Here is a 113042-nt window from a genome sequence, read left to right on the forward strand (position 1 = left end):
TCGAACTCGACCGGTGCGTCGGCTTCGGACAGCAGGAGCGCGTACGGGTCGACGTGGACCGTCAGGTCCCACATGACGAAGTGGGTGTCGGCCGGGGCGCCGAACTCGGCGTGCGCCAGCACCATGGAGGCCTGCCGCAACGTTTCGCCCACGACCATCGGGTCCTGATGGCGGTCGTCCACGGGGCCGAAGAAGGGATGGGCGGCAGGCCAGTGCCCGGTGAAGCGGAAGCGCGTGCCGGAGATTCGGACCCACCGGGCGGGGAAGACGTCCGTCTCGGTGGTGCGGTGGGCGAGTTCCTTGGTGACGGTGACGGTGACGGTGGTGGTCGAGGGGGTGGGTTCCTCCGTGAGGGGGCTTGGTCGTGCCGCCTCTGGCGGATCGGCGAGGTGTGGCGGATTCTCGACGGTCGTAGCGGTTCCGTTTGCCGGACGGCCCCCACGTCCGGTCTGATCGTCCGTGAGTGCGCTTAAAGGCCCTGTCTGCGGCATGAGAACCCCCAGGATCGGCTGCCTGGCCGCGATCGACGCCTGACTAAGATACGGACGAACCGGTTTTTTTCAAAGGGTGAGCCAAGCCGCTGGGACTGGCCCTCGCGCCCTCGCCACACAGCGATTTCACAGGGATCGACGAGATCAGGAGGCACCCGATGGCGCGACAGGAGCGCGCGATCCGCACCCGGCGGACCATCCTGGAGGCGGCCGCGGCCGTCTTCGACGAACGCGGCTACACCTCGGCGACCATCGGCGAGATCCTGGACCGGGCGGGCGTGACCAAGGGCGCGCTGTACTTCCACTTCGGCTCCAAGGAGGAGCTTGCGGTCGGGGTGTTCGAGGAGCAGCTCGCGATCGCGCTCCCGCCGCAGTCCAGCAGGCTCCAGGAACTCGTCGACTCCGGTCTGGTGATGGCACGTCGGCTGCGATCCGAGCCGCTGGTGCGGGCCAGTGTGGGGCTCGCCCTCGACCAGGGAGCCATGGACCTCGACCGCACCCCGGCCTTCCGGATGTGGATCGACCAGAACACGCAGATGCTGGGCGAGGCGAAGACGCGGGGCGAGTTGTTGCAGCACGTCGACGTGGCGGAGACGGCGGAGCTACTGGTCGGGAGCTTCTCCGGGGTGCAGCTGCTGTCCCAGCTGCGCTGCCAGCGGCAGGATCTGGAGCGGCGGGTCGTCGTGCTGTTCGAGCACTTCCTGCCCAGCATCACCGTTCCGGCGGTGCTGGCGCGGCTCGATGTGTCCGTGGACCGGGCCGAGCGGCTGCTGGCGCAGGTGCGGGCGGAGGGGGACGCGGCGGCGGCGCCGGAGCCGGAGCGAAAGCCGGAGCCGGAGCCCAAGCCGGAGCCCAAGCCGGTGGCGGAGGGGGCCACCGTGCCCTTCGGCGCGTAGCCCGCGCTCGCCCTGCGGACCGCACGTGGTGTCCACAGCTGTGGAGTTGTCCACAGGGTCTGACGCGTTTCGGCCGCCGGTTGTACGGTCGGCACGAGTTGATGTTCGTGCGCGGTGCGGGGGAGGCGGTCGGGATGACCAGGGCTGGAGCTCAGGACGAGGGCGGAGCCATGGCGAAGGACGGGGCCATGGCGAGGGACGGGGCCATGAAGGACGGTGCCGCGGCCAAGGACGGGGCGCCGCGCCGGCTGCCCCGGGTGCGTGGCTTCGCCGAGTGGCCGGCGGAGGGCTCACCCAAGGACGAGGGCAAGGCCCTGCGCAAGCGGATCCCGCGCAGCGCGCACGCCTCGCTCGACCTGGACGCGTCCCGGCCCGACGCGGCGAGCGCCGTCGAGGAGTCGGGCCGCGGACGGCTGCCCGAACTGACCCCGATCCGGGTCGGCCGGATGGTCGCCACCCCGTTCGCCTTCCTGCGCGGCTCGGCCGGCCTCATGGCCCACGACCTGGCACACACCCCCATGACCAGGATCCGGGCCCAGCTCTGCGGCGACGCCCACGCGGCCAATTTCGGCCTGTACGGCGACGCCCGCGGCGGCCTGGTCATCGACCTGAACGACTTCGACGAAACGGTGGTCGGCCCCTGGGAGTGGGACCTCAAGCGTCTCGTGGCCTCCCTGGTGCTCGCGGGCCGTGTGGCCGGCGCCGACGAGGACCAGTGCCGCGAGGCGGCGTACGACGCGGCGGGCGCCTACCGCAGAACCATGCGGCTCCTGGCCAGGCTTCCGGTGCTGGACGCGTGGAACGCCATCGCGGACGAGGAACTCGTCTCCCACACGGACGCCCATGATCTGCTCGGCACGCTGGAGCGCGTCGCCGAGAAGGCCCGGCACAACACGAGCGGCCGTTTCGCGGCCAAGTCGACCGAGGTCACCGAGGACGGCGGACGCCGCTTCGTCGACGCCCCGCCGGTGCTGCGGCGCGTCCCGGACGCGGAGGCCGCGGCGGTGGCCGCGTCCCTGGAGGAGTACGTCGGCACCCTCCAGGAGGACCGCCTGCCGCTCCTCGCCCGGCACGCGGTGCAGGACGTCGCGTTCCGCGTCGTCGGCACGGGCAGTGTCGGCACCCGCTCCTACGTCGTGCTGCTCCTGGACCACCGGGGCGAGCCACTGGTGCTCCAGGTCAAGGAGGCGCGGGCGTCGGCCCTGGTGCCGCATCTGGTGACGGCCGGTTTCGAGCCGCCGGAGGCCGGTCACGAGGGGCGCCGGGTCGTGCTGGGCCAGAAGCGGATGCAGGTCGTGAGCGACAACCTGCTGGGCTGGACGACGGTCGACGGGCTCCCCTTCCAGGTCCGCCAGTTCCGCAACCGCAAGGGCAGCGTCGACCCGGCCGCCCTGGCCGCCGACCAGCTGGACGACTACGGCCGTATGACCGGTGCGCTCCTGGCCCGCGCGCACGCCCACAGCGCCGATCCGCGGCTCATCGCCGGGTACTGCGGGAAGAACGAGGAGCTGGACGAGGCGATGGCGGCCTTCGCCGTCACCTACGCGGACCGGACCGAGGCGGATCACGCGGAGCTGCTGGCGGGGGTGCGGGCGGGGAAGGTGGCGGCGGAGATGGGGGTGTAGGGGGATGGGGGTGCAGGGCCGGCCGCACGGGTGAGCGGAGGCGACCGGGTGCTGTGCTCCAGGGCGCGGGCGCCGTCGGTTCGTCGCCTAGGCTGGTCGGGTGACGACCCCGGAAGCTGAGCAGGGCGGCGACGACGCCGCACGGCCCGAGGCGCGGCTCGAGCGGGCCGTGCGGGCCGCCGAGCAGGCGTTGATCGAGTACGAGATCGCGGTGGAGACCTTCCGCGTCGAGGTCGAGAATTTCTCCCGGCTCCACGAACAGAAACTCGGCCCGCTCTACGCCCGGCTCGAGGAGCTGGACGCCCGCATCCTGGAGGCCAGGGCCGCCCGCAGCGGTGACCCCGCGGACCGGCAGCGGGCGGACGAGGCCCGGGCGCGGCTCGCCCCCATCCCGGGCGTCGAGGAACTGCTGCACGGCTGGATGGACGGCGACGGTCTGTTCCCGGAGGCCTCCGCGATGCTCACGGAGCAGCCGGTGCGTCCGCCGCGGCGGGTCCGCCCCAGCGAGGAGGCCCGCAAGCTCTACCGCGACCTCGCCCGCAAGGCCCACCCGGACCTGGCGCAGGAGGAGAAGGAGCGCGCGCGGCGCGAGGAGTTCATCACGCGCGTCAACGCCGCCTACGCCCGGGGCGACGAGGTGGAGCTGCGTGAACTCGCCGCGGAGTGGGCGAAGGGGCCCGAGCTGAAGCGCGGTCCGAGCCGTGCCGAGGAGCTCTACGCCCGCCTCGAATGGCTCGCCCAGCGCAAGGAGCTGCTCGGCCTGCTCGCCAAGGAACTGGAGGACAGCGCCATCGGCCACATGCTCCAGCTCGCCCCGGACGACCCGGACCGGCTCCTGGACGAGATCGGGCAGGGCCTGCTCGCCCAGGTCTCCGAACGGGAGACGGAGCTGGCCGCGCTGCTCGGCGAGGGCGAGGGCCAGGGCCAGGGCCAGGGCCAGGGTTGAGCAGCGTAGCGACCAGTGCTCCCCGCCGGGTCCGGTAGCGTCGGACCCATGAGTTTCGGAGCTGGTGTGCCCACGGTCGCGGTCGCGGACCTCAAGGACGGTGACTTCCTGCTGGACGTCCGGGAGGACGACGAGTGGAAGGCCGGTCACGCCGAAGGGGCCCTGCACATCCCCATCAGCGAGTTCGTCGCCCGGTACGGCGAGCTGACCGAGGCCGCCCCGCAGGACGGCCGGGTCCACGTGATCTGCCGCTCCGGCGGCCGGTCCGCCCAGGTCACGATGTACCTGGCCCAGCAGGGCGTCGACGCCGTGAACGTCGACGGCGGCATGCAGGTGTGGGAGGCGGTGGGCCGTCCGGTGGTGACGGACGACGGGCAGCAGGGGTTCGTCCTCTAAGGGGCACACCCCCGTCCGAGGATCAGGCCAGCGGGTGGGCCGCCAGCAGGTCGCCCAGGGCCTCCTCGTGGGCAGCGGCCGGGCCGAGTGACAGTTCCAGGTGCTTGGCCCAGGCGTGGTAGCGGTGCAGGGGGTAGTCGACGTCGGCGCCGAACCCGCCGTGCAGGTGCTGCGCGGTCTGCACGAGACGGCGTACGCCCTCCGCCGCCCAGATCTTGGCGACGGCCACGTCCCCGGCGGCGGGCAGCGGGCCCGGTGCCCCCGAGGCGATCCGCCACGCGGCCTGCCACAGCGTGGCCTCCATCGCGCGCAGGTCGATGTAGCGGTCGGCGGTCTGTACGGCGACGGCCTGGAAGGTCGCGATCGGGAAGCCGAACTGCTCCCGCTGGCCCGTGTACTGCGCGGTCATCCGTAGCACGCGCTCCCCGAGCCCGAGCGCCAGCGCACAGGTCCCGGTGGCCAGCAGGTCCCGCAGCCACTCCCACGCGCCCCCGGTGTCGATGACGGCCCTGGCGGGCAGCCGCGCCGACTCCAGCCGCAGCTCCCCGAGGCGCTCGCCGCTGGTGGAGAACTGCTCGGCGAGGACGGCGCCCTCGTGCCCGCGCGGCACCAGGGCGAGCAGGGTCCGGCCGGTCCCGGTGTGCGCGGGGACGAGCGTGACATCGGCGTCGTAGGCCCAGGGCACCGCCGTCTGCACCCCGTCCAGGACCCAGGTCCCGCCGTCCTGCCGGGCGGTGACGGCCTGCTCGGCCGGGTCGTGGCCTGTGCGGCCGTGCGCGGCGACGGTCAGCACGATCTCGCCCCGGCCCGCCCGGGCGAGCAGGTCCGCCTTCGCCTCCTCACCGCCGTAGGCCTGGACGGCCGCGGCTGCCGCGCAGCTCTCCAGCAGGGGGACCCTGGCCAGGACCTTCGCCGACTCCCGCAGCACCAGGCAGAGCGCGACGGCGTCCAGACCGGCCCCGCCGTACCGGGGGTCGAGCAGCAGGCTCAGCAGGTCCGCGTCGGCGAGCCTTTCCCACAGGGCGCGGTCGCAGGTCTCGGCGACGGCGCCGGGGGTGAGGGCCGGGCTGGGTACGGCGTCGGGTGCGACATCGGCGAAGACGCCCTTCGCCGCCTCGGCCGCCGCCTGCTGCTCCTCGCTGAAGGTGAAGTCCACGGTGCCTGTCCTTCCGGCGGATCCCGTTGAGCTGACGGGGCGTCAAGATAGAACAGGTTCTAGAAGAAGGGAATGGGTGTACGGGCGGGCGCCGTAGGGTGTCACTCCGGTGGGCGACACGCCGGTGCGCCCTGTGGATAACCTGCGGGGGTCCCCTGTGGACCAGGGGGACAGCGGCTCTCGGACGGTCGTACTCGCCGTACGGTCGGCCTCCGTGGTGTGGCGACGGCCACGGCGGGACCTGTGGACAGGGGCTGTGCCCGGGTGGGTGTCCTGAGTACCGTGCCCGTGCCGACGTCGCGCAGGCCGCGCGGGCGGTACGACGCCCTCGCGGCCGGGCGGACGGAACGACGGACCGGGATCGTGGAACGGGGCGGAATGGACGCGTACGACGAGGGCTCGAACGCCCGGGGCGGCCCGGACGCGCCGAGCCGCCGCCCGGCCCCGCCCACGCAACGAAACGCCCCGCCGGACCCGCCCGCGCAACAGGAAGCCCCGACGGACCCACCCGCGCAACAGGGAGCCCCGACGGACCCGCCAGGCCCGGACGTGACCGCCGGGCCACCCGAGTCCGACGTGATCCCCGGCCCGCCCGAGCCCTCCGAGCCGGTCGCGTCGCCCACACCTCCCGGGCCGCCCGCACTGCCCGCACCCCCCGGGCCGACCGCACCCCCCGGGCCGATCACGTGGCCCGTGCTGCGCGACCCGTACCCGGCCGGTGCCCCCCGTACCGGCCTCGCCCTGCTCTCGCCCCGCTATCAGGTCGGAGTCGCCCTGGCGCTGGCGGTCGTCGCCATCGGCGTATGCGTGCACATCGGGATGACGTTCCTGCACGTCGCGCCGGCGAACACGGTCACGCGGGAGCACGGCGAGGCCGTGGACGACTGGATCTATCCGGAGTTCGAGCAGAACTGGAAGCTGTTCGCGCCGAACCCGCTCCAGCAGAACATCTCGATCCAGGTCCGGGCCGGGGTCCGCGGGCCGGACGGGATGACGCAGACCACCGGCTGGTACGACCTGTCCGCCGAGGACGGCCGTGCCATCGACGGCAATCTGCTGCCCAGCCACACCCAGCAGAACGAGCTGCGCCGCGCCTGGGACTTCTTCGTCGCCACGCACGACAGCGAGAACCGCCCGGTGGGCCTGCGCGGCTCGCTCTCGGAGTCGTATCTGCGCCGGATCATGGTGCTGCGCCTCGACCGCGACGACGCGGTGCGGGCCGCGACCGGGGGTTCCGGGATCATCGAGCGGGTGCAGGTGCGCTCGCGGACCAGCAACGTGCCGCCGCCGGAGTGGAGCCGGGAGAAGGTGTCCACGACACCGTCCTACCGGGAGCTGCCGTGGTGGAAGGTGCCGCAGGACGAGGCCCGGGGAGGGGCGCGGTGAACCGCTTCTCGCTGGCCGTCTCGGGCGGTATCGCCCGTGTGACCGAGGCGGCCCTCGGCCCCTACCAGACGGCTGTGATACGCATCGGGTTCAGCGCCACCTGGCTGCTGTTCCTGCTCCGCGAGTTCCCCCACCGCCAGGAGCTCTACGGTCCCGACGGTCCCTGGAGCTGGGACCTCGCGCAGCAGCTGGTCGCGTCCAACGGTTCGTTCACCGTGCTGATGTGGTCGGACGGCCGGGTCTGGTTCGAGATCGTCTACGCGCTGGCGGTCCTCTTCGCCGCCCTGCTGATGCTGGGCTGGCGCACCCGCACCATGTCGGTGCTGTTCATGGTGGGCGTGCTGTCGTTGCAGAACCGCAGCGTCTTCATGGGCGACGGCGGCGACAACGTGCTGCACCTGATGTCGATCTACCTGGTGTTCACGCGGTGCGCCCAGGTGTGGTCGCTCGACGCCCGGCGTGCCGTGCGGCAGACGGCGGCACGCGCGCGGGGCGAGCGGGTCACGGACCGGACCGGCCCCGCCCTGTGGGCCGTGCTGGGGTTCGTGCTGGTCGCGGTCACCCTGGTCGGCCGGATACAGGGCGACTGGTTGATACCTGCGCTGCTGTGGACGGTGTGGGTCGTGCAGGCCCTGTGGTGGCTGGCCGGGCGCCGGGCCGGGACCGGTGAGCCGCGGATCATGCTGGACGTGATCGCCAACGTGGTGCACAACGGCGCCCTGCTCGTGATCATGGCCGAGGCGTGCCTGATCTACGCGACCGCCGGCTGGTACAAGATCCAGGGATCGCGCTGGCAGGACGGCACCGCGGTCTACTACCCGCTCCACCTGGAGTACTTCTCGCCCTGGCCGGCCCTCGCGGACCTGCTGTCGGCCAGCGGCACGATGGTGATGCTGGTGACCTACGGGACGGTCCTGGTGCAGGTCGCCTTCCCGTTCACCCTGTTCAACCGGCGGGTGAAGAACGTCCTGCTGGCGGCGATGATGACCGAGCACGCAGTGATCGCCGTGGTCCTGGGGCTGCCGTTCTTCTCGCTGGCGATGATCGCGGCGGACGCGGTGTTCCTGCCGACGGGCTTCCTGCGCCGCCTGGGCGCTCTGGCGGCACGCGCGCGTGACCGGCTGCGGCGAGGGGGCGGGCGTACGCCCCTGCCCGGGCAGCGGACCCCGGATGGCTCGCAGGCCACGCACGTAGGCTTCGGGGCATGACCGACCCCGTGACCGTCTGGCACCGGCTCGCCGGTGACACCGTCCTGCTCGACGGGTTTCACGCGCTCAAGCACGCGCTGCGCTTCGGTGCCGAGGTGCCGGTGGCGGTCACCGCCGACCGGGCGGCCGCCCTGGCCCTCGCCGACGAGCTGGCCCCGGACGTGCGGGACGCGCTGGCCGGGCTGCTGACGGAGGTGCCGCACGCGACGTACGCCTCGCTCGTGCCGCGCCCGCACCCCACCGCAGTGGCCGCCCTGGCCGTACGGCCGAGCCGCGACGCCGGCCTGGAGAAGCTGGCGCGGCTGAACCGTACGGCCCCGGTCGTGGTCCTCGACCAGCCGCGCAACCTGGGCAACGCGGGTGCGGTGATCCGCCTGGCCGCCGGTTTCGGGGTGACCGGTGTGGTGACGACCGGGACGATGGACCCCTGGCACCCGACGGTCGTGCGCGGCGGGGCGGGGCTGCACTTCGCGACGGCGGTGGAGCGGCTGTCCGCCGGGGAACTGCCGCCGGGCCCGCTGTTCGCCCTGGACCCGGAGGGCGACGACATCCGGGGCGTCAAGCTCCCGGACGACGCCGTCCTCGCGTTCGGCTCCGAGCGCACCGGCCTGTCGGGCGAAGTGCGCGCCCGGGCCGACCACTTGCTGTCCCTGCCGATGCGCCCCCAGGTCAGCAGCTACAACCTGGCGACGAGCGTGGCGATGACCCTGTACCACTGGAGCTGCGGTGCTCCCCTCCAGGGGCGCGGGGATCCGCGCGGGTGACCACGACGCACCGGCACCCGCGCGCCGACGAGAACCCCCGGACCCCCAGGCGTCCCCGAGCTCCCGCTACGCGTCGCGGCGCACCTCGACCACCCGGAACCGATTGGCCACGAACGCCCCGTCGCACAGCGCAGCGCTGGCCGCCGGGTTGCCGCCGGACCCGTGGAAGTCGGAGAATGCGGCCGTCTGATTCACATACACCCCGCCCGTGAGGTTCAGCGACAGCTGTGCCGCCTCCTCCAGGCAGACCTCCCGCACGTCCTGCTCGACGTCCGGGTCGGTCGTGTACGCCCCGACGGTCATCGCGCCCTTCTCCCGCACGGTCCGCCGCAGCAGCTCCACCGCGTCGGACGCGGAGTCGACGGCGACGGCGAAGGACACCGGCCCGAAGCACTCGCTCATGTAGGCGGCCTCGTCGTCCGGCTTGGCGCCGTCCAGCTTGACGATCACCGGTGTGCGGACGACCGCGCCCGGGAAGTCCGGGTTGGTGATCTCGCGGGAGGCCAGGGCGACCTCGCCGAGGCCCGCCGCGGCCTCCAGGCGGGCCTTCACGTCCGGGTTGACGATCGCGCCGAGCAGCGCGTTGGCCCGGGCGTCGTCGCCGAGCAGTCCGTCGACGGACTTGGCGAGGTCCGCGACGACCTCGTCGTAGGACTTGGGGCCCTGGTCCGTGGTGATGCCGTCGCGGGGGACGAGCAGGTTCTGCGGGGTGGTGCACATCTGGCCGCTGTACAGGGACAGCGAGAACGCCATGTTGGCGAGCATGCCCTTGTAGTCGGAGGTGGAGTGGACGACGATCGTGTTGACGCCGGCCTTCTCCGTGTAGACCTGCGCCTGGCGGGCGTTGGCCTCCAGCCAGTCGCCGAACTCGGTGGAGCCGGTGTAGTCGATGATGCGGATCTCGGGGCGCAGGGCGAGGGTCTTGGCGATGCCCTCGCCGGGGCGTTCGGCGGCCAGCGCGATCAGGTTCGGGTCGAAGCCGGTCTCCGTGAGCACCTCGCGGGCGACCTGCACGGTGAGGGCGAGCGGCAGCACGGCGCGCGGGTGGGGCTTGACCAGGACCGCGTTGCCGGTGGCGAGGGAGGCGAACAGGCCCGGGTAGCCGTTCCACGTCGGGAAGGTGTTGCAGCCGATCATCAGGGCGATGCCCCGCGGGACGGGCGTGAACTGCTTGTTCATGGCCAGCGGGTCGCGCTTGCCCTGGGGCTTGGTCCACTCGGCGTTGTCGGGGGTGCGCACCTGCTCGACGTAGGCGTAGGCCACCGCTTCCAGGCCGCGGTCCTGCGCGTGCGGCCCGCCCGCCTGGAACGCCATCATGAACGCCTGGCCGGAGGTGTGCATGACCGCGTGGGCGAACTCGTGCGTCCGGTCGCTGATGCGCTTGAGGATCTCCAGGCAGACCATCGCGCGCTGCTCGGCGCCCGCGTCCCGCCAGGCGCGCTGACCGGCCTTCATGGCGGGCAGCAGCACGTCGAGGTCCGCGTGCGGGTAGGTCACGCCCAGGTCGACGCCGTACGGGGAGGTCTCGCCGCCCACCCAGTCGTCCGTGCCCGGCTGGCCGAGGTCGAGGCGGGAGCCGAGCAGGGCGTCGAAGGCGGCCTTGCCCGCCGCCGCGTCCAGGCTGCCGTTCTCCCCGTAGGCCTTGGGGTGCTCGGGGTGCGGGGACCAGTAGGCGCGGGTGCGGATCGCTTCCAGCGCCTGGTCGAGGGTGGACCGGTGCCGGGCGATCAGCTCGTGCGCCGAGAGTGCGGCGGTCATGGGTGACCATCTCCTCGTCTCAAGAACTCTTCGTCGAGTTCATGACCTGGGCAGGAACACTCGGACAGAGCTAGAGTAACCGAACGATCGGTCGGTTCAAGGGGGTCCGCCGCATCTGTGGAAAACCCCGTGCGGGAGGATCGCGCACATGACAGCACTCGACCTCAGCAGCCCCGTGGCCGTCGTCGGCACCGGCACCATGGGCCAGGGAATCGCCCAGGTCGCGCTGGTCGCGGGCCATCCGGTACGGCTGTACGACACCCTCCCCGGGCGGGCCCGGGAGGCGGCCGAAGCGATCGGTGCCCGCCTGGACCGGCTCGTCGAGAAGGAGCGCCTCAGCGACGCCGACCGGGACGCCGCCCGCGCCCGGCTGCTGCCCGCCGAGGACCTCCCCGAGCTCGCCGACTGCGCCCTCGTCGTCGAGGCCGTCCTGGAGCGGCTGGACGTCAAACAGGACCTGTTCCGGGCGCTGGAGGGCATCGTCGCCGACGACTGCCTGCTCGCCACCAACACCTCGTCGCTGTCCGTCACCGCCATCGGGGGCGCCCTGCGCAATCCCGGCCGGTTCGTCGGCCTGCACTTCTTCAATCCCGCGCCGCTGCTGCCGCTGGTCGAGGTCGTCTCCGGCTTCGCCACGGACGTCTCCTCGGCCACGCGCGCGTACGAGACCGCCCGCGCCTGGGGCAAGACACCCGTGGCCTGCGCGGACACCCCGGGCTTCATCGTCAACCGCATCGCCCGGCCCTTCTACGCCGAGGCCTTCGCCGCGTACGAGGCGCAGGTCGCCGACCCGGCCACCATCGACGCCGTGCTGCGCGAGTCGGGCGGCTTCCGGATGGGCGCCTTCGAGCTGACCGACCTGATCGGCCAGGACGTCAACGAGGCCGTCACCCGGTCGGTCTGGGAGTCCTTCTTCCAGGACGTGCGTTTCACCCCGTCCCTGGCCCAGCGGCGCCTGGTCGAGTCCGGCCGGCTCGGCCGCAAGACGGGCCACGGCTGGTACGACCACGCGGAGGGCGCCGAGCGCCCCGAGCCGGACACCGCCGAGCAGCGGCAGCCGCCCGCGTACGTCGTCGCCGAGGGCGACCTGGGCCCGGCGTCCGATCTGCTGGAGCTGATCCGCGAGGCGGGCATCCCGGTCCGTGACGACGGCGACGACGAGGACCAGGGGGCGTCCCTGCTCCTCCCGAGCGGCGGCCGGCTGGTCCTCGCCGACGGGCAGACCGCCGTGGAGTACCGGGACTTCGTCTACTTCGACCTCGCCCTGGACTACCGCACGGCCGGCCGGATCGCCCTGTCCGCCTCCCAGGACACCTCCCCGCAGGTCCTCGCCGAGGCCATCGGCCTGTTCCAGGCGCTCGGCAAGCGGGTCAGCGTCATCGGTGACGTGCCCGGCATGATCGTGGCCCGCACGGTCGCGCGGATCATCGACCTGGCGCACGACGCCGTCGCCAAGGGCGTGGCCACCGAGGAGGACATCGACACCGCGATGCGCCTCGGCGTCAACTACCCCCTGGGCCCCTTCGAGTGGAGCCGCCGCCTCGGTCGCACCTGGGCCCATGTGCTCCTGGACGACCTGCACCGGCGCGATCCCTCGGGCCGCTACGCGCCGTCCCTGGCCCTGTACCGCCACGCCCACGCCTCCGACTCGCGGGAGGGCACCTCATGACCACCGCCAAGCGCGACACCTACACCCCGGACACCCTGCTGTCCGTCGCCGTCCAGGTGTTCAACGAGCGTGGCTACGACGGCACCTCCATGGAGCACCTGTCGAAGGCGGCCGGCATCTCCAAGTCGTCGATCTACCACCATGTCGCCGGCAAGGAGGAGCTGCTGCGCCGGGCCGTGAGCCGGGCCCTGGACGGCCTGTTCGGGATCCTCGACGAGGAGCACGCGCGCGTGGGGCGTGCCTCGGACCGCCTGGAGTACGTCGTGCGGCGCATGGTCGAGGTGCTCATCGCCGAGCTGCCCTATGTGACGCTGCTGCTGCGGGTGCGCGGCAACACCGGCACCGAGCGGTGGGCCCTGGAGCGGCGCCGCGACTTCGACCACCGGGTCGCCGACCTGCTGAAGGCGGCCTCGGCGGACGGCGACGTGCGGGCCGACATAGAGGTGCGACTGGTGACCCGGCTGGTCTTCGGCATGATCAACTCGATCGTCGAGTGGTACCGGCCGGACGGCCGCGGGATGAACGAGCGCGAGGTGGCCGACGCGGTGGTCCAGTTGGCCTTCGGAGGTCTGCGCAAGAGCGGCTGAGCTCAGCCCTGCGGCTCCAGGTCCTCCTCCTCGAACACCAGCAGGGTGCGGGTGCTGAGCACCTGGGGGATCGCCTGGAGCCGGGTCAGCACCAGCTCGCGCAGTGCCCGGTTGTCGGAGACGTGGACCAGCAGCAGCACGTCGAAGTCGCCGCCCACCAGGGCGATGTGGGAGGCGCCGGGCAGTTGTCTGAGCTCTTCGCGGACCGTGCGCCAGGAGTTCTGGACGATCTTCAGGGTGATGTACGCGGACGTGCCCTGACCTGCCCGCTCATGGTTGACGCGGGCGCCGAAGCCGCGGATGACGCCGTCCTCGACGAGCCGGTTGATACGGGCGTAGGCGTTGGCGCGCGAGACGTGGACGCGGTCGGCGACGGACCGTATCGAGGCGCGGCCGTCCGCCTGGAGCATGCGCAGGATGTCCTGATCGATGGCGTCCAGGGGCCGCGGCGGCGGCAGCGCACCGGCGTCGTCGTCCTGCCGCTCGGCCATTTGTTCAGATGCCACCTGCGCCGACCTCCCTACCATGGACGTACTGCGTCCATCAGAGGCTGTGGAGAACCGTTTGTCCACAGCCTGGGGGCACCCATAGCCAAATTGTGCCGTCGACCGAACAATCGGTAGGTGAGGCGGGTCACAGCCGACGCGCCTCTTCGAGCCGCTCCCACGAGGAGGTGCCGTCATGACGGTCATGGAGCAGCGGGGCGCGTACCAGCCGACCCCGCCGCCCGCCTGGCAGCCCCGGACGGATCCCGCGCCGCTGCTGCCCGACGCCGAGCCGTACCGCGTCCTCGGCACCGAGGCGGCCGCGAAGGCCGACCCCGAGCTGCTGAGGACGCTGTACGCGCAGCTGGTGAAGGGCCGCCGCTACAACGCGCAGGCCACCGCCCTCACCAAGCAGGGCCGTCTCGCGGTCTACCCCTCCACCACCGGCCAGGAGGCCTGCGAGGTCGCCGCCGCGCTGGTGCTGAAGGAGCAGGACTGGCTGTTCCCGAGCTACCGCGACACCCTCGCCGTGGTGGCCCGGGGCGTGGACCCCGTCGAGGCGCTCACCCTGCTGCGCGGTGACTGGCACACCGGCTACGACCCCTACGAGCACCGGGTCGCCCCCCTGTGCACACCCCTCGCCACCCAGCTGCCGCACGCCGTGGGCCTCGCGCACGCCGCCCGCCTCAAGGGCGACGACGTGGTCGCGCTGGCCATGGTCGGCGACGGCGGCACCAGCGAGGGCGACTTCCACGAGGCGCTGAACTTCGCCGCCGTCTGGCAGGCCCCGGTCGTCTTCTTCGTGCAGAACAACGGCTTCGCGATCTCCGTGCCGCTGGCCAAGCAGACCGCGGCCCCCTCGCTGGCCCACAAGGCCGTCGGCTACGGCATGCCCGGTCGCCTGGTCGACGGCAACGACGCCGCCGCCGTGCACGAGGTGCTCTCCGACGCCGTACGCCACGCCCGCGCGGGCGGCGGCCCCACCCTCGTCGAGGCGATCACCTACCGCGTCGACGCCCACACCAACGCCGACGACGCGACCCGCTACCGCGGCGACGCCGAGGTCGAGACCTGGCGTGAGCACGACCCGATCCGGCTGCTGGAGCGCGAGCTGACCGGGCGCGGCCTGCTCGACGAGGCCGGCATCGAGGCCGCCCGCCAGGAGGCCGAGACCATGGCGGCGGCCCTGCGCGAGCACATGAACCAGGACCCCGTGCTGGACCCGATGGACTTGTTCAGCCACGTCTACGCCGAGCCCACCCCGCAGTTGCGCGAGCAGCGGGACCAGCTGCGGGCCGAGCTGGAGGCCGAGGCCGACACCGAGGGAGGCACGCACCGATGACCACCGTCGCCGTCAAGCCGGCCACCATGGCGCAGGCCCTCACGCGCGCGCTGCGCGACGCCATGGCCGCCGACCCCGCCGTGCACGTCATGGGCGAGGACGTCGGCACCCTCGGCGGCGTCTTCCGCGTCACCGACGGCCTCGCCAAGGAGTTCGGCGAGGACCGCTGCACGGACACCCCGCTCGCCGAGGCCGGCATCCTCGGCACCGCCGTCGGCATGGCGATGTACGGCCTGCGACCGGTCGTGGAGATGCAGTTCGACGCGTTCGCCTACCCGGCGTTCGAGCAGCTCATCTCGCACGTGGCCCGCACCCGCAACCGCACCCGCGGCGCGATGCCCCTGCCGATCACCATCCGCGTCCCCTACGGCGGCGGCATCGGCGGCGTCGAGCACCACAGCGACTCCTCCGAGGCGTACTACATGGCGACTCCGGGGCTCCATGTCGTCACGCCCGCCACCGTCGCCGACGCCTACGGGCTGCTGCGCGCCGCCATCGCCTCCGACGACCCGGTCGTCGTCCTGGAGCCGAAGCGGCTGTACTGGTCGAAGGACTCCTGGAACCCCGAGGAGCCCACGCCCGTCGAACCCATCGGCCGCGCGGTGGTGCGGCGCTCGGGCCGGAGCGCCACGCTCATCACCTACGGGCCGTCCGTACCCGTCTGCATGGAGGCGGCCGAGGCGGCCCGGGCCGAGGGCTGGGACCTCGAAGTCGTCGACCTGCGCTCCCTGGTGCCGTTCGACGACGAGACGGTGTGCGCCTCGGTGCGGCGCACGGGACGCGCGGTCGTCGTCCACGAGTCGGGTTCCTTCGGGGGCCCGGGCGGGGAGATCGCGGCCCGGGTCACGGAGCGCTGCTTCCACCACCTGGAGGCGCCGGTGCTGCGGGTGGCCGGGTTCGACGTGCCGTACCCGCCGCCGATGCTGGAGCGCCACCACCTGCCCGGTGTGGACCGGATCCTGGACGCCGTGGGGCGCCTGCAGTGGGAGGCCGAGAGCTGATGGCACAGGTGTTGGAGTTCAAGCTGCCCGACCTCGGCGAGGGGCTCACCGAGGCGGAGATCGTGCGCTGGCTGGTGGAGGTCGGTGACGTCGTCGCCATCGACCAGCCCGTCGTCGAGGTCGAGACGGCCAAGGCGATGGTGGAGGTGCCCTGCCCCTACGGCGGTGTCGTCACGGCCCGCTTCGGCGAGGAGGGCACCGAACTGCCCGTCGGGGCGCCGCTGATCACGGTGGCGGTGGGGGAGCGGCCCGCCGACGGCGCCGAGAGCAGCGCCACCGAGGGCTCGGGCAACGTCCTGGTCGGGTACGGCACCTCCGAGGCACCCGCGCGGCGCCGCCGGGTACGCCAGGAGCGGCCGGTGTCCGGCACGCCCGCGAACAACGGGCCGACCGACGGCACCGGACCGATCGACACCGGCGCGGCAGCGGTGAACGGGCGAGCGGGCGGGTCCCCGGCCGCGGTGAACGGGCAGTCCGGCGGATCCGGGGCGGACGACGGTCCCGTCCCCGTGATCTCGCCCCTGGTGCGTCGGCTGGCGCGGCAGAACGGCCTGGACCTGCGGGAGCTGACCGGGTCCGGCCCGGACGGGCTGATCCTGCGGGCGGACGTCGAGTACGCCCTGCGCGCGGCGGACCGGGGCGCCACGGCGGCACCGGCGGCCGAGCCGCACCCGCGCGTGCCGCAGGCCACGGGTCCGGCCCTCGCATCCCGGTCCTCCGCACCGGCCGCCCCCGGCGAACTCCGCACCCCGCTCAAGGGCGTCCGGGGCGCCGTCGCCGACAAGCTGGCGCGCAGCCGCCGCGAGATCCCGGACGCCACCTGCTGGGTGGACGCCGACGCCACGGAGCTGATGCGGGCACGCGCGGCCATGAACGCCGCCGGGGGTCCGAAGATCTCCCTCCTGGCCCTGCTGGCCCGGATCTGCACCGCGGCCCTCGCCCGCTTCCCCGAGCTCAACTCCACGGTGGACGTGGCGGCCAGGGAGATCGTCCGGTTCGACCATGTGCACCTCGGCTTCGCGGCGCAGACCGACCGGGGCCTGGTCGTCCCGGTCGTACGGGACGCGCACGCGCGGGACGCCGAGTCGCTGACGGCCGAGTTCGCGCGGCTGACCGAGGCGGGCCGCACGGGGACGCTGACACCGGGCGAACTCACCGGCGGCACCTTCACGCTGAACAACTACGGCGTCTTCGGTGTCGACGGCTCCACGCCGATCATCAACCACCCCGAGGCCGCCATGCTCGGCGTCGGCCGCATCGTCCCCAAGCCGTGGGTGCACGAGGGCGAGCTGGCCGTGCGGCAGGTCGTGCAGCTGTCGCTCACCTTCGACCACCGGGTGTGCGACGGGGGCGTGGCGGGCGGCTTCCTGCGCTACGTGGCGGACTGCGTGGAGCAACCGGCGGTGCTGCTGCGGACGCTGTGATTCCTGTTCGTCACCGCTTCCTTGTCCGCCCGGCGTCCGTTTCCCCGTCCGCGTCGGTGCTCTTGATCGCGTTGCTTCCCCCGCGTTCCGTGTGATCGCGGGGGCACGCATACTCGGGGGGTGACCGCCTTCGAGTCCCCGGGTGAACCCGGCCCCGCCCGGTACGACGCCGTCGTGCTCGCCGGCGGTGCCGCCCGGCGCCTGGGCGGCACCGACAAACCCGGTGTGCGGGTGGGCGGACGGCCCCTGCTCGACCGGGTGCTCGCGGCCTGTGCCACCGCGCGCACCACCGTCGTCGTCGCCGCGCCCCGACCGACCGCACGGCCCGTGACCTGGGCCCGCGAGGACCCGCCCGGCGGCGGACCGCTCGCCGCGCTCGACGCCGGACTGCGCCACACCACGGCCGAGCACGTCGTGGTGCTCTCCGCCGACCTGCCGTTCCTTCAGGGGACGACCGTGGACCGCCTGCTGGGCGCGCTGCGGTCGAGCGGCCACGACGGCGCGCTGCTGACCGACTCCGGCGGCCGTGACCAGCCACTCGTGGCCGCCTACCGGGCGCCGCGGCTGCGGGCGGAGCTCGCGCTCCTCGCCGAGCGGCACGGCGCCCTCGCCGGTCTGCCCCTGCGGCGGCTGACCGCCGAGCTGGACCTCACCCGCGTCCTGGACCCCGTCGCGTCCTTCGACTGCGACACCTGGGACGACATCGCCACCGCCAGGGCACGTATCAGGGAGCATGGGCACGTGTTGGATGAATGGATTTCCGCCGTCAAGGACGAACTGGGGATCGACCTCGAGGTCGACACCCGCGGCCTGCTCGACCTCGCCCGCGACGCCGCCCACGGGGTGGCCCGTCCCGCGGCGCCGCTGACCACCTTCCTCGTCGGCTACGCGGCCGCGCAGTCCGGCGGCGGCCCCGAGGCCGTCGCCGAGGCCGCCCGCAAGGCCGCGGCCCTCGCCGCCCGCTGGGCACAGGAGAGCACCTCCGAGGCCGAGCCCTCCCCCGGCGGCCCTCCGGGCGACGTCGCCCCCGGCACCCGCCCGGACGCCGGATGACCCCGCACGGCGCCCGTGCCGGTGAGGACGCCGAGGACCTGGACGTGGAGGAGGTGCTCGCCCTCGTGAGGAACAGCAACGGCGACCACCTGTCCGACTCCGCCGCCCGAGGTGAGGACGGCAGCGCCCGTACCCCCCAGCGGCCGGACCCCGGCACCCGCCCCCGCGCCACCCCCTGGCCCGAGGCGCGGGCCCGCGCCGAACGCGCCGGCCGCGACGCCGCCCGGGCCGCCCGCCGCGAGCCCGTCTCGGCGCCTCTCGACACCGCCCTCGGCCTGACCCTCGCCGAGCCGCTCGACGCCCTCACCGACCTGCCCTCCTTCGACACCTCCGCGATGGACGGCTGGGCGGTCTGCGGCCCCGCCCCCTGGCGCGTGCGGGACGAGGGCGTCCTCGCCGGGCACGCCGCGCCCCCCTCCCTCACCGACGGGGAGGCCGTCCGCATCGCCACAGGTGCCCGCATCCCCCCGGACACCACCGCGGTCCTGCGCAGCGAGCACGGCCGCACCGACGACAAGGGACGCCTGTTCGCGACCCGGGACGTCGTCCCCGGCCAGGACATCCGCCCGCGCGGCCAGGAGTGCCGCACCGGCGACCAGCTCCTCGCCGTCGGAACCCTCGTGACCCCGGCCGTCCTCGGGCTCGCGGCTGCCGCCGGCTATGACGCCGTCACCGCGGTCCCCCGCGCCCGCGTCGAAGTCCTGGTCCTCGGGGACGAGTTGCTCACCCAGGGCCTGCCCCGCGACGGCCTGATCCGGGACGCGCTCGGCCCCATGCTGCCGCCCTGGCTGCGCGCGCTCGGCGCCGACGTCACCGCCGTCCGGCGCATCCGCGACGACGCCGACGCCCTGCACCGGGCCGTCACCGCCTCCGACGCCGACGTCCTCCTCACCACCGGCGGCACCGCGGCCGGCCCCCTCGACCACGTCCACCCCACCCTGCACAGGATCGGCGCCGAACTCCTCGTGGACGGCGTCGAGGTGCGCCCGGGCCACCCCATGCTGCTGGCGCGCATCGCACCGGCCCAGCACCTCGTCGGCCTGCCGGGCAACCCGCTCGCCGCCGTCTCCGGGCTGCTGACGCTCGCCGAGCCGCTGCTGCGGATCCTCGCGGCCCGCCCGGCCCCGGAGCCGTACACGATGCCGCTGCGGGACGCCGTGCACGGGCACCCGCACGACACCCGGCTGGTCCCCGTCGTTCTGCGCGGCGACGAGGCGGTGCCGCTGCACTACAACGGCCCCGCCATGCTGCGCGGCATCGCGGCGGCCGACGCGCTGGCCGTCGTGGAGCCGGGCGGCGCACGCCCCGGGCAGGAGGCGGAACTGCTGGACCTGCCCTGGGCGTCCGCAGGAATCGGGGTGTGTTTCACGTGAAACTTCCGGGCCAGGACGCGATCGCCCGCCAGGCCGACGAGCATCTGGTGACCTATCGGGTGAAGCTCCCGAGGAAAGTGGTGGAGCACCCGTTCCGCCAGGTCGCCAAGCGGCTCTCCATCGCCCTGCTGGTGCTCGTCGTCACCGCGCTGATCGTCTACGCCGACCGGGACGGCTACAACGACAACGCGGGCGGCGGCGTCGACCTTCTCGACGCCTTCTACTACGCGACCGTCACCCTCTCCACCACCGGTTACGGTGACATCGCGCCGGCCAGCGACGCCGCTCGGCTCACCAACATCCTCCTCATCACGCCCCTGCGCGTGCTGTTCCTGATCATCCTGGTCGGCACCACCCTCGAAGCTCTCACCGAACGCACCCGGGAGGAGTGGCGACTGACCCGCTGGAGGTCCACGTTGCGTGATCACACCGTTGTCATCGGCTTTGGCACCAAGGGCAGGTCGGCGATCCGCACCGTCTGCGCGACGGGCCTCAAGAAGGAGCAGGTGGTCGTGGTCGACCCCAGTTCCAAGGTGGTCGACGCCGCGACCGCCGAGGGTTACGCGGGCATCGTCGGGGACGCGACCCGCAGCGAGGTGCTCAAGCGGGCCGAGGTGCACAAGGCGCGTCAGATCATCATCGCGACCCAGCGCGACGACACGGCGGTCCTGGTGGCGTTGACGGCCCGGCAGCTCAACCGCGGGGCGAAGATCGTGGCCGCGGTGCGCGAGGAGGAGAACGCGCCGCTGCTCAAGCAGTCCGGGGCCGACGCGGTCATCACCAGCGCCAGCGCCGCCGGCCGGTTGCTCGGCCTCTCCGTGCTGAGCCCCTCCGCGGGCATGGTGCTGGAGGACCTCATCCAGCAGGGCACCGGCCTCGACCTCGTCGAACGGCCGGTCGTCAAGGCCGAGGTGGGCAAGACGCCGCGGGAGGTCTCCGACCTGGTGGTGAGCGTCATACGCGGTCACCGGGTCCTCGGCTACGACGATCCCGCCATCGGCACGCTGGAGCTGACCGACCGGCTCATCACGATCGTGCGCAAGACCCCGGCCACCCAGGTCGCGCCGGACATCCGCCCGATGCCGCCGATGCCCCGCAACACCTGAGCCGACCCGCGACCACCGCTACAACCTGATGCCCCGCGACAGCGCCGCGGGGCATCAGGGGCTACTTCCGGTTGTACAGCCGCATCGTGACCGGCCCGAAGACCAGCACGAACAGGCCCGCCCAGCCCAGCGACCAGGCGACCTCGCCGGCCGGCCAGTCCCCGCCCATCAGACCGCGCACCGCCGACGCCAGATGGGTGATGGGGCTGTTGTTCACGAACGCCTGCAACCAGCCCGGCATGGTCCTCGGGTCCACGAACACGTTGGACAGGAACGTCAGCGGGAAGATCACCATCATGCTGACGCCCATCACCGACTTCTCGGTGCGCAGCATCAGCCCGAACATCGTCCAGATCCACGAGAAGGCGAACGAGAAGACCACCAGCAGGGCGATCCCGGCGAGCACACCGGCGACCCCGCCGTCCGGCCGGTAGCCGAGGATCATGCCGACGGTGAGCATCACCACCGAGGCGATCGTGTACCGCAGGGCGTCGCCGAGCAGATAGCCGACCATCGTCGACGGCCGCCAGATCGGCAGGCTGCGGAACCGGTCGAAGACGCCCTTCTCGATGTCGGTGTTCACGGAGACACCCGTGTACATCGTGATCATCACGACCGACATCACGAGGATGCCCGGCAGCAGGAACTGGATGTACTCCTTCGGCGAGCCGGCCAGCGCCCCACCGAACAGGTACGTGTACATCAGCACCATCATGATCGGGAACGCCGTGACGTCGAAGAGCTGCTCCGGCACGTGCTTGATCTTGAGGACGGCCCGCCAGCCGAAGGTCATCGAGGCCGACCACGCGCTGGGCCGCGGCGGCCGCTCCTTGGCGACGAGCAGGGCGGCGAGCGACTCGGCGCTGACCGGGGCGAGCTCTTTGCTCTCGGTGGTCGTCGCGGTGCTCATGCCGCCACCTCGTCCTTCGGGTTGTCGGAGCGGTCGGCGGATGCGTGCGTGTCGTGTCCGGTGAGGGCGAGGAACACCTCGTCCAGGCTGGGCTGGCCCAGCGAGAAGTTGTCGACGGTGATCCCGGCGCGGGCCAGCTCGCCCAGGGCGCGGGAGGCCTGCTCGGCAGCGGAGTCGTCGCTCGCCGCCGTACCGAGGCGGGCGGTGAGGGCGACCGGGTCGGGCTCCGGCTGCACCCGCGCGTCCAGGACGCGGCACAGCAGATCGGCCGCGAGGTCGCGCTGGTCGGGGTCGCGCAGCCGCAGATGCACGGACCCGGCCCCGACGGACGACTTCAGCTCGCCCTTGGTGCCCTCGGCGATCACCCTGCCGCGGTCGATGACGGCGATCCGGGACGCCAGCTGGTCGGCCTCGTCCAGATACTGCGTGGTCAGCAGCACGGTGGTGCCCTGGGCGACCACGGCCCGCACGATGTCCCAGACCTGGTTGCGGCTGCGGGGGTCGAGGCCGGTGGTCGGCTCGTCGAGGAACAGCAGGTCGGGGGTGTTGAGGATGGACGCGGCGATGTCGATACGGCGCCGCATGCCGCCCGAGTAGTGCTTGACCTGCTTCGCGGCGGCCTCGGTGAGGCCGAAGGCCTCCAGGAGCTGGGCGGCGCGCTCCCGGGCGGCCTTCTTGTGGTGGCCGAGCAGCCGGCCCAGCAGGACCAGGTTCTCGGTGCCGGTGAGGTCCTCGTCGACCGAGGCGTACTGGCCGGTGAGGCTCACCCGGCCGCGCACCTCGTCGGCCTCGCGGACGATGTCGTGGCCGAAGACATGCGCTTCGCCGCCGTCCGGCCGCAGGAGTGTGGCGAGCATCTTCACGGTGGTGGTCTTGCCGGCGCCGTTCGGGCCGAGGACGCCGTAGACCGTGCCCGCGGGCACGGACAGGTCGACGCCGTCGACGGCCCTCGTCTCGCCGAACGTTTTGACCAGGCCCGCGGTCTCGATCGCCAGGCCGGACATCTGCGTGCTCATGCTTCGGGTCCTTCCGCGTGCTTGGGCTACGCATGGAGAGACCTTCACCGTCGCGCAAACTCATCGGTCACGCATACGGATTTTCGACGGCACCGGACGAATGGCGTAGGGGCGAGGGTCCAGGGACGGAAGGGGACTCCGCCCGGGGACCGAGGAGTACGGTCCCCTGTATGCATGCGATCACGATTCCCGAACCTGGTGGGCCCGAGGCGCTGGTCTGGGACGAGGTCCCGGACCCCGTGCCCGGCGAGGGCGAGGTCCTGGTCGAGGTGGCGGCCGGCGCCGTCAACCGGGCCGACATCCTGCAACGGCAGGGCTTCTACGAACCCCCGCCCGGCGCGTCCCCCTACCCCGGTCTGGAGTGCTCCGGACGGATCGCCGCGATCGGCACCGGCGTCTCGGGCTGGAACGTCGGCGACGAGGTGTGCGCGCTGCTCTCCGGCGGTGGCTACGCCGAGAAGGTGGCCGTGCCGGCCGGGCAGCTGCTGCCCGTGCCCGACGGCGTCGGCCTGACGCAGGCCGCGGCGCTGCCCGAGGTGGCCTGCACCGTCTGGTCGAACGTCTTCATGGTGGCCCACCTGCGGCCCGGCGAGACGCTCCTCGTGCACGGCGGCTCCAGCGGCATCGGGACCATGGCCATCCAGCTGGCCAAGGCGGTCGGCGCGCGGGTGGCCGTGACGGCCGGTACGGAGGACAAGCTCCGGCGGTGCGCCGAACTGGGCGCCGACATCCTGGTCAACTACCGCGAGCAGGACTTCGTCGAGGAGGTCAGGAAGGCCACGGACGGCGCCGGGGCCGATGTCATCCTCGACAACATGGGCGCCAAGTACCTGGAGCGCAACGTCAAGGCCCTGGCCGTCAACGGCCGACTCGCGATCATCGGGATGCAGGGCGGCGTGAAGGGCGAGCTGAACATCGGCGCCCTGCTGGCCAAGCGCGCCGCCATCAGCGCGACGTCGCTGCGCGCCCGGCCCCTGGAGGAGAAGGCGGCCATCGTGGCGGCCGTCCGGGAACACGTCTGGCCGCTGTTCACCGGCGGCCATCTGCGCCCGGTCGTGGACCGCGAACTCCCGATGCCGGAGGCCGCCGCCGCGCACCGTGTGGTGGAGGAGAGCGGCCACGTCGGCAAGGTCCTGCTGATCGCCCCGAAGGCCGGCTGACTCCGGTCCTACACCCGTCGCAGCCGCAGTGCGAAGAAGGCCAGGCCCAGGCCGAGGCCGATCAACAGCAGGCCGCTGCCCAGGGGCAGGATGCGCAGCACCTGGCCGGTGGGGCGTTCGGCTGCCGCCGCCTCCCGCACGGGCTGCTCCGCCGGGGCGGAGGGCTCGGGGACGGTCTCTGGCGGCTCCTGGGGGACGGCCGTGGCGTCCGTGACGCCCGGCCCCTCCTCGGCGTCCTCCGGCCGTCCCGGCCGCACCCGGCCCTCTCCGGCCCGGCTCCCGGCCCGCGAGGGCTCACCGGCGCCGGATGGGTCCGCCACGGCGGACGGGCTCGACGACGCCGCCCGGAGCGTCGCATCCGTCCGGGCCGACGGTGCCGCCAGGGGCGGGGGAGCCGGGCGGGACGGAGCGGCCCAGGAGGAGGGCGCGTCCCCGGGCGACGGTGCCGTAGGGCGCGCGGGGTCCGACGGCGTGGGCTTGGCGGGCCTGGTGGCCTCGGGCGTCCGGGAAGCGGTGCGTCCCCACCTCGTGCCCGCGCCCGTCGGCCCCTCCTCTTCCGCCGTCCTTTCCCCCTCATGCGCGGGGACAGCCCCGTAGGACGGGACGGATCCGTACGGTGAGACGACCGCGCCCGCCCCCAGGGCGAGCACCAGTGCCGCCGCCCGCAGTGCGCGTAGCCATGGAGTCACGGGGGTGACCCCCTCCCGCCGCGTGCCCGTGGGGCGACTACGGCAAGTTCGGTCATATCGAGGCAATCAGCCTCACACCGCTCCCGGCATCCGGCACCCCGGGTGCGGCCGACGGACGGAATGCGATCGCGCAGGCGTCTGCTCCACGTCACCCGCGAGGAGGAACGGCCCGGCCGGGAGCAACCCGGAGCCCGATCGATTCGTCTCCTCCGGCATGGTGGATCAGCCTCCCCGGGGGGCACCACGGAGGTGAGGTGCAGGCGTGCGAGAGAATGGCGGCATGGAGATGCCGAGGAACGAAAGGTCGCCGGAGAACCCGCAGATCCTGGTCGTGGGCCAGGACGGCATGGCGCTCGGTGGCGGCAGCGCAGACGAGGACTCCCGCGAGACCCCGGTCACGGAGCAGGTGGAGCAGCCCGCGAAGGTCATGCGGATCGGCAGCATGATCAAGCAGCTGCTGGAGGAAGTACGCGCGGCTCCCCTGGACGAGGCCAGCCGGGTGCGGCTGAAGGACATCCACGCCAGCTCGGTGAAGGAGCTGGAGGACGGTCTGGCGCCCGAGCTGGTCGAGGAGCTGGAGCGGCTCTCCCTGCCCTTCACGGACGAGGCGACCCCCAGCGACTCGGAGCTGCGCATCGCGCAGGCCCAGCTCGTCGGGTGGCTGGAGGGGCTCTTCCACGGGATCCAGACGACGCTGTTCGCCCAGCAGATGGCGGCCCGCGCCCAGTTGGAGCAGATGCGCCGCGCCCTCCCGCCCGGGATCGGCGACGGCCCCGACGAGCAGCACCCGGGCGGCCGGACGGGCGGCCCGTACCTGTAGACGTCCCCAGGCCGCACGAAGCGAACGGGCCCGGCAGCGGAAGCTGCCGGGCCCCTGTGCGTTCGGGTACCGCGTGTGTCCGGGGACGGGACGGAGCGGGACGTCAGGACGGCGGGTTGCCCGTCGAGACGCTGAGCTCGATCTCCGGCATGTCCTCCGGGTCGACGTCGGTGCCGGCGGACGGGAACTGGTTCATGACCGTGCCGTCGCCGTAGGTGTTCTCGTCGACCTGCTTCTCGTCCAGCTCCCAGCCGGCCGCCTGGAGACAGGCCTTGACCGACTTGATGTTCTTGAACTTGAAGTCCGGGATCTGGATCTTGTCGGGGTCGTTGTACGACTCCCGCGGCTCCGTGCACTCCTCGGTGTCGATCGTCTTGGTGGTGTCCGGCCCGCGGTAGCCGGGCTTCTTCTCCGCCGAGGCCGAGGCGCTCGCGCTGCTGCCGCCGCCGCCCTTGACGTCCTCGCCGCCGCCGTTCACCAGCAGCGCCGTGACGAGGCCGCCGACGGCGACGACCGACACGATGATCGAGCCGATGATCACCGGCCTGTTGTTCCGGCCGCCGCCGGAGGAGGCCCCCGCACTCTGGGGCGACAGGTTGTACGGCGGCGGCGTCGACGGGCCGGGCTGCGGGGAGTAGGCCGCCGGGGCCGGCGTCTGGTAGCCGCCCTGCTGCGGATAACCGTAGGCCGGGGTCGGCCCCGCCGGGGCGGGGGTGCCGTACGGGTTCGGGGGCGGGGTCGGCTGGTACGGGGTCTGGACCGGGCCCGACGGCGTCGGGGTCGCCTGGTCGACCGGAGGGAACACGGCCGAGCCGACACCGGAGCCGCTCGGGGCCTGGGTGCCCGGCACGATGCTCGGCGGCGCGGCGCTGAAGGACGCCGCCACCCGCAGGCATTCGTCGCGCATGGCCTCGGCGCTGGGGAAACGCTCGTTGGGGTTCTTCTTCAGCGCACGGGCGATCAGCGCGTCCACGGCCGGGGGCAGCGAGCGGTTGATGGAGGACGGAACCGGCGGCTCCTCCTGCACGTGCGCGTACGCGATGGCCAGCGGCGAGTCCGCCTCGAACGGCAGCCGCCCGGTCACCAGCTGGAAGAGCATGATGCCGACCGAGTACAGGTCGGAGCGGGCGTCCACACCGCGGCCGAGGGCCTGCTCGGGCGAGAGGTACTGCGGGGTGCCGACGACCATGCCGGTCTGCGTCATCGACGTCACGCCGGACTGCATGGCGCGGGCGATGCCGAAGTCCATGACCTTGACCACGGCCCGCTTGGTCATCATCACGTTGCCGGGCTTGATGTCGCGGTGGACCAGGCCCATCTCGTGGCTGATCTCCAGCGCGGCGAGCACGTCCGCCGTGATCTTCAGCGCCTTGTCGGCGGGCATCGCGCCCTGCTGGCGCACGTCCTCGTCGAGGACCGAGCCGAGCGGGCGGCCCTCGACGTACTCCATGACGATGTACGGCGTCGTCATGCCGTCGAGGGTGTCCTCGCCGGTGTCGAAGACCGACACGATGTTGGTGTGCGTGAGCTTGGCCACGGACTGGGCCTCGCGGCGGAACCGCTCGCGGAAGGCCTGTTCGCGTCCGAGATCCGTGTGCAGTGTCTTGATGGCGACCTGCCGGTCGAGCACGCTGTCGTACGCGAGGTGCACCGAGGCCATGCCGCCCTGGCCGAGGAGATCGCGCAACTGATAGCGACCACTGGCGAGCGCCCGCCCTGTGTACTGGCCCTGTGCGCCGTCCTGGCTCATGTTCCCTGTCCCCCGTAGCCCCCGCAGGCGCCGCCGACTGTCGCTGATCCGTCGTTGATCCAAACCGCCATTCCCGGCCAAGTCTGCCCCAGGGCACTGACACGTCAAGCTCGGTGCCCGTTCCGTGACCGTACGCGAAAGAAGCGTCGCGTAAGCGTTACAGGGGGCGTACGGGCGGCACACGGAATTTGCACGACAGTAAGCGGTGAAGGTTTCATGGCCGGTCCGTCTCGTGCCGGTCCCGGCGTCCCTTCCCGGACCGGAGGCTTGCGCGGAGGCTGTAGCGTGGCCGACGGAGACCGTAACAACACCGCGCGCACCGCGGGCAGAAACGACGGCGAGGACTGATGGCACAGCAGCAGCGCGCTCAGGGCCCGTCCGACCCCGAGGCGACTGGCGGCGGCATGTCGGACGCGCCGGAGCTCTGGGGTAACGGCGGGTTGGTCGGGGACGGCCGGTACCGGCTGACCCGCAGACTCGGCCGGGGCGGCATGGCCGAGGTGTTCGCAGCCGAGGACGTCCGTCTCGGACGCACCGTCGCGGTCAAGCTGCTCCGCTCCGACCTCGCCGAGGACCCGGTGTCCAAGGCGCGCTTCACGCGCGAGGCCCAGTCGGTCGCCGGTCTCAACCACCACGCGATCGTCGCCGTGTACGACTCCGGCGAGGACTTCGTCGGCGGCCAGTCCGTGCCGTACATCGTCATGGAGATCGTCGAGGGCCGCACGATCCGCGACCTGCTGCTGAACGCGGAGGCCCCGGGCCCCGAGCAGGCGCTGATCATCGTGTCGGGCGTCCTGGAGGCGCTCGCCTACTCGCACCAGCACGGCATCGTGCACCGCGACATCAAGCCCGCGAACGTCATCATCACGCACAACGGCGCCGTGAAGGTGATGGACTTCGGCATCGCCCGCGCCCTGCACGGCGCGTCGACCACGATGACGCAGACCGGCATGGTCATGGGCACCCCGCAGTACCTCTCCCCCGAGCAGGCGCTCGGCAAGGCCGTCGACCACCGCTCCGACCTGTACGCGACGGGCTGCCTGCTCTACGAACTGCTTGCGCTGCGCCCGCCGTTCACCGGCGAGACCCCGCTGTCGGTGGTCTACCAGCACGTCCAGGACATCCCGACGCCGCCGTCCGAGGCGTCCGACGCCTGCCCGCCGGAGCTGGACGGCCTGGTCATGCGCTCCCTCGCCAAGGAGCCCGACGACCGCTTCCAGACGGCCGAGGAGATGCGCGGGCTGGTCCAGTACGCGCTCCAGATGCTCTACGACCAGGGCGGCCACACCGGCACCTGGAACACCGGCCCGGTCGACATGCACGACGGCCGGCACACCCCGTCGGGCGGCTTCGCCGGCACGGCCGTGATGGGCCACCCCGGGGACGCCTCCGGCACCACGCAGATCCCCGCGCCGATCCTGCCCGGCGGCTACGGCAACGGGGACGACGGCGGCTTCGAGGGCCACGGCAACAAGGGCAGCGGCCGCGGCAAGCTGTGGATCCTGGCCGTGCTCGCGGTGATCGCCGTCGCCGCCGGTGTGGCGCTGGCCCTGCAGAACACCGGCGGCGGCAAGGACGACCCGAGCAAGGAACAGTCGCCGACCACCTCGCAGACGACCGAGAAGAAGACGCCCAGCGAGACGCCGAGCGACGACGAGACCGGCGAGCCGACCGACACCACCACGGACGACGGCACCGGGACCGGCGCGGGCAACGGGGAGTGGACGCCCTCGTACAGCCCGTCCACCGCCCCGTCGCAGAGTGTCTCCCCGCCTCCCTCCGGGGACCCGTCGGGCGATCCGCCGACCGAGGACCCGACGGAGGACCCGACGGACCCCGAGCCCTCGGCCTCGCCCCCGCCCACGGGCGACACGGGCGACACCGAGGGCACCACGACCGGCGTCGTCGGCGGCCCGGGCGGCGAAGAGGACACCTGATCCGACCGTACAAGCGCATGATCCACGCGCGCGTGGGACCCGGGAACGGGACCCACGCGCGCGTGCCGTTTCGGGCGCGCCGAAAAGTTGACCCTTCCCGTGACCTGGGTCACCGGGTTAACGTGCGGTAGCTCCGGCCTCCTGCAAGGCTGTGACCAGGGCCCCTTCCACGCCTCCCCGATTTACTTGGATATCCAAGCAAAATCGCAGGTCAGAGGGGGTTTCACAGAAATGTGGCGCACTGGGTAACGTGCTTTCTGCAGGGCGCTCGCCGGGGCACCTGTCACGCCTGTTCCCGGCCGAGTGGCACCCACCCCGTGCCCCGCGGGCCGAGAACAGGTGAGCCGCACTGGCCTACCGGCAACCCCGGGGGCCGGACCGACGGAGGAGCACACGTGACCGTGGAGAGCACTGCCGCGCGCACACCGCGACGCAGCGCCGGAAGCAAGGCCGGCACCACCGGCACCAAGCGCACCCGCACGACCGCCAAGAAGGACGCCGGAGCCGAGCCCCAGCTCGTGCAGCTGCTGACGCCCGAGGGCAAGCGCGTCAAGAACGCCGAGTACGACAAGTACGTCGCCGGCATCACCCCGGAAGAGCTCCGCGGCCTCTACCGCGACATGGTGCTCACCCGTCGCTTCGACGCCGAGGCCACCTCCCTGCAGCGCCAGGGCGAGCTGGGCCTTTGGGCGTCGCTGCTCGGCCAGGAAGCCGCCCAGATCGGGTCCGGCCGGGCCACCCGGGAGGACGACTACGTCTTCCCCACCTATCGCGAGCACGGCGTGGCCTGGTGCCGCGGTGTCGACCCGGCCAACCTGCTGGGCATGTTCCGCGGGGTGAACAACGGCGGCTGGGACCCCAACAGCAACAACTTCCAGCTGTACACGATCGTCATCGGCTCCCAGACGCTGCACGCCACCGGCTACGCGATGGGCGTGGCCAAGGACGGCGCCGACAGCGCGGTGATCGCCTACTTCGGCGACGGCGCCTCCAGCCAGGGCGACGTGGCCGAGTCCTTCACCTTCTCCGCGGTCTACAACGCCCCGGTCGTGTTCTTCTGCCAGAACAACCAGTGGGCGATCTCCGAGCCGACCGAGAAGCAGTCCCGCGTGCCGATCTACCAGCGCGCCCAGGGCTTCGGCTTCCCGGGCGTGCGGGTGGACGGCAACGACGTGCTCGGTGTCCTCGCGGTCACCCGCTGGGCCCTGGAGCGGGCCCGCGGCGGCGAGGGCCCGACCCTGGTCGAGGCGTTCACCTACCGCATGGGCGCCCACACCACCTCCGACGACCCGACCCGCTACCGGGGCGACGAGGAGCGCCAGGCGTGGGAGGCCAAGGACCCGATCCTGCGCCTGCGCCGCTACCTGGAGGCCTCAAACCACGCGGACGAGGGATTCTTCGCGGAACTGGAGGCCGAGTCCGAGGCGTTGGGCAAGCGAGTGCGCGAGGCGGTCCGTGCCATGCCGGACCCGGACCACTTCGCGATCTTCGAGAACGCCTACGCGGACGGACACGCCCTCGTCGACGAGGAGCGCGCCCAGTTCGCCGCGTACCAGGCGTCGTTCGCCGATGAGGGGGGTAACTGAGATGGCCGACAAGATGGCACTGGCCAAGGCGATCAACGAGTCGCTGCGCCGCGCCTTGGAGTCCGACCCCAAGGTCCTGATCATGGGCGAGGACGTCGGCAAGCTCGGCGGCGTCTTCCGGGTGACGGACGGCCTGCAGAAGGACTTCGGCGAGAGCCGCGTCATCGACACCCCGCTCGCCGAGTCGGGCATCGTCGGCACGGCGATCGGCCTGGCCCTGCGCGGCTACCGCCCGGTGGTGGAGATCCAGTTCGACGGCTTCGTCTTCCCGGCCTACGACCAGATCGTCACGCAGCTCGCGAAGATGCACGCCCGCTCGCTGGGCAAGGTCAAGCTCCCGGTCGTCGTGCGCATCCCCTACGGCGGCGGCATCGGCGCGGTCGAGCACCACTCGGAGTCCCCCGAGTCGCTCTTCGCGCACGTGGCGGGCCTGAAGGTGGTCAGCCCGTCGAACGCGTCGGACGCGTACTGGATGATGCAGCAGGCCATCCAGAGCGACGACCCGGTGATCTTCTTCGAGCCCAAGCGCCGCTACTGGGACAAGGGCGAGGTGAACGCGGAGGCGATCCCGGGCCCGCTGCACAAGGCCCAGGTGGTCCGCGAGGGCACCGACCTGACCCTGGCCGCCTACGGCCCGATGGTGAAGCTCTGCCAGGAGGTGGCCGACGCGGCCGCCGAGGAGGGCAGGAACCTGGAGGTCCTGGACCTGCGCTCGGTCTCCCCGATCGACTTCGACTCGATCCAGGCCTCGGTGGAGAAGACGCGCCGCCTGGTCGTCGTCCACGAGGCCCCGGTGTTCTTCGGGTCGGGCGCGGAGATCGCCGCGCGGATCACGGAGCGCAGCTTCTACCACCTGGAGGCCCCGGTGCTCCGGGTCGGCGGCTACCACGCGCCGTACCCGCCGGCCCGCCTGGAGGAGGAGTACCTGCCGAACCTGGACCGGGTACTCGACGCCGTCGACCGCTCGCTGGCGTACTGAGGAGAGGGTCGTGACGACGATGACACAAGCGTCCGTGCGCGAGTTCAAGATGCCCGACGTGGGCGAGGGACTCACCGAGGCCGAGATCCTCAAGTGGTACGTCCAGCCCGGTGACACGGTCACCGACGGGCAGGTGGTCTGCGAGGTCGAGACGGCGAAGGCGGCCGTAGAGCTGCCCATCCCGTACGACGGCGTGGTCCGGGACCTGCACTTCCCCGAGGGCACCACGGTCGACGTGGGCACCGCGATCATCGCGGTGGACGTGGGCGGCGGCAGCGCCGCGCCCGCCCCCGAGGAGCCCGCCGCCGAGCAGCCCGCCGCCGCGCGGCCTTCGGCGGCCGCGCCCGCCGAGGAGCCGAAGGCCGCGGGCTCGGGCCGCCAGCCGGTCCTGGTGGGCTACGGGGTGGCGACCTCGTCCACCCGCCGCCGCCCCCGCAAGGGCCCGGAGGTCCCGGTCCAGCAGGCCTCGACGGCGATCCAGACGGAGCTGAACGGCCACGCGCCGGCGGCCCCGGCGGCTCTGGCCCCTCCGGCCGGCGCCGACCGTCCGCTGGCCAAGCCCCCCGTCCGCAAGCTGGCCAAGGACCTGGGCGTCGACCTGACGACGGTCGTCCCGACCGGCCCGGACGGCATCATCACCCGCGAGGACGTGCACGCGGCGGTCGCCACCGCTCCCGCGGCCCCCGAGCCGGCGGTCGCGTCCGCCCCGGCGGCGGCCCCGGCCCCGGCGTCCTACGACACCGCGCGCGAGACCCGCATCCCGGTCAAGGGCGTGCGCAAGGCGACGGCGGCGGCGATGGTCGGCTCGGCGTTCACCGCGCCGCATGTCACCGAGTTCGTGACGGTCGACGTCACGCGCACGATGAAGCTGGTCGAGGAGCTGAAGGCGGACAAGGAGTTCGCGGGCCTGCGGGTGAACCCGCTGCTGCTGATCGCCAAGGCGCTGCTGGTCGCGATCAAGCGCAACCCGGACGTCAACGCGTCCTGGGACGAGGCCGCCCAGGAGATCGTGGTCAAGCACTACGTGAACCTGGGCATCGCGGCCGCGACCCCGCGCGGTCTGATCGTGCCGAACATCAAGGACGCGCACACCAAGACGCTGCCGCAGCTGGCCGAGTCGCTGGGCGAGCTGGTGTCGACGGCCAGGGACGGCAAGACGTCCCCGTCGGCGATGCAGGGCGGCACGGTGACGATCACCAATGTCGGCGTCTTCGGCGTCGACACGGGCACGCCGATCCTCAACCCGGGCGAGTCCGCGATCCTCGCGGTCGGCGCGATCAAGCCGCAGCCCTGGGTCCACAAGGGCAAGGTCAAGCCCCGTCAGGTCACCACCCTGGCCCTGTCGTTCGACCACCGGCTGGTCGACGGCGAGCTGGGCTCGAAGGTGCTGGCCGACGTGGCGGCGATCCTGGAGCAGCCCAAGCGCCTGATCACCTGGGCGTGAACCGACCCGGCGGCCCCCTGCCCCTTCGGGCGGGGGGCCGCCGGGTTTTGTGCGGAGGTGAACCGGGCGTGCGCCGGGACGCACAAGAAGCGCGTCAGACCCGCCCAAGTACCCCACAGTAAGCGGTTTAGCCGGACATACGATCACTCTTCATGCGCGACGCGATGGTGCTCAAGGCCCAGAAGTTCGTCAACTCCGTCTACGGCAGCCGTATCGGTACGACCGCGCCCGAAAGCGGCGAGGCCGACTGGGCGACGATGTACGCACTGACCCGTGCCCTGCAGTACGAACTGGGCATCACCGCACTCTCCGACACCTTCGGCCCCACCACGCTGCGCACCCTGACGGACAAGTACCCCGAGCTCGACGCGGACACGGTCCCGTCGCCCGACTTCTGCCGCATCCTCCAGGCCGGCCTGTACTGCAAGGGCTACGACGGCGGCGACCTCGACGGCGTCTACGGCACCCGGGTGGCGCAGGCCGTCACCCGGATGAAGACCGACATGGGCGTCGAACAGGCCCTACCCGGAGGCGGATTGACGCCCAAGCTGGTCAAGGCGCTGCTGACGATGGACGGATACGTCCCCGCCGCCTCGGGCACCGGCCAGGTCAGGGCCGTCCAGCAGTGGCTCAACGGCCGTTATCTGAACCGGCAGGACTTCTACGTCACCGCCTGCGACGGGCTGGTGTCCAAGGACAGCGTCAAGGCCCTGCTGTTCGGCGTGCAGTACGAGCTGGGCATGGCGGACGGCACCGCCAACGGCAACTTCGGGCCCGGCACCCAGTCGGGCCTGAAGGCGCACCCCGTGAAACAGGGCGACAAGGGCGTCTTCGTGCGGCTCTTCTCCGCCGGGATGGTCCTCGGCCGGCGGCCCGTGGCCCTCACCGACACGTTCGACTCCTCCCTCGCCGCCGCCGTCCGGGCCTTCCAGACCTTCGTGGCGCTCCCGGCCACGGGCGAGGGCGACTTCGCCACCTTCGCCTCCCTGCTCGCGTCCTTCGGCGACCAGTCACGCCCCGCCAAGGCCTGCGACACCATCGCGAAGATCACCCCGGCCCGGGCGGCCTCGCTCAAGGCGGCCGGGATCGCCTACGTCGGCCGCTACCTCACCAACCCGAGCGCCACCTCCCTGCCGGAGAAGGCCATCCAGCCGGGGGAACTGGCCGTCATCGCCCAGCAGGGGCTGCGCTGCTTCCCGATCTACCAGACCGTCGGCAACGACGCCTCGCACTTCGACTACGTCGCCGGGCGCACCGCCGGGTACGCGGCGGTCAACGCCGCCCGCGACCACGGCTTCCGGCGCGGTTCCCGGATCTTCTTCGCCGTCGACTTCGACGCGATCGACGCCGAGATCACCGCGCACGTCCTGCCCCACTTCAAGGGCATCAAGGAGGCGATGGCGGACTCCGGCCACCCCTACGAGATCGGTGTCTACGGCTCCCGCAAGGTGTGCGCGCGGGTCGGCGCGGCCGGCTGCTCGACCGCGAGCTTCGTCGCCGACCTGTCCTCGGCCTTCGACGGCAACGCCGGGCACCCGCTGCCCCGGGACTGGGCCTACGACCAGTTCGCCGTGCGCACCCTCGGCTCCGGTGACGGGCAGCTCGACATCGACGCCGACATCGCCTCGGGGCGGGACACGGGGCAGGGCGTGTTCGACCGGCCGCGGCCGGCCGTCCCGGACGTCGCCCTCGACGCGCGCCAGGTGCCCGCGCTGCGGGCCGACCTCTCGCGCTACATGCGGTCGATCGGCCGCCCGGACGCCGGAGGCGTCGGCAGCGACGCATGGCTCTACACCAACACGCAGGCCGTCGCCGCGATCCAGGAACAGGACGGCCTGATCACCGAGCTGTCGACGACCCACACGATGCGCAAGGCGCTGATCCAGACGGCCGTCTACTGGGCCATGCGCGACTACGACCTCGCCGCCCGGTCCACCGACCAGCAGGTCGCCGACCACCACCTCACGGGCTCCGGCTCCGTCCGGGACTCGCACACCGGCATCGGCGAGATCAGCGCGAGCGACGCGATCCAGGCCTGGAACCACTGCATCGGCTGGGGTCTCGCCACCGGCGACCACCGCGATCCGGGCAAGGACGCCGACCTGTGGGCGGTGTGGCAGCGGCTGAACAAGGACAACGCGTTCAGTGTGCGCACCGCGGCCCTGATCCATCTGTGGGGCACCCGGGGCAGGCCCGGCGGCCAGTTGCCGCCCGGCGACCGCGTCACCACCCCGCGCTCCATGCGCCTCGACCTCGCCGAGTTCGAGATCACCGAACTGCTGCGCCGCTACCGGGCCTGGGACCCCGACGTGGAGTCCCAGACGCACCAGTGCATGGCCGTCTACCAGATCTTCGAGACGTACAACAGCATCGCCCGCAACGCCTGAGCGTGTGCGCGCGGAGCACTGACAGCGAATCAGTGAACTTCAGGAAGAGACTCCGTTGAAGCTCAACCTCCCCCGCGTCCCCGGCAGATCACCGGTGCCCGGTGCCGCGCACCGCAGGGTCCTGTCCCGCCGTGCGCTGCTCGGCCGGATCGCCGTCGTCGGCGGTGCCGTGGGCGTCGCCGCCCTGCCCCTGTCCCGCTTCCTGTCCCAGGCGTACGCCGACGCGCACAATCCCATACCGGCCCGCGTACGGGACGCCGTGAGCAGCGCGCAGGACCGGACCCGGCGCGTGCTGGCGGGCTCGCGCTCCCACAACGGCTGGGAGATGGAGAACGTCGCCGACGACGGCGGCACCGTCTACACCCGCCCGGTCCCCGGCACCCCGCTCCAGGGCGTCGCCGTGCGGATGGGCGACGTGGAGACCGTCCTCGTGCATCTGGTGCGCCGCTTCCACTACGAGGTCGACGCGCTGCGCAAGGGCGATGTCGTCGGCTGGCACGACCCCGCAGGCCTCGCCAGGAGCCGGCCCGAGTCCAATCTGGCGTCCGGCACGGCTGTGCGGATCCGGCCCGGCGCCTATCCGCGCGGCGTCAGGGGCGGCTTCTTCCCGCAGCAGGAGGTCGTGCTCCGCGACATCCTCGCCGAGCTGGACGGCGTGGTCCGCTGGGGCGGCGACGACCGTACGCCCGACGAGTCGCTGTTCAGCGTGGACGTACGGCCCGGTGACGAGAGGCTCGTCCGGGTCGCGGCGCGGATCCGCGGCTGGTGGCTGGAGCCGGGCGCGGGTGCGGGCTCCCCGGTGAACGTGCTGTCGGGCGGACGGCGCAAGGCGGCCCGGGCGCTGGAGCGGCGTCAGCGCAGCGTGGCGTGAGAGGCGCCTTGGTGAGAGGCGTATGACGAAGGGGTCCCGCCGCGGTCTGCGGCGGGACCCCTTCGACGCATGCCGTTCTACTTGCTGAAGCCGTAGTTGAGCAGCTTCGTGGCATCCGTCTTGCGGGCGGTCAGGCCGGTCGAGGCGAGGACCGTGCCGATGACCGTCTTGCCGCTGCGGGTGGCGGCGAAGACCAGGCAGTACTTCGCCTCCGGGCCGGAGCCGGTCTTCACACCGATCGCGCCGCTGTAGCTGCCGAGCAGCGGGTTGGTGTTCTGCCACGGAGCCATGGTCCGGGTGCCGCCGGACTTGGTGGTCGTCTTCGCGGTGTACTTCTTCGTCTTGACGACCGTGCGGAACGTGGAGTTCTTCATCGCCGCGCTCGCGAGCTTGGTCAGGTCGCGGGGCGTGGAGTAGTTCTTGCCCTTGCCGATGCCGTCGAACGAGTCGAAGTGGGTGTTCTTCAGGCCCAGGCTCTTGGCGGTGGTGTTCATCTTGCCGATGAACGACGCCACGCGCTTGGCCCGCGTCGAGCCCGAGCCGAACTTGTCGGCGAGCGCGTACGCGGCGTCGCAGCCGGACGGCAGCATCAGCCCGTACAGCAGCTGGCGGACGGTGACCTTGTCGCCGACGATCAGCTTCGCGTTGGACGCGTAGTTGTTGTCGACGATGTAGTCGCTGTAGGCCTTCTGGATCGTGACCTTGCTGTTCATGTTCAGGTTCGACTGCTTCAGCACCACCAGGGCCGTCATGATCTTGGTGGTCGAGCCGGTCGAGCGGCGGGTGTCGGCCGCCTTGGTGTAGAGCGACTTGCCGGTCGCGTTGTTCATCACATAGCCGCCCTTGGCGGCGATGGAGGGCGCCGAGGCGGCCTGCGCCGGCGCGACGGTGAGGGCCCCGGTCGCGAGCATGGCGCCGGTGGTGACGGCGACGGCCGCGGCTCTGCGGAGACGAGTGCCCTTAATGCCGGTTATCAAGTGAAGTACCCCGATTGCGTCGAATGCCCCAACGGTGCGGCCGAGTTGAGGACGAGGGGAAGGGGGCCGCACGTGTCTGACTTGTAACTAGCACACGAAGTTGTGCTGTTGCCGAGCCGGGCCCCCGCTTTGCCACAGATGTGTGACATACAAGTCCGCATACTGGACGTATCTCTTCATGCGTACCTGTTGTATCTATGCTGTCCGCATGACCTTGGCCGTGAAGCAACCGCCCGCCGCCGACCGTGTCTACGCCCATGTCAAGCAGGGCGTCCTGGAGCGTCGCTACGAGGGCGGGACCCTCCTCACCGAGGGCGAGCTCGCCGAAGCCGTGGGCGTCTCCCGCACACCGGTCCGCGAGGCGCTGCTGCGGCTGGAGGCCGAGGGCTTGATCCGGCTCTACCCGAAGAAGGGCGCCCTCGTCCTGCCCGTCTCCGCGCAGGAGATCGCCGACGTCGTCGAGACCCGGCTGCTCGTCGAGGAGCACGCGGCGCGCAAGGCCGTACCCGCGCCCGCCGGGCTCATCGAGCGCCTGGAGGAGCTGCTGGCCCGGCAGAAGAAGCAGGCCGCCGCCGGTGACCTCGCCGCGGCCGCCGTCACCGACCGCTGCTTCCACGCCGAGATCGTCCGCAGCGGCGGCAACGAGATCCTCTCCCGCCTCTACGACCAGCTGCGCGACCGCCAGCTGCGGATGGGCGTCGCCGTCATGCACTCCCACCCCGACCGCATCGCCAAGACCCTCGCCGAGCACGAGGAGATCCTCGAAGCGCTGCGCTCCGGCGACGCGGAGAGCGCCGTCGGCCTCGTCCACCGGCACATCGGCTGGTTCTCCCACCTGGCCCGCGGGGAGGTCCGGTGAGTGCCACCGCCATACCGGGCGACCCTCCGGGCGGGCGCAGGGCGCTGGCCGTCTGGGGCGTCGGCGTCTCGGTCTACTTCGTCGCGGTCATCTTCCGCACGTCCCTGGGCGTGGCCGGCCTCGACGCCGCCGACCGCTTCCAGGTGAACGCCTCGGCCCTGTCCACCTTCTCCATCCTCCAGCTGCTGGTCTACGCGGGCATGCAGATCCCTGTCGGCCTGCTGGTGGACCGGCTCGGCACCAAGAAGGTGCTGGCGCTCGGCGCGGTGCTGTTCACCGCCGGGCAGCTGGGCTTCGCCTTCTCCCCCTCCTACGGCACGGCGCTCGCCTCCCGGGCGCTGCTCGGCTGCGGCGACGCGCTGACGTTCATCAGCGTGCTGCGCCTGGGCAGCCGCTGGTTCCCGGCCCGGCGCGGCCCACTGGTCGCCCAGTTCGCGGGACTGGTCGGCATGGCGGGCAACCTGGTCTCCACGCTCGTCCTGGCCCGGCTGCTGCACGGCATCGGCTGGACGGCGGCGTTCGCCGGCAGCGCGCTGGCCGGTGCGGTGGTGCTCGTCCTGGTGCTGCTCTTCCTCAAGGACCACCCGGAGGGCCACGAGCCCGATCCCCTGCCGCACCAGGGCGCGGCCTACGTGAAGCGGCAGATCGCCGCCTCCTGGCGGGAGCCCGGGACCCGGCTCGGGCTCTGGGTGCACTTCACCACCCAGTTCCCGGCGATGGTGTTCCTGCTGCTGTGGGGCCTGCCGTTCCTCGTCGAGGCACAGGGGCTGTCCCGGGCGGCGGCGGGCGAACTGCTCACGCTGGTCGTGCTGTCGAACATGGTGGTGGGCCTGGTCTACGGCCAGATCGTCGCCCGGCACCACGGCGCGCGGCTGCCGCTCGCGCTCGGCACCGTCGCCACGACGGCGGTCCTGTGGGCGGCCACCCTCGCCCACCCCGGCCCGCACGCCCCGATGTGGCTGCTGATCGTGCTGTGCACGGTGCTCGGGGCCTGCGGACCCGCGTCGATGATCGGCTTCGACTTCGCCCGCCCGGCCAACCCGCCCGAGCGGCAGGGCACCGCCTCCGGCATCACCAACATGGGCGGCTTCGTCGCCTCCATGACGACGCTGTTCGCGATCGGCGTGCTCCTGGACGCCACCGGCGACGACTACTCCCTCGCCTTCTCGGTGGTGTTCGTCCTCCAGGCGGTCGGCGTCTCCCAGATCCTGCGGCTGCGCGGGCAGGCCGCCCGGCGGGAACGGGAGCGGCTGGTGGCCAGCCGGGTGGAGACGGTGCACGTGCCCGCGTGACGTCCGTCGGCGGTCGTCCGTCAGGCGGTCGTCGTTACGCGGGTCGGTGCGAGGGCGGGTACGAGGGTGAGGTACGCCAGGCCGAGGACGCCGCGGTAGGTGAGCCACCGGGCGCGGTGCCGGTCCACGCGCTGCCGCGTCTCCTCCGCCAGGGGGTGACGGGGGTGCTCGGCGAGCCACACCTCGGTGTCCGCGAGGTACCCCGACTCGAACTCCTCCCACTCCTCCAGGCTCGCGGTCTCCGTCCACTCCGGCCTGAACCCGGCCTCGACCGCCAGGTCGATGAGCGCCGGGAGGCCGGGGTGGTCGGTGACGGCCGCGTCCGGCCACATGCGGGACAGCTCGCCGGGGGTCGGGGTGCGCTCCCAGAAGCCCTCGCCGAGCAGGACGCGGCCGTGGTCGGTGACCAGGCGGCGGAGTTCGGCCAGGGCGTCGGGGAGACGGTCGCCGAGGGCCTGGCTCGATCCCACGCACAGCACGAGGTCGGCGGGGCCGCGGTCGGTTCCGGTGGCGGACTCCTCGACGAAACGGGCCCGGGGCGTCAGCCCGCGGTCCTCGGCGGCCTTGCGGGCCCGGGCCAGGTCGCCGGGGTCCAGGTCGATGCCGGTGCCGGTCGCCTCCGGCGTGTCGGCCAGGACCCGGAGCATCAGCTCGCCGGAGCCGCAGCCGATGTCCAGGACGGTGGTCGGGTGGTGGCGGGTGAGGCGTTGGACGAGGGCGGTGGCCCTCGGCTCGGAGAGCGGGCCGTGGAAGGTGAGGCGGGTGCGGTGGGGTGGGGTGGTCATGCCGCGGGAGGTTACGGGCGGTGCCGGGGGTGTGGCACGGGTTTTCTGGTGCTCGGGGTTTGTGCTGAGGCCGGGTGGGTCCGCGGCCCGGGGTGCCGCTCTCCTCGGGACGGGTGCCGCCCCTGGCGGCACGCATGCCCGCAGCTCTACTGCGTCACCGTGAAGTGGTCCAGGATCGCCCTCGTCAGGTCCGGGTCGCCCTCCGTCTTCAGCCGGTCGGACACCGACTCCGGCGTGACGCGGCCGCAGGCCAGGCGGACGTAGGTCTCCCAGTCGAGCGTGAGGGTCGCGGCGGGGCCGAGGGCCGGGGCCGTTTCGAGGGTGCCTCGGCCCTGGATGTCGACGCGGATCGTGCGCAGGAACTCCACGGGCCCGTGCACGTCGAAGACGATCGCCGAGCTGCGCGGCGCCTGCGCGCCCTCGGCGACCACGCGGGGGAGTTCGCCGAGCAGCACGTCACGGGCGACCAGCGCGCCGGGGGAGTCGAGGTTGCCGGGCCGGCCGAGGGCCGTGCGCAGGTCCTGCTCGTGCACCCACACGTCGAAGGCGTGCCGCCGCATCGCCTCCTCAAGGGTGAGCTCCCTGCCGAGCGGCCCCCGCACCTTGGTGCCCGGGTCGCGCGACTCGTTGCGCAGCTGCCGGTTGCGGCGGGTGATCACGTACTCGAGCTCGGAGGTCATCTCCGGTGCCGTGTGGTGGCGGCGGACGTCGACCTGCATCTCCATGTAGCGCTGGTGCTCGTTGGTGACGTGGAAGAGGTCGCGCGGCAGGCTGTGGATGGGGCGCGGGTCGCCGAGCATCTCGCAGTCCAGGCCGATGACATGGGAGGCCACGTCCCGCACCGACCACCCCGGGCACGGCGTCCGCCGGTTCCATTCGGCCTCCGCGAGCGGCTGCAACAGCTCCGATATCGCTTCGATGGAGTGGGTCCAGGCGTCGGCGTAGGGCTGGAGGGTGGAATGCAGACTCACGGAACGGGACCCCTCGGCGGTTCGGTCACGGGCAGGTGGTGGCGTCGTTGCCAGTGGGAGGTGGCGGTGTCGGCGGGCGTCTCGCGAGCTAAGTTACGCTGCTGTGAGGCACCCCGGCAGTGCTTTCGTGTGACGATCGTAGGCCCGAGTGGACGGCTCGAATGCCAGGACGGTGGTAGTGTGCGCGCCTCTGTGATCCAGATCGCCGTAAATCCGGACGAATCAGTTCAAGCGCGTCGCACACGCGTGGCGGCGACGGTCCGGGAGCAGGCGGGGGCGGACCTCGTCGTCCTGCCGGAGCTGTGGACCACGGGTGCCTTCGCCTACGAGGAGTTCGCCCGTGAGGCCGAGCCGCTCGAAGGGCCGACGTACGAGGCGATGGCGAAGGCCGCGAGCGACGCGGGCGTGTGGCTGCACGCCGGTTCCATCCCGGAGCGCGACCCCGACGGGCCGCTCTACAACACCTCCCTCGTCTTCTCCCCCGCCGGCGACCTGGCCGCCGCCTACCGCAAGATCCACCGCTTCGGCTTCGACAAGGGCGAGGCCGTGCTGATGGGCGCGGGCGCTGAGCTGGTGACGGTGCGTCTGCCCGAGACGACCCTCGGCCTGTCCACCTGCTACGACCTCCGCTTCCCCGAGCTCTACCGCGGTCTCGTCGACGCCGGTGCCGAGACGCTCGTGGTCTCGGCGGGCTGGCCGGAGCGCCGCCGCTCCCACTGGACGCTGCTGGCCCAGGCACGGGCCGTGGAGAACCAGTCGTTCCTCCTCGCCTGCGCAACGGCCGGGACGCACGCCGGAGTTCCCCAGGCCGGTCACTCGATCGTGGTCGACCCGTGGGGCGAGGTGCTCGCGCAGGCCGGGGCCGGCGAGGAGGTCCTCACGGTGGAGTTCGACCCGGGGAAGGTCGCGACGACCCGGGAGCTGTTCCCGGCGCTGAAGGACCGGATGCTGGGACTCCAGCCGCCGCGCAGGCCCTGACCGGCGCTCTCAGTCCTCCCGTTCCTTCTCCGCGAGGTGGATCACACACACGGCCACCGCGATCAGCAGCGCCGGATCGGCGTCCTCGTGGACGACGTCCACGCCGTAGGTGTCCCGTACGGTCAGCCACCGCCGGGAGATCACCGCCAGCAGCTCCCCGTCGTACTCGACGGCGAACTCCCGGTCGAGGATCTTGCCGCTGACGTCGAGTTCGTTGCCGTCGGCGAGGGACACCCGGTAGTGGTTGCGCAGCAGGGACAGCCGCTTGCGGCGAATCGTCGCCAGCGGCTCCCCGCTCCGCTGGAGCACCATGGTGTCGCGCAGGGCGAGCATCTTCTGGTGGATGTCGACGAGGACGCGCCCCTGGGTGTCCTTCAGCTCCCAGGTGTCCCGCAGCCGCAGGGCCTTGCCATCGACGAGGAACACCTTGGCGCCGCGGTCGTCCTCGATCCAGTAGTCGTCACCGAAACCGAGGAGCCGGTCGTACACGAGGAATCTCATGGGACCAGGGCTTCCCCGCAGCCAGGTCCGAAACGCCGCCGATAGGCCGAAGGGCCGAGGCCCGTCCGTCGCCGGAGCCGGCCGCGAGCCCAACTCGGCCACGGCAACCGTACGGTGACGGTGAACCGCCGTCACGTCCGCACCCTGGAGGGATCATGCACCGGGCAGCAGAGGACCGCGATCTTCCCGAGGAGCCGGCCGCGCCCGGCCCGCACAGCGGGGTCACGTGCCCGTTCTGCCGCATCGTGCGCGGGCTCGACCCGGCCCAGGTGCTGCGCGACTGGCCGGACGCCCTGGCGATCCTGCCCAGTGGCGGGGGCGTCACGGCGGGGCATGTGCTGGTGCTGCCCAAGACCCACGTCCCGGACGTGGCGGCGGACCCGCTGGTGTCGGCGGCGACCATGCGGCGCGTCGCGGAACTCGCGGCCGAGGTGGGCGACTGCAACGTCATCACGTCGCGGGGCGCCGCCGCCACCCAGACCGTGCCGCACCTGCACGTCCACCTGGTGCCGCGGCGCGCGGGCGACGGGATCCTGCTGCCCTGGACGCCGGCCGCCGCGGGCAGCCGCCGGCCGGGCCCGGACCGGCGACCCTGGTCGGCCCGGCCCGCCGGCCGGTGAGCCGGTTCGGGGCGGCGGCCCGGTTCCGGCGGCGGCCCGGTACGCCTCAGCCCAGGAAGACGAGGAGCAGACTGTTGGCGGCGGCCAGCACGCCGTAGCAGAACAGCATCGGCCGGGACAGCAGCACCGCGAACCGCGACACCGTCCCGCCGTAGCGCTCGGCGTCCATGGTGAACGGGGGCGGCGGGTCGTCCTGGTCGCTGACGACGCGCTCGTAGAGGGCCCGGAAGAGGCGCTCCTGGCGGAGGTAGTAGCCGTCGAGCAGCCAGAATCCGACGGCCAGGGCCAGGGCCACGGGGATCGTCGCGGCGCCCGGGCGGCGGTCCGCGACCGCGACGAGCACGCCGCTCAGCGTGATGCACCAGCCCTTGATCAGGAACGAGTTGTTGCCGAGGCGGGCGATCACGCTCTGGAGCAGTTCCAGGTGCTTGACGCGCTGTTCGTCGAGGTGCGGGCCACCGGTCATACGGCGGATGCCCCGTGCGTCCCCGGCGGGGTGCCGGGCGGGTCCTGCGCCGGCGGGGTGCCGGGCGGCTCGGTGTCCGGCAGCGAGAACTGCGCGTTCAGCTCCTCGACGGTGTCCTCCAGCCAGTTCTCCAGCAGGGTCGGGGCGTACCGGTCCAGCAGTCCGTCGCCGTGCTCCAGCAGCTCAAGACGCAGGCGGGGCAGGCCGGACCTGCCGTCGTCCCCGGCCCCGTCGTCCCTCGACGGGGCGTTGTCCGGGCGAGGGGGCCAGGTGTGGCCGCGCAGCGGCAGCTCCAGGGCGCCGGCGACCCCGCTGTCGGCCCGCTCCTCGACGATCGCGACACAGGCGTCGTCCACGGCACGGCGTGCGTCGGCCTCGGATTGCTCCAGGGCGGAGCGCAGCTCGTGCCAGGAGGCGCTGTGCGCGACGAGCCGCTGCCTCGCCTCGGACACGAGCCGCTCCGCGCTCTCCTCGGCGTCGGACGCGGTGCCCGAGGCGGACTTGTCGGCCTCGGCGTAGGGGTTGTGCGCAAGGATGGCCGTCGCCGCGGTGGCGAGGCCGAGCGAGACGATGAGGAAGACGGCCATCACCGTGCCGGCCGTGTCGAAGGCCAGCGGATTGCTCTGGCCCGTGCGCGTGTAGGCGGTCGTGGCGAGCAGGCCGATGAGCAGCAGGTTGGCGAGGACCGGAAGGGCCGGGGCGGACCAGGGCAGGCCGTCCGGCCGCCGGGTCTCGGTGCGTGCCCCGTCCAGCCGCAGCGCATGGCGCAGTGCGGGCCACGGAGCACGCAGCACCCGCTCGGTGCGGTGCGCGGCGCGCACCCGCAGCCGGAAGAGTGATCTCGCGAGCCAGCAGCTCAGCGCGAACTGGAGGGTGGACACCCCGAGCGCGACCAGGAACGACAGGGCGTAGACCACGGTCTGCCACAGGTCGCCGGGGCCGACGCTCAGGGCCTGTGCCGTGGCCTGACCGACGAAGGGCAGGTCGAACAGGGCACTCAGCCCCAGCATCATCCACTGGAGCCACGACCAGGGCCGCCGGCTGCGGCGCAGCCCCTCCGGCCCGTCCGCGGTGTGCCGGATCCGTACCGCGTGGACCCGGTCGCGGGCCTCGCCCGCGGTGCGGCCGACCGTGTAACGCTCCACGGCGTCGATCGCGGTGAGCGCCGACTGGAACGTCTCCACCAGTGTCGTGCCCAGCTCCCCGAGGCGCCGCTGGGCCTTGGCCAGGCCACCGTTGGCCTGAGTGAAGGCCCGCATCAGCACGGCGTGTTCCCGGCTGTCCACGGGGTCGGCCGGCCGTCCGGCGGGCCGGAGTCCGTCCGGGCCCACGAGGGGGAGGAACGACTTGGGGCAGGGTATCGGCGCCTCGCGTGCGCCCCCGTGCGAACCGTTGCTGCCGTTCACTTTCATGGCGGTGCCTCGCCTCACTTCCGGATGATCTCGATGTCGACGCGGCGGTCGCACTGCAACCGCTGCTCCCGGGTCATGTCCTCGGCGGGGCCGTCAGCGGACTCGGGGCAGCCCGGTGACCGGCCCCGGCCGTGCGCCGTCACGCGGGAGGCGGACACCCCGTGGTCGACGAGGACCTCCCGCACCGCGTCCGCACGCCCCTCGGACAGCGCGCGGTCGTTGCCCGAGCCGCCTCGGGGGTCGACGTAGCCGTTGACCACGACCCGGTCGAGGGAGGGGGTGGTGAGGATGGTCGCGGCGACGTCGGCGAGTGTCCGGACGGCCGCCGGCCGCACCCTCGGCGAGTCCGTGTCGAACAGGGCGGCGCCCGGCAACGTGATCGTCCGGGATCGGCTGCTGCCGTAGCGCACCACCGGCTCGCTCGGGGAACCCGGACGGGCCGGAGCGGGGGACTCCGCCATGACGGAGGCTTCCTCGGCGTCGCACGTGCCGCCGGCCCGCTCGCACAGCGTGGTCCACAGTTTGCGCAGCCAGACGCGCTGGGAGGTGTCCGCGGAGGGCTGGCCGCCCGCCGAGTGCCCCAGGCCCACGAACGTGACCTTCACCCCTTCCAGACGGGGGAGTTCGCTGAACTCCCCCCGCGCCGCGCACACCGAGACGATGGACCTGATGTCCTGGGCCGAGCCGAACCGTGCCCCCCGCAGGTCGGCGCAGCCCGTGGTGGACAGCCCGTCGGTGAGCACGAGCAGGTGCCGTTCGCCCTCGGCGCCGCTGAGCATCTCGGCCCCGGCCGTCAGCGCGGCGAGGACGTCGGTGCCCCCGTCCACGGGCCGCGTCCGCTGGGCCGTGGCGAGGTCGTCACGCAGACAGCCGTTCGCCGCCTGGCGGTTCAGCTCCTGGTTGCGCGGGTTGTCGTTGCTCTCCCGCCAGTCGCCGGGCCGCTCCTGCACGGTCCACACGACGTCCCCCGCGCTGCCGCCGAAGGTGCCGATGGAGACGGTCTCCCCCTGCTCGTCGTCCTCGTCGAGCAGTTCGTCGATGGTCTGCCCGTAGTCGGGCCCACGGGACCCGGCCTTCTTGACGTGCACGGACGCCGAACCGTCGACGAGGACGACGGTGCTCCCGGCCTCCGCGGTCGGCGCCTGGGTCTTCGTCCAGGCGCACCCGGCTCTGTCGTCCTCGTCCTCGCAGCCGGTGAGCACGGTCGCGGCCGTCAGGACGCCCAGCACGGCCATGGCGGCGGACAGCGCGCGGCCACGGCGGTACGGGGCCCGCCGCCGCTGCCGGGCGGCGCGCTCAGCGCGCGGGGCGCTCACCGGGCCGGCCCGTCGGGCGCGACGGCGTCCTCGATCCAGGACGACTCGCTGAGCCCCATCTCCCGGCGGAACGCGGCGATGGCCTTGTCGTAGGCGTCGGCGAACTCGAACAGCCCGGCCTCCTGGTGGGCGCCGCGCGCCCCCTCCAGCGTCGTGATCAGCGCGTCGACGCTCGTCCGGCGCTGCCTGCGCAGCCCCTCCATGACCTTGCGGAACTCCTGGTCGGCGAGCGTGGCCGCGAACGGGACCAGCAGACGCCGCTGGTGGGCGTCGAGTTCGCCGATCAGCTCCAGCTCGCTGATCACCTTCAGCCAGGCCTCGGTGAGCACCCGCGCCCGCTCCGCCCTGATCAGCCCCAGCCGCTGGGTCTCCCGCAGCGTCAGCTCGTCCAGGCGGTGCGGCAGTACGTGCTCGCGCAGGGCGGGGTCGACCCGGACCCGGACCGAGGGGGTGCACCGGATGAGGCCCTCGGTGTCGTCGAAGCACCAGTTGCCGTCGACGGACAGCTTCCTGTTGATCGCGCGCTCGGCGGCGACCGGGTCGGCCGGGTCGCAGTCACGGGCGGCCGACCAGCCGACCCGCAGCAGTTCCTCGCGCGCGGTCGCCTCGTGGTGCACGACGCGTTCCTTCAGCGTCTCGCGGGACATCGCCGAACTGCTCCACTGGAACGTCGGGATCACCTCGTAGGAGAAGACGTCGTCCCGCGCCGCCATGGACAGCGGGGTCTTCGGGGGCGGGGACTGCACGAAAACCTTCCTGCGGCGGGGCTGGGGAGCCGTCCCGTCCCCCTCGCCGGAGCCGGTGGTGTCCAGCTCCTCCTCGAAGGGGTCGTCGTACCGGTTCCGTCGCCAGGTGCGCCACGCCTCGCGCAGCGTGGCGAACAGGCCTTTGCGCCGTGCCATGTCGATCCTCCTGTGGGGCTGGTTGTTCCGGGGTGTCGTGTGCCGTGTGCGGCCGGTGCGGCCGGTGCGGCCGGGCGGAAGAGGCCGGTACGCCGGGGCTCACAGGCCTTTCAGGGCCTGGAGGAGCCGGGCCACCAGCGCCGCGTCCGGCAGCCGGCGTGCCCACCGGCGCAGGTGGAAGAGAGCGCGGCGGTCCTTGGGCGGCCAGATCCGGAGTGCGAACTTCTCCAGGAACAGGGCCAGGTCCTCGTCCTCGTCGGCCGCCACCAGCCAGTCGCACAGCAGGTGCCATGCCTGGCCGGAGTGGGCCGGGTCGATCAGCGCGCGCTGCCACAGCAGCAGGAGCGTCTCCTCGCGCCCGGGGGCCTCCATGACCTGGTGCGCGAGCGTCGGGCGGGACGGCAGCTCGGGCCCTGCGGCCAGGGGACCGAGGACCAGCAGGGTGCGGACCGCGTGGCGCGGCAGGTGGCCGTCGTCCGCGCGGATCCACCGGCCGAGCGTGTCGCCGACGGGCTCCGCGCCACCCTCGGCGAGGAACAGCGTCGCGGTCGAGTAGGCGACGGACGCGTAGAGGTCGAGCGCGGGCCGGCCGGCCAGATCCTGCAAGGCCCGCAAGGTGCCCGGCACGTCCTGGGTCCCCAGCTGCGTCCCGTAGGCCCGCGCGGCGCTGTCCTGGAGCTGCGCACGGGGACTGCCGGCCCAGTCCGCCACCTGACGCCCGACCTGGGCCGTCAGCCGGGGGTCGTCGTCGGCCATCGCCACGGACAGCGCCATGGCGGCGTACCGGCGGTCGCGCACCGACGGGCTGCGCGCCCAGTCCTTCACCACGTCGCGGTAGACACTGTCGAAGTCGTGCCGGAGCAGCTGGCCGACGATCACCGCGGCCCGTGTGCCGACCCGTTCCAGCCGGTCGTCGGCCAGGGCCCGCAGCCATGCGATCAGCGGTTCGCGCAGCCACCCGAATCCGTGCCAGATCACCTCGACGACCGCCGGCATCAGCTCCGGGTCCGCGAGCCGGGCCCGGCGCGGGTTGTCGGACCGGTGGGCGCCGGACTCGGCGGCGATGCCCATGCCGGGCGCGACCAGCCGGTCCAGGTCGAGTTCGAACACGGGGCGCGCGGGCGCCGACTCGCGGTACTCGGCGCGCAGCATCTCGGCGCTGAGCCGTGTGCCCATCCGCAGGACGTCGGACAGCGGCAGGTCGTATCCGAGGACGTACGAGATCCGCACGGCCTGGTGGTGCGTCTCGGCCTCCGAGGCGGCCGGTGCTTCCTCGCTCTCCTGCGGCTCCGACAGCTTCAGGAACCGTCTCGCGAGGCTCCGTAGATCCTCCTGAGGGGCGTTGAGCAGGTCCTCCAGGGCGTCCCCGGTGTCGTGCAGGCAGGCTGCGATGTCCTGGGCGAAGGACGTGATCCGGTCGACCCTGCGGGCGGCGTCGAGTCTGCCGGCCACCCGTGGATCGTCCAGCACCCTGTCCGCGAAGACGCGGATCCGTGCCCGGTCGCAGCGGTCGCGCGCCGTGCACCCGGCGCGGTGCTCTTCGAGCACGGACCGCAGGTGCGCGTCCAGCACCGGCCGCGGCTCGGGCCGTTGGTGCCGCACGGCGTAGGGGGCGGGGAGATCGTCGTCGGTCCGGGTGGCGTCGACGATCAGTACGACGTACGCCTTCCGCTCCCGGGCGAGCAGGCTGAGCGCTCTGAGTGTGCTCCGTCCGGGCCGCCGGGTGCCCAGACCGACCAGGACGCCTTCCCCGGGCTTGAGGCAGCGGCGGGCCTGGGCGACCAGGGCCTGCAACGGGTCGGTGTCGGCACTGTGCAGGACGACGACGTGTTCGCTGCCGCACCGGTCCGCCAGCAGGAAGGTGCCGGTCCCCTCCCGTCCGCTGCCCGCCGTCCCGAACAGGGCGACGAGGTGGTGCTCGCGCAGCGTTTCGGCCATGCGGTCCTGCTGCGGGACCGGGTGGTGCAGCCGGTGCTGCCGTGCCGTCCCGGTGGCGTCGAGGCGTATGCGCTGGAGTTCGGCGTCCTTGGCCGTGCCGACGTTCAGCGTGTAGGCGTTGCCGCCGAAGGACATGGCGTTGTTGAACGCCTCGTTGAAGGCGGCGGAGGACACCGTCTCGGCCCGGTGGCGGTCCTCCGTGTCACGCGCCCGCGGCCGGGGCCCGGCGTCGTCCGGCGAGGAGCCGTCCTGCTCGCCGGGTGCCTCGTCGGCCCGGGCGTCGTCGGCCCGGTCCTCGCGGGCCGGGTCGTCGTCCGGGCCGGGGCCGGCCGCCTCGCCGGAGTCCGACGGGGCGGCGGCCTCCGGTGCGGGCGGCTCCTCGTGGCCGGGCGGCGGGGCGTCCGGTACCGGCTCGTGGGCGGGCCCCGGGTCCGGGACGCCGGACGCGGGGACGTCGTCACTCGTGCTCATGGGCGTGCCTCGTCGTCTTCGTCGGGGTCGGAGTTGTAGGTCTTCGCCGTGTTGCCGCTGCCACCGAAGTTCGCCGAGCCGTGGTCGAAGCGGTCGATGTGGTACGTCGCTCCGCCGCCGTCGCCCTGGGGCCGGCGCGGGCGCCGGCGGCGCAGGTCGGGCACCGCCTTGTGGATGGCGTCGAGCAGTGGCGGGAAGTCGATGTGTTCCTGGTGCGGCCGGAAGAACTCCCCCTGCTTGGTGCTCAGGTCCCGGATGTCGTCCGGGAGTTCGGCCGCGTCCGGCACCTTCGCGCCGTCGACCCGGACCGGCATGACCTTGATGCCCAAGGCGAGGGCCAGCGCGATCTCCTTGCGGACCCAGTCCTCGGGGTTGTCGATGCAGCGGCGGTCGTTGCCGTCCGTCACCGTCGCCCAGCGGTGACCCATGACCGCGAGCAGGAGGTCGCACTTGCGCAGGGCGCCTTTGATCTCGTCGGGAAAGTGAGCGCCCTTCTCGATCGAGCGCTGGTCCCGGAACACCGCCTCGTCGCCGAACTCCTTCCGGAGCATGGTGTCCAGGTGCGGACCGGTCGTATCGGTGTCGGCACGACGGAAGTTGATGAAGATACGGGGAGCCATGCTGTTCCTCGCTTCATGGGAGGGCCGCGCCCCCCGGTGGGTCCCGGGTGGGCTGGGCGGATGCCGGGAGTCGTGGGCTCCGCGGACGGTTCGGGCAGCGGCCGTGGCAGCAGTGGCGGCGCTGGGTGAATCCGACGTTTTCAGCCGCCGTAAGGGCGGTCAACGCGTTGCCTGTTGACACTTCCGGTGCCAACAGGACACAGGCGACCGGGGCGGTCGTCGGCGTCCGCCCGGGTTGCTGTCGCGGTCCGGGCGCGGTGGGGCGGTGGCTCTCAGCCCGTCCGGTCCCCGCGCAGGCTCGCGGTGATGACCGGCAGGAGGTCGCGGACGGCGGGATGTTTCCGCCGGGTGGCGAGCGACGACCTCAGTTGCCGCAAGTCGGCCCGTACGGTGGCGGAGTCGGTGGTCTGTACGTCCTGTGCGACGGACCGGGCCACCGCGCACGCCCGCTCGACCTCGTCGGCGTCCGCGAGGGCGAGGGCGAGCCGGGCGCCGTGACGGGCACGGGCCCGCAGGGCGTGCGGGGCGATGGTGTCCTGGCCCGCGTCGAGCAGGGCGACGGCGGCCTCGGATTCGCCGAGTTCACGCAGGCACCAGGCCGCGACGAAGGCGGCGAGGTCGGGGAGGTGGGTGCTGCCCAGGGCGGGGGTGTCGTCCGTCTGCGGCCGGGCAGCCGCCACGAGTTCGGCGCCGCGGTCCAGGGCGCGCCGGCACTGTGTCTCGCTGCCCATGAGCGCGTACCCCTGGGCCTCGCGCTGTGCGGCCAGTTCCCTGGTCCGCAGGCCGCGTGCCTGCCGCCCGGCCGCCTCCGCGAGGTCCACGGTGGTCTGCGCGTCTCCCTGGTAGAGGGCGAGTTCGGCCCGGCGCAGCAGCGTGTACGCGGCCATCTCGTGATCACCGCACGAGGCGGCGAGGCGGGCCGCCTGCTCGGTCCACCAGCGCGCGGCCCGGTCGTCGCCCGCCTCCTGCCACATCCAGCCCGTGTACTCGGCGAAGCGCGCGGCGAGCCGAAGCACGGCGGCGCGGCTCGCCGGAGCGGCGCTGTGGGCGAGGCCGCGTAACGCCCCGGTGGCCGTGCTGCTCAGCGGGATCACCAGGGCGGGGCCGGAGCACTGGCCGAGTCGGCGGTACTCGTCGAACACGGCGTGGAACACGGGGAGCGACGCCTGCACGGAGACCGCTTCCCGGGCGCCCGGCACGACGGCCCAGTGCGCCATGGCGGCGGAGGCGTGACCGTCGGCGAGGGCCTCGGGGTCGCAGGCCGTGAAGGTGCTCTCGCCGTCGGCGGAGACACTCAGCGACCAGGGCACGCCGTCGCCGCCGCGCGAGGCGGGGTGCTCCTTCCGCTTGCGTGCCGCGGCGGGCAGCAGGGCCAGGAGCCGGCCGTCGGCGTGCAGTTTGGCGTCGCAGGCGCGGGCGAGTTCGACGCTGGGCTTGCGGAGGCCTCGCTCGACCTTGCTCAGATGAGACCTCGTCGCATGGACGAGCCGTGCCATGTCGGTCAGCGACTTCCCGGACTCGTTCCTACGCCGGCGCAGTTCCTCACCGAACGTCGGGGCCTGTGATGACATGGTGGCTCCCCCGCCTCGTGCCGATCGACGCGCTCGAGTTTGACACATCTTGCAGCAAGATCATCTATTTAATGCAGATATGCAAAAACCAGTCGCTCGCGCGTTCTATGTCTTAAATCTCCGTTCGAATACTCGCGATGTCTCCAGGCATCCTGGACCCATGAGCAACGAGGAAAGGCCCGCACCCCGGCGCGCCCGCGTCCGTGCCCCCGAGCTGACCGGCAAGGGTGGCTGGCTGAACACCGGTGGGCAGCCCTGTACCCTCGCCGACCTGCGGGGACGCATCGTCGTTCTGGACTTCTGGACGTTCTGCTGCGTGAACTGTCTGCACGTCCTCGACGAGCTGCGCGAGCTGGAGGAGAAGCACCGGGACACGGTCGTGGTCATCGGGGTGCACTCGCCGAAGTTCGTGCACGAGGCGGAGCACCGGGCGGTCGTCGACGCCGTGGAGCGGTACGGCGTGGAGCACCCCGTGCTGGACGACCCCGAGCTCGCCACCTGGAAGCAGTACGCCGTGCGGGCCTGGCCGACGCTGGTCGTGATCGACCCCGAGGGGTACGTCGTCGCACAGCACGCCGGTGAGGGGCATGTGCACGCCATCGAGCGGCTGGTCGGGGAGCTGGAGGCCGAGCACTCGGCGAAGGGGACGCTGCGGCGGGGCGACGGGCCGTACGTGGCGCCCGAGCCGGAGCCGACCGTGCTGCGGTTCCCGGGCAAGGCGCTGCCGCTGCCGTCGGGGACCTTCCTGGTGAGCGACACCACCCGGCATCAGCTGGTCGAACTCGCCGAGGACGGCGAGAGCGTGGTGCGCCGGATCGGGTCGGGGGAGCGCGGCTTCACCGACGGGAGCGGTGACACCGCCGCCTTCAGCGAACCGCAGGGCCTCGCCCTGCTGGACGACGGCTCCGTCGTCGTCGCCGACACCGTCAATCACGCCCTGCGGCGGCTGGACCTCGCCACCGGTGAGGTCACCACCCTCGCGGGCACGGGCCGGCAGTGGTGGCGGGGCTCACCCACCTCGGGCCCGGCCCGCGAGGTGGACCTGTCCTCCCCCTGGGACGTCGCCTGGTGGCAGGGCAGGGTCTGGATCGCCATGGCCGGTGTCCACCAGCTGTGGGCGTACGACCCGCGGGACGGAACGGTCGAGGTCACGGCCGGGACGACCAACGAGGGGCTCGTCGACGGGCCGGCCGAAGAGGCCTGGTTCGCGCAGCCGTCCGGGCTGGCCGCCACGCCCGAGCGGCTCTGGCTCGCCGACTCGGAGACGTCCGCCCTGCGCTGGGTCGAGCCGGACGGCTCCGTGCACACCGCCGTCGGCACCGGCCTGTTCGACTTCGGCCACCGTGACGGCCCCGCCGAACAGGCCCTGCTCCAGCACCCGCTGGGCGTCACCGCGCTGCCGGACGGCTCGGTCGCGGTCAGCGACACCTACAACCACGCCCTGCGGCGCTACGACCCGGCGACCGGCGAGGTGACGACCCTCGCCACGGACCTGCGTGAACCCAGCGACGCGGTGCTCGCCGGCGACGACATCGTGGTCGTCGAGTCGGCCCGCCACCGCCTGACGCGGCTGCGGCTGCCGGAGGAGGCGGTGCGGGTCGCCGGGGTCGCTCACCGCTCCCGGCGGGAAGCGACCGAAGTAGCGCCCGGGCGCCTGGAGTTGGACGTGATCTTCCAGGCCCCGGCGGGCCAGAAGCTGGACACCCGGTACGGCCCCTCGACCCGTCTGCTCGTCTCCTCCACCCCGCCGGAGCTGCTGCGCGGCGGCGAGGGCGCGGGGACGGACCTCTCCCGCGCCCTCGAACTCGACCCCGCCGTACCGGAGGGTGTGCTGCACGTGTCCGCGATGGCCGCCTCCTGCGACGACGACCCGGACAACGCCTACCCGGCCTGCCATGTCCACCAGCAGGACTGGGGTGTGCCCGTCCGTCTCACCGCAGCGGGGACGGACCGGCTTGGGCTGGTGCTGGCCGGGATGGACGTGGCCCCCGGCGAGGCCTGAGAACCCCGGGCGTCACACCCCGTACCCGTCGCTGTAGCCGTCCCGGCGGTGGACCGCCGGGTCCTCGACGACACCGGGCGTCGTCGGGGGCACCACCACGCGGCGGCGCCGCGCGATGCTGCTGAACGTGGTGACGCCGATCAGTCCGACGATCATCAGGATGATGCCGACGAGGTCGAGGTTGACCCCCTGCATGTCCCAGTCGGTCGCGAACGTGAGGATGGCTCCCACGGCGATGAGGATGATGCATCCGCCGAGGCCCATGTGTGTCGCCTCCCTGTACGGTCCGGTCGTTCCGGTCCCGGAACACCGGGTACCCCCGAGGGGAACACCCATGCGGTGACGGCCCGTTCTACCTCCCCAGGAACGCCGTGAGAGCGTTCGCGAGGAGGAACGGGTCGTCGGCGCCGCACAGTTCGCGCACGCTGTGCATCGACAGGATGGCCACGCCGATGTCGACGGTCTTGATGCCGTGCCGCGCGGCGGTGATCGGGCCGATCGTGGTGCCGCAGGGCATGGAGTTGCTGGAGACGAACGACTGGAAGGGCACGTCCGCCGCCTCGCAGGCCGCCGTGAACTCCGCCCGGCCCGAACCGTCCGTGGCGTAGCGGTTGTTGACGTTGACCTTGAGGATCGGGCCGCCGTTGACGCGCGGGTGGTGCGTCGGGTCGTGCCGCTCGGCGTAGTTGGGGTGGACGGCGTGGCCGGTGTCGGAGGACAGGCAGACCGTGCCGGCGAAGGCGCGGGCACGGTCCTCGTAGGAGCCGCCGCGGGCGAACACCGAGCGCTCCAGCACGGTGCCGAGCAGCGGGCCGTCGGCGCCGGTGTCCGACTGGGAGCCGTTCTCCTCGTGGTCGAAGGCGGCCAGGACCGGGATGGAGGCCGGCTGCGAGGAGGAGGAGGAGGCGACGGACGCGAGGGCCGCGGTGCCGGCGTGCACCGACAGCAGGTTGTCCATGCGCGGCCCGGCCAGCAGTTCGCGGTCGCGGCCCAGGTAGGCGGGCGGTTCCACCGAGTGCGTCATCAGGTCCCAGCCGGTGACCTCGCCCGCGGGGATGCCGGCCGTCTCCTCCAGGAAGGCGATCAGATCGCCGTCGCGGACGTCGCGGCCGAGGCCCCAGACCGGCTGCATGTGCCGCTGCTTGTCGAGCTTGAGGCCGTCGGCCGTCACCGAGCGGTCGAGGTGGATGGCGAGCTGCGGGACGCGCAGCAACGGCCGGTCCACGTTCACCAGGCGCGTCGAGCCGTCGCGCAGGGTCAGCCGGCCGGCGATGCCGAGGTCGCGGTCGAGCCAGGAGTTGAGCAGCGGTCCGCCGTAGATCTCCACGGCCACCTGGCGCCAGCCGTGCGCCCCGGTGTCGGGGAGCGGCTTGACGCGCAGGTTGGGGGAGTCGGTGTGGGCACCGACGATCCGGAACGGCGTGTGGGGTGCCGCGCCCTCCGGCACGTACCAGGCGACGATCGCGCCGCCGCGCAGCACGTACCTGCCGCCGCTCCCCGCGGCGGAACCCGCTGATGTCGCCGCGTCCCAGGCGTCCGTCTCGGCGACCTGCCTGAAGCCGGCCTTCTCCAGGCGCTCGGCGGCCGTGGCCACGGCGTGGTACGGCGTGGGGCTCGCCGCCAGGAAGGTCATGAGGTCGTCGGTGTGGCCGCGGTCGAAAGAGGCGGTCCGAGACAGGCGGGCTGGTTCGGTCATGGGTAAACCTTAACGACGGACGAGGGCCCGTTCCCGGCGTAGGGGAACAGGCCCTCGAACAGCGGACGTGATGATCTAGAACGCGGCCTCGTCCAGCTCCATCAGGTCCAGCTCGACGCCCTCGGCGACCTTGCGGGCCAGGGTGACGCCCGGCAGGACGTTGGCGGCGAAGAACTTCGCGGCGGCGATCTTGCCGGTGTAGAAGGACACATCCTTGGCGGAGGCCGTCTCCAGCTTCTCGGCGGCGACGGCCGCGCCCTTGAGCAGCAGGTAGCCGACGACGACGTCACCGGAGGCCATCAGCAGGCGGGTGGTGTTGAGGCCCACCTTGTAGATGTTCTTGACGTCCTGCTCGGTGGCGGCGAGGTCGGTGAGCATCAGGCCGACGATGGCCTCCAGCTCGACCGCGGCCTTGGCGAGGTGCTCGCGGGCACCGGCCAGCTCCTCGCCGCCCTCACCGAGTGCCAGGAACTTCTTGATGTCCTCGGCGAGGGAGTTCAGCGCGGCGCCCTGGTTGCGGACGATCTTCCGGAAGAAGAAGTCCTGGCCCTGGATGGCCGTGGTGCCCTCGTAGAGGGTGTCGATCTTGGAGTCCCGGATGTACTGCTCGATCGGGTACTCCTGGAGGAAGCCGGAGCCGCCGAAGGTCTGCAGGGACTGCGCGAGCTGCTCGTAGCCCTTCTCGGAGCCGTAGCCCTTGACGATGGGCAGCAGCAGGTCGTTCAGGGCCTCCAGGGCGGAGATGTCCTCGCCCGCGGCCTCCTTGAGCTGGATCTCGTCCTGCACGGAGGCGGTGTAGAGCACGAGGGCGCGCATGCCCTCCGCGTACGCCTTCTGCGTCATGAGCGAGCGGCGGACGTCGGGGTGGTGGGTGATGGTGACCTTGGGCGCGGTCTTGTCCATGAAGTTCGCCAGGTCGGGGCCCTGGACGCGCTCCTTGGCGTACTCCAGCGCGTTGAGGTAGCCCGTCGACAGCGTGGAGATCGCCTTCGTGCCGACCATCATGCGGGCGAACTCGATGATGCGGAACATCTGGCGGATGCCGTCGTGCTTGTCGCCGATCAGCCAGCCCTTGGCGGGGTGCTGGTCGCCGAAGGTCATCTCGCAGGTGTTGGAGGCCTTCAGGCCCATCTTGTGCTCGACGTTGGTGGCGTAGACGCCGTTGCGCTCGCCCAGCTCGCCGGTCTCGAAGTCGAAGAGGTACTTCGGGACGAGGAAGAGGGACAGGCCCTTGGTGCCGGGGCCGGCGCCCTCGGGGCGGGCCAGCACGTAGTGGAGGATGTTCTCCGACATGTCGTGCTCACCGGAGGTGATGAAGCGCTTCACGCCCTCGATGTGCCAGGAGCCGTCCTCCTGCTGCACGGCCTTGGTGCGGCCGGCGCCCACGTCGGAGCCCGCGTCGGGCTCGGTGAGCACCATCGTGGAGCCCCACTGCTTCTCCGTGGCGACCTTGGCTATGTGCTTCTGGACCTCGTTGCCCTCCTCGAAGAGGATGCCGGCGAACGCCGGGCCCGAGGAGTACATCCACACGGCCGGGTTGGCGCCCAGGATCAGCTCGGCGTAGGCCCAGATCAGGGAGCGGGGCGAGGTCGTGCCGCCGATCTCCTCGGGCAGGCCGAGGCGCCAGTACTCGGAGTCCATGAAGGCCTGGTAGCTCTTCTTGAAGGAGGCGGGGACCGGCGCGGTGTTGGTCTCCGGGTCGAAGACCGGCGGGTTGCGGTCGGCGTCGATGAAGGATTCCGCCAGGTCGTTCTCCGAGAGGCGGGTCATCTCCTCCAGGATGCTCTTCGCGGTCTCGGCGTCCATCTCAGCGAACGGACCGGTGCCGTACACCTTGTCCCGCCCGAGTACCTCGAAGAGGTTGAACTCGATGTCGCGGAGATTCGACTTGTAGTGCCCCATGGCGACGGCTCCCGGCTCCGTAGAGAGATCGGCGAGGCACTGGATCCTCGCGCTAGTTCACGTACCAACAAGTAGCTACGATGATGCTACCCGTCGGTAATAAGAAGCAACCCCGATCCGTCATCTGTGACAGGTCACACCGGAACGGTCAGTGCCGCGGTGTAGCCGTCCCCCGTGCTCCCCTTCATCGCCGCGAGTTGGTGTGCGTGGCCGTCGCGGAAGATCCCGTCGTCCTCCAGGGAGAGTTCGCCGAGGTTGCGCACGCTCGCCGCGTAGCCGTCCGTGGCGTAGACGGTCTCGCAGACGTCCTCGGGGAAGGCGAGCTGCGAGGTGTTCGTGATCGACGTGGCCGCGGTGGCGTCGGCCAGGCTGCCGTAGACCTCGAAGTGGACGTGCGGCCAGCGGCCCGGGTAGCAGCCGGGGAAGACGCTCCGGAAGGTGACCCGGCCCTTCTCGTCCGTCTCCTGCACGCCCCGCAGGTAGTTCTCGTCGGTGACGCCCTCGGAGTACAGGGAGTAGGCGCCCTCCCGGTCGCACTGCCAGACTTAGACGGCGGCGCCCTTCTTCGGCGTCCCGCAGCCGGAGGCCGCGTCCACCACCGTGAGCGTGATCGTCAGGGGGACGCCCTCGGCCGTGCCGCCCGCGGAGTCGCCGAAGCTGCGGGTGATGTCGCTGCGGACGACCCCGCTCTGCTTGAGGACGTTCACACCGTTCGAGCCGTCGCCGGGGAAGGGTCCGGCCGTCTCCTCGGGGATCTCCGCGCACCCCGCGGACGAGGAGGAGGGGGCCGCCGGAGTCTCCCCCTCCGAGGTGCAGCCCACCAGCGGGAGCAGGCTCGCGCCCGCCATCAGCCGGATCATCCGCCGGCGGGCGAGGACGGGAAGGTCGTGGGAGAGGCCCCCGCCGTGCTCGGGCGGCCCCTGTCCCTCGTCATGGCGTGCGTTCATGCCACGACGCTACGAGCGCGGACCGCGGCGATCCATGGACCGGGCGCTGTCGACTCGCTGTCGGTTTGCCGGGACCGCCGTACCGGCCCGCCCGCCCGTCCGCTCTCGGTACGCTTACGCCCATGTACGGCTACGACCAGACAGCGGGCCCGCAAGGGCAGTACGCCCCTCCGCAGCAGCCGATGTCCGGCGGGTACGGGCAGCAGCCGCCGCTGTACCCCGAGCCGTCCCCGCCCTCCCTCACGGACGCGGTGCGCGCCTTCACCACCGGGCAGATGGCCGCCGAGGACTTCCAGCAGGTCTTCGCCACGTCGAAGGTCTACTGCCCGCGCGGCGACAACCCCGGTTTCCTGGCCCTGCACAACACCCAGCAGCCGGTGATCCCGATGTTCAGCACGCTCAAGGAGCTGCGCCGGTACGCGGGCAAGGAGTCCAAGTACTTCGTGATCACCGGCGCCGAGGTGCTGGACCTGCTGCCGACCGGCTACGGCTTCGTCCTCGACATGGAGGGCGAGCACCGCATGGTGTTCGACGCCAAGGCCGTGGAGCAGATGGTCGAGTTCGCGATGCGGCGGATGTACGGCTAGACGCCATTGCCGCGCGGACGGCGGCTGAGCCAGGGCCGAAGTCACGGGCGGCTGATCCAAGGCCGTAGGTAGTCAGTGGTGTCTGAGCCAAGGCCGTAGTCACTGCCACTGGCGGCTGGGGCCGGGCCGTCGCATCTTCGGCGGGCGCCGTGCCAGGCCGTCCAGGACGCCCCCGGGCCGTAGGCGAACGTGTCGTCGCGCAGCTTCGCGGGGTCGGAGGTCCGCGATCTGAGCTGCCCGGATGTCGAGGGCCGTCACCCCGCTGCGGGGTGACGGCCTTCCGCCACGCCCGTCTCCCGTGGTTCGCTGCGCCGTCCCCCACGTCGGGAATGCCCTCCCGGATTTCTTCGTTAGGGGTGGCGGAAAGTTCAACGCTCAACTAAAATGGGCGTACACGAGGAGGAACCGACATGCCTGCAGTGACCGTCGAGAACCCGTTGACGCTGCCCCGCGTGACCGCGTCTGCCGAGGCCGTGGCACGTCCCGTGCTCGCCGTCACGACCGCTCCGAGCGGTTTCGAGGGCGAGGGCTTCCCGGTGCGCCGGGCGTTCGCGGGGATCAACTACCGCCATCTCGACCCGTTCATCATGATGGACCAGATGGGCGAGGTGGAGTACGCGCCGGGTGAGCCCAAGGGCACGCCCTGGCACCCGCACCGCGGCTTCGAGACCGTCACCTACATCATCGACGGCATCTTCGACCACCAGGACAGCCAGGGCGGTGGCGGCACCATCACCAACGGCGACACCCAGTGGATGACGGCCGGCTCGGGCCTGCTGCACATCGAGGCGCCGCCGGAACACCTCGTCATGTCAGGCGGGCTCTTCCACGGCCTCCAGCTGTGGGTGAACCTCCCGGCCAAGGACAAGATGATGCCCCCGCGCTACCAGGACATCCGCGGCGGCAACGTCCAGCTGCTGACCACGCCCGACGGCGGCGCGCTGCTCCGGGTGATCGCCGGTGAGCTGGACGGGCACGCCGGTCCCGGCATCACCCACACGCCGATCACGATGATCCACGCGACGGTGGCGCCCGGTGCGGAGGTCACGCTGCCGTGGCGGGAGGACTTCAACGGGCTGGCGTACGTGCTGGCGGGCAAGGGCGCGGTCGGTGCCGAGCGCCGTCCGGTCCACATGGGCCAGACCGCGGTCTTCGGCGCCGGTGGCTCGCTGACCGTCCGCGCTGACGAGAAGCAGGACTCCCACACCCCGGACCTGGAGGTCGTCCTGCTCGGCGGGCAGCCGATCCGCGAGCCGATGGCCCACTACGGTCCGTTCGTCATGAACACCAAGGACGAACTCATGCAGGCCTTCGAGGACTTCCAGAAGGGCCGCCTGGGCACGGTTCCGGCGGTGCACGGCATGACCGCGGGCGGTCCGCAGGACTGATGCCGCGCCGGGGCTGCTGACGCCCCGTCACCCTGGCGGGTCTCCCTGACGGGACGGCCCGCCCGGGGCGTGGTCGGGTGGGGATGTGCAGGCCCCCACCCCGCTCCTTCCCGTCTCCGTCCGGCGGTTCGCCGCCTGGTGCGCCGTGCTGCTGCTCGCCGCCGGGGTCGTCTACGTCGGGATCCGGCTCGTCGTGGAGTTCCGGACCGCCGTCGTGCCCGTACTGCTCGCCCTGCTCGGGACGGCGCTGCTCGGGCCGCTGCACCGGCGGCTCGTCAAGGCCGGGGTGCACCGGTCGGTCGCGGCCGGGCTCACCTGTGTCGCGGTGGCCGCCGTGGTCGGCGGAGCCGTGTACATCGTGGTCGCCGCGCTCATCGACACCGGCGACGAGATCGTCACCTCGCTCAAACAGGCCGCTCGCGGCATCTCCGCGCACTTCGGCGCGGCCGGCACCTCGCTGGACGACCTCGCTTCCAACGCCCGTGAACTGCTGGGCAAGTTCGGCGGTACGGCGGCCTCCGGCGTGATCAGCGGCGTCAGCGTCGTCGGCGAGTCCATCGCGATGGCCGTCCTCGCGCTGCTGCTCGTCTTCTTCTTCCTGCGCGACTCCGACAAGGCGGCCGGGACGCTGCGCTCGCTGTCGCCCCGGGGCGCCGCCGACACCCTGGAGGCCATGGCGCGGCGGGCGCTGAGGGCCGTCGAGGGGTTCATGCGCGGCACCACCCTCATCGCCCTCATCGACGCGCTGCTCATCACCGTGGGCCTGCTCGTCCTCGACGTGCCCGGCGCTGCCGGACTGGGCGCCCTGGTCTTCGTCGGGGCGTACATCCCCTACCTGGGTGCCTTCATCTCGGGCGCCCTGGCCGTCCTGGTCGCCCTCGCCGACCGCGGGTTCGTCATCGCGCTCTGGGCGCTCGGTGTGGTCCTGGCCGTGCAGGTGCTGGAGGGGCACGTCCTCCAGCCGATGATCCAGAGCCGGACCGTGCAGATGCACCCGGCGGTGGTGATGGTGACGATCACGGCCGGGGCCTCCGTCGCCGGGGTGCTCGGCATGCTCCTCGCGGTCCCCCTCACCGCGGCGGCCTTCGGCATCATCCAGGAACTGCGCACGCGCTACGCCGACGAGAAGCCGTCGCCGTCCGGTGAGGCGTGACCGCTACGGCGACCAGGAACCACCGTCGTCCGGTGAGGCGTGATCGCTACGGCGACCAGGAACCACCGTCGTCCGGTCGGGCGTGACCGCTACGGCGACCAGGAGCCGTCGCCCGAGCCGTTCACCGACTCGTAGAGCTCGAACCAGATGCTCTTGCCCTCACCGCGCGGGTCGACGCCCCAGCCGTGCGCGAGCAGTTCGATCAGGACCAGGCCGCGACCGGAGGACGCCAATTCCCCGGGGCGGCGACGGTGCGGCAGATCGTCTCCGGCGTCCGTGACCTCGATCCGCAACCGCCGCCCGCCCACCTCGCCCGTGATCTCGGCGACCAGCAGCGCGTCGTGGTCGGTGTGCACGAGGACGTTCGTCAGCAGTTCGGACAGCAGCAGCACCGCCGAGTCGACCTGATCGGGCGAGGCCCAGTCGTGCAGCAGCTCGCGCAGCTGCTGCCGGGCGACCGCGACCCGCTCGGGCTCGGCCTGCGCGACGGTCAGCACCGAGCGCCGCACCGCAGGCCGTACGGTCATCGCGTCACCGCAGCCGCAGCCCCCGCCCTCCCGGCTCAGCAGCAGCATCGCGATGTCGTCCTCGCGGCGGTCCGCCAGCGGGCCGGTGGTGTGGTGCGAGGACGGCCCGTGCACCGCCTGCACCAGGGTGTCGGCGAGTTCCTCAAGATCGCCCTTGTGCTCCTCCAGGATCCCGCGCAACCGCCGCCACCCGCTGTCCAGGTCGTGCCCGCCGGTCTCCAGCAGGCCGTCCGTGCAGATCAGCATCGTCTCGCCGGGCTCCAGCGCGAGCCGGGTCGTGGGGTAGTCGCCGTCCGGGTCGATGCCCAGCGGCAGACCGCCCGAGGTCGGCCGGGTCAGCACCGTGCCGTCGGCCATCCGGATCGCCGGGTCCGGATGCCCGGCACGGGCGATGTCCAGCACCCCCGTCGCCGGGTCGACCTCGACGTAGACGCAGGTCGCGAAGCGCGCGTCGGCCGGGTCCTCGTCGCCGATGCCGTGCAGGAACCGGGAGGCCCGCGAGAGCACCGCGTCCGGCCGGTGGCCCTCCGAGGCGTAGGCCCGCAGGGCGATCCGCAGCTGGCCCATCAGCCCCGCCGCCCGTACGTCATGGCCCTGGACGTCGCCGATGACCAGCGCGAACCGCCCACTGGGCAGGGGGATCACGTCGTACCAGTCGCCGCCGACCTGAAGCCCGCCGCCCGTCGGGACGTAGCGGGCGGCGACGCTCATGCCCGGGATGCGCTGCGGTCCGAGCCTCGGCAGCATCGTGCGCTGGAGCCCGTCGGTCAGGGCCCGCTCGCTCTCGGCCAGGCCCGCCCGGGTCAGGGCCTGCGCCAGCATCCGCGCCACCGTCGCCAGCACGGACCGCTCGTCCGGGGTGAACGCGACCGGGTAGGTGAACGCCGCCATCCACGCGCCCATCGTCCGCCCGGCCACGGTCAGCGGCAGGAAAGCCCAGGAGCGGCGGCCGAAGCGCTCGGCGAGCGGCCAGGTCAGCGGGTAGCGGGCCTTGTAGTGCTCGGCGGAGGAGAGGTAGACGGCCCGGCCCGTGCGCACCACCTCGGCGGCAGGGTAGTCCGTGTCCAGCGGCATGTCCGAGAAGGGGCTCTCGGTGCCGTGCTGCTGCCCGTGGTGGCCGATGATCGTCAGACGGTCGCCGGAGACTCCGAACACCGCCAGCCCGTCCGGTGAGAACCCGGGCATCGACAGATTCGCGGTGACCCGCAGGACCTCGTTGGTGGAGCGCGCCTCCGCCAGCGCCCGGCCCGCGTCCAGCAGGAACGCCTCCCGGGAGCGCCGCCAGTCGCCGGTGACCGCGCTGCGCCCGGCCGGGGTGCCCGGTGTCGGCTCGGTGACCTCCTGGAGCGTGCCGATCAGCCGGTACGCCTTACGGGCCCGGTCGAAGGACGGTTTGGAGCGGCTGCGGACGACCCGCACGACTCGGCCCTGCTCGTCCATGATCCGGATCCGGACCTCGGCGAGGGTGCCCTCGGCCACGGCCAGCTGGATCACGCCGGTGATCTCGTTCCAGTCGACCGGGTGCAGCCGGGCCCGGGCCTGGGCCTCCGTGAGGCTGACTTGCTCGGCGGGCAGCCCGAGCAACCGGGCCGCCTCGGCATCGACCGTGACCAGCCCGGTGGCGGTGTCCCAGTGCCACAGGCCGGTCGCGAGGGCGGTGAGTGCCTCCCCCACGGCGGGCAGAGGCTCGCCAGTGCGCATTGCCCTACTTTAAGAAGAGGCCGTCGAACGCTGCCACCGATAGCGCACGTGTGCCCGAACGGCGGCGCGTGCCGGTGCGGAGATCCATCGCCGTGTGCCCGATCCATAACTGTGGAGAGCCGATCTTCGCCTGCCCGGTACGCTGGGGAGGCGTTTCACGTGAAACACAGACCCCGATCAGCGAAGACTGGATGAACGACGATGCATCGGTACAGGTCCCACACCTGCGGCGAGCTCCGCTCCTCTGACGTCGGCAGCGACGTCCGGCTGAGTGGCTGGCTGCACAATCGGCGCGACCTGGGCGGCATCCTCTTCATCGATCTGCGCGATCACTACGGCATCACGCAGCTCGTGGCCCGTCCCGGGACCCCCGCCTACGAGGCCCTCGACAAGCTCTCCAAGGAGTCGACCGTCCGGGTCGACGGCAAGGTCGTCTCCCGGGGCGCGGAGAACATCAACCCCGAGCTGCCGACCGGTGAGGTCGAGGTCGAGGTCGGCGAGGTCGAGCTGCTCGGCGCGGCCGCCCCGCTGCCGTTCACGATCAACACCGAGGACGGGGTCAACGAGGAGCGGCGCCTTGAGTACCGCTTCCTGGACCTGCGCCGCGAGCGCATGCACAAGAACATCATGCTGCGGTCGTCGGTGATCGCCTCGATCCGCTCGAAGATGGTCGCTCTCGGGTTCAACGAGATGGCGACGCCGATCCTGTCCGCGACCTCTCCCGAGGGCGCCCGCGACTTCGTCGTCCCCTCCCGTCTGAACCCGGGCAAGTTCTACGCCCTGCCCCAGGCGCCGCAGCAGTTCAAGCAGCTGCTGATGATCTCCGGCTTCGACCGCTACTTCCAGATCGCGCCCTGCTTCCGCGACGAGGACGCCCGCGCCGACCGCTCGCCGGGCGAGTTCTACCAGCTCGACGTCGAGATGAGCTTCGTCGAGCAGGAGGACGTGTTCCGGCCGATCGAGCAGCTCATGACCGAGCTGTTCGAGGAGTTCGGCGGTGGCCGTCACGTCACCTCGCCGTTCCCGCGGATCCCGTTCCGCGAGGCGATGCTGAAGTACGGCTCCGACAAGCCCGACCTGCGCGCCCAGCTCGAACTCGTCGACATCACCGACATCTTCGAGGGCTCGGAGTTCAAGGCGTTCGCCGGCAAGCACGTGCGTGCGCTGCCCGTGCCGGACGTCTCCGCGCAGCCCCGCAAGTTCTTCGACCAGCTCGGTGACTTCGCGGTCGCGCAGGGCGCGAAGGGCCTGGCCTGGGTGCGGGTGGCCGAGGACGGTTCGCTGTCCGGCCCGATCGCGAAGTTCCTCACCGAGGAGAACGTCGCCGAGCTGACCAAGCGCCTGTCGCTGGCCGCCGGTCACGCGGTGTTCTTCGGCGCGGGCGAGTTCGACGAGGTCTCCAAGATCATGGGCGCGGTCCGGGTCGAGGCCGCCAAGCGTGCCGGGCACTTCGAGGAGAACGTCTTCCGGTTTTGCTGGATCGTCGACTTCCCGATGTACGAGAAGGACGAGGAGACGGGCGCGATCGACTTCTCGCACAACCCGTTCTCCATGCCGCAGGGCGGACTGGAGGCCCTGGAGACCCAGGACCCGCTGGACATCCTGGGCTGGCAGTACGACATCGTCTGCAACGGCGTCGAGCTGTCCTCCGGCGCGATCCGGAACCACGAGCCGGAGATCATGCTCAAGGCCTTCGAGATCGCCGGGTACGACCGCGAGACCGTCGAGGAGAAGTTCGCGGGCATGCTGCGCGCCTTCCGCTTCGGTGCCCCGCCGCACGGCGGCATCGCCCCGGGCGTCGACCGCATCGTCATGCTGCTCGCCGACGAGCCCAACATCCGCGAGACCATCGCCTTCCCGCTCAACGGCAACGCCCAGGACCTGATGATGGGCGCACCGACGGAGCTGGAGGAGGCCCGGCTGAAGGAGCTGCACCTGTCGGTGCGCAAGCCGCAGCCGAAGTAGCCGATCTGGCATGAGTGGCTCGGAACCGTCGCCGGTTCCGAGCCACTTTCGCGTCCAGGGCTCTTGCCCAGCTCTCCCCCAGGCTCCTGACAGCCGCGCTCCGTAGCTTCCCTTCCCATGACGGGACAGGAGACGGCCCAAGGGCCGCAACACAAAAGGGACCTGACACGCCGCAAGGTCGTCGCCGCGGCCGCCGGTGCGGTGGTGGCGGCGGGTGTCGGCGGCGCGTTCGCCGCGGGCGCCTTCGCCGGCGAGAGGACGACGGCGGGCAAGGGGAAGACGGTCGGCAAAGAGAAGACGGCGGGAACCTCGGGTGAGGCCTGCTACAAACTGACCTCCGAGACGACCGAAGGCCCCTACTACATCGACGCGGACAAGCTCCGCCGGAACATCACCGAGGACCAGGAAGGCATTCCGCTCACCCTGCGTCTGAAGGTGATCGACGCCGGCACCTGCGAGCCCCTCGCGAACGCCGCCGTCGACATCTGGCACTGCAACGCGCTGGGCGTGTACTCCGGGTACGAGTCGATGGGCAGCGGGGGCGGTGGAGGGGGCGGTGGCGGTACACCACCGTCCGGTACGCCCTCCGGTACGCCGACCGGAACCCCTACGGGCGCGCCTCCGGGAGGCGGAGGCGGCGGTGGTGGGCACGAGGAGCCCACCGACGACGAGCGCTACCTGCGGGGCACGTGGCGGACGGACCGCAAGGGCGAGGTCGTGTTCCGCACGGTCTTCCCCGGCTGGTACCAGGGGCGTTGCGTGCACATCCACACCAAGGTGCATGTGAACGGCACCTGGACCGACGCGGGCTACGAGGGCGGCACGACCTGCCACACCGGGCAGCTCTTCTTCGACGAGGCGTCTGTGCTGGCCACGGCCGAGGTCGCGCCGTACTCCACCAACACCACCACCCGCACCACCCTCGACGAGGACAGCATCTACCCGGGCAACGGCACCGAGGGCGGCCTGCTGAAGCTAACGTACAAGAAGGGCGCCATCGCGAAGGGCGTCGTCGCCACGCTCACCATGGGCGTCGACCCTGAGGCCACGCAGGACGGCACGGGGGACGCGGTCCAGCCGGGCGCCTCGGCGTCGGCTTCGGCGAGCTGAGGAAGACGGGTGGGGCGGACGCGTACAAGTCGTCCGCCCCACATTCACGTACACCTTTCCCCGCCCGGCCTGCGGGGGGTCTGCGAACCGGGTCCGCCTCTCTGATGGTCCGGGGCTACTCGTCCGTGAAGATGTCTTCGGCCGTCGGGGCTGTGACGGCACGCCGATGCCAGTGGCGCAGGATCTCGGGGTCGCCGCAGCCGGTGATGCGGTCCCGGACCGCGTCGGGGACGTCGATGCCGCGCACGTCCAGGATGTCCAGGACGTCCTCGGCGGCGCGTCGGGCCACGCCTTCGGCTCGGCCCTCGTCGCGGATTTCCTCGGAGAGGGGTGACTTGTAAAAGGAGAGGTCCACGGCCACCAGTTTCCTCCACAGTCGTGCGGCCGGGTGCTTGCCCAGGCCTTGTGCGATGAGTTCGATGATCGGGTCGGCGATGCTCCGCGGTGTGTCCCGCAGAACGGTCGTCATCGATTTCAGTATGACCCCGGCGTCCGGATGCCTGGCGTGGGTGATCGCGCACAGCGTGGCGAGGGCGAGGTCCTTGCGGACTCCGGCCGGGTCGGTGATCACCGGCATGTTGTGCGGTCCGGCGACGAGTGGCCGCAGGGTCAGCAGGGGCCACTGGCGAGGGCCGAAGCTGACCTCGCGCGCGGCCCATTCCGCCGTGGCGCGGTCCTGGCAGACGACCAGCAGCAGCGGCTGCAGTCGGTACTTCGTGAGTAGGTACGAGGCGTAGTACGCCCAGCTGGCGGGCTTGTCGGGGTCTTTCCCGCCCTGGGCCTCGACCGCGAGGAGCAGCGGTTCACCGTCCTCCGTGTCCAGCCGCAGGAGAGTGTCCACGCGGCGTTCGACGGGGCTGGCCTCGGTGAGGTCGTTGGGTAGGACGGTGACCGAGGTGGGCGGGGGGACATCGATGCCGAGGACCTCGGACACCCCGGAGAAGAGGCCCGGATACTGCTGGAAGATGCGGTGCATCGCCTCGTGGGGCGAGCTGACCATGCGGAGTCCTCTGAAGGGGGAGGTGACAAGGAAGGGAAAGGGCGCCGATCTTCAGCGGCGCCGGGTCGTGGCCGACTCGTCAGGCGGCCGTGGGCGTCGGTTGCCGGAGTTCGCCGCAGTCCCGGCAGGTGCGTGGGTCGGGGCCGCGATAGCCGCGGTCGCAGGTGTCGCAGTTGCGGAGTGGGTGCCGGACGGGCGGGGGTGGCTCGGGGGTGCGGAACGGCGGCAGGGGCGGGAGCTCGGCGGTGAGGCGGTGGGCCAGGAGGGCGGCGGGGCGGCGCAGGGGCTCCGGTGGCAGGTCGGTGGTCAGGGCGTGGCGTACGGCGGTGAGGGTCAGGTCCCGTTCCAGCCAGGCGACCACACCGGGGGCGAGGTGTTCGGCGTCGGTGGCGGAGAGCAGCAGGCGGGGGTCCGTGCGGCGGAGGCCGGCCAGGATCTCGGTGGCTGTCAGGAGCAGGGTGGGGGAGGCGTATGCGGGTTTCGGCACGGGGGGCAGGGCGCGGCGGCGTACCGGTTCCCGCTGCGGGGCGGTGGCTGTTAGGCGGGCCGGGGGCCGGGGCGCTGCCTCGATCTTTTCGGATGTGGCGTCGCGTCGGCTGCCCGGCTGGTTGCAGGAGACGGTGCGTGTCACGATCCGGCCGGCCGGTGTGCGCTGGCGGGTGCGGCGCAGGTAGCCGTGGGTCTCCAGCTCCCGCAGGGCGGCGGAGATCCGGTTCGTGCCCTCGGGGAAGCGGGCGGCGAGGGTCTTGATGTCGATGGCTGCGCCGGTGGGCAGCGACTGGATGTGGCAGGCCAGTCCGATCGCCAGCAGCGACAGGTCCGGGTGCTGGGTGAGGTGGTTGCCGACCACCGTGAATCGGGTGGTGTGGCGGGTGTTGTCGTGGATGACCCCGCCGGGGTGCCCCTTCGCGCGGGCGGGCCTGGAGGGGTGGTTTTTCCCGCTGTTACGGGACTGAGCGTGGGGGTGCACGCTAGGGTTTTGGGTGTCCATCGGGAAGGGGTTTCTTCCTTGGTGGTCAGGCCCTCGCACTGGGATGCCAGTCCCTGCGAGGGCCGTTGCGTTTTCGGGGTGCTGAGCTGAGCTGAGCGTAGGGCAGGCAACCTGCCGCGAATCCAGCTCAGTTGGTGATGTTCACTCGGGCGAGTGAGCGTGTGCCGTGGGCGGGAGGGGTGGGGCTTGGTGCGGTTTCTTTCTCTCTCGTGTTCCTTGGGGGAGATCGCCCGTGGCACCGGAGCGCAGGCGGTGAGGTTCCGGTGCGTGTGTTGTTTCCGCTGGTCAGGTGCGCGGTAGGTCGAGTTCTGCCCATACGGTTTTGCGGGGTGCCGGCCCGAGCTGCACGCCCCAGCGGTCGGCGAGGGCCTCGACGAGGAGGAGGCCGCGTCCGGACTCTGCGTCGGGGGTTGGCGGGCGGTTGCGGGGGAGGTCGTCAGCGCGGGTGTCCGTGACCTCGATGCGGAGGGTCGCCGGGGCGCTCAGGAGCACGAGGCGGAAGTCGCGTCCGGGGAGGCGTCCGTGGGTGGCGGCGTTCGCGGCGAGTTCGGCGACGAGGTGCTCGGCGGCCTCGGCGACGCGGTGAGGCAGGCCGAACGTGCGCATCCAGTCCGTGGCGAGGAGCCGGGCGAGTCGGGCGCCGCGTGGCGTGGACGACAGCAGGACGCTGAAGTGGTCGGTGGGCGAGAGAAGTTGGGTGGACTTTTCCTGGTTCACGTCACTGAGCGTGGCGGCGCGTGCTTACTGTGAACAGTGACAGTGCTGATACGTAGGGTGACTGTCCGAGGCTTGTCGGCCGTTGTCCGGACCGTCGGAGACAGACCTACGGGTAGGGGCGTTACGGCACGGCGGTACGGCAGAGGGGTGCGGTATGTCGGTGGACGGCGAGGCGGTACGGCTCCGGACCGAGGCGGACGAGCCGGGGTGGGAGGTGGACCCCGACGACGAGTGGGGCGTGGCCGTTCTCGCGACAGTAGGGCGGCAGTTGAGGCTGCGGCGGGAGGCGGTGGGGCTGCGGGTCGCCGACTTCGCGGTGGCGGTCGGGTACGGGGAAGACCTCGTCTACAAGGTCGAGGGCGGGAAGCGGATTCCCCGCCAGGAGTACCTGGACAAGTCCGACGAGGTGTTGGGAGCGGGTGGGCTCGTAGCGGCGGCTTGGGAGGACGTGAAGAAGGTCCGGTATCCGAAGAGGGTTCGGGAACTGGCCAAGCTGGAGTCGCAGGCGGTAGAGGTCGCCGTCTACGAGAGCAACGGCATCAACGGTCTGCTGCAGGTCCCAGGCCATGCGACGGCGCTGTTCGAGGCCATGCAACCTCCGTACTCTCCGGACGAGGTGGAGCGCATGGTGGCCGCGCGTGTGGCTCGTGCGTCGATCTACGACCGTAATCCCGCACCTGCGCTCAGCTTCGTCCTGGAAGAGGCGGCTCTGCGTCGTCCGATCGGGGGCACAATGGTGTGGCGTCAGCAGCTCGAACGCTTGTTGGAGGTGGCGGGGCTACACAACGTCGTTCTTCAGGTGATGCCGTTGAACTGTGAAACCCACTCCGGCATGGACGGCAAGATCGAACTGCTGAAGTTCGCGGACGGTTCCGCCGTGGGACGCTCCGATGGTGCGTTCAGCGGTCGGCCGACCTCCGATCCGAAACACCTGCGCGTCCTTGAGCTGCGGTATGGCACCATCCGGGCCCAAGCACTCTCACCACGGGAGTCGCTGGCCTTCATCGAGCAACTGCTGGGAGAGACATGATCGGCAAGAGCACCGCTGGGGACGCCTCTGGGCTGGTGTGGTTCAAGAGCAGCTACAGCAGTGGCAACGACGGCAACTCCTGCGTTGAGCTTGCCGTCACCCCCGGCACCGTGCACGTTCGCGACTCCAAGAACGTCGAAGGGCCCCGTCTGGCGATCGCGCCCGGTGCCTGGGCGGACTTCTTGCCCTACCTCGCCACGAACTGAGTCAGGATCGCCTGGACCTCGTAGATGTCGACGCCCTTGGTGAACGTCTTCTCGATCGGGGTCGGGGTCCCGGAGATCCAGATCTTCAGTTCGGCGTCCAGGTCGAAGGTGCCGGCCGTCTCCACGGCGAAGTGGGTGATGCTGCGGTACGGGACCGAGTGGTATTCGACCTTCTTGCCGGTGATGCCCTGCTTGTCGATCAGGATCAGGCGGCGGTCGGTGAAGAGGATGGTGTCGCGGATGAGGAGGAACGCCGCGTGGACCTGTTCGCCGTGGCCGAGGAGGCGGGCGTAGTCCTGCTGGGCCGTCTGCGGGTTCACGGTGTGTGCGTTGCCGAAGAGTGCCATGTGTTCCCCCTGGTCGAGTCGGGGCGGCCTTCGTGGCCGTCCTGAGGGGATCTTCGCAAAGCACGGGGCCCGGGAGAAGGCTCTCGTTCTCCCGGGCCCCGTGCTGTAGCGAGCGCGTTACGCCGGTTACGCGGCCGGTTCGCCGCCGAAGCGCTCCTTATACGACTCCAGGTCCTCGTCCGTGAGCTTGGCGAACAGGACCGGGGGGATGGTGAAGGGAGTACCGGCCGGGACGGCGGTGAGGGAGCGGGCCTCGTCCGCGGTGGCCCAGAGCGCGGTGTCGTCCTTCAGGGAGAACGCCTCACGCATCTTCTTCGCCGACGTCGGGATGAACGGCTCGGAGACCACCGCGTAGAGGTGGATCAGGTTCATCGCCGTGCGCAGGGTGAGCGCGGCGCCCTCCGGGTTGGTCTTGATCTCCAGCCAGGGGGCCTTCTCCTCCAGGTAGGAGTTGCCCGCCGACCACAGGGCGCGCAGCGCGGCCGCCGCCTTGCGGAACTGGATGGCCTCCATCTGGGCCTCGTACTCCGCGAGCAGCCGCGCGATCTCCTCGCCCAGCTTCGCCTCCGCCTCACCGGGCTCGGCGCCCGCCGGGACCTCCTCGCCGAAGCGCTTCTTGGAGAAGGACAGCACGCGGTTGACGAAGTTGCCGAGGGTGTCGGCCAGGTCCTTGTTCACCGTCGCGGTGAAGTGCTCCCAGGTGAACGACGAGTCGTCCGACTCCGGGGCGTTCGCCATCATGAAGTAGCGCCAGTAGTCGGCGGGCAGGATGTCGAGCGCGTCGTGCGTGAAGACGCCCCGGCGCTGGGACGTGGAGAACTTGCCGCCGTAGTAGTTCAGCCAGTTGAAGGCCTTGATGACGTCGACCTTCTTCCACGGGGCGCGGGTGCCCAGCAGCGTCGCCGGGAACATCACGCTGTGGAAGGGGACGTTGTCCTTGCCCATGAACTGCGTGTAGTGGACGTTCGCGTCCGACTCCCACCACCACGAGCGCCAGTCGCGGTTCTCCGGGTCCTGGTCCGCCCACTCCTTCGTCGCGCCGATGTACTCGATCGGGGCGTCGAACCAGACGTAGAAGACCTTGCCCTCGGCGGCGAGGTCCGGCCAGGTGTCGGCCGGGACCGGGACGCCCCAGTCCAGGTCACGGGTGATCGCGCGGTCGTGCAGGCCCTCCGTCAGCCACTTGCGGGCGATGGAGGAGGCGAGGACGGGCCAGTTCTCCGCCCGCTCGTCGACCCACGCCTCGACCTCGCCGGCCAGCACCGACTGCAGGAGGAACAGGTGCTTGGTCTCGCGGACCTCCAGGTCGCTGCTGCCGCTGATCGCGGAGCGGGCGTCGATGAGGTCGGTCGGGTCCAGGACGCGCGTGCAGTTCTCGCACTGGTCGCCGCGGGCCTTGTCGTAGCCGCAGTGCGGGCAGGTGCCGATGATGTAGCGGTCGGGCAGGAAGCGGCCGTCGGCGATCGAGTACACCTGGCGGATCGAACGCTCCTCGATGAAGCCGTTCGCCTTCAGCTCGCGGGCGATCTCCTGGGTGATCTCGTGGTTCTGCGGGGAGGAGCTGCGCCCGAAGTAGTCGAAGGCCAGGTTGAAGCCGTCGTAGATCGCCTTCTGCTGGTGGTGGGCGTCCGTGCAGAACTCGTCCACCGGGATGCCCTGCTCCTTGGCGGCCAGCTCGGCGGGGGTGCCGTGCTCGTCCGTCGCGCAGATGTAGAGGACCTGGTGGCCGCGCTGGCGCAGGTAACGGGAGTAGACGTCCGCCGGGAGCATGGACCCCACCATGTTGCCCAGGTGCTTGATCCCGTTGATGTACGGAAGGGCGCTGGTGATGAGGTGTCGAGCCATCGCGGGCTGCTCCCAAGTCGCTACGCGGGGTGACGATCTCGTGGTCTCGGTCGTCTACGAACCTTGAAATCGTAGCTGACATGGGTACGCCGCCCGCCTCCCCTTTTGCGGGGTGGGACGCGGGCGGCGCGGGGTGGGGCGTGTGGGGGTGGTGGCGTGCCCTACGGGCGCCAGTTCGCCAGTACGCCCTCGTAGAGCTCCTTGTCCGTGAGCTCGCGGGGGGTTTCGCCGGCGAGGAAGTGGGACGTGTTGGGGGTCTTGAGCTTGCGGAGGTAGTCGAACGCCTTGTTCTCCGGGTCTCCGAAGGCGACGAAGGAGAAGAAGACGGTGGGGTGGGTCTTGGCGGCGTCGGTGAGGGCCTGGGTGGCCGGGGTCTTCGCGTCCGGGGCGCCGTCTGTCTGGAAGATCACGAGGGCGGGGGTCGTGGGGGCCGGGGCGGTCTTGTCGTGGTGGGCGAGGACGGCTTCCACGGCTGCGTGGTAGCTGGTGCGGCCCATGCGGCCGAGGCCGGCGTGCAGGTCGTCGATCTTGTTCTCGTGGTCGGTGAGGGTGATCTCGCCGGTTCCGTCGAGCTCGGTGGAGAAGAAGACGACCGGGACGGTGGCCTCGGGGTCGAGGTGCGCGGCGAGGGCGAGGGTCTGTTCGGCCAGGGCCTGGGCTGAGCCGTCCTTGTAGTACGGGCGCATGGAGGCGGAGCGGTCGAGGACGAGGTAGACCTTGGCGCGGGTGCCGGTGAGGTTGTTGCGGGTGAGGGTGGTGGCGGCGGCCTTGTAGGCGGTGGTGAGGGCGGGGGCCTGCTTCTTGAGTGCGGCCGGGGTGAGGGCGGGGGCGGCCTCGGCTTCGCCTTCGGCCGTGTTCTTGTTCCCGCCCGCACCACCCGTGCGGCTTTCGTCGTCGGGTGCGGGTGGCCCTTGCGGGGCGGTTTCGCCGTCGGCGGCCGCGGGCTCGGGGGCCTTCTTGGACTTCGTCCCCTGATCGGCCTTGGCCGCGGGTGCGGTCTTCTTCGTGGTCTTGGTTGTGGTCTTGGTTGTGGTCTTGGGCTTGGCCTGCGGCTTTGCTTCGGCGGGCGCCTTGTCCTCGGACTCGGACTCGGGCTCGGGCTCGGGCTCGGGCTCGGGCTCGGGGGCCTTCTCGGTCTTCGGCTCGGGCTCGGTCTTCGGCTCGGGCTCGGCCTCCGTCTTCGCGTCCGTCTTCGCGTCCGCCTTCGTGTCCTGCGTCGCCGGAGCGGCCTCCGCAACCGTGGCCTTCTCCGCCACGGCAGGCTCCACCGCCTCCGGCTCCTCGACGACCGTCGGCTCCTCGGCAACGGCCGCTTCCTCGGCAGCGGCCGGCTCCTCGACAACGGCCGCTTCCTCGGCAACGGCCGGTTCCTCGGCCGTGGCCGGCTTCTCGGCGGCCGTCGGTTCCGTGTCGGCCTCGGGCTTCTCGGCGTCCGCCGGCTCGGGCGCAGTACCCGGCTTGGCGGCAGCCTCCTGCTCCCCCTCCGTCGATCGTGTCGGCCTCGGGACCGCCACACGGTCGAAGGCCGCCGAGACGAGGTCGTGCTCGTCGGAGTCCGAGGCGGGGGGCTCGGGGGTGGCGGAGTCCGAGGTGCGGGGCTCGGGGACGTCGGCTGTCGGGGCGGGGGCCGGTTCGGGGGAGGGGGACGGGACCTTCGGGGCGTGGTCCGTGGCCTCGCCGGTCAGGCCCTCCGTGCCGCCGGTCTCGCCGGCGGTAGCCGTACGCGTCGCACCCTCCGCCTCGGCGGTATGTGACTTGCGGGATCGTCCGAACGCGTTCCGCAACCGAGTGAGAATGCCCATGTGCGCGCAACCCTTCGCGTGAGTTGAAGCCCGTCAATCCCTGGCCAGGACGGACACGTAAGGTTAGCGGCCCTCCTGTGTGATCTTGGGCAGGGTCTGGTGTGCCAGGTCCAGTCTGTCAAGAGGGCATCCGGCCTGCGGCGGTGTCGCCGGGCCTGATCTCCGCAACCCCCGTACGTCACCCGTGGGTTCAGCCGTTGTTCACCAGGGCGACCGGCTCTCGCACGCATGCGCCCCTACGGTCACGCTGACACCAAGGGCATCCATGGGGAGAGTAAAGTGCGCAAGCTGCTGCCGTTGATCGGAACACCGTCCGGTTCGCACCCCGGTGGCCGGTCCGCCATGACTTGTCGTTTCCGGTGTGGTGACGCCTGCTTCCACGAGGTGCCCAACACCAGCTCCAACGCATACGTCGGGGATGTGATCGCCGGTGCGATCGGCCGCCGGTCGATGATGCGGGGCGCGGCCGTGGTGACCGTTGCGGCCGCGGGGGCGGCTGCCGGCGGTCTCGTACGGGCCCCCGGGGCCGCCGCAGCGCCGTCCGCTGCCACGGCACCGTCCGCTGCCGACGCGTCGTCCGCCGCCGCGCCCCGTACCCGCCGCGGCGCGCGCGGGCTGCGCTTCGCGCCCGTCGCGCCGAACACCGCCGACGCCGTGACCGTGCCGGAGGGGTACCGGCAGAACGTCGTCGTCCGCTGGGGCGAGCCCATCCTGCGCGGTGCGCCCGCCTTCGACCCGGAGCGGCAGACCGCGAAGGCCCAGGCCGGGCAGTTCGGGTACAACTGCGACTTCCTCGCCCTGCTTCCGCTGCCCGGAGAGCGCGGACGGCAGCTGCTCGTCGCCAATCACGAGTACACCGACGAGATCCTGATGTTCCGCGGGTACGACCCCGCCGCCCCGACCCGTGAGCAGGTCGAGGTCGCCTGGGCCGCGCACGGGCTGTCCGCCGTCGTCGTGGAGGAGGACCGCCGGAGCGGCAGGCTCACCGCCGTCCCCCGGCACCGGCTGAACCGGCGGGTCACCGCCACCACCGCGTTCCGGCTCACCGGGCCCGTCGCCGGGTCCGACCTGGTGAAGACCTCCGCCGACCCGGACGGCACCACCGTGCTCGGCACCCTCAACAACTGCTCCGGCGGCGTCACCCCGTGGGGCACGACCCTGCACGGCGAGGAGAACTTCAACCAGTACTTCGCCCACAGCGGCCGGGCGACCGACAAGCGGTACGGGATCGGGACCGGGGCCAGCGAGCGGAAGTGGGAGCGCTTCGACCGGCGCTTCGACGTGGCCCGGGAGCCGAACGAGGTGCACCGGTTCGGCTACGTCGTGGAGTTCGATCCGTACGACCCGGACTCCACGCCCCGTAAGCACACCGCACTCGGGCGGTTCAAGCACGAGGCGGCCACCGTGCGGCTCACGCACGACGGGCGGCCCGTCGTCTACTCCGGTGACGACGAGCGGTTCGACTACTTCTACAAGTTCGTCGGCAGCAAGCGGATGAGGCACGGCTCCTCCCGTTCCGCGCGGGAGCACAACCTCTCCCTGCTCGACGAGGGCACGCTGTACGTCGCCCAGCTGACCGGTGACTCCCCCGCGATCGAGATCGACGGGTCGGGCAGGCTGCCGGGCGACGGTGAGTTCGACGGGAGCGGTCGGTGGATCCCGCTGGCCACCGCCACCGCCGAGGGTGCCGTCTCGCACGTGGAGGGGATGAGCGCCGAGGAGGTGTTCGTCTTCACGCGGCTCGCCGGTGACAAGGTGGGGGCGACCAAGATGGACCGGCCCGAGGACATCGAGCCCAACCCGGTGACCGGCAAGGTCTACGTCGCGCTGACCAACAACACCAACCGCGGGGTCGGCTCCGGCGCGAAGGCGGACGAGGCCAATCCGCGCAACGCCAACAAGCACGGGCACGTGCTGGAGCTCACCGAGCGGTGGAACCGGCCCGAGAGCACCCGGTTCGCCTGGTCGCTGTTCCTGGTGGCCGGTGACCCGGACGACCCGGCGACCTACTTCGCCGGGTTTCCGAAGGAGGCCGTCAGCCCGATCTCCTGCCCGGACAACGTGGCCTTCGATCCGCACGGCAACCTGTGGATCTCCACCGACGGCGCCCAGCTCGGTTCGCACGACGGGCTGTTCGGGGTGGCGACGCGGGGGGAGCGGCGCGGTGAGCTCAAGCAGTTCCTGACCGTGCCGAAGGGGGCCGAGACCTGCGGGCCGATCATCCAGGACCGGCGCGTTCTGGTCTCCGTGCAGCACCCGGGCGAAATCGACGGCGCGTCCGTGGAGCGGCCGGCCAGCGTCTGGCCCGACGGGCCGGGCACCTACGTCCGGCCCGCGGTGGTGGCCGTGTGGCGTGCCGACGGGTGTGACATCGGCGTCTGAGCCGATCGACGAGCCCGGTTCAGGGGAGGGCCGGGCTCGGGGGTCTGAAGGGTCCTCCGGGAGGTTTGAAGGGTCCTCCGGGAGGTTTGAAGGGGCCTCCCGGAGGGCTGAAGGGGCCTCCCGGAGGGTTGAAGGGGCTCTCGGAAGCCGGCCGGTCCCGTTCCGGCCAGTCCCGGTAGGCCGGTGCCTGCCGGGCCACCTCCCCGTACGCCTCCTCCAGCGCGGGGTAGACGCCGTCGAGGTCGGTCTCGGTGCGGGCCGCGGCGAGCAGCCGTACGCCGAGCGGGTCGCCCTTGATGCGGCGTACGGCCATGTCGGGGCGGGGGGTGCGGGTCGGCTGGCAGACGGTGACCACCTCGCCGGTCGCGACCAGAGCGTCGGCCGTGTGGTAGTCGCCGTGCAGGACGTGCGGGCTGACGCGGGCGGCGCGGAACATCCGCTGGACGGCGTCCCATTCGCCGTCGACCGTGGGGTCGATCATCCAGCGGTCGGCGGCCAGGTCGGCCAGGTCGACCTCCGGCTTCCCGGCCGCCGGATGGTCGACGGGCAGGGACACGCACTGCGGTTCGCGCTCCACCAGTACGCGCAGCCGCAGTTCCACGGGGATGCGCAGCGGGCAGCCCTCCACCTCGTGCACGAAGGCGACGTCGAGCTGGCCGTCGGCGACCATGCGGAGCAGGGCGTTGGGCGAGACGTTCATGTGCAGGCTGGGGTTCTGGCCACGGGCGCGCAGCCGGCGCAGCCAGCCCGCCAGGGCCTTGCTCGCGGTCGAGCCGATGCGCAGCTCGGCGCCGCCGGAGGCCGCCGCCCGGGCCTCGGTGACCAGCAGGTGCAGATCGGCCATCAGCGGGCGGGCGCGGCTGAGGACCAGGCGGCCGAGCGGGGTGGGACGGCAGCCGGTGTGGGAGCGCAGGAAGAGCGGGCCGCCGAGCTCCTGCTCGATACGGCGCAGTTGTGTGCTCAACGACGGCTGGGCAACGCCCAGTTGCCGGGCGGCACGGTGCAGACTGCCGGTGTCGGCGATGGCGCACAGCGCGCGGAGGTGCCTCACCTCGAGCTCCATGCTCTGTGAGGCTAAAGCGGAATCGCGGCGTTAACCAGCCACATAATTCATCGCTAAACCAGGTGAATTGGGCAGCCGATAGGGCCGTCCTATCGCCGGTTGCCATCATCACAGGCGCCGCACAGGCATCGAGACTCACCGGTGAGACTCAACCCCACCCAAGGAGTCCTCGATGCGAAAGTCCCTTTCGTCCCTGGCGGTTCTCGGCCTCGGCCTCACGATGGCCGGACTCGGAACGGCTGCCCCCGCCGCGGCGTCCCCGGCCGCGCAGCCCCACTCCGGGTTCGTCGCCGAGTCGTCCGCGTCCGCCCGGTCGGCCGAGTCCGACGCGAGCAGAGCGTTCTTCCAGGCGGTCCTGAAGTCCGTCGCCGAGAAGCGCGCCGAGAACCCGAGCGCGACCGCGGCCGTCACCGTCGTCTACGACGCCTCCCGCGCGCCCACCTTCAGCGCCCAGATATCGCGCAGCACCCAGATCTGGAACAGCTCGGTGTCGAACGTGCGGCTCCAGTCGGGCTCCGCGTCGTCGGCCGACTTCAGCTACCGGGAGGGCAACGACTCCCGCGGCTCGTACGCCTCCACCGACGGCCACGGCAACGGCTACATCTTCCTGGACTACCGGCAGAACCAGCAGTACGACTCCACGCGGGTCACCGCCCACGAGACGGGTCACGTCCTCGGCCTTCCCGACCACTACTCGGGCCCGTGCAGTGAGCTGATGTCCGGCGGCGGACCCGGCCCGTCCTGCACCAACGCGATCCCGAACTCGACCGAGCGGTCCCGTGTCAACCGCCTGTGGGCCAACGGCCTGGCGGCGGCGATGGACAAGGCCCTGGAGAAGTCGGCCCGCTGAGACCCGCTCAGGCTCGCTGAGATCCGCTGAGACCCCCACACGGATACGGCCGTCCCGCTGCTGCGCGGGGCGGCCGTATCCGTGCGCGTAACCGCTCGCCCCGGTCAGCGGCGCTCGTGCAGCGTGAGGTCCGTGACGACCGCGCGGTGGTCGGTGTCGGCCAGGTCCAGGATGCGAGTACGGCTCGCCCCGAAGTCCTCGGAGACCAGCACGTGGTCGATCTGCGCGCCGAGGGTGGGTGCCGTCCGGGCCGGCCAGGTGGCCGTGCGGTCGGCGCCGTCCAGGCGGGAGGCGTCGCGCAGGCCGGTGTCGAGGATGCGGCGGAAGGCGGCGTGGTCCTGGGAGGCGTTGAAGTCCCCGGCCAGCACCAGGGGGGTGCCCGGGTCGGACGCGGCGGCGTCCCGCAGGGCGCCGAGCTCCCGGCGCCAGAGATCCACCTGGCCCGGCAGCGGGGGCATGGGGTGGGCGAGTTGCAGCCGTACGGCGTGCCCGTCGACGTCGGCGACCGCCCCGGGCATGCCCATCGTGCCGGATACGCCCCCGGTCGGCCGGAGCGGGAAGCGGCTGAGGATGACGGAGCCCTCGGAGCCGCCGCCCGCCACGGCCCGGCGGTGCGGAAAGTCCTGGGAGAGGTCCCGCCGAAGCAGCGTGTCGCAAGCGAAGTCGCACTCCTCCACGAAGACCACGTCCGGTTCCTCGCGGCGGACGGCGGTGATCAGGGAGGCGGTGCCCTGGCCGAACTCGACGTTGGAGGTCAGCACGCGCAACTCGGCGACCGGGCGGCCCGAGGGGTCGTCGACCGTGCCGTACGGCTCGATGAACCAGGCCAGCAGGCCGAGCAGGAGCACGCCCCACACCGTGCCGAGCCACCAGCGGGACAGCAGGGTGAACAACAGCCCGGCGGCGGTGGGGACGAGCAGCCAGGGCAGGAAGGCGAGGAGCTGGGGGACGGGGGTGACGCCGTCGCTGTCGGCCACCCGGCAGCCCACGACCACGCTCACCCCGGTGAACAGCAGGCCGGCACACCAGGCGCCGAACCGCCGTCCGGGCGGGCGGTGCTCGCGCCCGTCGTCCCTGGCGGTCCACTCGGCAGCGGCGGTGTCCAAGGCCCGGCCTTCCGTTCGCGGGGTGGGATGCCCGAATCCTCCCTCAAGGGCGAATCCTCCCTCAAAGACGGGGTGGGGCGGAGGATGGTTGCCGGGCGTCGACCCGGGCCAGGAACTCCTGAAGCGCCTGATCGAACACCTCCGGGCGCTCCAGGTTGGGCATGTGGGCCGCGCCGTCGACGATGTGCAGCTCCGCGTCCGGGAGGGCCGCGTGCAGGGCCAGGGCGTCGGAGACGGGCGTGAAGGTGTCGTCGGCCCCCACGACGACCAGGGCCGGGACGTGGACGCGCGGCAGCAGGGCGGTGTAGTCGGGGCGGCGGGCCCGGGCGCGCAGGGCAGCGGCGGCGCCCTCGGGGGCGGTGGCGGTCATCATGCCGTGGACGTGCGCCTTGACCTCGGCGGAGGCGTGCGGGGCGACCATCCGCTCCAGGACCTCGTCGGCGTAGCCGCGCATGCCCTCGGTGAGGAGGCGGTCCGCCATGGCGTCGCGGGTGCGCACGCCCTCGGGGGTCTCCGCCGCGGGGAAGGTGTCGGCGAGGACCAGGCCGCGGACGCGCTCGGGGAAGAGGCGGTAGCAGTCCATGACGATCTGCCCGCCCATCGACAGGCCCGCCAGGACGAACGACTGCACCTCCAGCTCGTCCAGCAGGGCCTCGATGTCCCGGGCGAAGTCCGAGAAGTCCGTGACGGGCGGGGTCGTCGGGGAGGCGCCGTAGCCGCGCAGGTCGGGTGCGACGACCCGGCGGGTACCCGGGAACCGCCCGAGCTGCGGGGCCCACATCGTGCGGTCGAAGGGGTGGCCGTGGACGAGGACCAGAGGGACCCGACGCGTATCGGGGCCTTTGTCCTCGTATGCGAGGAAGGGTGCCATGAGACCGAGCCTAGGCAGCTCAACTACTCGGTGCAATAAGATCTTTGCTCTCGGTGCAATCCAGTGGCCCAAGGGGGAGACCGGCCGATGAGTGACTACCGGCGCATCGCCGACCGCATCGCCGACGACATCGCCACCGGGCGACTGCGACCGGGGCAACGGCTGCCACCGCAGCGGGCGTTCGCACGGCGGCGCGGTATCGCCCCGTCGACGGCCGGGCGGGTGTACGGCGAACTCGTACGGCGCGGGCTGGTCGTCGGGGAGGTCGGGCGCGGCACCTTCGTACGGGCCGCGCCGGACGGCCCCGTGGGGCGGGCGCTCGTCGAGCCCGGCCCGGCCGCCGCACCCGTCGACCTGGAGCTCAACTACCCGGCCGCGCCGGGCCAGCCCGAGCTGCTCGCGCCCGCCCTCGCGCCGCTGCTGCGGCCCGACGTGCTGGCCGAGGCGCTGTTACCGGCCGCCGCGACCGGCACCGAGGCCGCCCGGGAGGCCGCGGCCACGCTGCTCGCCACCCCCGGCTGGCGCCCCGCCCCGGAGCGGCTGCTGTTCACCGGCAACGCCCGGCAGGCCATCGCCGCCGTCCTCGCCTCGCTGGTCCGGCCGGGCGGCCGGGTGGGGGTGGAGCAGCTGACGTACCCGCTGGTCAGGGAGATCGCGGCGCGGCTCGGCATCACCCTGGTGCCGCTGGCGCAGGACGCGTCCGGGCTGCTCCCGGAGGCCGTGGTGGCAGCGCACCGCTCGGCTCCCCTGTCGGCCCTGTACGTCCAGCCGACGCTGCACAACCCGACGTCCCTGACGACGACCCGGCCGCGGCTGCTGCAACTCGCCCAGCTGGTCCACGACCTGAACCTGCCGGTGGTGGAGGACCGCATCTGGTCCTTCCTCCGGGAGAACGGCGATCCGCTCGCCGCGCACGCCCCCGCCCTGACCCATGTCGTCGACGGGCTCTCCAAACGGGTCGCCCCGGGGCTCACCGCCGGGTTCCTGGTGGTGCCGCCGCACCGGGTCGACGCCGTGGCCCGGGCCGTGCGGTCGGGCGGCTGGAGCGCGGGGCGGTTCGCGCTGGAGGCGGCCGTGCGGTGGGCCGGGGAGGGGACGGTGGCGCGGCTGGTGGCCGCCAAGCGGGCGGACGCGGCACGGCGGCAGCGGATCCTCGCCGAGGAACTGGCGGGCTTCACCGTGCGGTCCGACCCGGGGGCCTACTTCGCCTGGTGGGAGCTGCCCGCGCCGTGGCGCGCGGACACCTTCACGGCCGCCGCCGCGGCCCACGGCATCGCCGTCACCCCCGGCCCCGCCTTCGCCGTCGCCCCCGGGCACACGCCCGACGCCGTCAGGCTCGGGCTCGCGTCGGCTCCGGAACCGGCTCTGCGACGGGCGCTGCGGACCCTCGCGCACGTCGCCGCGCGGCGATCCGGGGACCGTAGCGGCCCGTGACCCAGGCGCCCGCCGCCACGGCGAGGCCCAGCAGGCACAACAGCCAGGACACCGTGCGCAGGGTGGCGGTGAGGGCGTCGTAGACGGCGCCCGCGGCCGGTCGGTGCAGGGCGTCGGGCAGGTCGGCGAGCGTGAGGCGGCGGCCGATCGCCACGGCGAGGACCAGCAGCGCGCCGCCCAGGGCCGTGCCCAAGCCGAGCGCGGTGACCGCACGGCGGCGGCACGCGGCGACGGCGATCGCGGCGACCGCGAGGACGGCCGCGGCCAGCGGCAGCCAGAAGGCGGCGGTGTCCAGCACCTGGTACCCCTTGCGCAGTCGGTCCACGTCCTCGGCCGGGAGCACCGGGATCCGCGTGTGCGTGACCGGGATGCGGTGGGCGAACGGCACGTGGTCGTCGGAGAATTGCTGTTTGACCCGGGCGATCACCGGGGCGGCGTCCACGGTGACCGGGGCTCCGCGGGCGCCGTCGTCGCGCAGGGCGCGCAGCACCGCGTCGTGCACGGCCCGGTTCGCCGCGTCCCAGGCCGCGCGGTACGCCTCGGTGCGGGTGAAGGAACGGGCCGCGTCGTGCACGAAGGGCCCGACCGCGCCGCGCAGCGGGCCGGTGCCGACCTCGCGCCGCCCGGCCTCCCGCAGCACGCCCTCGCCCATGGCCTCCGCGACCACGCGCCGCACGTCCGGGTCCTCGGCCAGCGGCGCCATCGTCCGCACGTAGCGGGCGGTGTCGGTGAGCCCGTGGGCAGCCCAGGAGGCGAGCGCCGCGAACGGCACGAGCAGGCACGCGAGGGTGAGCAGAACGGCCGCCAGCACGTTCCGCGCTCGTGGAGGCGCCTTCTCACGACGGGGCGCCCGGTCGGACTCGGACACCCTCCCAGGCAACGACCCCGCCCCCGCCCCCGCGACCGCGCCGCGCCCCCTCGACCGACCTGTCGCTCGCGCCGCACGCCCTCCACCTGCGCGAACCCGCGTACGGGCCGACGCGACCCGGGTCCCCCGAACGGGTACCAGACCCCTCCGGGGGTTCCGGACCCCGGTCCCTGCAGCCCCCGCCCCGGTCCCTCCGCCGGTCTGCGCGCGGGCGCCCTCGGTCACGCCCCGCGCCGGTCGCCGGTCCCCCCGGGCGGGCCCCGTGCCGGTCTGTCCGGTGTCTGCGCGCGGGTCCTTCGGGTGGGCTCCGCGTCGGTCTGTTCGGCGGTCTGGGCGCCGGTGCCCTCGGGCACACCCCGCGCCGGTCGCCGGTCCCCTTGGGCGAGCCCCGTGCCGGTCTGTCCGGGTGTCTGCGTGCCGGCTTCTCGGGTGGGCTCCGCGTCGGTCTGTTCGGCGGTCTGCGCGCGGGTGCCCTCGGGCACACCCCGCGCCGGTCGCCGGTCCCCTTGGGCGGGCCCCGTGCCGGTATGTCCGGGTGTCTGCGTGCCGGTTCTTCGGGCGGGCCCGTGCCGGTGCGTCCGGGTGTCCCCGCGCCGATCCCCCCGGGCTTCTGCGCGCAGGTCCCCGGGGCTTTGCGTGCCGGTGCCTCCGGCTGCTTGCGCGCTGGTTCCCTTGGGCGGGCCCCGGGGCCGTTCGTGCGGGGGCTCGGCGGTTTCTCTGGGGGTTTGGGCGGGGGCGGTGCCGGGGCGCTCGGCCGGGTGTACCGGCCTCCCCTGGGGGGCGGGGGGCCGCTGACCTCAGCCGATTCGGCGGCCCGCCGCGTCCTCGTGGGTGTAGTAGCGGTAGAAGACCATCACCAGGACGGCCGCGCCCACGGCGAGGCCCAGGCCGCTGGAGCTGATGATCGACGCGCGGGACTGGCTGTACAGGAAGCCGGTCGCGGCGCCCGCGAAGACGAACCAGCACACCGCGTGCAGTTCGCGGGGCAGCAGGGGCGCCAGCGCGCACACGGCCGCGAAGACCGCGGCGAAGACGAGCGCCGTGACGAAGCCGAACGCCAGGTTCCAGCCGGTGATGGGCCCGGCGTCGCGCCGGACGGCCGCGGCCCAGTAGCCGTAGGTGAGCCCGAGCACCAGGGGCAGGCCGATCTTCACGGCGGCATGGACGCGCGGCCCGAAGACGTCGGGCCTGCGACGAGGGGTGATCATCCTGCGTGAGGCGGGTGCCGCATGAGCCATGACAGCTCTCCTCTCTGTCCCTGCCCCCAGCAACCAGGGCACACCTGCGGGCAGACCCTGGCAAGTCGGCGGCACGGGGGAACGGGATGCGGCCACCGCGGGCCCGTGTTTCGCTGGGGCCGTGAGCCGCCACCGCGAGGGGCACGGCCCGCTCGTCCGGCCCGCGCGGGCCGGACGCCGCGACGTCGTGCGGCGCCAGGAACTGCTGCGGGTGCGGGGCCGCCGCGTGGCCTGGGCACCGCCGCTGCTGCTGCTCCTCGCCATCGCCGTGGCGGACTACCACACCATCGGTGAGTTCCGCATGATCTCCTGGATCGTGCTGGTGCCGGCCATCGCCGCCTCGATCTGCGGGGTGTGGGGCACGGCCCTCTTCGCCGTCCTCTCCCTGGTGACCTACGTCGTCGCCGACAGCAGCTGGCCGCACGAGTACCGGTCGGGCCGCGCCGACTTCGTCCTGGTCGCCCTCGGCGGCATCCTCGCCACCCTGGCCTGCGCGATCCGCGTGCGCGACGAGAACCGCGCGCTGCACATGAGCGACGTCACCGAAACCGTCCGCCGCACCGTGCTGCGCCCCTTGCCGCCCGGCTGGGGCGGCCTCGACCACGCCGGTGTGTACCTCACCGCCGACACCCACGCCCGCGTCGGCGGCGACTTCTACGACATCCAGCCCGGCCCGCACGGCACCCGGGTGCTGGTCGGCGACGTGCAGGGCAAGGGCCTGGGGGCGGTGGAGGCGGCCGCCGCGCTGCTCGGCACGTTCCGGGAGGCCGCGTATCACGAGAGCGAACTGGTGACCGTCGCCGAGCGGCTGGAGACGCGGATGGTCCGGCACCGCGAGCACACCGTCGCCCTGGGCCGCTCCGACGGCGACCGGTTCGCCACCGCCGTGCTGCTCGCCTTCCCCGACGACGACCGGGAGGCGGTGGACGTCCTGCTGTTCGGGCACGAGCCGCCGCTCGCCGTCGGGCCGGGCGGGGTGCGCACCCTGTCGGCCGGGCCCGGGCTGCCACTCGGCTGCCAGGACCTCGCGCCCGGCCCGCCCCGCGCCCGGCGGTGGCGGGTCGGTGCCGACGAGACGCTGCTGCTGGTCACGGACGGCGTCACCGAGGCCCGGGACGGCACCGGCGCGTTCTACCCGCTCGCCCACGAGGTGGCCCGGGCTGTCGCCGAGGACCCCGGCACCGCCGAACCGGCCCGCCTCGCCGCCTTCGTACGGGACGGCACGCTGGCGCACTGCGGCGGGCGGCTGGGCGACGACACCACGGTGTTCGCCGTCCGCGGGCGGCCCGGCCGCGAAGCCCCCGAAGGCGGACGTTTGCGGTCCTGAGACCCACCTTCGCAGCCGCAGCGGTTACGGTGCTGACGTACGTGATCGACACAGGGGGTGGGGCCATGCCCGGAACCGTGCTGCTGCTGGCGGCCTCGCCGGTGGGCAGGGGGCGCCTGGTGGACGCCGCCTCGGTGCTCCCCGTCCTGGCCGCCGTACCGCCCGCGGTACTGTCCGGCGCCGACACCGCGAACGTCGTCGAACTCGCCGACCCGCTGGAGCCGCAGGCCGTCCTGACCCGGCTGCGCGCCGCCGCCGCGGCCCCCGGGCCCCTCACCGTCTACGTCACCGGGCAGCTCCAGCTCGACCGCCGGCAGCGCCTGCCCCACCTCGCGCTCGCCCGCACCACCGCCTCCACCGTCCGCTACACGGCGTTCCCCTGGCACTGGTTCCGTGAGGAGCTGCGGCTCAGACCGGCCGGAGCCACCACCCTCCTGCTCGACCTGCACGCCGACGCCGAGACCTGGGAGCTGCTGCGGAGCACCCCGCTGGACTCGGGGCGCGGCAACGCCGTGCACGGTCGCATCGCGCCCCCGCCGTCCCGGCGCACGGTCGCGGCACCGGCGTACATGAAGGCCGTCGCGACGATCCTGCGCAGTGGATTCCGGCCGCCCGTCGAGCAGTTGCACCAGCAGGCGCTGACCCGGATCGCGCCCGAGAGCGCGGGCACGGACCTGGTGCTGAGCACGCCCGGTCCGACCGGCGGGGATCCGCACGCCGCCATCTCCGCCGCCGTCCGCTCCGGCCGGCACGCGGACGCCGACGCGCTCGCCGCCCGGCACGAGCAGGCCGCCGTCGCCGCGCACGGGCCCGCGTCCGAAGAGGCCCTGCACTGGGCCGAGGTACGGGCCGACCTGGCGATGTTCGCCGGGGACGCCGCCCGCAGCTGCCGCACCTGGCTGATGATCGCCACCGCCCGTCTGAACGCCGGGCAGGCCCCCGACGCCCCCGCCGTCGAGGCCGCCGTGGACCGGGCCCACCACCAGTGGGGCCAGGTCCACGACCCCGCGCCCGCCCGTGAACTGGGCGGCGCGCTGGCCGCGTTGCGCGGGCGGGTGCCCGGGCGGCGCGAAGGGGCGCTGGACCATGTGCAGCGCCAGCTGCGGCAGTTGCAGACGCCCGCCGGAACCGGAACACGCGTCCCGGACGGGGCGGCGTTCACGCGGCCTACGTGAATCGGGCCGCCCGGCGGCGCCTCGCCGGCGCGAAGGCGTCGATCGTCCCCGCGCCCCTGCCCGGTGCGCTGTTCCATCCCCGGATGCGGTCGGCGAGCTTTCGGAGCCGGGGATCCTCGGGCCCGACGGCGAGCTGGAAGTGGGACTGCTTCACCGGCCGCAGATGCCCGCCCCAGGCAATGACGCCCTCACAGTCCGCAAGGATGTCCGTGACGACGATCTGCTCGGCCTCGCTCATGCCGGTGTTCTTGACATCGGCTCCCATCGGGTAGTGCAGGGGCCGGATCGCGACGGCCGTGCCCGACAGGTGGTTCGACTCGAAGGCCGCGCCGATCTCACGCTCCGTCGTGTGCCCCTGGAGGTCACCGGGCAACAGCATGTCGACTTCGTAGGCGAACCGGCGGGCGACGTGGAGAAGAACCGTCGCGACGTCTCCCCCCGCCAGGAAGACGTCGACGTTGGTGCCCTCGACCCGGTACTTCCCCGCGCGGTCGAGGAGGGGCCAGCCGTTTGCCGACTCGCGCTCGGTCCAGGCACGGTCGACGGCGGTAGGGGCGGCCTGTGCCGGGCCGGCGGCCGCGACGGCCATCGCCGCTCCGGCCCCGAGGCCGAGAACCCGTCTACGCGTCAAGCTCGTTGTCATGGGGGGCCCTTCTGCGCTGAGAGCGGTTGATGAGTATCAGGGTGAAACAGACGGTGGCGCAGGCCAGCCCCGCGAAAAGCAGCGGTGTGACCCAGAACGACACGTCGTTGGTGCTGTATCCGCTGCTCCAGTGGCAGGTGACGGATGGGGGGAAATGGTGGACGGTCGCCGACGTCAGGCTGTAGTCCCGCCCGGAGTCCACGTAATCGCCACTGGCGGTCTTCGTCGCACAGAGGTCGAGTGGGTTCGTATAGGCGAGACCGTAGAAGGTTCCGGCACCGTAGGCGGCGAGAGCCGCCGCGCTCCCGACCGCGGCCAGACGGGCCGTCCGCGAGGGCTTCTTCCTGGTCACCCACAGCGCGTAGGGAAACACTCCGAGGACGAAGAGGCCGAGCGTGATCGCGGGCGGGCCGAAGAGCGCGAAGAGTGTCATGCGTGCTGACGCTACTTCGCTCCGAGGAGACGCCGCTGGTTCGCCTGGTACTGCGCTCGCCGGAGCGTTTCCGTGGAGGCGTGCTGGGCGAGGTTGTTGCCGAACGCGTTGCACCACGCGTTGAGCTGGTCGGAAGGAAGGTGGTGCGGCATCAGGGTGGGTATGCCGCCGAACTTCTGGATCAGGCTCGCGCGGCCACCCACCAGGATGACCCCGTCCCCGCTGAGGGGCTCGTCCGTGAGGATCTTCTTCGCCTGAGCGGCTGCCTCGCTGATGGTGCCGCCGAACCGTCGCTTCAGGTAGTCCCTGAACCGGGTGAGCCCGCCGTTGCCCTGGTAGTGATCACGGACCGCGTCGACGATGGTCTTACCGCCACGCACGGCCTGGGCGATGAGGTATCCGTCGGCGTCTTCGACGAGGTCGGTGAAGCCGAAGCTGGACGCGACGCCGATCTTGCCCATCTTGTCGTTGATGTAGGTGGCGCCGGAGGCGTAGGTGTCGTGGTCCCGCCGCCATTCGCCGTACAGGGTCATCAGGTCGCCGCCCCAGCCGGCGACGTCCCCGAGACTGATGTCACCCGCCGGGTTGGGTTTGACGAACTGGCCGTTGGCCGTGGCCATGAGGTGCTCGATCCCGAGGTGCTGACCGGTGAACGGATCCTTGAACTCCGGCCAGATACTGAGGTTGCGGCTGTTCACATAGGAGACGAAGCCGGCGTCCACCTTCCCGATCAGAGCCCGCCACTGGTTGTCGTCGTACGCGTCGCTACGGAGGTATTCCATGACGAGCTGGTTCGGGTTGCCCTTGCCGTACGCCTTGGCCAGGTCGTAGAGGGACTTGATGTAGTTGACGAACTCGTCCGCCGGGGACGACGGTCTGTTGACGCTGCTCTGGCCGGGGTCGCTACCGATGCGGTGCGCGTCTCGGTCCAGCCAGAAGGTGTCCGTTCCGTTGGTGACCTGGTACTCCTTGATCTGGTTGAAGGACCAGTTCGGCGGCAGCGGATAGCCGAGATTGCCTGAGAAGCCCCAGGACATGCCGGACACGAACGAGTAGCGGGCGTAGGTCTCCTTCGTCACCTCGGCGCACACGTGCCGAGAGCCGTACACGCCGTGCACGTACCGCTTCCCCTTGCTCCCGAGCCCGGCAGCGACGCCTCGGAAGTACTCGAGGATGGCCGGCATATCGGCGTCGGTGGCGTCGTAGTCGACGGCGAAGTAGATGATCGTCCCTCGGTTGAAACCGAAGTGCACGGCCTGGTCGTGGGCCTTCTTCGCGTGGGCGTACCCGTTCCCCCAGTAGTACTCGGCCAGGGATCTGCCGTTGTCCTGGAAGATCGGGAATATCCGAAGTCCGCCATTGAAGATGTTGGAGATTTCACCTTCTTCAATCATCTTCGAACCGCCGCCGGCGGATGCTTCGTTGAGGTACCTGCCGACATAGCGGTATCCGTCGCTGTACATTCTCTTGGCGCGTGACGCCGTGATCGTGTAGGCGGTGTCGGAGGCGGTGACCGGTCGGTCCGGGTCTCCCATCGATACAAGGAGTTGAGCCCATGTCGCGTAGTCGCCGCGGCCATTGGCGGATATCTCGGAGAACCGCTGGAAGGTGGTGACGAAGTCGGTCAGATTGCTGTCGAACGATGTCTTGAACACCGTCTTCGTCTGAACGGTGTCGCCGTTTCCGTTCACGGTGACGATCGGCTGGTTGAAGACACACGCGGCGGAGAACAACTGGACGAAGATTCCGGACGAGCCTTCCGAGACGCCGGCCTTGGACTTGATGCCGGCCTGCGTTCCGGGCCCGAAGTTGCCGGTGGCGTCCGCTTCGGCGATGCCGATTTCCAGCTGGAGGGCCTTCATCAGGTTCTGCTGGACATTGCGGGAGTAGTGGCCGTCGGTCGGGCCGATGTCGACCGTCTTCTTCGTCCAGTAGCGGCCGTTCAGCCACTGCTGGACGGAGCGGACCTCCTCCGACCCGCCGGCGGTGACGACGTAGGCATCCATGTTGAGCAGTGCCTTGAACACCTTCGCCTTGAGGCTGCCGCTCTGCGAGAGGCCCATGTTGCTTTGCATCTTCTTGACGGCAAGCTCGATGTCCGGGTCGTAGAAGCCGGTGTCGGAGTACCCGCCGGTATAGCCCTTGCAGAACAATCCGTACCGGATGATCTTCACGATGTTCTTGTTCTTTGCCCAGCCGCTTCCGATTTCGCCCAGCGCCGCGAGTTTGGAAACGGTGCCGTCGCCGAAGTTCGCCACGACGGGGCTGATGCCCAGTTCCTTCTGCAGCCCCATGATGAAGGAATACATCGTGGGCCAGCCGACCTTTCCGTCTTCTGGGCACTTCTGGTAGCCGGACACGCTCGCATAGGTCGAGTTGACCCACTTCTGCGCTTCGAGGACCTTCTCGTCGGCCATGTCGGATCTCCTGGACTGCTTGACGGGTTGGGGCGCGGAGGCGGACGACGCCGGCTCATGGCACGAGACGTCCCGCCGGGTGAGCACACGCACGCTGTGGGTGTGAGTGCGGTGAGGCGCTCAGGTGCCGAGCCGCGCGTGGCCGGCGTGCGCGGTGCCGATGAAGAGCCAGCGCGCCGCGCCGGGCCCGGTCGCACGCCGGGCGCCGACGCGCGGGCCGAGCGCCGATGTGAAGGCGACGGCGCGCCAAAGGGGCGCACCCGGCGTCCGCTGTGACGGGTGCGGCAATCTCTGCCGGCCCTGAGGCGTCCGGGCACAGGCGGGCGCCGTCCGTGGACGCGCCCGCTGTCGCGTCACACCCCTTGGCGCCCGCGACTCGATGGGTGAACGCAGACGCCCGGAACGGTCAGTCGCAGGGGGCTACGTACCTGACTCGGTCGATGATCGCGACGCCGCTCGACCACAGGATCGCGGTCACCCGGGAGCAGTTGTTCCAGCCGGCGTCGTGGTTGCCCTCGCCTTTGACCGGGCCCGCGTACTGTGAGTAGGTTCCCTCGTCCACCTTGCAGGCCACACCGGTCTTGTTCGGGCACAGCTTCAGCTTCATGTGCTTCGCCGTGCCGAGGTTGTTGTCGAACACCGCGCACGCCCCCGACACTCTGGTCGTGGATCTCGTGTAGGTGAACAGGGTGCCGAAGCGGCGGGCGTCCGGGAGTTGCTCGGCGAGCTCGAGTTCGTAGCCGGATCCGCACAGTGTCGCGGTGGCGCGGACGGCGGCAGGGTTCTCCGCCGCGATCGCACGCGTCCGGGCGTCACGGGCTCCGTTCTCGGAGAACACGACACTGGTCCCGGGGACACGCATGCCGCCCGAGGGGGCGTGGTCGGTGGCCACGGCCTGCGGGGTGACGGCGAGAACGGAGACGAGGGCGGCCGCCGGGGCGGTGAAACGTATCAATGTGCGCATAGTCAGGTGCTCCTGTTCGAAAGAGAGCTGGCTCAGGACCGCACGCGTCATCTTCGGACGCTTCGCCGGGAATCGGGCACGTGTGCACCGGCGAGGGACCACCACGGGTCACATCGGTGTGCACAAAAGACAGTGGCAAGGCATGAGCGATGTTCCCCCCGGTGAGGCTCCCGGTGGTCGGGCGGGCGCCTGATGGGACGGACTGGTCGTTCCGTCCCGTGTGTGTATCGCAACAGGCGTAGAACATAGTTGAAGAGCCGACGTGCGGATCGGTCGGCCGAAGGAATGGCCGGAACGCTTCATGTGGGCGCAAGCCTGCTGGAATGACGTGTTCACGGCATGGTGCCGCAGCTGAACAGTGCGCCTCATGTGAAGCACGAGTGAAGAGTCAGGGGGGTTCCTGATCACTCCGTTGGCTGATTCCCGCCCCTCACCGTCTCATCGTCCGGCTGCGCCGTCTGTGCCGCTCACGTCGCTGTGAGGTGCCGGCTCGGGCCGACTCTCCCCCGCCTTCGCCGACCCCGTGTTCGCCGCCAGCAGGAGCGTGGCGACGGCGACGACCGCAGCGGTCAGGCCTCTGGCGTACCGCTCGGCGGTGCGTGTGCGTTCGAGCACGGCGACCTCGCAACTGGGGCGGCGACTAAGCGGCGACGTGTTAAGCACGCTCGACACTGCGGCTTAACACTCCGTTTAACCTAGGGGCAGCACAGGTCGAACGGCAAGAGGCGCAGGGGGAGTTGGCGTGGGGGAGCGGGACGACCCGGGGACCATCGGCCGCCGGGTGCAGCGGCTGCGTGTGGAACGCGGGCTGACACAGCGGCAGTTGGCGGAGCCCGTCTACACACCGGCCTACATCTCCACCCTGGAGTCCGGCCGGGTGCGCCCCTCGGACGACGCCCTGCGGCATCTCGCGCAGCGGCTCGGCGTCGCCTTCGACGAGCTCGCCGGCGGGCACTCCGCCCGGCTCGTCACCGGACTGCGGCTGCGGCTGACCGAGGCCCGGCGCGTCCTCGCCGACGGAGAGGCCGAGGCGGCCGCCGGGAGTTACGCCGAGCTGCTCGTCGAGGCCGAGGCGAACCACCTGGCCGCCGAGCAGTCCGCCGCGCTGCTCGGGCTCGGCGAGTGCGCCCTGGAGACGGGCGAGTTGCTGGCCGGCCGGCAGTACTTCGAGCGGGCCGAGGAGTGTCTGGCCGGCGCCCCGCTGCCCGCCCGGGTCCCGGCCCTGCGCGGGCGGGCCGTGGCGCACTACCTCGCCGGTGAACTCCGCTACGCCGTCTACCTGCTGGAGACCACCCTCGACGAACTCAACCGCGGCGGCCTGCACGACCCGGACGCCCTCCTGCTGCTCTATGCCAGCGCCATCGGCCCCTACATGGACATGGGCGCCCACGCCCGGGCCGCCCAGGCCGCCGAGTTCGCCCTGGCCCTCGCCCCCCGCTCCGAGGATCCCGCCCTGGTCGCCCGGATGCACCGTTCCGTCGCCCGCACCCTGGTCGCCGAGGGCCGTCTCGCCGAGGCCGACGCCTCCCTGGCCAAGGCCACCGAGCTGTACCGGAGCCTCCAGATCCGCACCGAACTCGCCAACTGCCACTGGATGCGCGGCTACGTCTACGCCCAGGACGGCCGGCTGGAGCGCGCCGAGGAGGAGCTGCGCCAGGCCCTCGGCATGCTGTCGGCCAGACGCGCCGCCCTCTACAGCAGCCAGGTCACCGTGGAACTCGCCGACGTGCTGCACCGGCGCGGCCGGTCCGAGGAGGCGGCGGCCCTGCTGCACGACGTCCTCGGGCAGTTGTCCCCCGAGCGCGGGGCCGTCCACTCCGCCGCCGCGCACCGCCTGCTCGGCATCATCGCCGAGGACGCCCGCCGCACGGAGGACGCCGAGGAGCACTACGTCCGCGCCCTGAGCCTGCTGGAGCGTGCGGGCGCCGCCGGTGACCTGGCCGACCTGTGCCGGCTGCTCGGGGACCTGCTGCGGCGGACCGGGCGGGTGGAGGCGGCCCTGGACGCCTACCGGACGGGCCTCGGGCACCGTACGGCCCCCGGCACCACCACCCTCGGGCCCGCGCCCGCGCAGCCTCCCCTGTGACACCCCGGCCTGGGGGTTTTGCCCCATCGGCAGCGGGTAGTCGGGGCACGGTTCACGCACTGTGCGGTCGGCCGTGTGATCGAAGGAGGCGGTGGTCGTGCGGCCCAGGGACGACCCCCGAGGCGGCTCCGGCGACGACAGCGCCCGGGCCGCCGACGTGATCGCCAGAGGCGTACGGGGCGCCGAGCCCGGAGAGGTCCCGGGGCGGCTGTGCGAGGTGGCGGTGGAGCTGCTGCCGGTGATCGGCGCGAGCGTGTCGCTGCGCAGCGAGGGCATGCCGGTGCAGCTGAGCGCGAGCGGTCCGCAGGCCGCGCGGCTGTCGCACATCCAGGCGACGCTGGGCGACGGCCCCTGTCAGAGCGCGGTGGCGGACGGGGCGCCCGTGCTCGCCTGCGACCTGACCACCGGCCGCGACGCCGGACGCTGGCCGGTCTTCGCCCAGCAGGCGACGGAGGCCGGGGTACGGGCCGTGTACGCGGTCCCACTGGGCAGCGGACCGGCGTGCGTGGGCACGCTCGACCTGTACCGGGACCGCCCCGGTGCCCTCACCGACCGCCAGCTGTACGTGGCCCGGATCGTGGCCGGCGTGATGACCGTGGCCCTGATGGCCCTGCCGCACGGCGACGAGCCGGAGACGCGGGGCGCGCGGGACGACTGGCTGAGCGGCCTGGCCGCCGAACACGACGAGGTCTACCAGGCCGTCGGCATGATCATGGCGCAGCTCGGCGTGGGCGCGAACGACGCGCTGGCGCGGCTGCGGGCGGACGCCTTCGCGCACGGGCGCACGGCCCTGGACGCGGCGCGTGACGTGATCGCCCACCGCACCCGATTCGACCCGTCCTGACCCGTGGGCGTCAGATCTGCGCCCGGCCCTGCTTCCTGATGTCGGCCAGGCGCTGCGCCCCGAGCTGCACCGCCTGCTGGGTGACCTCCTCGTACACCTCGTCGAGGCCCCCGTTGGTGAGGGTGATCGTCTCCTCGCCGACGCGGACGGCGGCGAGGTCGACCGTGAGGTACGTCAGCTCCCCCTCCTCCGTCTCGCCGGCCAGGGTGATCCGCAGGGCCTGCCGGGCGTCTCCCACCGGCGGCAGCGGCAGTTCGCCGACCTCCACGCTCTGGACGACGCCGCGGGTGGTCGCCGCCGTGAACGTGCCGCACCGGCCGGGCAGCGACCTCATCCAGTCCAGGGTGCGGTCCACCTCGGCCGGGGGGTGGGCGGTGACCCGGTAGTGCAACTGGGCGTCGGTGTCGCCGTCGTCGAGCGAGGACGTCGCCTGCGGGCCCTTCGGCGGGCCGAACGGCTCCTCCGTGTAGAGGGCGTCCAGCAGCCGCTGGCAGTCCCGGTCCTCCGTGCGGGCCTTGAGCAGCCCGTCCCGCCAGGTCCGCGAGCCCCGGCTCGGCGCCCACGGCTCGCCGAGGTCGGCCTCGGTGACCAGGGCCGCCCGTGCCTGCGCCTCGGTGAGGGCGGCCCCGGATCCGGCGGGCTGCTCGACGGCGGGGGACACGGCGGTGGCGGACGCGGAGGCGGAGAACCAGCGGGGCCGCGGCTCGTCGTCGACGGAGCAGCCGGCCGTGGCCAGCAGGGCGGTCACGGACAGTACGGAGACCAGGAGGGCACGGGTGGCCGGGGGACGGGTCATCGGGGTGCCTCCTGCGGGGGCTCAAGGAGGCGCCTTCGCCGTCGGGCGGGCGGGCGGCTCTCCAAGATCGGGTGAGTGCTCTTACGGCACCACCGCGCCCGCCCTCCCACCAGCGATACGGGCCGTCCGGGTGACGGGCCCGGCACCCCGCCCCTCACCCGCCTCCCCTCGTCCGTCTCCCCTCACCCGCCCTCCCTCACCCGCCCGAAGTGCTCGGCGGGCGGGAGGCCGCCGCCGGCCTCGTCGCTCCCCGGCTGCGCGACGGTGGCCGCCCTGACCCCCTGCCCGGGGACGAGCTGCTGCGCCGCATCGGCGACCGCGTGGCGGCCCGCGGCCTCGGGCTGTGGGACCCGTCGTAGGACGGGACGGGCCCGCCACGGGGTGCGGGCGGTCTCAGAACGTGTAACGCGTGTGGCTGTACACCCCGTTGTCCCGGCCGAAGCCGTACGCCGTGTCCGGGTGCACCGCGTACACCACCGCTGCGCCGCTGCGAAACGAGTCGCCGATGCCGTGGAAGGTGCCCTCGGGGGAGGTGATGTGCGGGCCGTACTTCGTCTCGTGCGCTGTGATCACCTCCTCCAGGAGCGCCCGGTCGGTGACCGGTTCGGCCCGGCCCTCGACGACCAGGTCGAGCCCGCCGGTCAGGGAGTTCGCCCCGGTGGTCAGCGCGCAGTGGGCGTCGTGCGCCAGGTTCTTCGCCTTCTGCTCGGCGCGGCCGGTGGAGAAGTACAGCGCGCCGTCGTGCCAGGCGGCGATGCAGGGCGTGACGTGCAGCCGGCCGTCCGGCCTGACCGTGGACACCCAGAAGATCTCCGCGCTGTCCAGCCGCTCTCGCGCCTTGGCCCAGGGGGTGGCGGTGACCTCCGGGGCACCCGGGCGGGGGGTGAGCGCGGAGCTGTAGCGGGCGTCGAGTTCGGTCGTCGGTGGCTGTGCGGGCATGGCGGGGCTCCTTTCTCGTCTGCTGCCCGTAACGACCGTCCGGCGGGGCCGGAGTCATCGCCGCGTCCGTTCGTGTCGCGGTCCGGCACGGCAGGCGCCGTAGGGTCGCTGGTGCGGAGCTTTCCCGCGTGGGCCACTGGAAGGAGTCCCCGCCGTGACGGACGGTCAGCCCATCCCGGTGATCATCGACTGCGACACCGGTGTCGACGACGCCCTCGCCCTGCTGTTCGCCGTGAGGCACCCGGCGCTCGACGTGCGGGCGATCACCTGCGTGGCCGGGAACACGGACGTCGACGGCGTCGTCCGCAACACCCTGACCGTGCTGGAGCGGGCGGGCGCTCCCCGCATCCCCGTCGCAAGGGGCGCCGAGCGGCCGCTGATCGAGGCTCCCCGCTCGGCGCGGCACGTGCACGGGCACGACGGCATGGCCGACCTGGGCCTGCCCGCGCCGGCCCGGCGGCCCGCCGACGTCGACGCGGTGACGCTGCTGCGGCGCGAGATCCTCGCCTCCCCGCGCCCGGTCACCCTCATCCCCACGGCTCCCCTCACCAACATCGCGCTGCTCCTGCGCACGCATCCGGAGGTGGTCGGCAACATCGAGCGGATCGTCTTCATGGGCGGCGCGGCGGCCGTCGGCAACGCCACGCCCGTCGCGGAGTTCAACGTCTGGCACGACCCGGAGGCGGCCGCGATCCTGCTCACCGCCGGGGTGCCGATCACGATGTACGGGCTGGACGTGTTCACGCGGGTCGTGGTCCCCGCAGCGGATGTGCGCAGGCTGCGAGCGAGCGCCGAACCGGGCGCGCGGCTGGCCGGGGAGCTGCTCGCGCACCGTCCGGCCCATCCGGACAGCCGCCCCGGCGACCCCTCCGAGACGTCCGGCGGCCTCGGCGACGCGGGCGCGGTGTGCGCGGTCGTCGACCCGGAGGGCCTGACGACCCACCGCCTCCCGGTGGACGTCTCCCTCGCGCCCGGCCCGACGCGCGGCATGACGATCGTGGACCGCCGCCCCCGGCCCGGCGAGTCGGAACTCCACGAGGGCACGCGCGAACAGCCGCTGGTCGACGTGGGGTTGGACGTGGACGTGGAGCGCTACGTGAAGCTGTACCTGGCGACGGTCGAGAGGTGACGCCCTCGCCGCCGCTCGGCCGCGGCTGACGGGAGAGCGGAACGGCGGGCGCGGACGCGGGCGTACGACTGCGCCCGGTGTGCTGTCGCCGCCGGACGACAGCACACCGGGCGCTCTTCGGGGCCGGGTCTGGCCTGGCCACAGGGCCCCGCTGTTGCTACGCCTTGCGCTTGGTCGCGCGGCGGCGGGTCGCCACAACGAGGGCCGCGCCGCCCGCCAGCAGGGCCGCCGCGCCGAGGGCGATCGGGCCGGTGTTGCTGTCGGCGCCGGTCTCGGCGAGGTCGCCGCCACCGCCGTTCGGCTCGGGTGCGACGGGCGTCGACTCGGAGGCGCTCGGGGTGGGCGTGTCCGTGTCGGAGGACGGCGGCGCCGAGGGCTTCGCCGGCTCGGACGGGGACGCCGGGGGCGTGGTCTCCTCGGCCGGCTCGGACGGGGACGCCGGAGGCGTGGAGGCGGGCGGCTCCTCCTCCGCGGGCGGCGGGGTGGTGCAGTCCTTCGTGCCGCCGTTCCAGGCCGCGATCAGCTTGTCCTTGATGACCGGGCGGTCCGGGCCCTTGGGCAGGTCGCCGTGGACGAAGCCGTCCTTCGCGTCGAGCTCGCCGTCGAACTTCACCGCGCCCCGGTAGAGGTCGATCTGGCCGAAGCAGCCCTTGTCCGGGATGGCGATGTCGAGCGACTCGGTGCCGCCCGGCTTGACCGTCACGGTGTCGAAGTCGACGAACACCTGCTCGCCGGAGGTCGCGAACGTGGCGCCGTGCGCGAGGTAGGAGGCGAGGGAGGCCGTGCAGGTGGCCGCGTCACCGGCGGTGCGGACCTTGATGTGCACCTTGCCGTCGTCGGTCGGCTTCAGGTTCTGGTCGTCGACCCTGACCGAGTCCTGGAACGTGGTGCCGTCGAGCGAGAACTGGCAGCGATCCGTCCCGGTCTCCGTGCCCGCGCCCGTGCCGGGCCGGTAGCTGCCGCCGGACGACCAGCCGTCCCCGCCGGGCGCACCGTGCGCCAACGCGGTCGTGGCGGAGGCGGCGCAGAGGGCGAGGGCCGCGGCGCCCGTCCCCAGCAGGCGTCGCGCGGTGACACGTCTCGCTATGGACATGCGTATCCCATTTCTTGGCGTGTGCAGACCCGGCCGGCGGCATGCGGGCAGCGCGCGGCTGCCGGGGCCGTACCGGGGGTGAGTGGTCTGAGAACACTGGGCTCATTGGTCACATGCGCCTCAGTGGCCCCATCGTGGCGGCGCCGCAGCACGCTGTCAACCTGCGCTGATGCAAAGGAAGTTGGGCCGCCATCACGCTTTCGTCACAGCAGGAATGGATCACTCCGATCGGCGCGAAGGTTCCTTTTCCCGGCATTCTGGACAGATTCAATGCTGTCGCCCCTGTGCCCTGTGAAGGAGACCGCGTGGAAGGAGACCGCGTGACCGAGCGCTCCACCCTCGACCTGTCGTCCCGTGACCCCGACTGGTGGCGGCAGGCCGTCGTCTACCAGATCTACCCCCGCAGCTTCGCCGACGCCGACGGCGACGGACTCGGTGACCTGCGCGGCATCACCCGCCGCCTCGGCCACCTCGCCGCCCTGGGCGTCGACGCCCTGTGGCTGAGCCCCTTCTACCCGTCCGAACTCGCCGACGGCGGCTACGACGTCGCCGACCCCCGGGACGTCGACCCGCGCCTCGGCACCCTGGACGACTTCGACGCCCTGGTCGCCGAGGCCCACCGCCTCGGCCTGAAGGTCGTCGTCGACCTCGTGCCCAACCACTCCTCGCACCGGCACGTCTGGTTCCAGGAGGCCCTGGACGCCGGCCCCGGCTCGGCGGCCCGCGACCGCTACGTCTTCCGCGACGGACGCGGTGAGCACGGCGAACTCCCGCCCACCGACTGGCAGTCCGTCTTCGGCGGCAGCGCGTGGAAACGAGTGCCCGACGGCCAGTGGTACCTCCATCTGTTCGCCCCCGAGCAGCCCGACTTCAACTGGGAGAACCAGGAGGTCCGCGCCGACCACCGCACCACCCTGCGCTTCTGGTCCGACCGCGGGGTCGACGGCTTCCGCGTCGACGTCGCCCACGCCCTCGCCAAGGACCTGAGCGAACCCCTGCGCGACCTCGGCGCCCCCGAACTGAGCGGCGAGCAGGCACTCACCGCCATGCCACCCGGCACCCACCCCTTCTACGACCGCGACGACGTCCACGAGATCTACCGCGACTGGCGCAAGATCCTCGACGCCTACCGCCCGCCCCGCATGGCCGTCGCCGAGGCGTGGGTGCCAGGCGCCCGGCGCGCGCTGTACGCCCGGCCCGACGAACTGGGCCAGGCCTTCAACTTCGAGTATCTGCAGACCGGCTGGGACGCGGAGGAACTGCGGCAGGTCATCACCGACTCGCTCGCCACGGCCCGGGCGGCGGGCGCCTCGGCCACCTGGGTGCTGTCCAACCACGACGTCGTACGGCACGCCTCCCGCCTCGTGCTGCCGCCCGGCACCGACCCCGACGCCTGGCTGCTCTCCGGCGGCCACGCCCCGGCCCTCGACGAGGCGGCGGGGCTGCGCCGGGCCCGGGCGGCCACGCTGCTGATGCTGGCGCTGCCCGGCTCGGCGTACCTCTACCAGGGCGAGGAACTCGGTCTGCCGGAGGTCGCCGACCTGCCCACGGAGGTCCTCCAGGACCCGATCTGGGAGCAGACCGGTCACGTCCGCAAGGGCCGGGACGGCTGCCGGGTGCCGCTGCCGTGGACGACGACCGGGCCGTCGTACGGCTTCGGGTCCGGCGGGGCGTGGCTGCCGCAGCCGCCCGGCTTCGCCTCGTACGCCGTCGAGGCGCAGGACGGGGTCGAGGGCTCGACGCTGGAGCTGTACCGGACGGCACTGCGGCTGCGCCGCAAGCTGCTCGACGGGGAGGAGCTGACCTGGGCGGACGCCCCGGACGGCGTGCTGAGGTTCGATCGTGGTGAGGGGTGGCGGTGCGTCGCGAATCTCTCGGCGCGGGCGGTCGAGTTGCCGGCGGGGGAGGTGTTGCTGACGAGTGCGCCGCTGGAGGACGGGCGGGTCGGGCCGGACACGACGGTTTGGCTGGGGCGGTGAGGTCGTCCGGTGGCCCACTCGTGTGGATCAGCCGGGCGTGCCGTTCACCGGGACCGCCGGGAGGATCGTCGGCGAAGTGTGTCCCCCAGGCCGTCTGCGGACAAGGAGCCCCGCCCGCGATGAACAGGTACAGCAGGACAGCAGCCGTGGTGGGGGGCGTCGTGGCGGGGGTGCTCGTGGTCCCGGGGGCGTCCGCGGTGGCCCGGGACGGTGGGCTGTGGGGAGCGGCGACGATCGCACCCGGCCGGGAGGGCATCGTCGAGGTCGCGGGTGTCCCCCAGGGCGCCGAGGGCGTGACGCTCACGCTGACCGCGCCCCGCGGCACGCGGGTGACCGGCGTACCGCTCGACGCGTCCGGCTACCGCGGCTCGGTCGCCGCCGACGGCCGCAGTGCCGCGTACACCGTCAGCGGCGGGGCGTCCGGGCAGGACGGGGTCTCCGGGCAGGACGGCGTGTCCGGGCAGGACGGCGTGCTGCCCTTCGTGCTGGCCGTCCCCGGCGACGCCGCCCCTGGCACCCGGCTGCGGGACTGCTCGCTGCGCCTCACCGATGCCCGGGGCGTGCCGCGGGCCGTCGGCCGGTGCTCGGTGACCGTGGGCCTGGCCTCGCCGACCCTGACCAGCCCGCTGTCCGGCGTACCGCTGGGCGCCCGGCCGGAGGTCTCCGGCACCGCCCACCCGGGCGCCCAGGTCACCGTCCGCGACAAGGACGACCAGGAGGCCTGCGCGAGCACCGCCGCCCCCGACGGCACCTGGAGCTGCACCCCCGGCACCGGCCTCCCGGCGGGCGCCAACCGGCTCCAGGCGGTCGCCGCCCTGAACGGGGTGAGCGCGATGAGCGAGCAGATCGACATCGTGGTGGCGGCGCGGGAGGCGGGCGCGGGTCGTCAGTAGCGCACGGCGCGGGCCACCTCGGTGCGGACGTCGCCGGAGAGGTCGTGGGTGCTGCGGGCGGTGGCCGTGGCGGACTCGCCGGCCTGTACGTGGTCGACGGTGACGATGACGGTGTCGACCAGGTCGCCCCCGGAGCTCCGGAAGTCGACCTGGACGGCGAAGGAGCGGGTCGAGTCGTCGGCGTTGCGGACGGTGACCTCGGCCCGGACCCGGCCGTCGGAGCCGGTGACGGGCGTGCCGACGCGGACGTCGTCCTTGACGTCGATGCCGTCCTGGATGTCGTCGAGGCGGCGTCCGGCCTCCGCCGTGGCGGACTCGATCGCCTCGGAGGCCCCCGAGGCGAGCGACCCGACCGCGGACTCGGCCTTGCTGGCGGTGTCCGCGGGGGTGTCGTCGCCGCCGCAGCCGGTGAGCGCGGCGGACAGGGCGAGCGCCAGCGCCGCCCCTCCCGTCGCCCAGCGGGTCCGGTGGCGGGCAGCCATGTCGCCTCCCTGGTCCTTCCTCTGCGTCTGCGGTCTCAGGGTCATGTGCGGCCGAGGCCGCCGCCGCCGAAGGAACCGCTGGACCCCGGCGACCAACGGCGCGGTTTCTGGTCCTTTCCGGTCCTGGTGCTCGCGCGGTGGAGCTCATGGGGCATGAGCCGCTGCCCGTCGCGCGTCACGACCGGCACGTCGTCGGGCTCCCGCATCTCCCGCATCTCGCGAACCGGCCCGCCGTCCGGCATCTGCGGCTGTTCTTCCGGGGCGGGGTGATGGATGTCCTTGTCCATGACCCGCATCCCGACCCGCACGGCCCAGATCAGCGCACAGGCCACGATCAGCCCGCCGACGAAGGCGATGGCCACGGCGACAGCGTGATCTGACGACGCCGCCAGTTCTGCATACGTTGCCGTATTCATGCCCCAAGTATCGCCGACGGAATGAGATAAAGCGCCCGGAATGCCCGCCGGTATGCCCGGCAACCCGGAACGCGCCGGTGACGACCTCAGGGGGACACCCTCCGTTCCCCACACGAGGAGATCACCATGCGCAGACAGCTCGCGCGGCTGCTCACCGTGCTCGCGATCCTCGCTGCCGCGTTATCCGTGCCGGGCATGGCGTCCGGCACGACATCCCGTACGACGTCGGGGCCCGCGTCCGGTTCGGTGCGGGCCGCCGACGAGTGGAATCCGCCGGCCCACCTCTCCCAGCCCCTGAACGAGGTGTGGAACCACGTCTCGTCGACCTACCCGGACCTGTACGGATTCCGGAACTACGGCTGGGACCAGGTCATGGCCAACCGGGGTAACGTCAACTACTGCGTGCGCTGGGAGTCGGACGCCCCGGTCAGCGCCGCCCTGCGCGACCGGATCCACGCGGCGCTGAAGCGGCAGTTCGGCAAGTGGATGTCCGCGATGGTGGTGAACGGCAAGGGGCACAACGCCTGGCCGTACACCAGTGTCCCGGTCAACATCGTCGGCTGGGCCGTGAAGAACCGCTCCACCCTCCAGTGGAGCGACAACTCCGTCGACATCTACAGCGGCGTCCTGGACAGCGCCGGCGCCCCGCAGTGCGCCCCGGACTGCGGGCGCTTCTTCCACCAGGACGGCGACTACTCGAAGTGCCCGGGCGGCGCCACCCGCCACTACGACCAGTCGCTGTGGCTGACCAAGGGCTTCGGGGGCGGTGCGGGCGGTGACTGGGGCCAGCGCATGGGCCAGGAGTACTTCACCGGCGCCCTCGGGCAGGAGAACATCCACATCTACCTGCACGAGGTCGGCCACACCTTCGGCCTCGACGACTTCTACGACTGGTCGCCGACGGGCCAGTGCTGCTTCCTGATGAAGGCGGGCAGCGCCGCGCAGATCACCGAGTTCGACACGTGGATGCTGCGCGACTTCTGGCGCCACCTGAAGGGCCGCTACGGCTTGTAAAGGTCCGGCCCTGGTCCTGGTTCTGGCCCTGATTCTGGTCCTGGTCTTGGTTCTGGTCCGGCTCAGTGCGCGAGCAGGACCAGGACCAGGGCGGCCAGTGCCGGGACGGTCTGGACGAAGATGATCTTCCGGCTGGCGGTGGCGGCGCCGTAGATCCCCGCGATCGCGACACACACCAGGAAGAACACCGAGACCTGGAAGCCCACCGGGTCGGACGCGACCGCGCCCCACACCAGACCGGCGGCGAGAAAGCCGTTGTAGAGGCCCTGGTTGGCCGCCAGGGCCTTGGTCTCGGCGGCGAACTCGGCGGTGGTGCCGAAGGCGGCCCGGGCCCGCGGCGTGGTCCACAGGAACATTTCCAGCACCAGGATGTAAGCGTGGAGCGCGGCGAGGGCCAGCACCGCGAGCGTGGCGACGGTCGACATGCGCTCATCATCACAGCACCGCCCCGTCCCTCCTCGTTCGGGCCCTCCCCGGAGGCGCCGCGGGTCCCGGACTGGCAGATTGCGCCCAGAGGAAGGCCGGCCCCGGCCGTCGCGTCCCCGCGTGTGCCGCTCGGGAGCCGGGACCGGCCTTCCCGCCTGCTCCCGTAGGGCCGCGGGCCCGTGTGCCGCAAGTCCGTGCCAAACCCGGACCGCCATCCCCTGGCGCCGCACGACCACCGCCCCCGCCCGGCCATCACCGGCCCTCGCCCGGCCATCACCGGCCCTCGCCCGGCCATCTCCCCCCCCCCGCCCGGCCATCTCCCGCCAGCGCGGCCATCGCCCGCTCACGCGGAGGAGCCCCCCCCCGCCCGGCACGACGCCGCCGCGCACCGCGCACCGCGCACCGCGCACCGCGCACCGCGCACCGCGCGCTGCGCGCTGCGCGCGGTCTGTTGGTCACCCCTCATGCCCGAGGCGGCCTTGCCGTGCCCGGGGTCGGGCCTGCTGGCGGTGCCGCGCGGTCCGCGGCCGGTTTTCGATCATCCCTTCGAAGGATGTAAGGACCGTCCGCCACCCATGACGATGTTCCCGACCTGTTCGAACATTCGCGGTCGACAAGCGACACAGTCGAACACCACGGAAGGGACAAGCAGTTGCGTATCGCACGGCTCCTCGGAACCGTTCTGGGCACCACCTTGCTGACCACCACCGTCGTGCTGACGGCCCCCGCGCAGGCGAGCACACCCGCCGGCCGGGACACCGCCGCCCTGGACCGACCCGGCCTGCGTGACTCGCTGGACGCGGTCCACGAGGCGGGTATGTACGGGGTCTTCTCGTCCGTACGGGACGGCCGCGAGCGCTGGAGCGGGGCCTCGGGCGTCGCCGACGTGGCCACCGGACGGCCCGTCACGCCGGACATGCGGCAGCGCGTGGGCAGCATCAGCAAGACCTTCACCGCCGTCGGCATCATGCAGCAGGTGGAACGCGGCCGGATCCGGCTCGACGCACCCGTCGGCGACTACCTCCCGGACCTGATACCCGGGGAGCGCGGCCGGGAGATCACCGTCCGCATGCTCCTCAACCACACCAGCGGCATCGGCGACTACATCGTGAGCGCCTTCCCCTCCCTCGCCAAGAACTCGACGGACAGCCTCGAAGAGGAACGCTTCCGCTCCGTACGCCCCGCGGAACTCGTCCGGATGGGCCTCGCCGCCCCCGCCACCGGCCGCCCCGGCACGGTCCCGGGCTCGTACTCGAACACCAACTACGTCGTCGCCGGGCTGCTCCTGGAGAAGGTCACCGGCCAGAAGGCCGACACCTACCTCGCCCGCCACGTCATCGACCGGGCCGGGCTGCGCCACACGTACCTGCCGCGCACCCCGTACATCAAGGGCCCGCACCCGCGGATGTACGAGTCCTGGTTCGGACTGCTCGACCCGCCCCGCGACTTCAGCATCTACGACATGTCGTGGGCGTCCACCGCGGGCTCGGTCGTCTCCACCACCGACGACCTGAACCGCTTCTACCGCGCCCTGCTCGGCGGGAAGCTGGTCACGAAGACGTCGCTGGACGAGATGACGCGCACGGTCCCTGTCTCCGGCATTGACTACGGCCTCGGCATCTACTCCCTCGAACTGCCCGGCTGCGGCCGCTTCTGGGGCCACGACGGGGCGGTGTTCGGCGCCGGCACGATCGCGCTGTCCAGCCGTGACGGCAAGCGCCAGGTGGCTCTCGCGCAGAACCTGATGAAGTACCAGGAGCTCGACGAGAACGGCCGCCCCAAGCAGCACCCGATCGACGACGCCATGGCCACGTACATCGTCCGGGCGCTCTGCACGGACGCCCCCGCGTCCGGAATCAACCATTCTCGGTTGACCAAGAGTCTCAGGTTTGATCAGCTGTCCCACTAGTCATGTTCGATTCTGATCGAGCACTTCATGGCTCCCTGGGGGGAGTTCGTGACGAGTTGGGGAGTTTCCTTGTCGCATCACCGTTCCGCCGTGCCGCGCCGCGCCCGTTTCCGGCGCGGCGCCGCGGCCCTGACCTTCGTGGCGCTGAGCGCCGGCACCGCCCTGACGGCAGCGCCGGCCGCCACGGCCGTCGGCAGCGTGGCACTGTCCGGGAAGGCGTGCGCGCCGACGGAGGGCTTCTCCGGCTGCCGCCTGTTCGTCCCGACCGACGCCGAACAGGCCTTCACCGTGCCGTCCGGGGTGACGAGCCTGGACGTCCGGGCCTGGGGAGAGGGCGGCAGAGGCAACTCCATGGCGTACGGCGGTGCGGGCGGCTTCGTCGCCGGCACCCTGAAGGTCACCCCGGGCGAGGCCCTGAGCCTCGCCGTCGGCGGACCCGGATTCGGTGACGCCCTCGCAGGCAAGGGCGTCGGGGGCGGCGAGCGCGGCGGCAACAGCAGCGCCGTCCGCACCAGCGGCGGCTCTCCGCTGATCGTCGCCGGGGGCGGTGGCGGTGGCGGCGGCGACATGGCCCACGGCCAGGCAGGCGCCGCGGGCGGCGAGAACGCCCAGGACGGCAGCGAGAAGGACCGCGGCGGCAAGGGCGCCACCGGCGCGCGGGGCGGCGCGGGCGGTGGCAACGGCGTCGCGGGCGCCGACCACGCCAAGGGCGGCGCCGGAGGCGACGGCGGCGCGGGCCGCTACGGCGGTGGCGGCGGCGGTGCCGGATACGCGGGCGGCGGTGGCGGCACGGGTGCCGAGACCGGCTCGTCCACCGGCAACGACCCGGCCACCGGCAGCGGTGGCGGCGGCTCCAGCTTCGCCGAACCGGCCCGGGTCGACGACGCCCGGCTGGTCGTCGGCAGCAACTACACCGCGCCGGAGAAGAAGGACCCCTTCTGGGCCCCCTCCGACAACCCGATCGACTCCGGGGTCGCCGAGGGCGGCGTCAACGCGCCCGGCGGCCCGGGCCGGATCGTCCTGCAGTGGCGGCAGGCCACGGCCGTCGACCGTCTGGTCCAGGTCTCCGGCACCGATGTGACGACCCAGCCGGGTGTCGACGTCAGGCCCCTGGCCGTGGCGGCCCGGGACAAGGACGGCGAGCCGGTCGGCGACACCTCGGTGACCTTCACCATCGAGGACCCGGACGGTCTGAAGCCGCTCTTCTACCTCACCGGCGGCCCGGACGACGACGAGACCGTCGTGACGACCGATGCCCGGGGCCGTGCGCAGACCCCCTGGATCGGCCTGGGCAGCCGCAAGGAGGGCTCATTCACGGTCCGGGCGAAGACCCTGGGCGCGGAGACGGTCTTCACCGTGCGGGTCAAGGAGTCGCCGTTCACCGTGAGCGTCGGCGGCGGCAACGAGCAGAAGGCCGGGCAGGGAGAGGACTTCGAGGACGCGCTCGTCGCCCGGGTGGTCAAGTCCGGCGCGACGGCACCGGCCGGCACCGAGGTGGAGTTCCGCGTCGAGGACACCGCCGAGGGCGCTCCCCGTTTCGAGGGCGAGGACCGGGTCGTCCGGGTGAAGACCGACGGCTCGGGCAGGGCGACGGCCCCGACGCTGACCGCCGGTGAGGGCACGGGCACGTACACCGTGGCCGCGTCGGTCGGTGACGCCATGACCCAGTTCGCGGTCGAGGTCGTCCCCGGTGAGGGCTCGCCGGAGCCCGGACCCGGCGACGGGTCCCCCTCCCCGTCCGCGAGTCCCACGAGTGACGCGAGCCCCTCCGTGGAGCCGAGCCCGTCGACCAGTACCGGCACCTCCGGTACGACCGGCGGCGGCACCTCGACCACGGGCGGCACCTCCACGGACCTCGACGGCGGCAGCCTCGCCTCCACCGGCGCGGGCGGCATCGGCCTCCTCCTCGCGGCGGCGGCGGCCCTGGCGGCGGTGGGCTTCGCGGCGTTCCGCCTCGCCCCCCGCCTGAAGCCCAGCTCACGCGACAACGCCTGACGCTCCGCTCACGTGACCGCACCTGACGCTCTGTCACGAAGGCCGCCCGCACCCCCTTCCGGGTGCGGGCGGTCTCCGTTTCGTTTTGCGGAAACTTTGCCCGGGGGCCGGGCGTTGGACGGGTGTGCGCACGTGAGCGGGTGCGCCGGGTGAGGCCTACTAGTACCGAGGTGACGTCAATGGCAATGTGGGACCGGCTCAAGGACCAGGCCAAGGCTCTCCAGCAGGGGCAGGGCGGACGGGGCGCGGCGACCGGTGGGCACGGCAGCGGTGGGCACAGTGCCGGTGGCCACGGCAGCGGTGCGGCGAGGTCCGGTGGCGGTGGCAAGGCCGAGCTGGTCGGCCTGCTGAAGACGCAGCTCGGGTCGTTGAAGAACGAGCTGAAGAGCGGGGCGTACCGGGACGCGAGCATGGCGATGTGCGCCCTGGTCGCGGCGGCCGACGGGAGTGTGGACCCGGCCGAGCGCCAGCAGGTCGAGTCGATGATCCTCAGCAACGACGTCCTGCAGAACTTCCCGCCGGAGCAGCTGCGGACGCGTTTCAACAAGCATGTGGACCAGCTGACCGCCAACTTCCAGCACGGCAAGTCGGAGGCCATGCAGGAGATCGCCAAGACCGCCAAGAAGCCCACGGAGGCCAGAGCGGTGATCCAGACCGGCATCGTCATCGCCGGCGCGGACGGCCACTTCTCCCAGGCCGAGGCGGCGGTCCTGCGCGAGGCCTGTGCGGCGCTGGGGGTGAATCCGGCGGAGTTCCAGCTCTGATCCGGCGAGGCCGGGCGGCTCAGGGAGCGCGCAGGGCGTCCACGGCCAGGCGGGCCGCCGTGCCGATGACGGCGTCGGCGGCGGGCAGCAGCGCGGAGGTGCGGGCCGTGCGGGTGAAGACGGCGACGGCGTAGCGGCCCCCGTCGGGGTATTCGACGACGCCGACCTCGTTGCGCACGGTCGGCAGGCTGCCGGTCTTCCCCGCGACGTGCACATCGTCGAAGGGGAAGCCGGAGGCCAGCCGGTGCGGCCACACCTGGAGGCCGAGGATGCGGCGGACGGCCGCCCCGTGCTCGGGCGTGCACGCCTCGTCACGCCAGACGGCGGCCAGCAGCCGGGTCATGTCGCGCGGGGTGCTGCGGTTGGTGCGGGCCGGGTCGAGGGCGCGCAGCCGGGAGACCACGAGCGGGTCGGCCAGGGACCCGGCGCCGCCCGGCCCGGCGTCCTCCTTGATGGTGGCGAGGAGTTCGCCGAAGCTGTGCACGGCCAGGGTGCGGCTCAGGCCGAGGCGGGCCGTTGTGCGGTTGACGGCGTCGAGACCCACGCGTTCCAGCAGCAGGTCGGCCGCCGCGTTGTCGCTGACCGACATCATCAGGTAGGCGAGGTCGCGCAGGGACAGCCGGGCGCCGTCGAGCATCGCCGCGAGGCCGGTCGGGCCGGTGGTTCGGGCGCGCGGGGAGCACTCCACCTGCTCGGTGAGGTCCAGGAGTCCGGCGGCGGCCTGTTCGTGGAGCGTGACGAGCAGACACAGCTTGTGGACGCTGGCGGTGCAGACGGGCTGGTCCGCTCCGGCGTCGAGCTGCGCGCCGGAGTCGATGTCGAGGGCGTGCAGCCGTCCGGTGACCCCGGCGTCGGCGAAGGCCGCGTGGATGCGGGCGAGGGCGTCGGTCACAGCCAGTACTCCGAGGCCGGGCGCAGATGCAGCGGGCGGGCGGGCAGATCGGGGCTCGCCCCGGCGGTGTCGCGCAGCGCCCGCGTGGCGGCGTCGGTGAACGCGGCGACGGCGGCGTCCCCGCGCCCACCGGGCCAGGCCACGGAGTGCCGCAGGGCGAGCGGGGCACCGGTGAGGGGCCGCCAGACCACGCCGGGGGCCGGGCCGGGCCGCTGGTCGCTCTCCCCCTGGCCGTGCGCGTCGCGCGGGCTGAGCGCCACCGCCCGCGCCGACAGCACCAGGCCGCGGACGAAGCTGGTGCCCTGGGCGTGGCGCACGGCGGGTGGGGTGTAGCCGTTGCGGGCGCAGGCGGTCAGGAGGTCGTCGTAGACGGCGGGGGCGCCGGCCCGGGGGAAGAGGATCAGGTCGTAGCCGGTGAGCGAGGCGAGCGGGACCTCGTCGAGCCCGGCCGCCGCCGCGTCCCGGGGCAGCAGGACGCCCAGCTCCCGCCGCAGCACCGGGCCCAGCTCAAGGCCGGAGACGTCGCAGGGGTGGTGGATCAGCCCGACGTCCAGTTCGTGCGCGGCGAACCGCTCCAGCTGCTGGGCGGTGGGCAGTTCGTGCAGTTCCAGTTCCAGGCCCGCGGCGGTGCCGGAGAAGCGCGCGAGCAGCGCGGCGACGGTCTCGCCGGACACGTCGGGTGGCAGCGCGGCCCGCAGCAGGCCGGTCTCGCCGTCGCGGATACGGCGCGCGGTGGCCATCAGCGCCTCGGAGCGGGCGAGCACCTCCCGGGCCTCGGCGAGCAGCAGCGTCCCGGCCTCGGTGATGGTCACCTGCCGGCTCGTGCGTTCGAAGAGCCGGACGCCCAGGTGTCTCTCCAAGCGCTGGATGCGCTGCGAGAGCGGCGGCTGGGCGATGCCGAGGCGGGCTGCGGCACGGCCGAAGTGTGACTCTTCTGCAACAGCCACAAAGCACTCCAGGTGCCGCACCAGGTCCACGAGCAGCAATCATATCGGCTGGATATTGATCCGACATCGATACCGGTCTTGGACAGAGTGCCCGGCCGCTGCTGTTCTCGGCCCATGGACACTCACGTCGACCACTCCAGCGTCACCACCGGCGGCCCGGGGCCGCGCCGGAGGACCGGGCGGGCCCTCGTCGCCGGGGCGGTGGTGCTGGCCGCCGTCGCGGGCGGGGCGTACGCGGCCGGTCTCGGGCCCTTCGAACGGGACACCGGGCCCGACCCGGCGGCCGGGAAACAGGCCCGCGCGTTCCTCGCCGACTGGGCCGCCGGCCGCACGGAGAGCGCGGCGGGCCGTACGACCAGTCCCGGCACGGCGCGGCGGGTGCTGGACAGCTTCACCACCGGACTCGACATCGACGAGCCCGAGCTCACCGCGAAGCCCGCGACCGAGACCGGGGACGGCACGGTCGCGGTGCCGTTCACCGCGCGGATGCCCGTCACGGGCCTTGGCACCTGGACCTACGAGTCGAAGCTGCCGCTGCGCGAACAGGGCGACGGCACCTGGAAGGTGGACTGGCGGCTGTCCCTCGTCCACCCCCGCCTGAGCGACACCGAGAAGTTCCGCCTGGAACGGGAGGAGACCGAGCCGCCCGAGGTCACCGACCGGGGCGGCACGCGGCTCACCGGCGACGCCTTCCCTTCCCTAGCGCCCCTGATGACCCGGCTCGCCGGGGGCGGCGAGGAGTCCGGCGCACGCGGCGCGATCCGCCTGGTCGACCGGACCACCGGCGAGGTGGAGCGCACGGAGGCGTCCTTCGGTGCGAAGACGCTCCGGGCGGACAAGGGCCCCGCCCGCACGACCCTCGACGCCGACTGGCAGTCCGCCGCCGAGAAGGCCCTCGCCTCCCGGGCGCAGGGCAAGAACGCCGCGCTCGTCGCCCTGCGCATCGACGACGGCGAGATCCTGGCCGTCGCCAACTCCCCGTCCACGGGCTTCAACCGCGCGCTCTCCGGCACCTACGCCCCCGGCTCCACCTGGAAGATCGTCACCAGCAGCGCCCTGCTGATCGAGGGCGCCGTCGCCCCGGACGACGTGGTGGACTGCCCCAAGTACCTCACGGTGGGGAAGAGGTTCCAGAACGTGGAGCTCTCCGCGCACCCGGGGGCCACCTTCCGCAAGGACTTCACCGAGTCCTGCAACACGGCCTTCATCAGCCTGCGCGACCGGCTCGACGACGGACGGCTGGGGGAGGTCGCGCGCACGTACTTCGGGGTCGGCCAGGAGTGGCACGTCGGGGCACCCACCTACGACGGCTCGGTGCCGGTGCCCAAGGACGCGACGGAGAAGGCCGCCTCGATGATCGGGCAGGGCCGGGTGCAGGCCAACCCGCTGATCATGGCGTCGGTGACCGCGACCGCCGTGTCCGGCACCTTCCACCAGCCCTCGCTCACCGCCGGCACCGAGGACGGGACGCGCACCACCCCGCTCCCGCCCAAGGTCGTCACCCAGCTGCGCGCGATGCTGCGCGCCACCGTCACCGACGGCACCGCGAAGGTCCTCGCGGACCTGCCCGGCGAGATCGGCGCGAAGACCGGCACCGCCGAGGTCTCCGACGACCAGGACAACAACGGCTGGCTCGTCGCCCACCGCGGCAACGTCGCCGTCGCCTGTGTCGTGGAGGAGGGCGTCACCGGCGGCGGCTCGGCCGGGCCGATCGTCCACAGCCTGCTGTCCACGGTCCCGGACGACTCCGCGTGAGCGCGGCCCCACCGGTGAAGGAGCCCGAATGATCCCCGACCGGAGCGTACCTCCCTCGCGCCGTGCCCTGCTGGCCGCCGCGGCCCTGCTGCCGCTCGCCGCCTGTGGCACGGACGAGCGGCCGGCCGACCACGCGAGGCTGCGGAGCACCGCGCCGCCCACCGGTTCGCCGTCCGGCAAAGCCGGTGTCCACCGCCCCCGGCTGGCGGATCTGGAGCGCGAGTACGGCGCACGCGTCGGGGTCTACGCCCTCGCGACCGGTACCGGTGCCACGGTCGAGCACCGGGCCGGTGAACGCTTCGCGTTCTGCTCGACGTTCAAGGCACTGGCCGCCGCCGCGGTCCTGCACCACCGCTCCGCGGCCGGGCTGGACCGCCGTGTCACCTACACCGAGGCCGACCTGCGCTCCACCGCGCCCGTCACCGGAAGGCACGTCGCGACCGGGATGACCCTGCGTGAACTCTGCGACGCCGCCGTCCGCTTCAGCGACGGCACGGCCGGCAACCTGCTGATGCGCGACATCGGCGGCCCCGCCGGACTCACCGCCTACCTGCGCGGGCTCGGCGACACCACGAGCCGGATGGACCACTACGAGCCCGAACTGCACGACGTGCCGCCGGACGACCCCGCCGACACCACCACCCCGGAGGCGATCGCCGGCGACTTCCGCGAACTGCTCCTGGGCACCGCCCTGCCCGCCCGTGAACGACGGCTCCTCATGGGCTGGCTGGAGCGCAACGCCACCGCCGTCGGGGCCCGCCGCATCCGGGCCGGGCTCCCGGCGGACTGGAAGGTGGCCGACAAGACCGGCACCGGCGACCACGGCCGGGCCAACGACATCGCGGTCGTCCACCCGCCCCGCGGCGGCCCGCTCGTCCTGGCCGTCATGACCGACCGGGCCGCCCGCACCGCCGAGCCCTCCGACGCCCTGATCGCCGAGGCGACCCGGCGCACCGTCGCCGCCTTGAAGCTCCCGGGCCTCCCGGCGCTCCCCGGGCGCCCTTCGCCGTCTATAACGGGGCCATGATCTATCACGTCGTACCGCGCACCGCCTGGACCACCGCCACCGGCCCCACCTACGCGCCCGGCTCCCTCGCCGAGG

The 113042-nt window shown here is 72.3% G+C and carries 99 protein-coding genes and 1 pseudogene (2 of these 100 running past the window's edge); 53 read left to right on the plus strand and 47 right to left on the minus strand.

All coding sequences use genetic code 11. From position 1 onward, the window contains the following. Positions 1-491: the 5' end (the start) of a ScbA/BarX family gamma-butyrolactone biosynthesis protein gene (locus tag ACFZDE_RS19005; protein WP_391200876.1), read on the minus strand. The gene continues 595 nt to the left of window position 1, outside the view; only the first 491 of its 1086 coding nucleotides appear in the window; the start codon lies at positions 489-491; its stop codon lies beyond the left edge, outside the window. Between the two features lie 158 nt (positions 492-649). Here ACFZDE_RS19005 and ACFZDE_RS19010 point away from each other — a divergent pair, with 158 nt between their 5' ends. The 4 genes from ACFZDE_RS19010 to ACFZDE_RS19025 all read left to right on the plus strand — a co-directional run bounded on the left by ACFZDE_RS19010 (position 650) and on the right by ACFZDE_RS19025 (position 4354). After that, on the plus strand, positions 650-1387 hold the full coding sequence (locus ACFZDE_RS19010; RefSeq protein ID WP_391200878.1) for a ScbR family autoregulator-binding transcription factor: 738 nt from the start codon (positions 650-652) through the stop codon (positions 1385-1387). A gap of 188 nt (positions 1388-1575) precedes the next feature. After that, entirely contained in the window at positions 1576-3012 is a 1437-nt protein-coding gene (locus tag ACFZDE_RS19015) for a DUF2252 family protein (RefSeq protein ID WP_391201371.1), read from the plus strand. Positions 3013-3112: 100 nt separating this feature from the next. Then, entirely contained in the window at positions 3113-3958 is an 846-nt protein-coding gene (locus ACFZDE_RS19020; protein ID WP_391200880.1) for a hypothetical protein, read from the plus strand. A 66-nt stretch (positions 3959-4024) separates the two neighbouring features. Then, a complete protein-coding gene (locus ACFZDE_RS19025; RefSeq protein ID WP_030846909.1) occupies positions 4025-4354 on the plus strand; it encodes a rhodanese-like domain-containing protein in 330 nt (109 codons plus the stop codon). A 22-nt stretch (positions 4355-4376) separates the two neighbouring features. Here ACFZDE_RS19025 and ACFZDE_RS19030 read toward each other — a convergent pair whose 3' ends face one another. Continuing rightward, a complete protein-coding gene (locus tag ACFZDE_RS19030) occupies positions 4377-5510 on the minus strand; it encodes an acyl-CoA dehydrogenase family protein (RefSeq protein ID WP_391200882.1) in 1134 nt (377 codons plus the stop codon). A 378-nt stretch (positions 5511-5888) separates the two neighbouring features. Here ACFZDE_RS19030 and ACFZDE_RS19035 point away from each other — a divergent pair, with 378 nt between their 5' ends. From ACFZDE_RS19035 to ACFZDE_RS19045, 3 genes are read left to right on the plus strand one after another with little or no spacing between them, the layout of a single operon-like run. Next, the gene (locus ACFZDE_RS19035) at positions 5889-6896 is read left to right on the plus strand and encodes a DUF5819 family protein (RefSeq protein WP_391201374.1); all 1008 of its coding nucleotides are present in this window, start codon (positions 5889-5891) and stop codon (positions 6894-6896) included. Further along, on the plus strand, positions 6893-8104 hold the full coding sequence (locus ACFZDE_RS19040) for an HTTM domain-containing protein (RefSeq protein ID WP_391200884.1): 1212 nt from the start codon (positions 6893-6895) through the stop codon (positions 8102-8104). Before ACFZDE_RS19035 ends, ACFZDE_RS19040 begins: the two co-directional genes overlap by 4 nt. Beyond that, positions 8101-8868 (plus strand): TrmH family RNA methyltransferase, encoded by a 768-nt coding sequence (locus ACFZDE_RS19045; RefSeq protein WP_391200886.1) that lies wholly within the window; start codon positions 8101-8103, stop codon positions 8866-8868. The genes ACFZDE_RS19040 and ACFZDE_RS19045 overlap by 4 nt, the downstream gene beginning before the upstream one ends. Positions 8869-8934: 66 nt before the next feature. Here the strand turns inward: ACFZDE_RS19045 and paaN are convergent, their stop codons facing one another. After that, entirely contained in the window at positions 8935-10626 is a 1692-nt protein-coding gene (paaN, locus tag ACFZDE_RS19050) for a phenylacetic acid degradation protein PaaN (RefSeq protein ID WP_391200888.1), read from the minus strand. Between the two features lie 148 nt (positions 10627-10774). Here paaN and ACFZDE_RS19055 point away from each other — a divergent pair, with 148 nt between their 5' ends. Both ACFZDE_RS19055 and ACFZDE_RS19060 read left to right on the plus strand, forming a co-directional pair. Beyond that, entirely contained in the window at positions 10775-12295 is a 1521-nt protein-coding gene (locus tag ACFZDE_RS19055) for a 3-hydroxyacyl-CoA dehydrogenase (protein ID WP_390998653.1), read from the plus strand. After that, positions 12292-12882 carry a TetR family transcriptional regulator gene (locus tag ACFZDE_RS19060; protein WP_390998656.1) on the plus strand — a complete coding sequence of 197 codons (591 nt, stop codon included), beginning with the start codon at positions 12292-12294 and terminating at the stop codon, positions 12880-12882. Before ACFZDE_RS19055 ends, ACFZDE_RS19060 begins: the two co-directional genes overlap by 4 nt. Positions 12883-12884: 2 nt before the next feature. Here the strand turns inward: ACFZDE_RS19060 and ACFZDE_RS19065 are convergent, their stop codons facing one another. Next, positions 12885-13373, minus strand: coding sequence for a winged helix-turn-helix transcriptional regulator (locus ACFZDE_RS19065; RefSeq protein WP_390999122.1), 489 nt, complete (start codon positions 13371-13373; stop codon positions 12885-12887). A gap of 190 nt (positions 13374-13563) precedes the next feature. Here ACFZDE_RS19065 and pdhA (ACFZDE_RS19070) point away from each other — a divergent pair, with 190 nt between their 5' ends. The 6 genes from pdhA (ACFZDE_RS19070) (at position 13564) to ACFZDE_RS19095 (ending at position 20666) form a co-directional block, all read left to right on the plus strand. Continuing rightward, a complete protein-coding gene (gene pdhA, locus ACFZDE_RS19070) occupies positions 13564-14709 on the plus strand; it encodes a pyruvate dehydrogenase (acetyl-transferring) E1 component subunit alpha (protein WP_391200890.1) in 1146 nt (381 codons plus the stop codon). Continuing rightward, on the plus strand, positions 14706-15710 hold the full coding sequence (locus ACFZDE_RS19075) for a transketolase C-terminal domain-containing protein (RefSeq protein ID WP_390998661.1): 1005 nt from the start codon (positions 14706-14708) through the stop codon (positions 15708-15710). Before pdhA (ACFZDE_RS19070) ends, ACFZDE_RS19075 begins: the two co-directional genes overlap by 4 nt. After that, positions 15710-17134, plus strand: a complete 1425-nt coding sequence (locus tag ACFZDE_RS19080) for a 2-oxo acid dehydrogenase subunit E2 (protein ID WP_391200892.1) — start codon at positions 15710-15712, stop codon at positions 17132-17134. The genes ACFZDE_RS19075 and ACFZDE_RS19080 overlap by 1 nt, the downstream gene beginning before the upstream one ends. A 120-nt stretch (positions 17135-17254) precedes the next feature. Beyond that, complete coding sequence (locus tag ACFZDE_RS19085; protein WP_391200893.1) at positions 17255-18187, plus strand: NTP transferase domain-containing protein; 933 nt, start codon at positions 17255-17257, stop codon at positions 18185-18187. After that, positions 18184-19560: a molybdopterin-binding protein gene (locus tag ACFZDE_RS19090; protein ID WP_391200895.1), complete on the plus strand. Its 1377-nt coding sequence runs from the start codon at positions 18184-18186 to the stop codon at positions 19558-19560. Before ACFZDE_RS19085 ends, ACFZDE_RS19090 begins: the two co-directional genes overlap by 4 nt. Continuing rightward, on the plus strand, positions 19557-20666 hold the full coding sequence (locus tag ACFZDE_RS19095) for an NAD-binding protein (RefSeq protein ID WP_390998671.1): 1110 nt from the start codon (positions 19557-19559) through the stop codon (positions 20664-20666). Before ACFZDE_RS19090 ends, ACFZDE_RS19095 begins: the two co-directional genes overlap by 4 nt. 61 nt (positions 20667-20727) lie before the next feature. On the opposite strand, the gene ACFZDE_RS19100 is transcribed toward ACFZDE_RS19095, so the two are convergent. Both ACFZDE_RS19100 and ACFZDE_RS19105 read right to left on the minus strand, forming a co-directional pair. Next, positions 20728-21576: an ABC transporter permease gene (locus ACFZDE_RS19100; RefSeq protein WP_390998674.1), complete on the minus strand. Its 849-nt coding sequence runs from the start codon at positions 21574-21576 to the stop codon at positions 20728-20730. Beyond that, entirely contained in the window at positions 21573-22592 is a 1020-nt protein-coding gene (locus ACFZDE_RS19105) for an ATP-binding cassette domain-containing protein (protein ID WP_391200897.1), read from the minus strand. The genes ACFZDE_RS19100 and ACFZDE_RS19105 overlap by 4 nt, the downstream gene beginning before the upstream one ends. A gap of 170 nt (positions 22593-22762) precedes the next feature. Between ACFZDE_RS19105 and ACFZDE_RS19110 the strand changes: the two genes are divergently transcribed. After that, the gene (locus ACFZDE_RS19110) at positions 22763-23752 is read left to right on the plus strand and encodes a zinc-binding dehydrogenase (protein WP_390998681.1); all 990 of its coding nucleotides are present in this window, start codon (positions 22763-22765) and stop codon (positions 23750-23752) included. A gap of 8 nt (positions 23753-23760) precedes the next feature. Here the strand turns inward: ACFZDE_RS19110 and ACFZDE_RS19115 are convergent, their stop codons facing one another. Next, complete coding sequence (locus ACFZDE_RS19115) at positions 23761-24072, minus strand: hypothetical protein (protein ID WP_390998684.1); 312 nt, start codon at positions 24070-24072, stop codon at positions 23761-23763. Positions 24073-24721: 649 nt separating this feature from the next. Between ACFZDE_RS19115 and ACFZDE_RS19120 the strand changes: the two genes are divergently transcribed. After that, a complete protein-coding gene (locus tag ACFZDE_RS19120) occupies positions 24722-25261 on the plus strand; it encodes a proteasome activator (RefSeq protein WP_390998687.1) in 540 nt (179 codons plus the stop codon). Positions 25262-25364: 103 nt separating this feature from the next. Here ACFZDE_RS19120 and ACFZDE_RS19125 read toward each other — a convergent pair whose 3' ends face one another. Further along, positions 25365-27011: a protein kinase gene (locus tag ACFZDE_RS19125; protein ID WP_390998690.1), complete on the minus strand. Its 1647-nt coding sequence runs from the start codon at positions 27009-27011 to the stop codon at positions 25365-25367. Positions 27012-27358: 347 nt separating this feature from the next. On the opposite strand from ACFZDE_RS19125, the gene ACFZDE_RS19130 reads away from it, so the two are divergent. The 6 genes from ACFZDE_RS19130 (at position 27359) to ACFZDE_RS19155 (ending at position 36215) form a co-directional block, all read left to right on the plus strand. Beyond that, positions 27359-28948, plus strand: coding sequence for a protein kinase (locus ACFZDE_RS19130; RefSeq protein ID WP_391200899.1), 1590 nt, complete (start codon positions 27359-27361; stop codon positions 28946-28948). Between the two features lie 395 nt (positions 28949-29343). Further along, the gene (pdhA, locus tag ACFZDE_RS19135) at positions 29344-30534 is read left to right on the plus strand and encodes a pyruvate dehydrogenase (acetyl-transferring) E1 component subunit alpha (RefSeq protein WP_350710338.1); all 1191 of its coding nucleotides are present in this window, start codon (positions 29344-29346) and stop codon (positions 30532-30534) included. Position 30535: 1 nt separating this feature from the next. Next, positions 30536-31513, plus strand: a complete 978-nt coding sequence (locus tag ACFZDE_RS19140; protein WP_390998698.1) for a transketolase C-terminal domain-containing protein — start codon at positions 30536-30538, stop codon at positions 31511-31513. 10 nt (positions 31514-31523) lie between these two features. Continuing rightward, on the plus strand, positions 31524-32957 hold the full coding sequence (locus tag ACFZDE_RS19145) for a 2-oxo acid dehydrogenase subunit E2 (RefSeq protein ID WP_391200901.1): 1434 nt from the start codon (positions 31524-31526) through the stop codon (positions 32955-32957). A gap of 152 nt (positions 32958-33109) precedes the next feature. Continuing rightward, positions 33110-35344 carry a glycoside hydrolase domain-containing protein gene (locus ACFZDE_RS19150; protein ID WP_391200903.1) on the plus strand — a complete coding sequence of 745 codons (2235 nt, stop codon included), beginning with the start codon at positions 33110-33112 and terminating at the stop codon, positions 35342-35344. A 55-nt stretch (positions 35345-35399) separates the two neighbouring features. After that, positions 35400-36215: a hypothetical protein gene (locus tag ACFZDE_RS19155; protein ID WP_391200905.1), complete on the plus strand. Its 816-nt coding sequence runs from the start codon at positions 35400-35402 to the stop codon at positions 36213-36215. Between the two features lie 77 nt (positions 36216-36292). Here ACFZDE_RS19155 and ACFZDE_RS19160 read toward each other — a convergent pair whose 3' ends face one another. Further along, positions 36293-37192 (minus strand): serine hydrolase, encoded by a 900-nt coding sequence (locus tag ACFZDE_RS19160; protein WP_390998708.1) that lies wholly within the window; start codon positions 37190-37192, stop codon positions 36293-36295. A 208-nt stretch (positions 37193-37400) separates the two neighbouring features. On the opposite strand from ACFZDE_RS19160, the gene ACFZDE_RS19165 reads away from it, so the two are divergent. Both ACFZDE_RS19165 and ACFZDE_RS19170 read left to right on the plus strand, forming a co-directional pair. Continuing rightward, complete coding sequence (locus ACFZDE_RS19165; RefSeq protein WP_390998710.1) at positions 37401-38051, plus strand: FCD domain-containing protein; 651 nt, start codon at positions 37401-37403, stop codon at positions 38049-38051. Then, positions 38048-39343, plus strand: coding sequence for an MFS transporter (locus ACFZDE_RS19170; RefSeq protein WP_391200907.1), 1296 nt, complete (start codon positions 38048-38050; stop codon positions 39341-39343). Before ACFZDE_RS19165 ends, ACFZDE_RS19170 begins: the two co-directional genes overlap by 4 nt. Before the next feature lie 20 nt (positions 39344-39363). Here ACFZDE_RS19170 and ACFZDE_RS19175 read toward each other — a convergent pair whose 3' ends face one another. Both ACFZDE_RS19175 and ACFZDE_RS19180 read right to left on the minus strand, forming a co-directional pair. Beyond that, positions 39364-40128 carry a methyltransferase domain-containing protein gene (locus ACFZDE_RS19175; RefSeq protein WP_391200909.1) on the minus strand — a complete coding sequence of 255 codons (765 nt, stop codon included), beginning with the start codon at positions 40126-40128 and terminating at the stop codon, positions 39364-39366. Positions 40129-40274: 146 nt separating this feature from the next. After that, the gene (locus tag ACFZDE_RS19180) at positions 40275-41099 is read right to left on the minus strand and encodes a maleylpyruvate isomerase family mycothiol-dependent enzyme (RefSeq protein WP_391200911.1); all 825 of its coding nucleotides are present in this window, start codon (positions 41097-41099) and stop codon (positions 40275-40277) included. A 180-nt stretch (positions 41100-41279) separates the two neighbouring features. On the opposite strand from ACFZDE_RS19180, the gene ACFZDE_RS19185 reads away from it, so the two are divergent. Then, positions 41280-42077 carry a nitrilase-related carbon-nitrogen hydrolase gene (locus ACFZDE_RS19185; protein ID WP_391200912.1) on the plus strand — a complete coding sequence of 266 codons (798 nt, stop codon included), beginning with the start codon at positions 41280-41282 and terminating at the stop codon, positions 42075-42077. A 9-nt stretch (positions 42078-42086) separates the two neighbouring features. On the opposite strand, the gene ACFZDE_RS19190 is transcribed toward ACFZDE_RS19185, so the two are convergent. Beyond that, positions 42087-42578, minus strand: coding sequence for an LURP-one-related family protein (locus ACFZDE_RS19190; RefSeq protein ID WP_390998720.1), 492 nt, complete (start codon positions 42576-42578; stop codon positions 42087-42089). A gap of 155 nt (positions 42579-42733) precedes the next feature. Between ACFZDE_RS19190 and ACFZDE_RS19195 the strand changes: the two genes are divergently transcribed. Beyond that, the gene (locus tag ACFZDE_RS19195; RefSeq protein WP_391200914.1) at positions 42734-43198 is read left to right on the plus strand and encodes an HIT domain-containing protein; all 465 of its coding nucleotides are present in this window, start codon (positions 42734-42736) and stop codon (positions 43196-43198) included. A 46-nt stretch (positions 43199-43244) separates the two neighbouring features. Here ACFZDE_RS19195 and ACFZDE_RS19200 read toward each other — a convergent pair whose 3' ends face one another. The 7 genes from ACFZDE_RS19200 to ACFZDE_RS19230 form a co-directional block, all read right to left on the minus strand. Further along, the gene (locus tag ACFZDE_RS19200) at positions 43245-43664 is read right to left on the minus strand and encodes a hypothetical protein (RefSeq protein WP_391200915.1); all 420 of its coding nucleotides are present in this window, start codon (positions 43662-43664) and stop codon (positions 43245-43247) included. Next, positions 43661-45094 (minus strand): hypothetical protein, encoded by a 1434-nt coding sequence (locus ACFZDE_RS19205; RefSeq protein ID WP_391200918.1) that lies wholly within the window; start codon positions 45092-45094, stop codon positions 43661-43663. The genes ACFZDE_RS19200 and ACFZDE_RS19205 overlap by 4 nt, the downstream gene beginning before the upstream one ends. Then, positions 45091-46392: an OmpA family protein gene (locus tag ACFZDE_RS19210; protein ID WP_391200920.1), complete on the minus strand. Its 1302-nt coding sequence runs from the start codon at positions 46390-46392 to the stop codon at positions 45091-45093. Before ACFZDE_RS19210 ends, ACFZDE_RS19205 begins: the two co-directional genes overlap by 4 nt. After that, positions 46389-47294: a hypothetical protein gene (locus ACFZDE_RS19215; RefSeq protein ID WP_391200923.1), complete on the minus strand. Its 906-nt coding sequence runs from the start codon at positions 47292-47294 to the stop codon at positions 46389-46391. The genes ACFZDE_RS19210 and ACFZDE_RS19215 overlap by 4 nt, the downstream gene beginning before the upstream one ends. A 99-nt stretch (positions 47295-47393) precedes the next feature. After that, the gene (locus tag ACFZDE_RS19220; protein WP_391200925.1) at positions 47394-49703 is read right to left on the minus strand and encodes a hypothetical protein; all 2310 of its coding nucleotides are present in this window, start codon (positions 49701-49703) and stop codon (positions 47394-47396) included. Beyond that, complete coding sequence (locus tag ACFZDE_RS19225; protein ID WP_391200927.1) at positions 49700-50323, minus strand: TIR domain-containing protein; 624 nt, start codon at positions 50321-50323, stop codon at positions 49700-49702. The genes ACFZDE_RS19220 and ACFZDE_RS19225 overlap by 4 nt, the downstream gene beginning before the upstream one ends. A 272-nt stretch (positions 50324-50595) precedes the next feature. Then, on the minus strand, positions 50596-51894 hold the full coding sequence (locus ACFZDE_RS19230; protein ID WP_391200930.1) for a helix-turn-helix domain-containing protein: 1299 nt from the start codon (positions 51892-51894) through the stop codon (positions 50596-50598). 160 nt (positions 51895-52054) lie between these two features. Between ACFZDE_RS19230 and ACFZDE_RS19235 the strand changes: the two genes are divergently transcribed. Next, the gene (locus ACFZDE_RS19235; RefSeq protein ID WP_391200933.1) at positions 52055-53896 is read left to right on the plus strand and encodes a thioredoxin-like domain-containing protein; all 1842 of its coding nucleotides are present in this window, start codon (positions 52055-52057) and stop codon (positions 53894-53896) included. 12 nt (positions 53897-53908) lie between these two features. Here the strand turns inward: ACFZDE_RS19235 and ACFZDE_RS19240 are convergent, their stop codons facing one another. The 4 genes and pseudogenes from ACFZDE_RS19240 to ACFZDE_RS19255 form a co-directional block, all read right to left on the minus strand. Next, positions 53909-54160, minus strand: coding sequence for a DUF6458 family protein (locus ACFZDE_RS19240; RefSeq protein WP_390998730.1), 252 nt, complete (start codon positions 54158-54160; stop codon positions 53909-53911). A gap of 88 nt (positions 54161-54248) precedes the next feature. Beyond that, a complete protein-coding gene (locus tag ACFZDE_RS19245; RefSeq protein ID WP_391200935.1) occupies positions 54249-55592 on the minus strand; it encodes a M18 family aminopeptidase in 1344 nt (447 codons plus the stop codon). Between the two features lie 75 nt (positions 55593-55667). After that, positions 55668-57494 carry an acyl-CoA dehydrogenase C-terminal domain-containing protein gene (locus ACFZDE_RS19250; protein WP_391200937.1) on the minus strand — a complete coding sequence of 609 codons (1827 nt, stop codon included), beginning with the start codon at positions 57492-57494 and terminating at the stop codon, positions 55668-55670. Between the two features lie 134 nt (positions 57495-57628). After that, positions 57629-58441, minus strand: a pseudogene (locus tag ACFZDE_RS19255) (intradiol ring-cleavage dioxygenase). Positions 58442-58563: 122 nt separating this feature from the next. Between ACFZDE_RS19255 and ACFZDE_RS19260 the strand changes: the two are divergent. The 3 genes from ACFZDE_RS19260 to ACFZDE_RS19270 all read left to right on the plus strand — a co-directional run bounded on the left by ACFZDE_RS19260 (position 58564) and on the right by ACFZDE_RS19270 (position 61569). After that, on the plus strand, positions 58564-59028 hold the full coding sequence (locus ACFZDE_RS19260; protein ID WP_030846788.1) for an SseB family protein: 465 nt from the start codon (positions 58564-58566) through the stop codon (positions 59026-59028). Between the two features lie 410 nt (positions 59029-59438). Next, complete coding sequence (locus ACFZDE_RS19265) at positions 59439-60416, plus strand: pirin family protein (protein ID WP_391200938.1); 978 nt, start codon at positions 59439-59441, stop codon at positions 60414-60416. Between the two features lie 85 nt (positions 60417-60501). Then, positions 60502-61569, plus strand: a complete 1068-nt coding sequence (locus tag ACFZDE_RS19270) for an AI-2E family transporter (RefSeq protein WP_391200940.1) — start codon at positions 60502-60504, stop codon at positions 61567-61569. Between the two features lie 89 nt (positions 61570-61658). On the opposite strand, the gene ACFZDE_RS19275 is transcribed toward ACFZDE_RS19270, so the two are convergent. Beyond that, complete coding sequence (locus ACFZDE_RS19275) at positions 61659-63797, minus strand: SpoIIE family protein phosphatase (RefSeq protein ID WP_391200942.1); 2139 nt, start codon at positions 63795-63797, stop codon at positions 61659-61661. A 201-nt stretch (positions 63798-63998) separates the two neighbouring features. Between ACFZDE_RS19275 and aspS the strand changes: the two genes are divergently transcribed. Both aspS and ACFZDE_RS19285 read left to right on the plus strand, forming a co-directional pair. Then, positions 63999-65762: an aspartate--tRNA ligase gene (gene aspS, locus ACFZDE_RS19280; RefSeq protein ID WP_391200944.1), complete on the plus strand. Its 1764-nt coding sequence runs from the start codon at positions 63999-64001 to the stop codon at positions 65760-65762. Positions 65763-65879: 117 nt separating this feature from the next. Beyond that, a complete protein-coding gene (locus ACFZDE_RS19285) occupies positions 65880-66872 on the plus strand; it encodes an intradiol ring-cleavage dioxygenase (RefSeq protein WP_390998749.1) in 993 nt (330 codons plus the stop codon). 115 nt (positions 66873-66987) lie between these two features. Here the strand turns inward: ACFZDE_RS19285 and ACFZDE_RS19290 are convergent, their stop codons facing one another. The 3 genes from ACFZDE_RS19290 to ACFZDE_RS19300 all read right to left on the minus strand — a co-directional run bounded on the left by ACFZDE_RS19290 (position 66988) and on the right by ACFZDE_RS19300 (position 69580). Continuing rightward, complete coding sequence (locus ACFZDE_RS19290) at positions 66988-67872, minus strand: hypothetical protein (protein ID WP_390998752.1); 885 nt, start codon at positions 67870-67872, stop codon at positions 66988-66990. Positions 67873-67951: 79 nt separating this feature from the next. Beyond that, entirely contained in the window at positions 67952-68863 is a 912-nt protein-coding gene (locus tag ACFZDE_RS19295; protein WP_391200946.1) for a helix-turn-helix domain-containing protein, read from the minus strand. Positions 68864-69148: 285 nt separating this feature from the next. Further along, positions 69149-69580, minus strand: a complete 432-nt coding sequence (locus tag ACFZDE_RS19300; RefSeq protein WP_391200949.1) for an ATP-binding protein — start codon at positions 69578-69580, stop codon at positions 69149-69151. A gap of 154 nt (positions 69581-69734) precedes the next feature. On the opposite strand from ACFZDE_RS19300, the gene ACFZDE_RS19305 reads away from it, so the two are divergent. Both ACFZDE_RS19305 and ACFZDE_RS19310 read left to right on the plus strand, forming a co-directional pair. Continuing rightward, positions 69735-70610, plus strand: coding sequence for a Scr1 family TA system antitoxin-like transcriptional regulator (locus tag ACFZDE_RS19305; protein WP_391200951.1), 876 nt, complete (start codon positions 69735-69737; stop codon positions 70608-70610). After that, positions 70607-70816, plus strand: coding sequence for a DUF397 domain-containing protein (locus tag ACFZDE_RS19310; RefSeq protein WP_391200953.1), 210 nt, complete (start codon positions 70607-70609; stop codon positions 70814-70816). The genes ACFZDE_RS19305 and ACFZDE_RS19310 overlap by 4 nt, the downstream gene beginning before the upstream one ends. On the opposite strand, the gene ACFZDE_RS19315 is transcribed toward ACFZDE_RS19310, so the two are convergent. From ACFZDE_RS19315 to ACFZDE_RS19325, 3 genes are all read right to left on the minus strand, one after another. Continuing rightward, on the minus strand, positions 70798-71163 hold the full coding sequence (locus ACFZDE_RS19315) for a PH domain-containing protein (RefSeq protein WP_390998766.1): 366 nt from the start codon (positions 71161-71163) through the stop codon (positions 70798-70800). The two genes, ACFZDE_RS19310 and ACFZDE_RS19315, sit on opposite strands and share 19 nt — an antisense overlap. Before the next feature lie 126 nt (positions 71164-71289). Beyond that, complete coding sequence (metG, locus tag ACFZDE_RS19320; RefSeq protein ID WP_391200955.1) at positions 71290-73008, minus strand: methionine--tRNA ligase; 1719 nt, start codon at positions 73006-73008, stop codon at positions 71290-71292. A 161-nt stretch (positions 73009-73169) separates the two neighbouring features. Then, the gene (locus ACFZDE_RS19325; protein ID WP_391200957.1) at positions 73170-74810 is read right to left on the minus strand and encodes a VWA domain-containing protein; all 1641 of its coding nucleotides are present in this window, start codon (positions 74808-74810) and stop codon (positions 73170-73172) included. A gap of 279 nt (positions 74811-75089) precedes the next feature. Here ACFZDE_RS19325 and ACFZDE_RS19330 point away from each other — a divergent pair, with 279 nt between their 5' ends. After that, entirely contained in the window at positions 75090-77192 is a 2103-nt protein-coding gene (locus ACFZDE_RS19330) for an alkaline phosphatase PhoX (protein ID WP_391200960.1), read from the plus strand. A gap of 19 nt (positions 77193-77211) precedes the next feature. Here ACFZDE_RS19330 and ACFZDE_RS19335 read toward each other — a convergent pair whose 3' ends face one another. Continuing rightward, positions 77212-78255 (minus strand): LysR family transcriptional regulator, encoded by a 1044-nt coding sequence (locus ACFZDE_RS19335; protein ID WP_391200963.1) that lies wholly within the window; start codon positions 78253-78255, stop codon positions 77212-77214. A gap of 172 nt (positions 78256-78427) precedes the next feature. Here ACFZDE_RS19335 and snpA point away from each other — a divergent pair, with 172 nt between their 5' ends. Continuing rightward, positions 78428-79105 carry a snapalysin gene (gene snpA, locus ACFZDE_RS19340; RefSeq protein WP_390998779.1) on the plus strand — a complete coding sequence of 226 codons (678 nt, stop codon included), beginning with the start codon at positions 78428-78430 and terminating at the stop codon, positions 79103-79105. Between the two features lie 104 nt (positions 79106-79209). Here snpA and ACFZDE_RS19345 read toward each other — a convergent pair whose 3' ends face one another. Continuing rightward, positions 79210-80211 (minus strand): endonuclease/exonuclease/phosphatase family protein, encoded by a 1002-nt coding sequence (locus ACFZDE_RS19345; RefSeq protein WP_391200965.1) that lies wholly within the window; start codon positions 80209-80211, stop codon positions 79210-79212. 61 nt (positions 80212-80272) lie between these two features. Continuing rightward, positions 80273-81082, minus strand: coding sequence for an alpha/beta fold hydrolase (locus tag ACFZDE_RS19350; protein WP_391200967.1), 810 nt, complete (start codon positions 81080-81082; stop codon positions 80273-80275). An 87-nt stretch (positions 81083-81169) separates the two neighbouring features. Between ACFZDE_RS19350 and ACFZDE_RS19355 the strand changes: the two genes are divergently transcribed. Then, positions 81170-82516 carry an aminotransferase class I/II-fold pyridoxal phosphate-dependent enzyme gene (locus ACFZDE_RS19355; RefSeq protein WP_391200969.1) on the plus strand — a complete coding sequence of 449 codons (1347 nt, stop codon included), beginning with the start codon at positions 81170-81172 and terminating at the stop codon, positions 82514-82516. On the opposite strand, the gene ACFZDE_RS19360 is transcribed toward ACFZDE_RS19355, so the two are convergent. Further along, positions 82413-83384: a hypothetical protein gene (locus ACFZDE_RS19360; RefSeq protein ID WP_390998791.1), complete on the minus strand. Its 972-nt coding sequence runs from the start codon at positions 83382-83384 to the stop codon at positions 82413-82415. The two genes, ACFZDE_RS19355 and ACFZDE_RS19360, sit on opposite strands and share 104 nt — an antisense overlap. Before the next feature lie 797 nt (positions 83385-84181). Then, a complete protein-coding gene (locus ACFZDE_RS19365) occupies positions 84182-84622 on the minus strand; it encodes a hypothetical protein (protein WP_390998793.1) in 441 nt (146 codons plus the stop codon). 121 nt (positions 84623-84743) lie between these two features. Here ACFZDE_RS19365 and ACFZDE_RS19370 point away from each other — a divergent pair, with 121 nt between their 5' ends. Both ACFZDE_RS19370 and ACFZDE_RS19375 read left to right on the plus strand, forming a co-directional pair. Then, entirely contained in the window at positions 84744-85949 is a 1206-nt protein-coding gene (locus tag ACFZDE_RS19370; protein ID WP_391200971.1) for a SpoIIE family protein phosphatase, read from the plus strand. A 65-nt stretch (positions 85950-86014) separates the two neighbouring features. After that, positions 86015-87124 (plus strand): hypothetical protein, encoded by a 1110-nt coding sequence (locus tag ACFZDE_RS19375; RefSeq protein WP_391200973.1) that lies wholly within the window; start codon positions 86015-86017, stop codon positions 87122-87124. Here ACFZDE_RS19375 and ACFZDE_RS19380 read toward each other — a convergent pair. From ACFZDE_RS19380 to ACFZDE_RS19395, 4 genes are all read right to left on the minus strand, one after another. After that, positions 87117-87767, minus strand: coding sequence for a hypothetical protein (locus ACFZDE_RS19380; protein WP_391200975.1), 651 nt, complete (start codon positions 87765-87767; stop codon positions 87117-87119). The two genes, ACFZDE_RS19375 and ACFZDE_RS19380, sit on opposite strands and share 8 nt — an antisense overlap. Beyond that, entirely contained in the window at positions 87745-88200 is a 456-nt protein-coding gene (locus tag ACFZDE_RS19385; RefSeq protein ID WP_390998805.1) for a hypothetical protein, read from the minus strand. Before ACFZDE_RS19385 ends, ACFZDE_RS19380 begins: the two co-directional genes overlap by 23 nt. Before the next feature lie 11 nt (positions 88201-88211). Then, positions 88212-90617 (minus strand): glycoside hydrolase domain-containing protein, encoded by a 2406-nt coding sequence (locus tag ACFZDE_RS19390; protein ID WP_391200977.1) that lies wholly within the window; start codon positions 90615-90617, stop codon positions 88212-88214. 406 nt (positions 90618-91023) lie between these two features. Further along, complete coding sequence (locus ACFZDE_RS19395; protein WP_390998810.1) at positions 91024-91581, minus strand: hypothetical protein; 558 nt, start codon at positions 91579-91581, stop codon at positions 91024-91026. Between the two features lie 742 nt (positions 91582-92323). Here ACFZDE_RS19395 and ACFZDE_RS19400 point away from each other — a divergent pair. Next, the gene (locus ACFZDE_RS19400) at positions 92324-93667 is read left to right on the plus strand and encodes a tetratricopeptide repeat protein (protein WP_390998812.1); all 1344 of its coding nucleotides are present in this window, start codon (positions 92324-92326) and stop codon (positions 93665-93667) included. 91 nt (positions 93668-93758) lie between these two features. After that, positions 93759-94511, plus strand: coding sequence for a GAF domain-containing protein (locus ACFZDE_RS19405; RefSeq protein WP_391200980.1), 753 nt, complete (start codon positions 93759-93761; stop codon positions 94509-94511). Positions 94512-94521: 10 nt separating this feature from the next. Here ACFZDE_RS19405 and ACFZDE_RS19410 read toward each other — a convergent pair whose 3' ends face one another. After that, positions 94522-95307, minus strand: a complete 786-nt coding sequence (locus ACFZDE_RS19410; RefSeq protein ID WP_391200982.1) for a hypothetical protein — start codon at positions 95305-95307, stop codon at positions 94522-94524. Positions 95308-95516: 209 nt separating this feature from the next. On the opposite strand from ACFZDE_RS19410, the gene ACFZDE_RS19415 reads away from it, so the two are divergent. Beyond that, the gene (locus ACFZDE_RS19415; protein WP_391200984.1) at positions 95517-95666 is read left to right on the plus strand and encodes a hypothetical protein; all 150 of its coding nucleotides are present in this window, start codon (positions 95517-95519) and stop codon (positions 95664-95666) included. A 34-nt stretch (positions 95667-95700) separates the two neighbouring features. On the opposite strand, the gene ACFZDE_RS19420 is transcribed toward ACFZDE_RS19415, so the two are convergent. Continuing rightward, positions 95701-96246, minus strand: coding sequence for a pyridoxamine 5'-phosphate oxidase family protein (locus ACFZDE_RS19420; RefSeq protein WP_391200986.1), 546 nt, complete (start codon positions 96244-96246; stop codon positions 95701-95703). A 154-nt stretch (positions 96247-96400) separates the two neighbouring features. On the opposite strand from ACFZDE_RS19420, the gene ACFZDE_RS19425 reads away from it, so the two are divergent. Next, positions 96401-97375 (plus strand): nucleoside hydrolase, encoded by a 975-nt coding sequence (locus tag ACFZDE_RS19425; RefSeq protein WP_391200988.1) that lies wholly within the window; start codon positions 96401-96403, stop codon positions 97373-97375. Positions 97376-97532: 157 nt separating this feature from the next. On the opposite strand, the gene ACFZDE_RS19430 is transcribed toward ACFZDE_RS19425, so the two are convergent. Further along, positions 97533-98468 carry an LAETG motif-containing sortase-dependent surface protein gene (locus ACFZDE_RS19430; protein WP_391200991.1) on the minus strand — a complete coding sequence of 312 codons (936 nt, stop codon included), beginning with the start codon at positions 98466-98468 and terminating at the stop codon, positions 97533-97535. A gap of 320 nt (positions 98469-98788) precedes the next feature. On the opposite strand from ACFZDE_RS19430, the gene ACFZDE_RS19435 reads away from it, so the two are divergent. Then, positions 98789-100447: an alpha-amylase family glycosyl hydrolase gene (locus ACFZDE_RS19435; protein ID WP_391200993.1), complete on the plus strand. Its 1659-nt coding sequence runs from the start codon at positions 98789-98791 to the stop codon at positions 100445-100447. Between the two features lie 119 nt (positions 100448-100566). Beyond that, positions 100567-101340, plus strand: a complete 774-nt coding sequence (locus tag ACFZDE_RS19440; RefSeq protein ID WP_391200995.1) for a carboxypeptidase regulatory-like domain-containing protein — start codon at positions 100567-100569, stop codon at positions 101338-101340. Here the strand turns inward: ACFZDE_RS19440 and ACFZDE_RS19445 are convergent. Next, positions 101334-101822, minus strand: a complete 489-nt coding sequence (locus ACFZDE_RS19445) for a hypothetical protein (protein ID WP_391200997.1) — start codon at positions 101820-101822, stop codon at positions 101334-101336. The two genes, ACFZDE_RS19440 and ACFZDE_RS19445, sit on opposite strands and share 7 nt — an antisense overlap. A 41-nt stretch (positions 101823-101863) precedes the next feature. Continuing rightward, on the minus strand, positions 101864-102238 hold the full coding sequence (locus tag ACFZDE_RS19450) for a DUF6479 family protein (RefSeq protein WP_390998837.1): 375 nt from the start codon (positions 102236-102238) through the stop codon (positions 101864-101866). A 126-nt stretch (positions 102239-102364) separates the two neighbouring features. On the opposite strand from ACFZDE_RS19450, the gene ACFZDE_RS19455 reads away from it, so the two are divergent. After that, on the plus strand, positions 102365-103252 hold the full coding sequence (locus ACFZDE_RS19455) for a hypothetical protein (protein WP_391200999.1): 888 nt from the start codon (positions 102365-102367) through the stop codon (positions 103250-103252). 62 nt (positions 103253-103314) lie between these two features. Here the strand turns inward: ACFZDE_RS19455 and ACFZDE_RS19460 are convergent, their stop codons facing one another. Then, the gene (locus tag ACFZDE_RS19460; protein WP_391201001.1) at positions 103315-103677 is read right to left on the minus strand and encodes a DUF1304 family protein; all 363 of its coding nucleotides are present in this window, start codon (positions 103675-103677) and stop codon (positions 103315-103317) included. Between the two features lie 653 nt (positions 103678-104330). On the opposite strand from ACFZDE_RS19460, the gene ACFZDE_RS19465 reads away from it, so the two are divergent. The 3 genes from ACFZDE_RS19465 (at position 104331) to ACFZDE_RS19475 (ending at position 108346) form a co-directional block, all read left to right on the plus strand. Further along, positions 104331-105587 carry a serine hydrolase gene (locus ACFZDE_RS19465; RefSeq protein ID WP_391201003.1) on the plus strand — a complete coding sequence of 419 codons (1257 nt, stop codon included), beginning with the start codon at positions 104331-104333 and terminating at the stop codon, positions 105585-105587. A 69-nt stretch (positions 105588-105656) separates the two neighbouring features. Then, positions 105657-107582: a glycine-rich protein gene (locus tag ACFZDE_RS19470; RefSeq protein WP_391201005.1), complete on the plus strand. Its 1926-nt coding sequence runs from the start codon at positions 105657-105659 to the stop codon at positions 107580-107582. Positions 107583-107761: 179 nt separating this feature from the next. After that, positions 107762-108346 carry a TerB family tellurite resistance protein gene (locus tag ACFZDE_RS19475; RefSeq protein ID WP_391201007.1) on the plus strand — a complete coding sequence of 195 codons (585 nt, stop codon included), beginning with the start codon at positions 107762-107764 and terminating at the stop codon, positions 108344-108346. A gap of 19 nt (positions 108347-108365) precedes the next feature. Here the strand turns inward: ACFZDE_RS19475 and ACFZDE_RS19480 are convergent, their stop codons facing one another. Both ACFZDE_RS19480 and ACFZDE_RS19485 read right to left on the minus strand, forming a co-directional pair. Then, positions 108366-109238 carry a serine hydrolase gene (locus tag ACFZDE_RS19480; protein ID WP_391201009.1) on the minus strand — a complete coding sequence of 291 codons (873 nt, stop codon included), beginning with the start codon at positions 109236-109238 and terminating at the stop codon, positions 108366-108368. Then, on the minus strand, positions 109235-110185 hold the full coding sequence (locus ACFZDE_RS19485; RefSeq protein WP_391201011.1) for a LysR substrate-binding domain-containing protein: 951 nt from the start codon (positions 110183-110185) through the stop codon (positions 109235-109237). The genes ACFZDE_RS19480 and ACFZDE_RS19485 overlap by 4 nt, the downstream gene beginning before the upstream one ends. 114 nt (positions 110186-110299) lie before the next feature. Here ACFZDE_RS19485 and ACFZDE_RS19490 point away from each other — a divergent pair, with 114 nt between their 5' ends. The 3 genes in view from ACFZDE_RS19490 to ACFZDE_RS19500 are tightly spaced (at most 28 nt apart) and all read left to right on the plus strand, a layout consistent with a single transcriptional unit that may run on beyond the window. Next, entirely contained in the window at positions 110300-111940 is a 1641-nt protein-coding gene (locus tag ACFZDE_RS19490) for a penicillin-binding transpeptidase domain-containing protein (protein WP_391201013.1), read from the plus strand. 28 nt (positions 111941-111968) lie between these two features. Next, a complete protein-coding gene (bla, locus tag ACFZDE_RS19495) occupies positions 111969-112967 on the plus strand; it encodes a class A beta-lactamase (protein ID WP_391201015.1) in 999 nt (332 codons plus the stop codon). Then, positions 112964-113042: the beginning of a DUF952 domain-containing protein gene (locus ACFZDE_RS19500; RefSeq protein WP_391201018.1), read on the plus strand. It continues 284 nt past the right edge of the window; only the first 79 of its 363 coding nucleotides appear in the window; its start codon is at positions 112964-112966; the stop codon falls past the right edge of the window. The genes bla and ACFZDE_RS19500 overlap by 4 nt, the downstream gene beginning before the upstream one ends.

It is taken from the genome of Streptomyces sp. NPDC007929 (assembly GCF_042959065.1).
Taxonomy (GTDB): Bacteria; Actinomycetota; Actinomycetes; order Streptomycetales; family Streptomycetaceae; genus Streptomyces.

Excerpts from the sequence above, each read along its gene's own strand:
- ACFZDE_RS19275 (WP_391200942.1), bottom strand. The coding sequence starts at position 63,797 with ATGCGCACTGGCGAGCCTCTGCCCGCCGTGGGGGAGGCACTCACCGCC.
- ACFZDE_RS19240 (WP_390998730.1), bottom strand. The coding sequence starts at position 54,160 with ATGGGCCTCGGCGGATGCATCATCCTCATCGCCGTGGGAGCCATCCTC.
- metG (WP_391200955.1), bottom strand. The coding sequence starts at position 73,008 with ATGGCTCGACACCTCATCACCAGCGCCCTTCCGTACATCAACGGGATC.
- ACFZDE_RS19110 (WP_390998681.1), top strand. The coding sequence starts at position 22,763 with ATGCATGCGATCACGATTCCCGAACCTGGTGGGCCCGAGGCGCTGGTC.
- ACFZDE_RS19100 (WP_390998674.1), bottom strand. The coding sequence starts at position 21,576 with ATGAGCACCGCGACGACCACCGAGAGCAAAGAGCTCGCCCCGGTCAGC.
- ACFZDE_RS19315 (WP_390998766.1), bottom strand. The coding sequence starts at position 71,163 with ATGGCACTCTTCGGCAACGCACACACCGTGAACCCGCAGACGGCCCAG.
- ACFZDE_RS19245 (WP_391200935.1), bottom strand. The coding sequence starts at position 55,592 with ATGACCGAACCAGCCCGCCTGTCTCGGACCGCCTCTTTCGACCGCGGC.
- ACFZDE_RS19410 (WP_391200982.1), bottom strand. The coding sequence starts at position 95,307 with ATGACCCGTCCCCCGGCCACCCGTGCCCTCCTGGTCTCCGTACTGTCC.
- ACFZDE_RS19385 (WP_390998805.1), bottom strand. The coding sequence starts at position 88,200 with ATGACACTCTTCGCGCTCTTCGGCCCGCCCGCGATCACGCTCGGCCTC.
- ACFZDE_RS19035 (WP_391201374.1), top strand. The coding sequence starts at position 5,889 with ATGGACGCGTACGACGAGGGCTCGAACGCCCGGGGCGGCCCGGACGCG.
- ACFZDE_RS19190 (WP_390998720.1), bottom strand. The coding sequence starts at position 42,578 with ATGAGATTCCTCGTGTACGACCGGCTCCTCGGTTTCGGTGACGACTAC.
- ACFZDE_RS19420 (WP_391200986.1), bottom strand. The coding sequence starts at position 96,246 with ATGCCCGCACAGCCACCGACGACCGAACTCGACGCCCGCTACAGCTCC.
- ACFZDE_RS19430 (WP_391200991.1), bottom strand. The coding sequence starts at position 98,468 with ATGTCCATAGCGAGACGTGTCACCGCGCGACGCCTGCTGGGGACGGGC.
- snpA (WP_390998779.1), top strand. The coding sequence starts at position 78,428 with ATGCGAAAGTCCCTTTCGTCCCTGGCGGTTCTCGGCCTCGGCCTCACG.
- ACFZDE_RS19395 (WP_390998810.1), bottom strand. The coding sequence starts at position 91,581 with ATGCGCACATTGATACGTTTCACCGCCCCGGCGGCCGCCCTCGTCTCC.
- ACFZDE_RS19010 (WP_391200878.1), top strand. The coding sequence starts at position 650 with ATGGCGCGACAGGAGCGCGCGATCCGCACCCGGCGGACCATCCTGGAG.
- paaN (WP_391200888.1), bottom strand. The coding sequence starts at position 10,626 with ATGACCGCCGCACTCTCGGCGCACGAGCTGATCGCCCGGCACCGGTCC.
- ACFZDE_RS19380 (WP_391200975.1), bottom strand. The coding sequence starts at position 87,767 with ATGACAACGAGCTTGACGCGTAGACGGGTTCTCGGCCTCGGGGCCGGA.
- ACFZDE_RS19055 (WP_390998653.1), top strand. The coding sequence starts at position 10,775 with ATGACAGCACTCGACCTCAGCAGCCCCGTGGCCGTCGTCGGCACCGGC.
- bla (WP_391201015.1), top strand. The coding sequence starts at position 111,969 with ATGATCCCCGACCGGAGCGTACCTCCCTCGCGCCGTGCCCTGCTGGCC.
- ACFZDE_RS19295 (WP_391200946.1), bottom strand. The coding sequence starts at position 68,863 with ATGGACACCCAAAACCCTAGCGTGCACCCCCACGCTCAGTCCCGTAAC.
- ACFZDE_RS19130 (WP_391200899.1), top strand. The coding sequence starts at position 27,359 with ATGGCACAGCAGCAGCGCGCTCAGGGCCCGTCCGACCCCGAGGCGACT.
- ACFZDE_RS19060 (WP_390998656.1), top strand. The coding sequence starts at position 12,292 with ATGACCACCGCCAAGCGCGACACCTACACCCCGGACACCCTGCTGTCC.
- ACFZDE_RS19065 (WP_390999122.1), bottom strand. The coding sequence starts at position 13,373 with ATGGCCGAGCGGCAGGACGACGACGCCGGTGCGCTGCCGCCGCCGCGG.
- ACFZDE_RS19490 (WP_391201013.1), top strand. The coding sequence starts at position 110,300 with ATGGACACTCACGTCGACCACTCCAGCGTCACCACCGGCGGCCCGGGG.
- ACFZDE_RS19305 (WP_391200951.1), top strand. The coding sequence starts at position 69,735 with ATGTCGGTGGACGGCGAGGCGGTACGGCTCCGGACCGAGGCGGACGAG.
- ACFZDE_RS19150 (WP_391200903.1), top strand. The coding sequence starts at position 33,110 with ATGCGCGACGCGATGGTGCTCAAGGCCCAGAAGTTCGTCAACTCCGTC.
- ACFZDE_RS19215 (WP_391200923.1), bottom strand. The coding sequence starts at position 47,294 with ATGGCACGGCGCAAAGGCCTGTTCGCCACGCTGCGCGAGGCGTGGCGC.
- ACFZDE_RS19475 (WP_391201007.1), top strand. The coding sequence starts at position 107,762 with ATGGCAATGTGGGACCGGCTCAAGGACCAGGCCAAGGCTCTCCAGCAG.
- ACFZDE_RS19250 (WP_391200937.1), bottom strand. The coding sequence starts at position 57,494 with ATGGGGCACTACAAGTCGAATCTCCGCGACATCGAGTTCAACCTCTTC.
- ACFZDE_RS19140 (WP_390998698.1), top strand. The coding sequence starts at position 30,536 with ATGGCCGACAAGATGGCACTGGCCAAGGCGATCAACGAGTCGCTGCGC.
- ACFZDE_RS19235 (WP_391200933.1), top strand. The coding sequence starts at position 52,055 with ATGAGCAACGAGGAAAGGCCCGCACCCCGGCGCGCCCGCGTCCGTGCC.
- ACFZDE_RS19125 (WP_390998690.1), bottom strand. The coding sequence starts at position 27,011 with ATGAGCCAGGACGGCGCACAGGGCCAGTACACAGGGCGGGCGCTCGCC.
- ACFZDE_RS19350 (WP_391200967.1), bottom strand. The coding sequence starts at position 81,082 with ATGGCACCCTTCCTCGCATACGAGGACAAAGGCCCCGATACGCGTCGG.
- ACFZDE_RS19080 (WP_391200892.1), top strand. The coding sequence starts at position 15,710 with ATGGCACAGGTGTTGGAGTTCAAGCTGCCCGACCTCGGCGAGGGGCTC.
- ACFZDE_RS19450 (WP_390998837.1), bottom strand. The coding sequence starts at position 102,238 with ATGAATACGGCAACGTATGCAGAACTGGCGGCGTCGTCAGATCACGCT.
- ACFZDE_RS19120 (WP_390998687.1), top strand. The coding sequence starts at position 24,722 with ATGGAGATGCCGAGGAACGAAAGGTCGCCGGAGAACCCGCAGATCCTG.
- ACFZDE_RS19220 (WP_391200925.1), bottom strand. The coding sequence starts at position 49,703 with ATGAGCACGAGTGACGACGTCCCCGCGTCCGGCGTCCCGGACCCGGGG.
- ACFZDE_RS19230 (WP_391200930.1), bottom strand. The coding sequence starts at position 51,894 with ATGTCATCACAGGCCCCGACGTTCGGTGAGGAACTGCGCCGGCGTAGG.
- ACFZDE_RS19265 (WP_391200938.1), top strand. The coding sequence starts at position 59,439 with ATGCCTGCAGTGACCGTCGAGAACCCGTTGACGCTGCCCCGCGTGACC.
- ACFZDE_RS19045 (WP_391200886.1), top strand. The coding sequence starts at position 8,101 with ATGACCGACCCCGTGACCGTCTGGCACCGGCTCGCCGGTGACACCGTC.
- ACFZDE_RS19460 (WP_391201001.1), bottom strand. The coding sequence starts at position 103,677 with ATGTCGACCGTCGCCACGCTCGCGGTGCTGGCCCTCGCCGCGCTCCAC.
- ACFZDE_RS19390 (WP_391200977.1), bottom strand. The coding sequence starts at position 90,617 with ATGGCCGACGAGAAGGTCCTCGAAGCGCAGAAGTGGGTCAACTCGACC.
- ACFZDE_RS19355 (WP_391200969.1), top strand. The coding sequence starts at position 81,170 with ATGAGTGACTACCGGCGCATCGCCGACCGCATCGCCGACGACATCGCC.
- ACFZDE_RS19455 (WP_391200999.1), top strand. The coding sequence starts at position 102,365 with ATGCGCAGACAGCTCGCGCGGCTGCTCACCGTGCTCGCGATCCTCGCT.
- ACFZDE_RS19015 (WP_391201371.1), top strand. The coding sequence starts at position 1,576 with ATGGCGAGGGACGGGGCCATGAAGGACGGTGCCGCGGCCAAGGACGGG.
- ACFZDE_RS19440 (WP_391200995.1), top strand. The coding sequence starts at position 100,567 with ATGAACAGGTACAGCAGGACAGCAGCCGTGGTGGGGGGCGTCGTGGCG.
- ACFZDE_RS19325 (WP_391200957.1), bottom strand. The coding sequence starts at position 74,810 with ATGGGCATTCTCACTCGGTTGCGGAACGCGTTCGGACGATCCCGCAAG.
- ACFZDE_RS19260 (WP_030846788.1), top strand. The coding sequence starts at position 58,564 with ATGTACGGCTACGACCAGACAGCGGGCCCGCAAGGGCAGTACGCCCCT.
- ACFZDE_RS19365 (WP_390998793.1), bottom strand. The coding sequence starts at position 84,622 with ATGGCTCATGCGGCACCCGCCTCACGCAGGATGATCACCCCTCGTCGC.
- ACFZDE_RS19200 (WP_391200915.1), bottom strand. The coding sequence starts at position 43,664 with ATGACCGGTGGCCCGCACCTCGACGAACAGCGCGTCAAGCACCTGGAA.
- ACFZDE_RS19075 (WP_390998661.1), top strand. The coding sequence starts at position 14,706 with ATGACCACCGTCGCCGTCAAGCCGGCCACCATGGCGCAGGCCCTCACG.
- pdhA (WP_391200890.1), top strand. The coding sequence starts at position 13,564 with ATGACGGTCATGGAGCAGCGGGGCGCGTACCAGCCGACCCCGCCGCCC.
- ACFZDE_RS19175 (WP_391200909.1), bottom strand. The coding sequence starts at position 40,128 with ATGACCACCCCACCCCACCGCACCCGCCTCACCTTCCACGGCCCGCTC.
- aspS (WP_391200944.1), top strand. The coding sequence starts at position 63,999 with ATGCATCGGTACAGGTCCCACACCTGCGGCGAGCTCCGCTCCTCTGAC.
- ACFZDE_RS19285 (WP_390998749.1), top strand. The coding sequence starts at position 65,880 with ATGACGGGACAGGAGACGGCCCAAGGGCCGCAACACAAAAGGGACCTG.
- ACFZDE_RS19105 (WP_391200897.1), bottom strand. The coding sequence starts at position 22,592 with ATGAGCACGCAGATGTCCGGCCTGGCGATCGAGACCGCGGGCCTGGTC.
- ACFZDE_RS19290 (WP_390998752.1), bottom strand. The coding sequence starts at position 67,872 with ATGGTCAGCTCGCCCCACGAGGCGATGCACCGCATCTTCCAGCAGTAT.
- ACFZDE_RS19225 (WP_391200927.1), bottom strand. The coding sequence starts at position 50,323 with ATGGCTCCCCGTATCTTCATCAACTTCCGTCGTGCCGACACCGATACG.
- ACFZDE_RS19335 (WP_391200963.1), bottom strand. The coding sequence starts at position 78,255 with ATGGAGCTCGAGGTGAGGCACCTCCGCGCGCTGTGCGCCATCGCCGAC.
- ACFZDE_RS19445 (WP_391200997.1), bottom strand. The coding sequence starts at position 101,822 with ATGGCTGCCCGCCACCGGACCCGCTGGGCGACGGGAGGGGCGGCGCTG.
- ACFZDE_RS19090 (WP_391200895.1), top strand. The coding sequence starts at position 18,184 with ATGACCCCGCACGGCGCCCGTGCCGGTGAGGACGCCGAGGACCTGGAC.
- ACFZDE_RS19375 (WP_391200973.1), top strand. The coding sequence starts at position 86,015 with ATGCCCGGAACCGTGCTGCTGCTGGCGGCCTCGCCGGTGGGCAGGGGG.
- ACFZDE_RS19310 (WP_391200953.1), top strand. The coding sequence starts at position 70,607 with ATGATCGGCAAGAGCACCGCTGGGGACGCCTCTGGGCTGGTGTGGTTC.
- ACFZDE_RS19195 (WP_391200914.1), top strand. The coding sequence starts at position 42,734 with ATGCACCGGGCAGCAGAGGACCGCGATCTTCCCGAGGAGCCGGCCGCG.
- ACFZDE_RS19165 (WP_390998710.1), top strand. The coding sequence starts at position 37,401 with ATGACCTTGGCCGTGAAGCAACCGCCCGCCGCCGACCGTGTCTACGCC.